The sequence below is a fragment of the Tsukamurella sp. USMM236 genome, from assembly GCF_037148755.1.
In the GTDB taxonomy this organism is placed as follows: domain Bacteria; phylum Actinomycetota; class Actinomycetes; order Mycobacteriales; family Mycobacteriaceae; genus Tsukamurella.
This window is the reverse complement of sequence record NZ_JBBCSS010000003.1, coordinates 112,089-224,890: the sequence shown is the minus strand read 5'-3', so window position 1 is coordinate 224,890 and position 112,802 is coordinate 112,089. Positions and strand designations below refer to the sequence as shown.

Annotated in this window: 108 protein-coding genes, 1 tRNA gene and 2 pseudogenes (2 of these 111 cut by a window edge); 51 read left to right on the top strand and 60 right to left on the bottom strand. The window is 70.9% G+C overall.

The genetic code is table 11. The features are described from left to right. Positions 1-1,497 carry the 3' portion of a serine/threonine-protein kinase gene (locus WFK95_RS12140; RefSeq protein ID WP_336670866.1) on the top strand. It extends 150 nt beyond the left edge of the window, so only the last 1,497 of its 1,647 coding nucleotides appear in the window; its start codon lies off the left edge, out of view; its stop codon occupies positions 1,495-1,497. On the opposite strand, the gene WFK95_RS12135 is transcribed toward WFK95_RS12140, so the two are convergent. Then, entirely contained in the window at positions 1,494-2,714 is a 1,221-nt protein-coding gene (locus WFK95_RS12135) for a DNA polymerase III subunit delta' (RefSeq protein WP_336670865.1), read from the bottom strand. The genes WFK95_RS12140 and WFK95_RS12135 overlap by 4 nt on opposite strands. A gap of 85 nt (positions 2,715-2,799) precedes the next feature. On the opposite strand from WFK95_RS12135, the gene WFK95_RS12130 reads away from it, so the two are divergent. Further along, entirely contained in the window at positions 2,800-4,296 is a 1,497-nt protein-coding gene (locus WFK95_RS12130; protein ID WP_336670864.1) for an adenylate/guanylate cyclase domain-containing protein, read from the top strand. On the opposite strand, the gene topA is transcribed toward WFK95_RS12130, so the two are convergent. The 3 genes from topA to WFK95_RS12115 all read right to left on the bottom strand — a co-directional run bounded on the left by topA (position 4,297) and on the right by WFK95_RS12115 (position 8,322). After that, positions 4,297-7,236: a type I DNA topoisomerase gene (topA, locus tag WFK95_RS12125; protein WP_336670863.1), complete on the bottom strand. Its 2,940-nt coding sequence runs from the start codon at positions 7,234-7,236 to the stop codon at positions 4,297-4,299. Between the two features lie 171 nt (positions 7,237-7,407). Continuing rightward, the gene (locus WFK95_RS12120; RefSeq protein ID WP_336670862.1) at positions 7,408-7,986 is read right to left on the bottom strand and encodes a hypothetical protein; all 579 of its coding nucleotides are present in this window, start codon (positions 7,984-7,986) and stop codon (positions 7,408-7,410) included. 132 nt (positions 7,987-8,118) lie between these two features. After that, the gene (locus WFK95_RS12115) at positions 8,119-8,322 is read right to left on the bottom strand and encodes a cold-shock protein (protein WP_068523077.1); all 204 of its coding nucleotides are present in this window, start codon (positions 8,320-8,322) and stop codon (positions 8,119-8,121) included. 409 nt (positions 8,323-8,731) lie between these two features. Between WFK95_RS12115 and WFK95_RS12110 the strand changes: the two genes are divergently transcribed. Next, positions 8,732-11,005: a DEAD/DEAH box helicase gene (locus tag WFK95_RS12110; RefSeq protein WP_336671056.1), complete on the top strand. Its 2,274-nt coding sequence runs from the start codon at positions 8,732-8,734 to the stop codon at positions 11,003-11,005. 1 nt (position 11,006) lies between these two features. Here the strand turns inward: WFK95_RS12110 and WFK95_RS12105 are convergent, their stop codons facing one another. Next, positions 11,007-11,336 (bottom strand): TfoX/Sxy family protein, encoded by a 330-nt coding sequence (locus tag WFK95_RS12105; RefSeq protein ID WP_336670861.1) that lies wholly within the window; start codon positions 11,334-11,336, stop codon positions 11,007-11,009. Between the two features lie 69 nt (positions 11,337-11,405). On the opposite strand from WFK95_RS12105, the gene WFK95_RS12100 reads away from it, so the two are divergent. Further along, complete coding sequence (locus WFK95_RS12100) at positions 11,406-11,900, top strand: tetratricopeptide repeat protein (protein ID WP_336670860.1); 495 nt, start codon at positions 11,406-11,408, stop codon at positions 11,898-11,900. Between the two features lie 114 nt (positions 11,901-12,014). Beyond that, complete coding sequence (locus WFK95_RS12095) at positions 12,015-15,551, top strand: ATP-binding cassette domain-containing protein (RefSeq protein WP_336670859.1); 3,537 nt, start codon at positions 12,015-12,017, stop codon at positions 15,549-15,551. Positions 15,552-15,557: 6 nt separating this feature from the next. On the opposite strand, the gene WFK95_RS12090 is transcribed toward WFK95_RS12095, so the two are convergent. The 6 genes and pseudogenes from WFK95_RS12090 to WFK95_RS12065 all read right to left on the bottom strand — a co-directional run bounded on the left by WFK95_RS12090 (position 15,558) and on the right by WFK95_RS12065 (position 18,054). Continuing rightward, on the bottom strand, positions 15,558-15,878 hold the full coding sequence (locus tag WFK95_RS12090; RefSeq protein ID WP_224648442.1) for an Rv3654c family TadE-like protein: 321 nt from the start codon (positions 15,876-15,878) through the stop codon (positions 15,558-15,560). Between the two features lie 56 nt (positions 15,879-15,934). Then, positions 15,935-16,231 (bottom strand): annotated as a pseudogene (locus WFK95_RS12085) (TadE family type IV pilus minor pilin); the annotation flags it as partial. Positions 16,232-16,266: 35 nt separating this feature from the next. Further along, complete coding sequence (locus tag WFK95_RS12080) at positions 16,267-16,461, bottom strand: DUF4244 domain-containing protein (protein ID WP_224648440.1); 195 nt, start codon at positions 16,459-16,461, stop codon at positions 16,267-16,269. A 23-nt stretch (positions 16,462-16,484) separates the two neighbouring features. Further along, on the bottom strand, positions 16,485-17,087 hold the full coding sequence (locus WFK95_RS12075) for a type II secretion system F family protein (RefSeq protein ID WP_336670858.1): 603 nt from the start codon (positions 17,085-17,087) through the stop codon (positions 16,485-16,487). Then, positions 17,084-17,884 carry a type II secretion system F family protein gene (locus WFK95_RS12070; RefSeq protein WP_336670857.1) on the bottom strand — a complete coding sequence of 267 codons (801 nt, stop codon included), beginning with the start codon at positions 17,882-17,884 and terminating at the stop codon, positions 17,084-17,086. Before WFK95_RS12070 ends, WFK95_RS12075 begins: the two co-directional genes overlap by 4 nt. Next, positions 17,881-18,054, bottom strand: coding sequence for a hypothetical protein (locus tag WFK95_RS12065; protein ID WP_336670856.1), 174 nt, complete (start codon positions 18,052-18,054; stop codon positions 17,881-17,883). Before WFK95_RS12065 ends, WFK95_RS12070 begins: the two co-directional genes overlap by 4 nt. Positions 18,055-18,232: 178 nt before the next feature. Here WFK95_RS12065 and WFK95_RS12060 point away from each other — a divergent pair, with 178 nt between their 5' ends. The 5 genes from WFK95_RS12060 (at position 18,233) to WFK95_RS12040 (ending at position 24,455) form a co-directional block, all read left to right on the top strand. After that, on the top strand, positions 18,233-18,997 hold the full coding sequence (locus tag WFK95_RS12060; RefSeq protein WP_068564984.1) for a hypothetical protein: 765 nt from the start codon (positions 18,233-18,235) through the stop codon (positions 18,995-18,997). Positions 18,998-19,118: 121 nt separating this feature from the next. Further along, positions 19,119-20,345, top strand: coding sequence for an ImmA/IrrE family metallo-endopeptidase (locus WFK95_RS12055; RefSeq protein WP_231857571.1), 1,227 nt, complete (start codon positions 19,119-19,121; stop codon positions 20,343-20,345). Positions 20,346-20,375: 30 nt separating this feature from the next. Next, on the top strand, positions 20,376-21,626 hold the full coding sequence (locus WFK95_RS12050) for a tyrosine-type recombinase/integrase (RefSeq protein ID WP_068564982.1): 1,251 nt from the start codon (positions 20,376-20,378) through the stop codon (positions 21,624-21,626). Then, the gene (locus WFK95_RS12045) at positions 21,613-24,048 is read left to right on the top strand and encodes a tyrosine-type recombinase/integrase (RefSeq protein WP_231857570.1); all 2,436 of its coding nucleotides are present in this window, start codon (positions 21,613-21,615) and stop codon (positions 24,046-24,048) included. The genes WFK95_RS12050 and WFK95_RS12045 overlap by 14 nt, the downstream gene beginning before the upstream one ends. After that, complete coding sequence (locus WFK95_RS12040; RefSeq protein WP_139184131.1) at positions 24,045-24,455, top strand: DUF6262 family protein; 411 nt, start codon at positions 24,045-24,047, stop codon at positions 24,453-24,455. The genes WFK95_RS12045 and WFK95_RS12040 overlap by 4 nt, the downstream gene beginning before the upstream one ends. A 133-nt stretch (positions 24,456-24,588) precedes the next feature. On the opposite strand, the gene WFK95_RS12035 is transcribed toward WFK95_RS12040, so the two are convergent. Continuing rightward, positions 24,589-24,849, bottom strand: a complete 261-nt coding sequence (locus WFK95_RS12035; RefSeq protein ID WP_068564978.1) for a metal-sensitive transcriptional regulator — start codon at positions 24,847-24,849, stop codon at positions 24,589-24,591. 218 nt (positions 24,850-25,067) lie between these two features. On the opposite strand from WFK95_RS12035, the gene WFK95_RS12030 reads away from it, so the two are divergent. The 4 genes from WFK95_RS12030 to WFK95_RS12015 all read left to right on the top strand — a co-directional run bounded on the left by WFK95_RS12030 (position 25,068) and on the right by WFK95_RS12015 (position 29,651). Beyond that, the gene (locus WFK95_RS12030) at positions 25,068-27,233 is read left to right on the top strand and encodes an MMPL family transporter (protein ID WP_082756334.1); all 2,166 of its coding nucleotides are present in this window, start codon (positions 25,068-25,070) and stop codon (positions 27,231-27,233) included. Positions 27,234-27,581: 348 nt separating this feature from the next. Next, the gene (locus WFK95_RS12025) at positions 27,582-27,791 is read left to right on the top strand and encodes a YgaP family membrane protein (protein ID WP_082756333.1); all 210 of its coding nucleotides are present in this window, start codon (positions 27,582-27,584) and stop codon (positions 27,789-27,791) included. Positions 27,792-27,864: 73 nt separating this feature from the next. Beyond that, the gene (locus tag WFK95_RS12020) at positions 27,865-28,470 is read left to right on the top strand and encodes a DsbA family protein (RefSeq protein WP_139184130.1); all 606 of its coding nucleotides are present in this window, start codon (positions 27,865-27,867) and stop codon (positions 28,468-28,470) included. Between the two features lie 20 nt (positions 28,471-28,490). After that, positions 28,491-29,651 carry an NAD(P)/FAD-dependent oxidoreductase gene (locus WFK95_RS12015; RefSeq protein WP_068564972.1) on the top strand — a complete coding sequence of 387 codons (1,161 nt, stop codon included), beginning with the start codon at positions 28,491-28,493 and terminating at the stop codon, positions 29,649-29,651. A gap of 70 nt (positions 29,652-29,721) precedes the next feature. On the opposite strand, the gene WFK95_RS12010 is transcribed toward WFK95_RS12015, so the two are convergent. The 3 genes from WFK95_RS12010 to WFK95_RS12000 all read right to left on the bottom strand — a co-directional run bounded on the left by WFK95_RS12010 (position 29,722) and on the right by WFK95_RS12000 (position 32,182). Then, positions 29,722-30,081, bottom strand: a complete 360-nt coding sequence (locus WFK95_RS12010; RefSeq protein WP_068564970.1) for a hypothetical protein — start codon at positions 30,079-30,081, stop codon at positions 29,722-29,724. A 63-nt stretch (positions 30,082-30,144) separates the two neighbouring features. Next, the gene (locus tag WFK95_RS12005; RefSeq protein WP_082756331.1) at positions 30,145-31,284 is read right to left on the bottom strand and encodes a helix-turn-helix domain-containing protein; all 1,140 of its coding nucleotides are present in this window, start codon (positions 31,282-31,284) and stop codon (positions 30,145-30,147) included. 136 nt (positions 31,285-31,420) lie between these two features. Beyond that, positions 31,421-32,182: a hypothetical protein gene (locus WFK95_RS12000; RefSeq protein WP_139184129.1), complete on the bottom strand. Its 762-nt coding sequence runs from the start codon at positions 32,180-32,182 to the stop codon at positions 31,421-31,423. 52 nt (positions 32,183-32,234) lie between these two features. On the opposite strand from WFK95_RS12000, the gene WFK95_RS11995 reads away from it, so the two are divergent. Beyond that, positions 32,235-32,627 (top strand): hypothetical protein, encoded by a 393-nt coding sequence (locus tag WFK95_RS11995; protein ID WP_139184128.1) that lies wholly within the window; start codon positions 32,235-32,237, stop codon positions 32,625-32,627. A gap of 23 nt (positions 32,628-32,650) precedes the next feature. Here WFK95_RS11995 and WFK95_RS11990 read toward each other — a convergent pair whose 3' ends face one another. Beyond that, the gene (locus tag WFK95_RS11990; protein ID WP_336670855.1) at positions 32,651-33,709 is read right to left on the bottom strand and encodes a TadA family conjugal transfer-associated ATPase; all 1,059 of its coding nucleotides are present in this window, start codon (positions 33,707-33,709) and stop codon (positions 32,651-32,653) included. After that, a complete protein-coding gene (gene ssd / locus WFK95_RS11985; RefSeq protein ID WP_336670854.1) occupies positions 33,706-34,809 on the bottom strand; it encodes a septum site-determining protein Ssd in 1,104 nt (367 codons plus the stop codon). Before ssd ends, WFK95_RS11990 begins: the two co-directional genes overlap by 4 nt. Positions 34,810-34,948: 139 nt before the next feature. Between ssd and WFK95_RS11980 the strand changes: the two genes are divergently transcribed. Continuing rightward, positions 34,949-35,779, top strand: a complete 831-nt coding sequence (locus WFK95_RS11980) for an HAD family hydrolase (protein WP_374201360.1) — start codon at positions 34,949-34,951, stop codon at positions 35,777-35,779. A gap of 459 nt (positions 35,780-36,238) precedes the next feature. Here the strand turns inward: WFK95_RS11980 and WFK95_RS11975 are convergent, their stop codons facing one another. From WFK95_RS11975 to WFK95_RS11955, 5 genes are read right to left on the bottom strand one after another with little or no spacing between them, the layout of a single operon-like run. After that, entirely contained in the window at positions 36,239-36,976 is a 738-nt protein-coding gene (locus tag WFK95_RS11975; RefSeq protein ID WP_224650681.1) for an oxidoreductase, read from the bottom strand. Positions 36,977-37,015: 39 nt separating this feature from the next. Further along, positions 37,016-38,794 (bottom strand): ABC transporter ATP-binding protein, encoded by a 1,779-nt coding sequence (locus WFK95_RS11970; RefSeq protein WP_336670853.1) that lies wholly within the window; start codon positions 38,792-38,794, stop codon positions 37,016-37,018. Beyond that, a complete protein-coding gene (locus WFK95_RS11965; protein WP_336670852.1) occupies positions 38,794-39,744 on the bottom strand; it encodes an ABC transporter permease in 951 nt (316 codons plus the stop codon). The genes WFK95_RS11970 and WFK95_RS11965 overlap by 1 nt, the downstream gene beginning before the upstream one ends. Beyond that, positions 39,737-40,663, bottom strand: coding sequence for an ABC transporter permease (locus tag WFK95_RS11960; protein WP_224650675.1), 927 nt, complete (start codon positions 40,661-40,663; stop codon positions 39,737-39,739). Before WFK95_RS11960 ends, WFK95_RS11965 begins: the two co-directional genes overlap by 8 nt. A 4-nt stretch (positions 40,664-40,667) precedes the next feature. Next, on the bottom strand, positions 40,668-42,293 hold the full coding sequence (locus WFK95_RS11955; RefSeq protein ID WP_374201359.1) for a peptide ABC transporter substrate-binding protein: 1,626 nt from the start codon (positions 42,291-42,293) through the stop codon (positions 40,668-40,670). A 230-nt stretch (positions 42,294-42,523) separates the two neighbouring features. On the opposite strand from WFK95_RS11955, the gene acs reads away from it, so the two are divergent. Genes acs through WFK95_RS11935 form a run of 4 tightly spaced genes read left to right on the top strand, consistent with a single transcriptional unit; the run spans position 42,524 to position 47,142 of the window. After that, positions 42,524-44,470 (top strand): acetate--CoA ligase, encoded by a 1,947-nt coding sequence (gene acs, locus WFK95_RS11950; RefSeq protein ID WP_336670851.1) that lies wholly within the window; start codon positions 42,524-42,526, stop codon positions 44,468-44,470. A 35-nt stretch (positions 44,471-44,505) separates the two neighbouring features. Continuing rightward, positions 44,506-45,366: an ABC transporter permease gene (locus WFK95_RS11945; protein ID WP_336670850.1), complete on the top strand. Its 861-nt coding sequence runs from the start codon at positions 44,506-44,508 to the stop codon at positions 45,364-45,366. Next, positions 45,359-46,186 (top strand): ABC transporter permease, encoded by an 828-nt coding sequence (locus WFK95_RS11940; RefSeq protein WP_224650668.1) that lies wholly within the window; start codon positions 45,359-45,361, stop codon positions 46,184-46,186. Before WFK95_RS11945 ends, WFK95_RS11940 begins: the two co-directional genes overlap by 8 nt. Beyond that, positions 46,183-47,142, top strand: coding sequence for an ABC transporter ATP-binding protein (locus WFK95_RS11935; protein WP_224650666.1), 960 nt, complete (start codon positions 46,183-46,185; stop codon positions 47,140-47,142). The genes WFK95_RS11940 and WFK95_RS11935 overlap by 4 nt, the downstream gene beginning before the upstream one ends. Here WFK95_RS11935 and WFK95_RS11930 read toward each other — a convergent pair. Next, a complete protein-coding gene (locus WFK95_RS11930) occupies positions 47,115-47,639 on the bottom strand; it encodes a nuclear transport factor 2 family protein (RefSeq protein ID WP_336670849.1) in 525 nt (174 codons plus the stop codon). The two genes, WFK95_RS11935 and WFK95_RS11930, sit on opposite strands and share 28 nt — an antisense overlap. A 57-nt stretch (positions 47,640-47,696) precedes the next feature. Between WFK95_RS11930 and mug the strand changes: the two genes are divergently transcribed. Continuing rightward, the gene (mug, locus tag WFK95_RS11925; RefSeq protein ID WP_336670848.1) at positions 47,697-48,296 is read left to right on the top strand and encodes a G/U mismatch-specific DNA glycosylase; all 600 of its coding nucleotides are present in this window, start codon (positions 47,697-47,699) and stop codon (positions 48,294-48,296) included. Here the strand turns inward: mug and WFK95_RS11920 are convergent. Continuing rightward, on the bottom strand, positions 48,253-49,149 hold the full coding sequence (locus WFK95_RS11920; RefSeq protein WP_336670847.1) for a 2-dehydropantoate 2-reductase: 897 nt from the start codon (positions 49,147-49,149) through the stop codon (positions 48,253-48,255). The genes mug and WFK95_RS11920 overlap by 44 nt on opposite strands. A 3-nt stretch (positions 49,150-49,152) precedes the next feature. Then, the gene (locus WFK95_RS11915; RefSeq protein WP_224650656.1) at positions 49,153-50,472 is read right to left on the bottom strand and encodes an MFS transporter; all 1,320 of its coding nucleotides are present in this window, start codon (positions 50,470-50,472) and stop codon (positions 49,153-49,155) included. A 79-nt stretch (positions 50,473-50,551) separates the two neighbouring features. Here WFK95_RS11915 and nhaA point away from each other — a divergent pair, with 79 nt between their 5' ends. The 3 genes from nhaA (at position 50,552) to WFK95_RS11900 (ending at position 53,348) form a co-directional block, all read left to right on the top strand. Next, positions 50,552-51,766, top strand: coding sequence for a Na+/H+ antiporter NhaA (nhaA, locus tag WFK95_RS11910; RefSeq protein ID WP_336670846.1), 1,215 nt, complete (start codon positions 50,552-50,554; stop codon positions 51,764-51,766). Between the two features lie 97 nt (positions 51,767-51,863). Beyond that, positions 51,864-52,358: a phage holin family protein gene (locus tag WFK95_RS11905; RefSeq protein WP_224650652.1), complete on the top strand. Its 495-nt coding sequence runs from the start codon at positions 51,864-51,866 to the stop codon at positions 52,356-52,358. A gap of 24 nt (positions 52,359-52,382) precedes the next feature. Further along, entirely contained in the window at positions 52,383-53,348 is a 966-nt protein-coding gene (locus WFK95_RS11900; protein WP_336670845.1) for an alpha/beta fold hydrolase, read from the top strand. 43 nt (positions 53,349-53,391) lie between these two features. Here WFK95_RS11900 and WFK95_RS11895 read toward each other — a convergent pair whose 3' ends face one another. The 4 genes from WFK95_RS11895 to nth are packed head-to-tail and all read right to left on the bottom strand — an operon-like array spanning position 53,392 to position 56,754. Continuing rightward, complete coding sequence (locus tag WFK95_RS11895; RefSeq protein ID WP_224650647.1) at positions 53,392-54,591, bottom strand: MarP family serine protease; 1,200 nt, start codon at positions 54,589-54,591, stop codon at positions 53,392-53,394. Then, positions 54,588-55,298, bottom strand: a complete 711-nt coding sequence (locus WFK95_RS11890) for an NUDIX hydrolase (RefSeq protein WP_336670844.1) — start codon at positions 55,296-55,298, stop codon at positions 54,588-54,590. The genes WFK95_RS11895 and WFK95_RS11890 overlap by 4 nt, the downstream gene beginning before the upstream one ends. After that, positions 55,295-55,987: a TlpA family protein disulfide reductase gene (locus WFK95_RS11885; protein ID WP_336670843.1), complete on the bottom strand. Its 693-nt coding sequence runs from the start codon at positions 55,985-55,987 to the stop codon at positions 55,295-55,297. Before WFK95_RS11885 ends, WFK95_RS11890 begins: the two co-directional genes overlap by 4 nt. Further along, on the bottom strand, positions 55,984-56,754 hold the full coding sequence (gene nth / locus WFK95_RS11880) for an endonuclease III (protein WP_336670842.1): 771 nt from the start codon (positions 56,752-56,754) through the stop codon (positions 55,984-55,986). Before nth ends, WFK95_RS11885 begins: the two co-directional genes overlap by 4 nt. Before the next feature lie 75 nt (positions 56,755-56,829). On the opposite strand from nth, the gene WFK95_RS11875 reads away from it, so the two are divergent. Together WFK95_RS11875 and WFK95_RS11870 are read left to right on the top strand one after the other, a co-directional pair. Continuing rightward, positions 56,830-57,045, top strand: coding sequence for a hypothetical protein (locus tag WFK95_RS11875; RefSeq protein WP_068626517.1), 216 nt, complete (start codon positions 56,830-56,832; stop codon positions 57,043-57,045). 195 nt (positions 57,046-57,240) lie between these two features. Beyond that, positions 57,241-57,915, top strand: coding sequence for a Crp/Fnr family transcriptional regulator (locus WFK95_RS11870; RefSeq protein WP_068523121.1), 675 nt, complete (start codon positions 57,241-57,243; stop codon positions 57,913-57,915). A gap of 101 nt (positions 57,916-58,016) precedes the next feature. Here WFK95_RS11870 and WFK95_RS11865 read toward each other — a convergent pair whose 3' ends face one another. The 4 genes from WFK95_RS11865 to WFK95_RS11850 are packed head-to-tail and all read right to left on the bottom strand — an operon-like array spanning position 58,017 to position 60,594. After that, a complete protein-coding gene (locus WFK95_RS11865) occupies positions 58,017-59,147 on the bottom strand; it encodes a PrpF domain-containing protein (protein ID WP_336670841.1) in 1,131 nt (376 codons plus the stop codon). 9 nt (positions 59,148-59,156) lie between these two features. Further along, entirely contained in the window at positions 59,157-59,972 is an 816-nt protein-coding gene (locus WFK95_RS11860) for an MBL fold metallo-hydrolase (RefSeq protein ID WP_336670840.1), read from the bottom strand. Then, positions 59,969-60,433 carry a RidA family protein gene (locus WFK95_RS11855; protein ID WP_224650635.1) on the bottom strand — a complete coding sequence of 155 codons (465 nt, stop codon included), beginning with the start codon at positions 60,431-60,433 and terminating at the stop codon, positions 59,969-59,971. Before WFK95_RS11855 ends, WFK95_RS11860 begins: the two co-directional genes overlap by 4 nt. Beyond that, complete coding sequence (locus WFK95_RS11850) at positions 60,430-60,594, bottom strand: DUF4177 domain-containing protein (RefSeq protein WP_019201840.1); 165 nt, start codon at positions 60,592-60,594, stop codon at positions 60,430-60,432. Before WFK95_RS11850 ends, WFK95_RS11855 begins: the two co-directional genes overlap by 4 nt. 139 nt (positions 60,595-60,733) lie before the next feature. On the opposite strand from WFK95_RS11850, the gene WFK95_RS11845 reads away from it, so the two are divergent. Continuing rightward, complete coding sequence (locus WFK95_RS11845) at positions 60,734-61,774, top strand: ArsA family ATPase (RefSeq protein WP_224650632.1); 1,041 nt, start codon at positions 60,734-60,736, stop codon at positions 61,772-61,774. Continuing rightward, positions 61,771-62,871: an ArsA family ATPase gene (locus WFK95_RS11840; RefSeq protein ID WP_224650630.1), complete on the top strand. Its 1,101-nt coding sequence runs from the start codon at positions 61,771-61,773 to the stop codon at positions 62,869-62,871. The genes WFK95_RS11845 and WFK95_RS11840 overlap by 4 nt, the downstream gene beginning before the upstream one ends. A gap of 105 nt (positions 62,872-62,976) precedes the next feature. Here the strand turns inward: WFK95_RS11840 and WFK95_RS11835 are convergent, their stop codons facing one another. Continuing rightward, a complete protein-coding gene (locus WFK95_RS11835) occupies positions 62,977-63,291 on the bottom strand; it encodes a WhiB family transcriptional regulator (protein WP_224650628.1) in 315 nt (104 codons plus the stop codon). Positions 63,292-63,536: 245 nt separating this feature from the next. On the opposite strand from WFK95_RS11835, the gene WFK95_RS11830 reads away from it, so the two are divergent. Together WFK95_RS11830 and WFK95_RS11825 are read left to right on the top strand one after the other, a co-directional pair. Then, positions 63,537-66,062 (top strand): penicillin-binding protein, encoded by a 2,526-nt coding sequence (locus tag WFK95_RS11830; RefSeq protein WP_336670839.1) that lies wholly within the window; start codon positions 63,537-63,539, stop codon positions 66,060-66,062. 2 nt (positions 66,063-66,064) lie between these two features. Further along, positions 66,065-66,853 (top strand): hypothetical protein, encoded by a 789-nt coding sequence (locus WFK95_RS11825; RefSeq protein ID WP_336670838.1) that lies wholly within the window; start codon positions 66,065-66,067, stop codon positions 66,851-66,853. 357 nt (positions 66,854-67,210) lie between these two features. On the opposite strand, the gene WFK95_RS11820 is transcribed toward WFK95_RS11825, so the two are convergent. Next, positions 67,211-68,860 (bottom strand): acyl-CoA dehydrogenase family protein, encoded by a 1,650-nt coding sequence (locus WFK95_RS11820; protein ID WP_336670836.1) that lies wholly within the window; start codon positions 68,858-68,860, stop codon positions 67,211-67,213. 827 nt (positions 68,861-69,687) lie between these two features. Here WFK95_RS11820 and WFK95_RS11815 point away from each other — a divergent pair. Further along, positions 69,688-70,407: a PaaX family transcriptional regulator gene (locus WFK95_RS11815; protein ID WP_336670834.1), complete on the top strand. Its 720-nt coding sequence runs from the start codon at positions 69,688-69,690 to the stop codon at positions 70,405-70,407. Here the strand turns inward: WFK95_RS11815 and WFK95_RS11810 are convergent, their stop codons facing one another. From WFK95_RS11810 to WFK95_RS11800, 3 genes are all read right to left on the bottom strand, one after another. After that, a complete protein-coding gene (locus WFK95_RS11810) occupies positions 70,408-70,638 on the bottom strand; it encodes a hypothetical protein (protein WP_224648277.1) in 231 nt (76 codons plus the stop codon). It abuts the gene before it with no gap. A 117-nt stretch (positions 70,639-70,755) separates the two neighbouring features. Continuing rightward, positions 70,756-71,535, bottom strand: a complete 780-nt coding sequence (locus WFK95_RS11805) for a crotonase/enoyl-CoA hydratase family protein (protein WP_336670832.1) — start codon at positions 71,533-71,535, stop codon at positions 70,756-70,758. Continuing rightward, positions 71,532-72,323, bottom strand: a complete 792-nt coding sequence (locus WFK95_RS11800; protein ID WP_224648272.1) for an acyl-CoA thioesterase domain-containing protein — start codon at positions 72,321-72,323, stop codon at positions 71,532-71,534. The genes WFK95_RS11805 and WFK95_RS11800 overlap by 4 nt, the downstream gene beginning before the upstream one ends. 90 nt (positions 72,324-72,413) lie before the next feature. On the opposite strand from WFK95_RS11800, the gene WFK95_RS11795 reads away from it, so the two are divergent. Both WFK95_RS11795 and WFK95_RS11790 read left to right on the top strand, forming a co-directional pair. Continuing rightward, on the top strand, positions 72,414-73,022 hold the full coding sequence (locus WFK95_RS11795) for a class I SAM-dependent methyltransferase (RefSeq protein WP_224648270.1): 609 nt from the start codon (positions 72,414-72,416) through the stop codon (positions 73,020-73,022). Beyond that, positions 73,019-73,453 (top strand): hypothetical protein, encoded by a 435-nt coding sequence (locus WFK95_RS11790; RefSeq protein ID WP_224648268.1) that lies wholly within the window; start codon positions 73,019-73,021, stop codon positions 73,451-73,453. Before WFK95_RS11795 ends, WFK95_RS11790 begins: the two co-directional genes overlap by 4 nt. 21 nt (positions 73,454-73,474) lie before the next feature. Here the strand turns inward: WFK95_RS11790 and WFK95_RS11785 are convergent, their stop codons facing one another. The 3 genes from WFK95_RS11785 to WFK95_RS11775 form a co-directional block, all read right to left on the bottom strand. Then, positions 73,475-74,848, bottom strand: a complete 1,374-nt coding sequence (locus tag WFK95_RS11785; RefSeq protein ID WP_336670830.1) for an MFS transporter — start codon at positions 74,846-74,848, stop codon at positions 73,475-73,477. Between the two features lie 41 nt (positions 74,849-74,889). After that, on the bottom strand, positions 74,890-75,726 hold the full coding sequence (locus WFK95_RS11780; protein ID WP_336670828.1) for a hypothetical protein: 837 nt from the start codon (positions 75,724-75,726) through the stop codon (positions 74,890-74,892). Between the two features lie 158 nt (positions 75,727-75,884). Further along, positions 75,885-76,115 (bottom strand): hypothetical protein, encoded by a 231-nt coding sequence (locus tag WFK95_RS11775; protein ID WP_224648262.1) that lies wholly within the window; start codon positions 76,113-76,115, stop codon positions 75,885-75,887. A 121-nt stretch (positions 76,116-76,236) separates the two neighbouring features. Between WFK95_RS11775 and WFK95_RS11770 the strand changes: the two genes are divergently transcribed. After that, entirely contained in the window at positions 76,237-76,773 is a 537-nt protein-coding gene (locus WFK95_RS11770; protein WP_336670826.1) for a hypothetical protein, read from the top strand. Between the two features lie 151 nt (positions 76,774-76,924). Here WFK95_RS11770 and WFK95_RS11765 read toward each other — a convergent pair whose 3' ends face one another. The 5 genes from WFK95_RS11765 to WFK95_RS11745 form a co-directional block, all read right to left on the bottom strand. Next, positions 76,925-77,662, bottom strand: a complete 738-nt coding sequence (locus tag WFK95_RS11765; RefSeq protein WP_336670824.1) for a class I SAM-dependent methyltransferase — start codon at positions 77,660-77,662, stop codon at positions 76,925-76,927. 32 nt (positions 77,663-77,694) lie between these two features. Beyond that, entirely contained in the window at positions 77,695-79,668 is a 1,974-nt protein-coding gene (locus WFK95_RS11760; RefSeq protein ID WP_336670822.1) for a TerD family protein, read from the bottom strand. Between the two features lie 169 nt (positions 79,669-79,837). After that, positions 79,838-80,089 carry a hypothetical protein gene (locus WFK95_RS11755; RefSeq protein WP_336670820.1) on the bottom strand — a complete coding sequence of 84 codons (252 nt, stop codon included), beginning with the start codon at positions 80,087-80,089 and terminating at the stop codon, positions 79,838-79,840. Positions 80,090-80,200: 111 nt separating this feature from the next. Then, positions 80,201-80,274, bottom strand: a tRNA-Pro gene (locus tag WFK95_RS11750). Positions 80,275-80,329: 55 nt separating this feature from the next. Beyond that, a complete protein-coding gene (locus tag WFK95_RS11745) occupies positions 80,330-81,280 on the bottom strand; it encodes a metallophosphoesterase (RefSeq protein ID WP_224648251.1) in 951 nt (316 codons plus the stop codon). Positions 81,281-81,333: 53 nt separating this feature from the next. On the opposite strand from WFK95_RS11745, the gene WFK95_RS11740 reads away from it, so the two are divergent. Together WFK95_RS11740 and WFK95_RS11735 are read left to right on the top strand one after the other, a co-directional pair. After that, on the top strand, positions 81,334-81,798 hold the full coding sequence (locus WFK95_RS11740) for a GatB/YqeY domain-containing protein (RefSeq protein WP_224648249.1): 465 nt from the start codon (positions 81,334-81,336) through the stop codon (positions 81,796-81,798). Between the two features lie 11 nt (positions 81,799-81,809). Further along, on the top strand, positions 81,810-82,301 hold the full coding sequence (locus WFK95_RS11735) for a hypothetical protein (RefSeq protein ID WP_224648247.1): 492 nt from the start codon (positions 81,810-81,812) through the stop codon (positions 82,299-82,301). A 61-nt stretch (positions 82,302-82,362) separates the two neighbouring features. On the opposite strand, the gene WFK95_RS11730 is transcribed toward WFK95_RS11735, so the two are convergent. From WFK95_RS11730 to WFK95_RS11685, 10 genes are all read right to left on the bottom strand, one after another. Continuing rightward, a complete protein-coding gene (locus tag WFK95_RS11730; protein ID WP_224648245.1) occupies positions 82,363-82,719 on the bottom strand; it encodes a fluoride efflux transporter FluC in 357 nt (118 codons plus the stop codon). Next, positions 82,716-83,048 carry a fluoride efflux transporter FluC gene (locus tag WFK95_RS11725; protein WP_336671055.1) on the bottom strand — a complete coding sequence of 111 codons (333 nt, stop codon included), beginning with the start codon at positions 83,046-83,048 and terminating at the stop codon, positions 82,716-82,718. Before WFK95_RS11725 ends, WFK95_RS11730 begins: the two co-directional genes overlap by 4 nt. A gap of 49 nt (positions 83,049-83,097) precedes the next feature. Then, complete coding sequence (locus tag WFK95_RS11720; protein ID WP_068525953.1) at positions 83,098-83,523, bottom strand: organic hydroperoxide resistance protein; 426 nt, start codon at positions 83,521-83,523, stop codon at positions 83,098-83,100. A gap of 114 nt (positions 83,524-83,637) precedes the next feature. After that, a complete protein-coding gene (locus WFK95_RS11715; RefSeq protein ID WP_336670818.1) occupies positions 83,638-84,057 on the bottom strand; it encodes a Fur family transcriptional regulator in 420 nt (139 codons plus the stop codon). A gap of 39 nt (positions 84,058-84,096) precedes the next feature. Continuing rightward, entirely contained in the window at positions 84,097-84,981 is an 885-nt protein-coding gene (phaZ, locus tag WFK95_RS11710) for a poly(3-hydroxyalkanoate) depolymerase (RefSeq protein WP_336670817.1), read from the bottom strand. After that, the gene (locus WFK95_RS11705) at positions 84,978-85,430 is read right to left on the bottom strand and encodes a MaoC family dehydratase (protein WP_068525956.1); all 453 of its coding nucleotides are present in this window, start codon (positions 85,428-85,430) and stop codon (positions 84,978-84,980) included. The genes phaZ and WFK95_RS11705 overlap by 4 nt, the downstream gene beginning before the upstream one ends. A gap of 8 nt (positions 85,431-85,438) precedes the next feature. After that, on the bottom strand, positions 85,439-87,142 hold the full coding sequence (locus WFK95_RS11700) for a PHA/PHB synthase family protein (protein ID WP_336670816.1): 1,704 nt from the start codon (positions 87,140-87,142) through the stop codon (positions 85,439-85,441). Between the two features lie 31 nt (positions 87,143-87,173). After that, positions 87,174-88,676: a long-chain-fatty-acid--CoA ligase gene (locus WFK95_RS11695; RefSeq protein WP_336670815.1), complete on the bottom strand. Its 1,503-nt coding sequence runs from the start codon at positions 88,674-88,676 to the stop codon at positions 87,174-87,176. 167 nt (positions 88,677-88,843) lie between these two features. Continuing rightward, positions 88,844-90,265 (bottom strand): amidase, encoded by a 1,422-nt coding sequence (locus WFK95_RS11690; RefSeq protein ID WP_336670814.1) that lies wholly within the window; start codon positions 90,263-90,265, stop codon positions 88,844-88,846. 45 nt (positions 90,266-90,310) lie between these two features. Further along, positions 90,311-91,516, bottom strand: a complete 1,206-nt coding sequence (locus tag WFK95_RS11685) for a PucR family transcriptional regulator (RefSeq protein ID WP_336670813.1) — start codon at positions 91,514-91,516, stop codon at positions 90,311-90,313. 64 nt (positions 91,517-91,580) lie between these two features. Here WFK95_RS11685 and WFK95_RS11680 point away from each other — a divergent pair, with 64 nt between their 5' ends. From WFK95_RS11680 to WFK95_RS11635, 10 genes are all read left to right on the top strand, one after another. Next, positions 91,581-92,426: a LysR family transcriptional regulator gene (locus WFK95_RS11680; RefSeq protein ID WP_336670812.1), complete on the top strand. Its 846-nt coding sequence runs from the start codon at positions 91,581-91,583 to the stop codon at positions 92,424-92,426. After that, positions 92,408-93,325, top strand: coding sequence for a serine hydrolase (locus tag WFK95_RS11675; RefSeq protein WP_336670811.1), 918 nt, complete (start codon positions 92,408-92,410; stop codon positions 93,323-93,325). Before WFK95_RS11680 ends, WFK95_RS11675 begins: the two co-directional genes overlap by 19 nt. 71 nt (positions 93,326-93,396) lie before the next feature. After that, positions 93,397-95,172: a penicillin-binding transpeptidase domain-containing protein gene (locus tag WFK95_RS11670; RefSeq protein ID WP_336670810.1), complete on the top strand. Its 1,776-nt coding sequence runs from the start codon at positions 93,397-93,399 to the stop codon at positions 95,170-95,172. 49 nt (positions 95,173-95,221) lie between these two features. Beyond that, positions 95,222-97,492 (top strand): M28 family peptidase, encoded by a 2,271-nt coding sequence (locus WFK95_RS11665; protein WP_336670809.1) that lies wholly within the window; start codon positions 95,222-95,224, stop codon positions 97,490-97,492. A 35-nt stretch (positions 97,493-97,527) separates the two neighbouring features. After that, entirely contained in the window at positions 97,528-98,118 is a 591-nt protein-coding gene (locus WFK95_RS11660) for a phosphoribosylanthranilate isomerase (protein WP_336670808.1), read from the top strand. 51 nt (positions 98,119-98,169) lie between these two features. Next, positions 98,170-98,814, top strand: a complete 645-nt coding sequence (locus WFK95_RS11655; RefSeq protein ID WP_336670807.1) for a hypothetical protein — start codon at positions 98,170-98,172, stop codon at positions 98,812-98,814. Between the two features lie 89 nt (positions 98,815-98,903). Further along, complete coding sequence (locus WFK95_RS11650; protein WP_224648203.1) at positions 98,904-100,373, top strand: PepSY-associated TM helix domain-containing protein; 1,470 nt, start codon at positions 98,904-98,906, stop codon at positions 100,371-100,373. Positions 100,374-100,436: 63 nt separating this feature from the next. Continuing rightward, positions 100,437-100,940, top strand: a complete 504-nt coding sequence (locus tag WFK95_RS11645; RefSeq protein WP_224648201.1) for a ferritin — start codon at positions 100,437-100,439, stop codon at positions 100,938-100,940. Between the two features lie 107 nt (positions 100,941-101,047). After that, a complete protein-coding gene (locus WFK95_RS11640) occupies positions 101,048-101,716 on the top strand; it encodes a TetR/AcrR family transcriptional regulator (RefSeq protein WP_336670806.1) in 669 nt (222 codons plus the stop codon). After that, a complete protein-coding gene (locus tag WFK95_RS11635; protein ID WP_336670805.1) occupies positions 101,709-103,217 on the top strand; it encodes an ArnT family glycosyltransferase in 1,509 nt (502 codons plus the stop codon). The genes WFK95_RS11640 and WFK95_RS11635 overlap by 8 nt, the downstream gene beginning before the upstream one ends. Positions 103,218-103,253: 36 nt before the next feature. Here the strand turns inward: WFK95_RS11635 and WFK95_RS11630 are convergent, their stop codons facing one another. Together WFK95_RS11630 and WFK95_RS11625 are read right to left on the bottom strand one after the other, a co-directional pair. Further along, on the bottom strand, positions 103,254-104,480 hold the full coding sequence (locus WFK95_RS11630; protein ID WP_336670803.1) for a Glu/Leu/Phe/Val dehydrogenase dimerization domain-containing protein: 1,227 nt from the start codon (positions 104,478-104,480) through the stop codon (positions 103,254-103,256). A gap of 142 nt (positions 104,481-104,622) precedes the next feature. After that, the gene (locus tag WFK95_RS11625) at positions 104,623-105,132 is read right to left on the bottom strand and encodes an Lrp/AsnC family transcriptional regulator (RefSeq protein ID WP_224648194.1); all 510 of its coding nucleotides are present in this window, start codon (positions 105,130-105,132) and stop codon (positions 104,623-104,625) included. A gap of 155 nt (positions 105,133-105,287) precedes the next feature. On the opposite strand from WFK95_RS11625, the gene hppD reads away from it, so the two are divergent. The 4 genes and pseudogenes from hppD to fahA all read left to right on the top strand — a co-directional run bounded on the left by hppD (position 105,288) and on the right by fahA (position 109,783). Continuing rightward, entirely contained in the window at positions 105,288-106,532 is a 1,245-nt protein-coding gene (gene hppD, locus WFK95_RS11620) for a 4-hydroxyphenylpyruvate dioxygenase (protein WP_336670802.1), read from the top strand. 25 nt (positions 106,533-106,557) lie between these two features. Next, positions 106,558-107,748: pseudogene (locus WFK95_RS11615) on the top strand (homogentisate 1,2-dioxygenase). Beyond that, entirely contained in the window at positions 107,745-108,590 is an 846-nt protein-coding gene (locus WFK95_RS11610) for a hypothetical protein (protein ID WP_336670801.1), read from the top strand. The pseudogene WFK95_RS11615 and the gene WFK95_RS11610 overlap by 4 nt, the downstream one beginning before the upstream one ends. Next, positions 108,587-109,783 (top strand): fumarylacetoacetase, encoded by a 1,197-nt coding sequence (gene fahA / locus WFK95_RS11605; RefSeq protein WP_336670800.1) that lies wholly within the window; start codon positions 108,587-108,589, stop codon positions 109,781-109,783. The genes WFK95_RS11610 and fahA overlap by 4 nt, the downstream gene beginning before the upstream one ends. A 71-nt stretch (positions 109,784-109,854) precedes the next feature. Here fahA and WFK95_RS11600 read toward each other — a convergent pair whose 3' ends face one another. Together WFK95_RS11600 and WFK95_RS11595 are read right to left on the bottom strand one after the other, a co-directional pair. After that, positions 109,855-110,880, bottom strand: a complete 1,026-nt coding sequence (locus WFK95_RS11600) for an aspartate-semialdehyde dehydrogenase (RefSeq protein WP_224648183.1) — start codon at positions 110,878-110,880, stop codon at positions 109,855-109,857. A gap of 2 nt (positions 110,881-110,882) precedes the next feature. Then, a complete protein-coding gene (locus tag WFK95_RS11595) occupies positions 110,883-112,148 on the bottom strand; it encodes an aspartate kinase (RefSeq protein WP_336670799.1) in 1,266 nt (421 codons plus the stop codon). A gap of 150 nt (positions 112,149-112,298) precedes the next feature. On the opposite strand from WFK95_RS11595, the gene WFK95_RS11590 reads away from it, so the two are divergent. Next, a protein-coding gene (locus WFK95_RS11590; RefSeq protein ID WP_336670798.1) for a hypothetical protein crosses the window boundary here: on the top strand, positions 112,299-112,802 show its 5' portion. The gene runs 315 nt beyond the window's last position; only the first 504 of its 819 coding nucleotides appear in the window; it begins with the start codon at positions 112,299-112,301; the stop codon falls past the right edge of the window.

The following is a 112,802-nucleotide window of genomic DNA, read 5'->3' as shown; positions in this document are numbered from 1 at the left end:
AAGGCGCGGTTCGACCGCGAGGCCTACGTGCTGGCGCAGCTCAACCACCGCAACATCATCCACCTCTACGACCGCGGCGAGGTCGACGGTCGGCTGTGGATCACGATGGAGTACGTCGCCGGGCCGGACACCGCGCGGATGGTCGCCGAGCGGGGCCCGATGCCGCTGTCGCTCGCGATCGACATCGCCGACGGTGCCGGCGCCGCGCTCGATTACGCCTACCGTCGCGCGAACATCACCCACCGCGACGTCAAGCCCGCCAACATCCTCGTCGCCTTCGACTCCGACGGTGCGCCGCAGGTCAAGCTCGCGGACTTCGGCATCGCCAAGGCCGCGGGCGACGCGGTGGGCGTCACGTCGACCGGGATCACCGTCGGGACCATGGCGTACATGTCGCCCGAGGCCTTCGACAACAAGATCCTCGACAACCGGGCCGACCTCTACTCGCTCGGCTGCACCGTCTTCGAACTTCTCACGGGCGAGCCGCCCTTCCCCGGCGATTCCCCCGCCGCCGTCATCGCGGCGCACCTGAACCAGCCCGCGCCGAAGATCACGGCACGCAAACCGTCGCTGCCGGGCCACCTGGACGCCGTCTTCCGCAAGGCCCTCGCCAAGCGCCCCGAGGACCGGTACGCCACGTGCGCCGAGTTCGTCGCCGGGCTGCGCGGGGAGGCACCGTCATCGATGCCGTCGGGCACCGCACCACAGTCGATCCCGGCCGGCACCGCCCAACAGCCCGCGTACACGGGCGAGCACACGGGCGCCCACGCCGGGCCCGGCACCGCGCCCTACCCGGGGCCGCCGACGGGGCAGTACGTCCCGACCGGCGAGTACCCCGGCCCGCACACCGCGGCCCAGCCGGCGCCCACCCGCGCCGAGCAGCTGCCCGCATCCGCCCGGCAGGAGGCGCCCGTCGCGCCCCCGCCCGCGCCGCCCCGCAGCTGGGGCCGCGCCGTCGCCGCGCTCGCCGCCGTCGTGATCATCGCCCTCGCCGCGGGCGTCTTCTACCTGGTCAAGCCGTCCATCGGCGACCTGGGCGGGTCCGGGGGAGGTTCGACGGTGACCGCCTCCTCGGTCAAGCAGGTGTACTTCCAGGCCGGCGCGGAGAAATCCTCCAGCGCCGCGAACGTGCTCACCGGCGACAAGCCCTCGTGGCGCACGGACTACTACTTCTCCGGCCCCGGCTTCGGCGGCCTCAAGAAGGGCACGGGCCTGCTGATCACCCTCGACAAGGCCACGCGGATCACCTCCGGCACCATCACGTCGCCGAGCTCCGGCTCGACGGTGGAGATCCGGATCGCGGATTCCGCGTCGCCGAGCTCGATCGACGACACGCAGCGGGTGTGGAGCGGGACCCTGTCGAACGGCGACACGGAGTTCACCGCGAGCGACGCACCGTCGTCGAGGTACGTGCTGGTGTGGATCACCGGGCTGGTCAAGGTCGACAACGGCCAGTGGTCGACGACCCTCGAGCAGGTGCAGCTCAAGGGCGACTAGCGGCGGTTCTCCCGGAGCGCCGACGAGACGCCCGCGGCCATCGCGTCCAGTGCGACGACGGGCTTGACGTTGAGGTCGATCGCCTCGCGGCACTGAAGCACCGACTCGACGCAGCGCAGCAGCCCCTCGGGCCGCGCGTAGCCGGCGAGCCGGCGGGTCTGCTCGGCCTCGTCGGGGTGCATGAGCGTGACCTGCGCGCCCGAGCCCTGCACCAGCGCGTCACGGAAGAGCGCGGCGAGGTCGATGAGCGCGCGGTCGAGCGCGTCGCGCACCGCGCGGGTGCCGCGGGCCTTCTGCCGCTTCTCGAGGTCCTTGAGCTGCCCGGCCGACCCGCGCATCACGCCCGCGGTGCCGCGGCCCACGCCGCCGGCGCCGAGCGCCGTCTTGAGGTCCTCGGTCTCCCGCTCGTTGAGGTCGGCGTTGAGCTCCTTGGCGGTGCTCTCCGCGTCGCGCAGCAGCTGTTCGACGACGCCGTAGACGCCCTCGGACGTGGCCGCCCGCGCCAGGCTCAGCGCCTGCTTGCGCTGCTTCTGCGCCTCCGGGTCCGTGGCGAGGCGCTTGGCCCGCCCGACGTGCCCGCCCGACACGCCCGCGGCCCAGGCCGCGCGCTCGCCGTCGATGCCGTCCCGCTCCAGCACGGCCGCGATCGCAGGCGCCGACGGTGTGACGAGCGGCACGTGCCGGCACCGGGACTTCAGCGTGACCGAGATGTCCTCGGGGTCGACGGTCGGCGCGCACAGCAGCACGATCGTCTGCGCGGGCGGCTCCTCGACCATCTTCAGCAGCGCATTGCCCGCCTGCTCGGTGAGCCGGTCGGCGTCCTCGATGAGCACGATCTGCCAGTGCCCGACGGACGGCCGCCGCGACGCGTCGGCCACCACCTCGCGCATCTGCTTGACGGCGATGGAGAGCCCGTCGGGGGCGATGCCGCGCACGTCGGCGTGGGTGCCGGCGAGCACCGTCGTACAGGCCCGGCAGCGCCCGCAGCCGGGCTCCTCGGGATCGTCGCACTGCAGGGCGGCGGCGAGCGCGCGGGCGGCGACGGACCGCCCCGAGCCGGGCGGGCCCGTGAACAGCCAGGCGTGCGTCATGGACGATCCCGCCAGATCGGCGACGGTGCCCCCGCTCGCGACGACCTCCCGTGCGGCCTCGGCGGCGGCCCGCAGGCCCACCACCACCGCTTCCTGCCCCACCAGGCGATCGAACACTGAGCTCACCCCCACACCCTAGCCCTCCCGTCCGACGCCGAGCGCACGCTAAGTTGGAGCGGTGGCAGCACCGAAGAGCAGACTCAGTCGCGCTATGCGACTGGCGCGGTGGCTCGCCAAGACCCCCTGGCCGATCTTCGCGCTGGACATCCTGCGGTCGAACATCCTGGGCGCGGTCTTCGTCTTCGGTTTCCTCCGGTTCGCGTTGCCCGTGCAGCAGTCCGTGCAGCTCCAGGAGATCAGCGGCGTCAACCTGCTGGTGTTCATCACCTACCTGGTGGTCGCGAGCGTGCTCGGCATGCTGATCGGGCTCAAGCTGGTGCTCCCGGTGCTGCGCTGGCACCGGCGCAGCGCCCCGTACGACCCCGAGATCTCCCGCCGGGCCCTCGCCATTCCGCTGCGCATGGCCCTCATGCAGGCGATCTTCTGGCTCATCGGCGGCGGCATCTTCGTGGTCATCAACTACAACTCGCCGGGCGGCATCCGGATCGTCGTGGCGCTGACGGTGCTGCTGGGTGCCACCACGACGTGCGCGCTCAGCTACATGCAGACCGAGCGGGTGCTGCGGCCCATCACGGTCGCGGCGCTGGCGCAGGAGCCGCAGGGCTCCGCGGGCCTCTCGGTGACCACCCGCATCCTGCTCAGCTGGGTGCTCGGCACGGCCACGCCGATCGTCGGCATCATCATGGTCGTCGTCTCGCAGGAGTCGGGCATCATCGATCCCGACGCCCCGACGCTGGTCAACCCGGTGCTGCTGCTGTCCGTGGTCGCACTCGGCGCGGGCCTGCTCGGCACGGTCCGGGCCGCGAAGTCCATCGGCGACCCGATCCGCGACCTCTTCCAGGCGCAGCGCAAGGTCCGCGACGGCGACTTCGCCGCCTCCGTGAAGATCTACGACTCCAGCGAACTGGGGCTGCTGCAGGCCGGCTTCAACGACATGGTGCACGACCTCGCCGAGCGGCAGCGGATGCGCGACATGTTCGGCCGGTACGTCGGTCAGGACGTCGCGCGGCAGGCCCTTGAGCACGGCACGCACCTGGGCGGCGAGATCAACGAGGTCAGCGTGCTGTTCGTCGACCTCGTGGGCTCGACGAAGATCGCGGTCACCGAGGAGCCCGCCGCCGTCGTGGACCTGCTCAACGACTTCTTCAAGGTGGTCGTCGACCTCGTCGACCTGCACGGCGGCTTCGTCAACAAGTTCCAGGGCGACGCGGCGCTGGCCATCTTCGGCGCCCCGCTGCCCCACCCGGACGCCGCGGGCGCCGCGCTGGCCGCGGCCCGCGAGATGCGGATCCAGCTCAGCGACGTGCTCGGCGGCACCGGCTTCGGCATCGGCGTCTCCGCCGGTCAGGTGGTCGCCGGGCACATCGGCGCGAAGGCGCGCTTCGAGTACACCGTGATCGGCGACCCGGTGAACGAGGCGGCGCGGATCACCGAGATCGCGAAGTCGGAGCCCTCGTCGCTACTCGCGGCCGGCCGCGCCGTCGAGGCGGCGACGCCCGCCGAGCAGGCCCTGTGGGTGCTCGGCGAGGCCATCGAGCTCCGCGGGCGCGGCCAGCTCACGCGGCTGGCGCGCCCCGTCGACGACTGATCAGACGGTCTCGTCCGCGGGCGCCGCGGCGGGCGCCTTCTTCGCGGGCGCGGTCTTCTTGGCGACCGTCTTCTTCGCGGTGGTCTTCTTGGCCGCCGTCTTCTTCGCCGCGGCCTTCTTGGCGGGCGCCTTCTTCGCGGGTGCCTTCTTGGCCGCCGCCTTCTTGGTGGCCTTCTTCTTCACCGGCCCCCGGGCGCGACGGTCCGCGAGCAGCTCGGAGGCGCGCTCGTCGGTGATGGTCGCGACCTCGTCGCCCTTGCGGAGCGAGGCGTTGGTCTCGCCGTCGGTGACGTACGGGCCGAACCGGCCGTCCTTGATCACCATCGCGGTGCCGGAGACGGGGTCGTTGCCCAGCTCGCGCAGCGGCGGCGCGGCGGCGGCGCCGCGGCCCCGTCGCTTGGGCTCCGCGTACAGCTTGAGCGCCTCCTCGAGGGTCACCGTGAACATCTGGTCCTCGGTGGCCAGCGAGCGGGAGTCGGTGCCCTTCTTCAGGTACGGCCCGTAGCGGCCGTTCTGGGCGGTGATCTCCTCCTTGGACTCGGGATCGACGCCCACGACGCGGGGCAGCGACAGCAGCCGCAGCGCGTCCTCGAGGGTCACGGTCTCGATGTCCATGGTCTTGAGCAGCGAGCCGGTGCGCGGCTTCGGCGCGTCGGCCTTCTTCTTGCGAGTCTTGGGCTTCGCGGCCTCGGCGTCCAGGTCCTCCGCCTCGGGGTCCTTCTCGGGCTCCGGCAGGATCTCGGTGACGTACGGGCCGAAGCGGCCCTCCTTGGCGACGATCTCGTGGCCCGTCGCCGGGTCGATGCCCAGCGGGCGGCCGTCCTGCGGGGTCGCGAACAGCTTCTCCGCGACCTCCTCGGTCAGCTCGTCGGGGGTCATCGACGCCAGGATGTTGGCGCGCTGGACCTCCGGCTCGCCCTTCTCGCCGGTGACGGTGCGCTCCAGGTACGGGCCGTAGCGGCCCACGCGCACGTAGACGACGTTGCCGTCCGTGTCGGTGTAGAGGGGGATCGAGTTGACCGCGCGGGCGTCGATCGCGTCGAGGTTCGCGGCGACGAGGTTCTTCAGGCCGGGGCTGTCCGGGCCGGGACCGTCGGCACCGGCGACCGCGGCACCGTCGCCCTCGGGCCCGCCGTCGCCGAAGTAGAACCGGGTGAGCCAGTCGACCCGGCCCTCGCGGCCGCCGGCGATCTCGTCGAGATCGTCCTCCATCGACGCGGTGAAGTTGTAGTCGACGAGGCCGCCGAAGTGACCCTCGAGCAGCCCGATCACGGCGAACGCCACCCACTGCGGGACGAGGGCGTTGCCCTTCTTCACGACGTAGCCGCGGTCCTGGATGGTCTTGATGATCGAGGCGTAGGTCGACGGTCGGCCGATGCCCAGCTCTTCGAGGGTCTTGACCAGCGAGGCCTCGGTGTAGCGCGCGGGCGGGCTGGTGACGTGGTCGGCGGCGGCCAGCTCGGCGGCCGTGATGGCCTGGCCCTTCACCAGCTGCGGGAGCCGCGACTCGGCGTCGTCGGCCTCGCCGCCGGCCTGGTCGTCGACGGTCTCGACGTACGCGGAGAGGAAGCCGGGGAAGGTGATGGTGCGGCCCGAGGCGGCGAACTCGACGCTCTCGCCCGTCGAGGCCGCGCCGCCGATGCGCAGGCTCAGGGTGGTGCCCTTGACGTCGGCCATCTGCGAGGCGACGGTCCGCTGCCAGATCAGCTCGTAGAGCCGGAACTCGTCCGAGTTCAGCACCGACGCCAGCACGCCCGGCGTCTGGAAGGTCTCGCCCGCGGGGCGGATCGCCTCGTGCGCCTCCTGCGCGTTCTTGACCTTGCGGGTGTACTGCCGCGGGGTCGGGTGCACGAACTCGGGGCCGTACAGCTGCCCGGCCTGCTCGCGGGCCGCGGCGATCGCGGTCTCCGACAGCGTGGTCGAGTCGGTACGCATGTAGGTGATGTAGCCGCCCTCATAAAGGCGCTGCGCGATCTGCATGGTGCGGTCGGTGTTGAACCGCAGCTTGCGGCTCGCCTCCTGCTGCAGCGTCGAGGTCATGAACGGCGCGTAGGGCTTGCGGGTGTAGGGCTTCTCCTCGACGGAGGTCACCGTCAGGTTCGCACCCTGCAGGCCGGCGACCAGGGCGTTCGCCCGGGCACCGTCGAGCACGGTGATCCCGGTGGGCTTCTTGAGCTGCCCCTGCGCGTCGAAGTCGCGGCCGGTGGCGACGCGGTCGCCGTCGACGGTCACGAGGCGCGCGCCGAAGGTGCGCGGGGTGGCCTCGGCGCCGGCGTCGAGCTGCGCGGCGATGTCCCAGTACCCGGCGGTGCGGAAGGCGATGCGCTCGCGCTCCCGGTCGACGATGATGCGGGTCGCGACGGACTGCACGCGGCCGGCGGACAGGCCCTGGTTGACCTTGCGCCACAGCACGGGGCTGACCTCGTAGCCGTAGAGGCGGTCGAGGATGCGGCGGGTCTCCTGCGCGTCGACGAGGTTCATGTCGAGCTCGCGCGGCTCCTCCGCGGCGGCCTGGATGGCCTGCTGGGTGATCTCGTGGAAGACCATCCGCTTGACCGGGACCTTGGGCTTGAGCACCTCCTGCAGGTGCCACGCGATGGCCTCGCCCTCGCGGTCACCATCCGTCGCGAGGTAGAGCTCGTCGGCCTGCTTGAGCAGGGACTTCAGCTCGGAGACGGTGGAGCGCTTGCTGGCGGAGGTGACGTAGTGGGCCTCGAAGTCGTGGTCCACGTCGACGCCGAGGCGGGCCCAGGGCTTGCCCTGGTCGGCCTCGGGCAGCGGGTTGTCGCGGCTGGGGAGGTCGCGGATGTGGCCCATCGACGCGCGGACCGTGTAATCCGGGCCGAGGAAGTCGCCGATCTTCTTGCCCTTGGCGGGGGACTCCACGATCACCAGACGATGCAGGCCGTCTCCAGCTGCTGCCTTCCCTCGTGCCGCCATGGACCCTCCTGATCTGTTCCGGTGGCACCTGCGTCACCACCTCGACCCCTCGCGTCACTTGCGACGTAGGCGGCCACTCCGGTGCCCATTCTGCCGCACCTCGGGCCCCACCTTATATACAGGGGCCGCTGCACGCCTCATGGATTCCGCTGGACGGGTCCGATCCGGGCGTCAGGGCTGCGGCCAGTGGGCGGCCGCGTCGGCGTGCGCGGGCGGGTCGCCGATGCTCTCCCGCAGTCGCAGCAGCCGACGGTGCCCGGACACCCGCAGCGCCGGTTTCGTCCCCCTCGTGCCCACCAGGGTGGGCGCGACGCCCGCCCGCATGAGGGCCGTCGCCAGCACGGGGGCACTCTCAGGCGCGTGCTGGTCGAGCGCGAGCAGGTAGTGCACGCCGTCCACGTCGCCGCCCGCGAGCGCCCAGGCCCGCAGCGCGCGCGGGCCGGGGACCCAGGTCGACGGTGCCGTCTTGGCCGCGCCGCGCGTCCAGGCGACGGCCATCGGCTGCAGTTCCGGCGCCGCGAGGGTCCGGACCAGCGGATTCCCCTCCTCGGAGGTGTCGAGCTGCGGCCGCAGGCCGGCCTCCTCGATCATCACGGCGATCGCCTCGGCGCGCCACGGATCGGCGACGACCACCGAGACCCGCGCACTCCCACCCACCTGCACGATCTGCCCCGTCGAGGCGAGCAGGCCGGCGAGGTCGCGGGGCGACGGCTCGGTCTGCTCGGCGGAGAAGAGTGACAGTTGGGACACGTGATGAGCCTAGAGGGCCGTGGTGCGGCGGCGCCGTCGACACGGCGAACGGGCCGGGAAATGCACAGCACCCCTCCGCCGAGAAGGCGGAGGGGTGCTGCGAGAAACTCTTATCGCGTGGTGCGAGGTTTCTTAGAGAGCGCGGACGCCGGTGGCCTGCGGGCCCTTGGTGCCCTGGCCGACCTCGAACTCCACGAGCTGGTTCTCCTCGAGGGTACGGAAGCCGTTGCCCTGGATCTCCGAGTAGTGGACGAACACGTCATCCGAGCCGTCGGCCGGTGCGATGAAGCCGAAGCCCTTCTCCGCGTTGAACCACTTCACAGTTCCCTGTGCCATTGAGATGTTTCCTAACTTGTCTACCTACCGGTGTAGGAACCGTTCCCCCTGTGGGGCGCGACTCCTGGCCGGTTCCGGCCGCCATACTTTCTGGAGCCGTTTGCGGAGACCGCACACAAAAACCTTCAGTACCACGCCCGCAACATCGATCCCCCGATGGTCCCTTCGGACCCCCGGCGGGAGCTGCGACCGCATACAGTCAATCACGATTTCCCATCGAGCAACAGCGGGCGGCGCGATTTCGCCTTCCGTTCACCCGCCGTCCCACCGGACGACGGTCCGTTCTCGGCGCGGTTAGACTGGACGATCGGCGCGTCCGCGGCCCGTGCGGCCCGACGGACGCCGGGTCGATGCGGGGGCTATCACGGTGGAGCACAACACCTTCGGCAGGGAGCTGCTGGACCGGGTCATGGCCGGTTCGGGGTCCGGCGCCGAGAGCCTGACCCACGTGGCGGACATCCCGTCACGCCGAGCGGAATTCGCCCCCTGGCCGACCTGGGTCCCGCCGCGGGTGCGGGAGGGGCTCGTCGACGAGGGCGTCCGGGAGCCGTGGCGCCACCAGGCGGCGGCCGCGGAGCACGCGCACGCGGGCCGGCACGTCGTGATCTCGACGGGGACCGCCTCGGGCAAGTCCCTCGCCTACCAGCTGCCGGTGCTCGCCGCCCTCGCGGAGGACCCCCGCGCGACGGTGCTGTACCTGTCGCCGACGAAGGCGCTCGGCACCGATCAGCACCGGGCCGCGGTGCGCCTGACCACCGACTACGGCCCGAACGACGCCTCGCCCGCCATGTACGACGGCGACACCTCGCAGGAGATGCGCCGCTGGGCGCGCTCCGACAGCCGGTGGGTGTTCACCAACCCGGACATGCTGCACGTGGGATTGCTTCCGCGGCACGCGAAGTGGGCCCGCTTCCTCCGCGGCCTGCGGTACGTGGTGGTCGACGAGTGCCATCACTACCGCGGCGTCTTCGGCTCGCACACCGCCCTGGTGCTGCGGCGCCTGCTACGGGTGGCGGCGAAGTACGGCAGCACCCCCACCGTCATCTGCGCGTCCGCGACCACCTCTGATCCCGCGGGCGCCGCGTCGCGGCTCATCGGCGCGGACTGCGTTGCCGTCACCGAGGATTCGTCCCCGCACGGGCCGCGGACCGTCGCCCTGTGGGAGCCGCCGCTGCTGCCCGACCTGGAGGGCGAGAACGGGGCGCCCGTGCGGCGCCCCGCCACCACGGAGGCGGCGAGGATGCTGTCCGACCTGGTGGTCGAGGGGGCGCGCACGCTCGCCTTCGTCCGGTCCCGACGGTCCGCGGAGACCGTCGCGCTCTCGGCCCGGCGGATGCTCGCCGAGGCGACGCCCGAGCTGGCGGAGCGGATCGCCGCCTACCGGGCGGGCTACCTCGCGGACGACCGTCGCCGGCTGGAGCAGGGCCTCAACGACGGGGCGCTGCTCGGCGTGGCCACGACGAACGCGTTGGAGCTGGGCGTGGACATCGCCGGCCTGGACGCGGTGCTCATGGCCGGGTTCCCCGGCACCGTCGCCTCGTTCTGGCAGCAGGCGGGGCGTAGCGGGCGGCGCGGGCAGGGCTCGCTGATCCTGCTGATCGCCCGCGACGATCCGCTGGACACCTACCTGGTCCACCATCCCGAGTCGCTGCTCGGGCGGCCGGTGGAGGCGACGATCACCGACCCGTGGAATCCGTACGTACTCGGCCCGCAGCTGCTGTGCGCGGCGAGCGAGATCCCGCTGAGCCGTGCGGAGGTCGGCACGCTCGGCGCCGTCGACGTGGTGGGCCGGTTGGTGGCCGACGGGCTGCTGCGCGAGCGGCCCGCGGGCTACTTCCTCGCGGCGGGGATCGATCCGCATGCGGGCGTGAACATCCGGGGCGGCGCGGGCAGCGAGATCCTCATCGTCGAGGAGGCGACCGGGCGGCTGCTCGGGACCGTCGACTTCACGCGCGCGCTCTCGACGGTGCACCAGGGAGCGGTGCACGTGCACCAGGGCGAGTCGTACGTGGTGGACGAGCTGGACCTCGACGACGGGCTGGCGCTCGTGCACGCGGAGGAGCCGGAGTGGACCACGTCGGCGCGCGAGGACCTCGACGTGCACGTCACCGCGGTGCACGAGACCGAGGTGCTGGGCGACGTCACCGCGCGGTTCGTCTCCGTCGAGGTGACCAGCCGCGTGGTCGGCTACCTGCGGACGCTGCGCAGCGGCGAGGTGATGGACGCCGTCGAGCTGGACCTGCCGGAGACCACGCTGGCCACCCGCGCCGCCCTGATCACGCTGACCCCGGAGGTGCTCGAATCGGCGGGCCTGGTCCCGGAACGCTGGCCGGGGGCGCTGCACGCCGCCGAGCACGCGGCGATCGGCCTGCTGCCGCTCGTCGCGTCGTGCGACCGCTGGGACATCGGCGGTCTCTCGACGGCCCTGCACGACGACACCGGCCTGCCGTCGATCTTCGTCTACGACGGTTACCCCGGTGGGGCCGGCTTCGCCGAGCGCGGCTACGAGTCCCTGGCGACCTGGCTCGTGGCGACGCGGGACGCGGTCGCGGCGTGCGAGTGCCCGTCGGGCTGCCCGTCGTGCGTGCAGTCCCCCAAGTGCGGCAACGGGAACGACCCGCTCGATAAGGAGGGCGCCGTCCACGTGCTCGACCTGGTGCTCGCCGCCGTGGCCGCGGGCTGAGTCACCTGGACGGCAGGGACCGCGCGTAGTCGACGGTGCGCCGCACCCACTCCGCGAGTTCGGTATCCGAGGCGGTCGCCTCCGCGTCGAGGTCGAGCCAGCCGCGCATCTCGCGCCCCCGCATGACGGTGCGCGTGACGTGCGGCCCGAGCAGTTCGTCCGCAACGTCCGGGTCCAGGTGCACCATGGCCTCGCCCTTGCTGTTCGCGGCGATCGCCATGTGCCCGTCGACGAGGAACGCCAGCCCGCCGAACATGCGCTTCTCCACCACACCGGGTTGCCCGGCGATCGCGTCCCGGATCCTGTCCGCCAGCCCCTCGTCGTACGCCATCGCCCCAGTGTGCGCCGGTCATCGGCGGCGCGCAGCACGTCGCCGGCGATCGGGAACTACGGTGGCGGGGTGACGACTGATCGGATGGCGTGGGAGGACGACATCGAGGCGATCTGGGGATACCTGGACACCGACGAGCCGGCCGCGTTCCTCGCCCGGATGGAGCGCGCCGTCGCCGCCCCCGAAGTTCCCGAAGGCGTCCGCCGGTTCGAGGTGGCGGGCGCGCACGACGCGCTCGATCGACCGGACCTCGCCGTGGCCGGCTACCGCGCGGCGCTGGAGGCGGGACTCGACGACCACCGCGCGCGTCAGGCCACGATCCAGCTCGCGAGCTCGCTCCGCAACCTCGGCGAACCGGACGACGGCCTGCGGCTGCTCGCCGCGCTCGACACCGATCGCGGGGACGGGCTCGACGACGCCGTCGTCGTCTTCCGCGCCCTGATGCTCGCGGACCTGGGACGCGACCGGGAAGCGCTCGCCGCCACGATCCACGCCCTCGCGAACCGTCTCTCCCGGTACCGCGTCTCGGCACGCCACTACGCCGACGCCCTGATCGAGGGCTGAGCGCACGGGATTCACGACTTTGCCGGCGCATTGCTTCGCAGCGCACGGCGCCGGTTCGGCGGGCCGGAAAAGGACGCGACAGCGGCGGACGGCGCGCTCTACCGTGGACCTACGATGTCCAGTTCGACCCTTTCCGCCGCGCCGACCGCGACGCCGCCGATCCCGCCGATCAGCCCCGAACGCCAGGTGACCTGGCGGCGGCTTCGCAGCCCCGTGGCGGTCGGCGCGATCGTCGCCGTCTGGGTGGCCGCGCTCGGCTCCGCCGCGGGCACGGTGTTCGCCGGGCGGCTGGCGGAGAACCCTGCGGGCCACCTGATCGTCGCGCTGGCGGTGTGCCTGCTGGGGGCGGCGGTGATCGAATCGGTCGGCAAGATCGCCTGGGTCGGAGTGGTCGACCGCGCCGAGGGCGCACTGCGCGACGACGTCCTGCAGTCGGCGATGCGTCAGCCCCTGTCGGTGCTCACCGAGCAGGCGGTGGGCGAGATCCTCGACCGGGTCGACGACGACACCCACGAGATCGGCAACCTGGCGCGCTGGCAGTTGTGGTCACTGTTCCGCACGGTCGCGTCGTGCCTGCCGATCTGGATCATCGCCGGCGTCTCGTGGTGGCCGGCGTTCCTCCTGTTCCCGATCCTCGCGGCCCTCACCTGGTTCGCCATCCGGCGACTGCTCGGCGAGATCGCGCGCCGCAAGGTGATCGAGGAGATCGCGTGGACGGACCAGGCGGCCGCCCTGGAGGAGGGCATCGCCGGCCGCGACGACCTGCGCACCAGCCTGGGCCAGTCGCATTCGATCGCCCGGCTGGCACGGCTCTCGGCCGTCATCCACGCCCGGTTCTACGACGTCGTCCGCGTCGAAACGCGGCTGGCGCGCCGCGCCGGACTGTTGCTGCATGGCCTGCTCGCCGGGATCGCGGTCGCCGGAATCGCGCTGGCGGTCGACGGCTCGATGTCGGTCGCCCGGCTGGTCACCCTGTTCCTGGTGACCTCGATGTTCGTCGGTCAGGTGGCCCAGCTGGCCGAGCAGCTGCCCGATCTGCAGGCAGGGATGGGTGCGGTCATCCGGATCCGGCAGATGCTCGCCTCCGCGCCGGAGCCCGAGGGCGGCGCGGACATCCCCACCCCCGACGGCGATCCGGGCGTGAGCATCGAGATCCGCGACCTCGACTTCAGTTACGCCGAAGGCACATTCGCGCTGAGCGGGATCGACCTCACGATCCCCGCGGGGCGGACCGTCGCCCTGGTCGGGCGGACCGGGTCCGGCAAGTCGACGCTGGCGGCGCTCCTGTCGCGCGCCGTCGATCCCCCGGCGGGAACCGTCTTCCTCAACGGGATGGACATCGATCGGATCGACCTGCACCGACTGCGGTCCCGGGTCGGCGTCGTCACCCAGCGGACCGAGATCCTGATCGGGTCGCTGGCCGACAACATCGCCCTGTTCGACCCGTCGATCACCCACGAGCAGATCGACGCCACCATCCGCCGGCTCGGCCTGCAGACCTGGGTCGACGGCCTGCCCGACGGGGTGGACAGTCCGCTCGGGCCGGGCGGAACGACGCTGTCGGCGGGTGAGGAGCAGTTGGTCGCGTTCTGTCGGCTCATGGTCCGCGACGTCGATGTGGTGATCCTGGACGAGGCCACCGCGCGGATGGACCCGCTCACCGAGCAGCTCGTGATCGCCGCATCGGACCGGTTGCTGGTGGGCCGCACCGGAATCCTGATCGCGCACCGGCTCACCACCATCGAGCGGGCGCCGCTCGTGGCCGTGCTCGACCGGGGTCGGATCGTGCAACAGGGATCTCGGGCGGCGCTCGCCGAGGTGCCCGGGCCGTTCGCCGCGCTGCTCGCCGCCAGCAGGACCGACGCGCCGGCCGAGGGAGCGTCCTCCGCGGCTCCGGCGGCGCCGCCGGAGGCCACCGTCGGGGGTCGCCGGCGGATGGGACCGCCGCCCCCGCTCCGGGAGGTCGGCAACGGCCCGTCGTTGACCCGGGGGATCGTCCACGTGCTGCTGGTCCGGCCGCTCTGGGGTGTCGTCGGCGCGGTCCTGTTCCTCGTGGCGGCGCTGACCGGCGCGCAGGGCGCGGTGACCGGACTTCTCTGGGGCCAGACCGTGGAGGCGATCAGCCGGGGCGAACGGCCGACGTGGCTGACGGTGGGGGTGGTGCTGTCGATGATCGTCGCACCGCTGGCGATCTCCGAAGCCTTCCGGCTCTACCCGCGGTGGTGGATCGAGGTCATGCTGCGGGTCCGGATGGCGGTCCTGCACGGCCAGACCCAACCGCATCGCCTCCCCCGCACCCCGCCGGGGGAAGTCGTCGCCCGAACCATGGACGCGGACCGCTACGCGCGGTACGCCGATCGCTGGGTGGACTTCGTCAACGGCATCCTGATCGCCGCGGCGACCTCGGTCCTCGGCGGGACCTGGGCGGCGGGCGGCATCCTGCTCGTCGTTCTGCTCGCCTCCGCCGTCGCCTCCAGCATCGGCCGCCCGATCGCCGGCCGGTCCGCGGCGGCGGCGTCCAGGGCCCGAGCGCGATTCGGCCGCGCCCTGGTGTCCGCACTGGAGTCGGCGCGCACCGTCAAGCTCTCCGCCACCACCCCCGCGGTCCTGGCCCACCTGCGCCGGGTCGACACCGGCCGCGTCCAGGCCGCCGTGACCGAGCATCGCGTGCAGGCCGCCCTGGAGGGCGTGCCGGTCGTGATGGTCAGCGCCGGGGTGGTGGCCGCGTGGGCGGCGTACGCGGGCGGGGCCTGGGAGCTGGCGACGACGCTGCTGGTCGCCAACGCGGTCAGCGGCTTCGGCTGGTTCGGCCGGGTCGCCGGCAGCGTCGTGACCGATGCCCCCGGCACCCGCGCCTGGCAGGCCGAGACGAGCCGCTTCGCCGGCGGCGTGGATCTGATGACCGTGCCGCCGGGCGTCGACCTGGTCGCCGGCGCCGCACCGGAGCCCCCTGAGGTGCCCCGGGTTCCGCTGGCCGAGCTGGAACTGCGCGACGTCGCCGCCGTCCACGACGACGGGACGATCGGCGTCGAGCACGTCGACCTGCGCGTCTCGGCCGGCGAGCTGGTGCTGCTCGTGGGCCAGGTCGGATCCGGCAAGTCGAGCCTGCTGGCGGCGCTGGCCGGCCTGGTCTCGCACCGCGGCGAGATCCTGTGGAACGGTCGGCCGGTGGCCGACGCCGAGGTGTTCCTGCGGCCGGGACAGGTGGCGCACATCGCCCAGGTGCCCCGGGTGCTGTCCGGGACCTTCGCCGACAACGTCCGGCTCGGCCACGAGCGCGCCTTCGACGGCCCCGTCGCCGACGCCCGACTCGGATCGGACGTCGCCGCGGCGGGCGGACGGGACGCGCTGGTCGGACACCGGGGCGTGCGACTCTCCGGCGGCCAGGTCCAGCGGCTCGCGCTCGCGCGGGCGCTGGCCACCGACGCCGAGCTGCTGCTCGCCGACGACGTGTCCAGCGCGCTGGACGCCACGACCGAGATCGAGCTGTGGCAGGCGCTGCGCGAGCGCCGCGCCACCGTGATCGGGGCGACGTCCAAGCGGGCCGCGTTGGCCCAGGCCGACCGGGTGGTGGTGTTGGTCGACGGGCGGATCGCCGCGATCGGGCCGTGGGCCGCGCTGGCGCCGGAGTGGGGCTACCTCGCCGGCTGAGAGCGCTCACGCCGGGCCCGCTCGGGCGACCGCGGTGGCCTCGTCGGATCCGAAGACCGACAGGGAGACCGGGACACTCACGCGCACCGTCACCTCGAATCCGTCCACGCCGCACGCCCGGAGCGATCCCGCGTTCGCCCGGGCCAGACGGTCCGCCGCCGCGCACGCCTCCTCCGCGTCGATCGCGCTCGCGGCGCCGGCGAGCGCCGCCAGGTCGGCCGCGGCCTGCGCGCGGTGGCGGGCGGATACGGCGGCGCCCACGTCGACCACCATGACCGCCACCACGACGATCGCGGCGACCATCACGGCGGCGAGCACCGTCGCCACGCCGTCCTCCCGCCCGCCACGCGGGGCCCTCGTCGGAGCGGCGCGCGGCCCCGCCGTCACGGTGCCGCCCCCGGTTCCACGGCGGCGACCGCCGTGGCGGAGACGGTCAGTCCCGGCAACAGCGCCACCGGGGCCCGGACCTGCACCGTCACCGTGTCGTCGCTCCGGCTCACCGTCGACGTCGCGCCCGGCGGGCCGACCGACTCGACCGCGCGGGAAGCGCGGGCGTCGTCGCCCCGGGCGCTGAGCCGGGCCGCTTCGCGCGCGGCGTCCACACACCGCACATGGGCGGTGACGCCCACGACCGCGCCCACGCTCAGCACCAACACGGTGATCAGGCTGGCGACGGCGAACGCCGCCTCGACGGTGACCGCGCCCGCCTCCCCGGCTAGCCGGTCGAGGTGCCCAGCGCCTTGCCGATGATGTCCGTCAGCCCGCTGACGATGTTGTCGCCGGTAACGACTCCGTAGAGCACCGCGCCGAAGGCCGCAGCCGCAATGGTGCCGATCGCGTACTCCACGGTCGACATGCCGTCGTCCTCCAGCATCAGCTCGGTCATCCTGCATCGCAATCGAATCCACATTCCATCCCCCTTCCGTCGGACCGCTACAGCAGCCCCTCCCCGAGCACCTTGCCCGCGAGTCCCATCACCACCGGCACGATGCCCAAGCACACGAACGCCGGCAGGAAGCACAGTCCGAGCGGCCCCGCGACCGCGACGCCGGCCCGCTCGCCCGCCGCGACCGCGCGGTCCTCGGCCTGCGCCCGTTCGGTGCGCGCGAGGTCCGCCAGCCCGGCGGCCGGCGAGGAACCCGCGCGGGCGGACCGTCGGAGCATGCGGGTGAGCCCGACGACCTGCGGGTCCGCCGACTCCGTCCGCCACGCGGTCTCGGCGTCCGAGCCCAGGGCCAGCAGTTCCGCCGCGCGCGTCAGCACCTCCGCGAGCGCGGGCGGCGCGCCCGCGACGACGGCGCGGGCCGCGTCGGCCGTCGGCATACCCGCGCGCAGACAGACGGCGAACAGGTCGTAGGCCGCGGCGGCCTCGAACGGGTCCGGCACCGCGGCCCGCCGCGGCAGTCGCATCCCGCGCGACCGCGCCGTCTCCCCGGAGACGGTGGCCGCCACCGCCGAGCGCGCCGCCACCGGCAGTACGAGCAGCGCCGCCGCCAGCAACGCCAGCGCGGCGGCGAGCGGTCCGTGCCCGCTCACGACCGCTCTCCCGATCCGGTGCCGGCGGCACCGTCGGCGATGGCGCGGGACCAGAGCAGCCCGGCGCACGTCAGGCACGTCCCGACCACCAGCAGGACGCCGCCCGCGCCGGTGCCGAGCAGCGTGCCGAGCGGGTCGGCGCCGATCAGCTGGCCCATCGCCACGCCGAGCACTGGAAGGGCGGCGAGCACCTGCGCGGTGGCGCGCGCCCCGGCCAGCGACGAGTGCGCCCGCCGCTCGTACCGCTCGCGCGCCCGCAGGTCCTCCCGGACGGAGGCGAGGAGCTCGCCCATGCCTATCCCGTGCCGCGTGCCCGTCTCCCAGGCCGCGGCGATCCGGGACCACGCCGCGCTCTCGCCGGCGTGCGCCCGGAGGCCCACGGCCACGTCGCCGCCGAGCTCCGCCCGCCCGGCCATCTCCGCGAAGACGGCCCGGACGTGCGGGTCGTCGGCGTCGCGGCCCGCGGTGGTGCAGGCGGCCGCGGGGTGGGCGCCGACGGACAGCTCGGCGACCATCGCCTCCACGCCGGCGAGGATCGCCGAGAGCCGGGACATCCGCTCCCGCGCGGCGCGGTTCCGCGCCCGGAGATCGCGGACGGTGCCCGCGGCGAGCACCGCCGCCAGCGCCTGACCGGGGCCGATGAGCAGCGCGCCGAGCGGCACCGCGACCGCCAGCCACCCCCAGCGCACCGCGACCGGCGACGACGCGGGCGCGTACTGCGCCCGGAGCCGCGCGGCGGCGGGACCGCCCGGCCAGGCCAGCGCCGCCGCGGCGAGCAGGACGATCACGGCGGTCACGGGACACCCCGCTCGGCGAGCAGAACCTGCACGCGCTCCGCCTCCGCCGTGAAACCGCGCTCGCGGTCCCACGCGGGCAGCACCCGGACGTAGCCGTCATCGCCCCGGTCGACGACGCCGATGCTGCGCAGCCCGCGCCGCCCCGAGGGCCAGCGGTGCACCGCGAACACCACCTGACCTCGTTATCAGTAATTACTCTGCCGGACACGGAGATTCATCCCAGTCAGCGCTAGTTTTTATCTTCCGCTACATGTAGGATTAGATACATGTCAGTGGTCGGATCTACCGTGAAACGCGATGGTGGGCGAGCCTCTTGCGAGTGGAGGGTTTCCGTGCAATTATTTCGCTATGGCACTCCATGGGGAGCTTCAGAAGACGCTCGAGGCGTTCGTCGAGCAGCATCGTCCCGCGTTGGCGACCGTGCGTCTCGATCTGCCGGTGGCGATCACCGAGGTCGGGGCGATGTGGTCGCCGCGGCATGCGGATCCGGCGGAGGTGTCCGGCGATGCGTTCTGCTCGGCGGTGCGGCACACGATGCGCGATATCTGGAAGAACGAACGAAACGACAGGCCCGGAGTCAATCTGCGGTGCATCCGGGGTCAGGGCGGTGGCGCCGTGTTTGTGAATCTGGGTACGGAGTTTCGGCTCCGGAAGTTCCTGTCCAGGCATCTGCAGGCGGCGGTCGACCGGGAGGTCGTGCTGCCGCCGGAGGTCGAGCAGAAGATCGCGAACGGCGGGCTGCGGCCGGAGCAGATGAATCTGTTCGCCGGACCTGGCCAGATCCCCAAGCCCGCGAAGCGCAGCGCCAGCGGGGACGACGAGGACCAACGCGAGCACGACGGCATCTTCGCGTTGTGGTCGACGACGGACAACACAACGTTGGAGGCGCTGCACCTGGCGGTGGTTCGTGGAGTGGACAACCCGAGCAGTGCGGAGATCTTGGCGTTGGTGCCGTTCCCTCCGGTGGAGGAGTCACCGTTCTACGGACTGCAGAAGCCGAAGCCGATCGGCGGCGCCCCGTCGGACGACTTCGGGACCTACGACAAGCGCGCTCAGGGCACCGGCGACGACCACGACGACGGTGGGCCGGATACCACGCCCACGCCTGCGTAGCCGTCATAGCAGGGGGAAACTGGTATGCAGCGGGGACCTGCAGCGTTGAATCGGATGTGCAATGAGGGCGACGGTGAACGTATACGGACGCCGGGTGCGTCAAGCCCGGATCATGCGGAAGATGACCGCGAAAGCGCTGGCAGCTGAGTTGAATTGGCCGTCAGCGGCGCGACTGACCCGCTTGGAGAAGTCGATCACGAGCGAGATCAGTACCGGTGAACTGGAGGCGTTGACGACGATTCTGCGATTCCCGCCACGGTTCTTCACCACGGAGCCGCCGATGCGGATCCACCCATCGGACTTGCTGTTTCGGGCGCCGCAGTCGACGACGAAGACTGAGCAGGAGTATCTGACGGATTTCGCTTCGATGGTCGGGGAGTTCCTCGACGAGCTGCATTCACGGTGGCAGCTGCCGGCGGTGAAGATCCCGATGGTCGATCCGTCGGTGCCGGTCGCGGAGGCTGCCGGGCGGGTACGTGATGCGCTCGGTGTGGGCCGGGACGAGCCTATCGACTACCTGACCCACAACATCGAGCACGCGGGTGTGCCGATCGTGATGCGACGGATGCTCGCTGCCGCGACCCTGCGCGACGGCGGCGCAGCCGCATCGGAGAAGCACCTCGGGTATTCGACACGGGTCGGTGAGTTCAAGGCGCGACCGCTGATCGTCGTGAGGCAGTCGACTTCCTGGGAGCGGACACGGTGGACTCTCGCCCATGAGCTGGGCCACCTGAGCTTGCACTGGAGCGGCGATGTCACTGAGGACAAGGAGGAGCAGGCTTCGCGGTTCGCCTCGGAGTTGCTCGCCCCGTTGGCGCAGGTACGCAAGGAGGTGTCCCGGACGCCGTCGCTGATGTCGTTGGTGCCGGTCAAGCAGAAGTGGGGCATTTCGATCGGCGCGTTGCTACGGCACCTGCACACCGGTGGCGTGCTCGACGACGACCGGTTCCGCAGCTTGCAGAAGCAGCTCTACCAACGGGTCAACCCGGATACCGGGCGGACCTGGGGCCGGACCGAGCCGGGCTGGGACGACCGAGCCGTGGAACGGCCGCGGTTGCTGAGCAAGTGGATCGAGCTGGGATTTTCCGTGCAGTCACCGCAGTTGTTGGCGACCTACGACCTGATCTTCCCCGGAGATATCCTCGCCGATTTCCTGGTCGGGCAGCGGCCCGCCCCCTCCACCACCTCGTCCCCCCCCTCCTCTTCCCCCACCTCTTCCGGCGCGGCTCCCTCTGCGCCGGCCGTCGACGCCGCCGCGGGTTCGCGGGGCGAGGACCGGGGTGCCGGTGACGGTTCGGCGGATGTGATCGACTTCCGGCGATTCCAGCAGCGGTCCCGGCGAGCCTGACCCGAGACGAACCAGGCAGGGACGCGAGCGGTGGCGAAGGTGCAGCGGGTGCGGTTCCCGGACCGGCCGGGCACGTACATCGTGGTCGACGAGCTGGACCGGCCGATCAAACCCGCCCGGGAGTACCTGCGGTTTCTCACCGCGAGCGCGGCGTCACCGAACACGGTCCGCGCCTACGCCGCGGGTTTGGCGCAGTGGTGGACGGTGCTCGATCACAGCGGGCACCGGTGGGATGAGTTCCCCACCACCTTGTTCGGGCAGTTCCTGACGTTCCTGCGGACGGGGGATCTGCCCGGGACCCGGCGGATCGGCCCCGAGATCGTCGGCGGATCGTCGACAGCGACGGTGCAGCTGCGGGCGACTGCGGTGCTCAGCTTCTACCGGTTCCAGGCCGATGCGCACCATCTGCTGGGCCCGTACGAGAAGCTGTTCACCTCGCACGGGCAGTGGCGCCGACGGTCCCGGTACGTCGGGTTCCTCGACGGTGTCGGCCCCAGCCACCCCACCGATCACCCGATCTACCGGGTACGGCAACCCAACCGGGCCGCCACCCCGGTGCTGCTGCCGCGGGAGGTCACCGCGATCCTCAACGCCTGCGCCACCCATGACGGCACCCGCTGGTCCGGCGCCGGCCCTGGGCTGCGGAACCGGCTGCTGTTCGCGATCCTCGCCGAGACCGGGATGCGGCTCGGTGAGGCGTTGTCGGTGCGGCATCACGATTTCCACATCGGTGGCGGTGGCACCCCGTACGTGGAGGTCGCCGGCCGCCAGGACCACCCGCACGAGGTGCGATGCAAGACCGGGCCGCGGCGGATCTACGTCGGCGACGACCTGGCGGCCCTGTACTCGGAGTACGTGTGGGCGTTGATCGACGACAGCGCTGATCTGGAAGTGCCCGGTTTCAGTACGCATTTCGTGTTCGTCAACCTCACCCACGGCACCCGGTTCGCGCCGATGCGGCCGGAAACGGTGTACGCGGCGGTCCGGTCCATCACCCGCCGCTGCAACCACCCCAACAACGGCGCCCACACCGATACAGAGCCCGGGCAGCGGGTGCTGCAGCCAGGGTGGACGCCGCACTGGCTCCGCCACACCCACGCGACGGCGTTGCTGCTCTCCGGTGTCGCTCCGCACGTGGTGATGCGCAGGCTCGGTCACGCGGATGTGCAGACCACCCTCTCGACCTACGGGTGGGTCACCGAAGACGCCGAGATGCGGTCGATCGCACAGTGGCGCAACTACGTCGCCGGATGGAAAGGCCTGCACGATGACCACCCCTGAGCCTGCGCCGCGGCTGTCCGCGGCTGCGGCGACCGCGTTCACCTGGCAGGCGCAAGCCGCCCTTGTGCCGACGGCGTGGCGGGAGCCGATCTACCAGATCGACTCGCCCGAGCACCGGCAGGTGTTCCGGCAGAACTCGCGCTATCTCGGCCGTCGTCTGGACTTCACTCCGCAGGGCTGCCCGCCGCGGTTCGCCCGGGAGGTGGCCTGGTTCGTGTGGCTGTGCGCCACCGACCAGATCGGCAAGATCGAACCGGCGTACCTGCGGTGGTGTTGCGAGGCGATCTCCCTCGCCACCCAGAGCTTCATTAAGGAGCATGGGCATCCGCCGGTGTCGATCACCGACCTGACGTCGGCGGCGTTGCTGCGGCACGCCCTGCTCGCGTATGAGGCCCGCAACAAGCGGCTCCCGCCGGTGAACACTCGTCGCAGCATCACGCATCTGATCGAGCAGCTGCACCTGTACCTGTCGGTGCGGTGCACCGACCGCTCCTGGTGGGAGCACGACATCTGGGACCTGCGGGTCGATCCGCGGATCCCGCAACGCGAACACGAACCCAGCCACGACATGGCCGCACGCCTGGGCGGCATCGAACCGGGGTGGCTGCGCGAAGGGGTGCGGTTCTGGCTGCGCGTGTCCATCACCGCGGAGTTGCTGCGCTGGTCCTCCGCGGTGGAACGCTCGAGGATGGCGACCCGGCACCTGGGACGATTCCTCACCGACACCGGGCACACCGACGACCCGGTCCTGGCCGACGACCCCGCGCAGCTGCGCATGATCTTCACCGAGTTCGCCGCGTGGCTGCGCAGCCCGGCCGCCTCCGCCCGCCCGAACCGACGACTGACCGGCTCGGCGATCGAAGCGACCGTGTCCCAGACGCAGGTGTTCTACACGTTCATGGTCGACCACGCCGGCGAGGCGGCCGCCGCGACCGGCATCGCCCGCTGGGGCGACGTCGGCCCCGCGCACACCCGCCTGTGGGGGCCGGCGTTCCGCCGCCGCGCCACACCGAGGAACCGGGAACTGACCTGGTACAGCACCGGCGATCTGCAGCGGATGCTGTGCTACCTCGACGTCCTCGCCACCGACCGCGGCCGCCACGTCACGCTCACCCACCCCGACGGCACCGTCTCCCTCGTCGCCGGCCTCGGGGACCCGCAGGCGGCACGGATCTGGCTCCTGCAGGCCCTCACCGGCCGGCGGGCCTCGGAGATCCTCATGCTCGACGTCGACCCGATCGAGCCGATCCCCGGGTTCGAACGCCCACCCGCCAACCCGGCAGAGCACCCCGCGAACAGGGTTACCAGCGGGGACGGGATGGGGAAGGAGACTGTGGCCAGCGACGACGACGGTGACAGCGGGGTGTTCGTGGCGAAGTTGCGGTACCAGCAGACCAAGGTCGACGGGGTGATCCCGACGATCCTCATCGAGCAGGCCGTGGTCAACGTCATCGCCGAGCAGCGGGCCTGGCTCGCCGCGCAGCACCCGGACTGGTCACCGCGGTATCTGTTCGTGCCGCTGCGCGATCACCACCAGGGCCGCCGGCACCGCCCCTACAACAGCTACCGGCAGGCACTGAGCAACCTCGATCGGATCCATGGACTCACCGACAGCACCGGGCGGGCCTTGCGGTTCACCCAAACTCACCGGCTGCGGCACACCCGCGCCACCGAGCTGCTCAACGACGGGGTGCCCTTGCACGTGGTGCAGCGCTACCTCGGGCACAAGAGCCCAGAGATGACGCTCCGGTACGCCGCCACGCTGGCGGCGACGTCGGAGGCGGAGTTCCTCAAGCACAAGAAGATCGGCGCCGGTGGCGTCGATATCGCGCTCAGTCCCAGCGACATCTACGACATGACCCAGCTGGCCAAGCGCACCGACCGGGTCCTGCCCAACGGGGTGTGCCTGCTGCCGCCGGTGAAGACCTGCGACAAGGGCAACGCCTGCCTGTCCTGTGGGCATTTCGCCACCGACGCAACCCACCTCGACGAACTGCGCTCGCAGCACGCGGCCACGACCGCGTTGCTGCAGGCCCGTCGTGAGCAGTTCCACGCCCGGACTGGACGGGCGTTGACCGACGACAACATCTGGGTGCACCAACGGCTGCGGGAGCTGCATTCGCTCGAGCAGATCATCACCCGGCTCACCGCCGAGGCCCAAGGCTGCGCAGGCCAGGGCCGCACGGGCCAGGACGAGCACAGCCACACTGCAGGGACGGTGACCGGTGCCGGCGCCGCCGATCGGCTGCCGATCCTGCAGATCCAGACCCGCGGGAGCCACGAATCAGCCCTGCGCACCGCTGCAGGCCGCGCTGCGGACACTGCCGCGGGCAGCACACCGGCTGACGGTAGAGCCGGTGAAGTCGATGGCAGCAATGTCGATCCCGGCGGCGATACCGCCGGTGAGGACGGCGGCGCGTGAGCGCCAACGAAGCCTCTCGTGCCGCGTTAGCCGCGAGCGCCGAGCTCCGGTCCGAGGCATCGCAGCGCAGTATCGAAAAGGCACTCAAGGCGATGCGCCGCAACGGGGAAACCATCAACGTCCAGGCCGTCGCGCGGCGGGCCGGGCTGGCTCGCTCGACCGTCTACCGGCACAAGGAGCTGCTGGCGAAGGTTCACCGCCAGCGACGCACCGCAGCGACCCCGCCGCCAGCTGCTGCCGGCCACGAAGCGGCCGCAGCGGATCCGGCGACCGGTGTCCTCGCGGCCATGCATCTTCGGATCCAACAGAAGGACGCCAAGATCGCAGAGCTGACCCGGCAGATCAAGCAGCACGAAGCGACGATCGCCCGACTGCACGGCGAGATCGACGACCTGTCCCCGGACTGAGCGAACCCTCCCCGGGGGTATTGCCGCCAGCGAGCGCACTCTACGGCGGCCAGCGTAAGCACCCTCGCGAGGCTGCGGGGCCGACGAATCGCCCACCGGATCATATCGCGGTCTGACGTCAGTGGCGGTCGACTTAGGCGAGCGCCAGGAAGAGCCTTTCGAGTTTCTGTTGGTCGACGTTCTCGGGGCCTTCGGTGCTCATGCAGTGTTGGAGGCCGGTGGCTACGAGGGCGTATCCGCTGCGTCCGAGGGCCTTGTTGACGGCGGCGAGTTGAGTGAGGACGTCTTCGCAGTCTTGGCCGTCTTCGAGCATCCGGATGACGGTGGCGAGGTGCCCGTGTGCGCGCTTGAGCCTGGTGAGGATGGGCTTGGCGGCTTGCTCTGGAACCTTCACCGAGCGCCGCCGTCGATGCGCGCCAAGCCTTCTCGCACATCTAACGCGGCCTGCGCATACGGCACACATAGCGCTCGTCGAGTGATCGTGAATTCGTTCATGGGCTCATCTTCCTTGAATACCTAAAGGCCACCGCATCCAGTATTGCATAACCCCCTAGGGGGATGTTAACTTCGGGACAACACATCCCCCTCGGGGGTTATTTGAGGAGTGATGGAATGCCCGAGACAGTCACAGATACGGCAGAATCGGCTCCTGGCACGCCCAGGTCATCGTTGACCGGCGCGTTGGGGCGTCTTGGCGTCTGGGTGACCGGGCACGGCCGGGTTGTCACAGCAGTGTGGGTGCTGCTGGTTGTGGGACTCGGGATCTTCGCGCCGTTCGTGGAGAAGAACCTCTCCGGTGCGGGCTGGCAGGCCGATGGTTCGCAGTCGGTGCAGGTGCGCGAGCTGGCGCAGAAACACTTCGGTGGCAACGCCAGCCACGCGATCCAGGTGGTCGTGCACAGCGACACCGCGGCGTTGACCGAAGGTCAAGGGCCTCAGATCCTGGAGCGGGTGACCTCCGAGCTGAGAGCGGATCCGCGGATCGCCCAGGTCGTCGCGCCACAGCCGGGCGCCACACTGAGCGGGGACGGCAAGACGGCGATCGTCCTCGCCGGCGCAGGGGCCGATACGAATGAAATGGTCCGGGCTGCGACCGATCTCAAAGGGCCGCTCAGTGCACTATCGACGGAGACGGTGTCGGTGAATCCGACCGGCTCGTCGGTGCTGTGGTCGGATTTCAACGCCGCGAACCTCGAGGCGATGCTCACCTCGGAGATGCTTTCCTGGCCCGTCACTTTGGCGATCCTGGTGATCGCGTTCGGTACGTTGGTCGCCGCCGGTCTGCCGTTGCTGTTGACGTTGGCCGGGTTGGTGGCCTCGGCCGGTGCGTTGGTGCTGATCAACGAGATCGTGCCGGTGTCGATCTGGGCGATGAACTTCGCGATGATGTTCTCCCTCGCGCTGGGCATCGACTATGCCCTGTTCCTGGTGGTGCGGTACCGGGCGGCCCGGTTCGGGCAGGGGGCTTCGCCGCGCGAGGCGATCACGCAGACGATGAATACCGCCGGCAAGGCGGTGCTGCTGTCCGGGGTCACCGTGCTGATCTCCCTGTCCGCGGTGATGCTGGTGCCTTCACCGTCGTTCCGGTCGATGGCTGGTGGGATCATGCTCTCGGTCGTGTTCGTCCTCGCTGCGACGCTGACCCTGCTGCCGCTGGTGTTGGTCAAGCTCGATGCGCGGATCAACGCGCTCGCGTTGCCGTGGGCCCGCGTCGGTGAGCACCACTCACCCGTGTTCGAGCGATGGGGACAGCGGCTGTGGAAGCGTCCGTTCGCCTGGGGCGCTGCCGCACTAGCAATCCTGATCGCATTGTCGATCCCGTTGGCGGGACTGAAGACCGCGATGCCATCGATCGCGGTGCTACCGTCCGATGCCAACGCGCGAGTCGGCTACGACCAGGTCAAGCAAGCCTTCGGCCCCGGCGCTCCTGGAACACTGCAAATCATCACCCCGTCCTCGACCGCAGCACAGGCGCACCAGGTGCTGGCCGGTGATGCGGGAATCGCCGGCGCGATGCCGCCCGTCGCCGCAACAGATGACAGCGGCCTGTCGCTGATCTCCGCGGTGCCGAAGGTCGATCCCTCCGACCCGAGCCTGACCGCGACAGTCGACCGGCTCCGCTCCGACCTTCCCGAGGGCACCTTGGTCGGTGGCGCGGCAGTGGAGAACCTCGACCTGAAGGCCCAACTCGACACCTCCACCCCGATAGTGATCGCGGTCATCCTCCTGCTGGGCTTCGCTCTGCTGCTGGTCGCGCTACGGGCGCCGCTGATCGCTCTGATCGGCACCGGGGTAAGCCTGCTGTCCACCGCAGCGGCATTCGGCGTGGCCCGCCTGGTGTTCCAGGACGGCATCGGCGCAAGCCTGCTCGGCTTCGAATCGCAGGGCTTCCTCGACGCCTGGGCACCGGTCTTCTTCTTCGCGATGATCTTCGCGATCGCCATGGACTACACAGTGTTCCTGCTTTCGTCCGCCAAGGAGCACTGGGAACGCTCCGGTGACCCGAAAGAGGCGATGATCGGAGCTGTCTCGCACTCCGGTCGCGTGATCTTCGCCGCTGGGGGCGTCATGGTCGCCGTGTTCTTCACCTTCGCCCTGTCCGGGCCGCTGCCCCCGAAGGAGATGGGCGTCATCCTCGGCGTCGCGGTTCTCCTCGACACCTTCCTCATCCGCCTCGTTTTGCTCCCCGTCGCACTGCGTCTGGCCGGCCGCGCCGCATGGGCCTGCCCGGCCTGGCTCGCCAAAGTCCTGCCGAACATCAGCTTCGCCCATGACTAGTACCCGACTGACCGACACCCGAGGGAACCCGCGTGAGCGATATCCCCAACACCCCCCTTGGCGACCTCGCGGTCGCATCCGGCGCGAACGCTTCCGCGAGGTCACCAACACCGCCCAACAGTCTGTCAAGGAGCGAAACCAGCAATGTGTCACGCCACTCGATGCCGCACCTGCGACAAGATCACCTGGGCCGGATGCGGAAGCCACATCGATGCAGTCCGCCGCACCGTTCCACCCGAAAGCTGGTGCCCAGGACACCCCGACGCCTCCGGTGCGCGTCCCAAACGGCGCTGGTTCTAACCACCTGAAATCTCTACCACTCCGACCGACAGGGAACGGCCACCCACCATGCGCAAGCTCGCCATCGACCGAGCAGTTCTGCTCCTCGCCGGAACACTGAACCTGACCGGCGTCGCCCTCAGCGTCACCGCGTCATCCTGGTGGATCCTCCTGGCGCTGTTTGTCTCGGTGAACCTCATTCAATCAAGTCTCACCGGGTTCTGCCCAGCAGCGAGGCTTCTCACGAAGACAGGGATGCGATCCGGAAAGGCGTTCTAGGTAGGCCGCCGCTCAGAGTGGACTTGCTACGACCAGCGATCAATCCAGTGGAGAACAACTGAAGGAGAGAACAGTGAACCGACCGCTTGCCCTCACAATCTGGCTGGACCCGGTGTGCCCGTACTCGTGGACCACCGCACAGTGGCTGCTGGCCGCTGTCGACAATCCCAACGAACTACAGTGGAAACAGATGAGTCTCGCCCTCCTCAACGAGGGACGCGAACTACCCGAACCTGCCCGCAAGCGGATGCAGGATTCCCGGGCGGCGGGCAGACTGTTCGCCTCGCTGGCGCGCGAACTAGACAGCGAGCGGATGTGGCAGGCCCTGCGAACGTTCAGCGACCAGTACCACCGAGACGGCGGCACGATCGACGATCAGTCAGTGCGAGAAATGCTACTGGAGCTCGACCTGCCCGCACACCACATCTCGAGCATCGACGACCCGACCTTCGACGCCGCGGTGCGCGATGCACATACGCTCAGTCAAGAAGCCGCGGGCGAAAGCGCAGGAAGCCCCCTGATCGGGATCGGCGAGACCGTCTTCCACGGTCCCGTGCTCACCGCGATACCGGCCCCCACCGCCGCACGCGACTTGCTCACCGCTCTCGAAACACTCGCCACCGTCGAGACCTTCGCATCCGTACAACGGTTTGCACACCCTAGTAACAGCCACCTCTGAGAACGGAGCAAATCGAGATCATGAATAGCAAACGAATCGTCATCGCCGGCGCCGGGATTGGCGGGCTCAGCGTGATCAAGGAGCTGCGCGAATCGGGCGCTCCCCTCGACAACACCGACATCACCTTGGTCGACGAGAACTTCGAGCACTACCTTGGCTTTACCCTGCCGTGGGTGATGCGAGGCTGGCGCACGCCAGCGAGCGTTCCCATCCGACCGTCCGAGAAGAACCTCACCGGAATTCGCACGGTGCGCAGCACTGTCTCCGGTGTCGACGTCGCCGACAGCACCGTCATCCTCGACGACGGTGAGCGCGTGGACTTCGATGCGCTCGTGCTCGCGCTGGGTGCCCGCAATGCGACGCATCGAGTGCCCGGTCTCCAGGAGGCGGCAGACGCAGGCGTCGCCGTGCACTATTACGCCACCGCCGACGCCGCACGTGCCCACCGCGCTCTGACCGCGTTCCCGGGCGGCCGACTGGTCTTCCTCGTCGCATCGATGCCCTTCCGCTGCCCCGTCGCACCTTACGAGGGCGCCTTTCTCGCGGCAGATCTCCTGGCCGAACGCGGCGTGCGGGACAATACAGATATCGCTGTGTACACCCCGGAACCGCAGCCAATGCCGTCCGCCGGACCCGATGTCGGCAGGGAACTGGCCAAGCGCGTCAGAGCCTCAGGAATCGACCTGCACCCACAACACCAGGTCGAACGAGTGGACCATCAAACCAAGACCGTGCACTTCACCAACGGCGAGCACGTCACCTTCGACCTGCTGGTTTTCGTCCCACCGCACGAACCCGCGTTAACACTGGACACACCGGGGTGGATTCCCGTCGACCGAGCTTCCATGCTCACCGACCACCGCGGCGTATGGGCGATCGGCGACCTCTCCGCAGTCACCTCCCCCACGAACAGGCCCCTCCCCAAGGCCGCCATCTTCGCCAAAAACGGCGCCGCCGCGGTGGCCCGAAACGTACTGCACTACCTCGGGCTCGCCGAATCCCCAGCGTCTCTATCAGGGCAGGGATATTGCTACATCGATACCGGCGCTCACCAATCAGCCCGGGGGCAGGGCGATTTCTTCGCCGAACCGCACCCCGACGTGGTGCTCACACCCGCATCTCCACAGCTGCACCAAGAGAAGATCCGCGAAGAACTCGACTGGCGCGCCTACTGGGAATGACCGCGAGATCACACGTGCCTGGCGCCGGCCGTGGACAACTGCGAAGGCGCGGCTCACGGCGCGGACGACTCTAGCGTTCACCGCCGGGGCAGTCGAGCGCTTCCGCGCGCAGCTGTTCACGGATCTGCGGCCAGGCCAGGCGCCCTTCGCGGGTGGTGAGTCTATGTACGTGCACCAGATCCCAGGCGTCACGCAAGTTGGCCGGGAAAGTGCGGGCGACCACCTCGCCGAGCATCAGCTCGCGGCGACGGCCACGCTCGCGCCAGATCAGGAAAGCATAGGTGCGGCGAGCTTTTCGACGCCTGGCGACCTTGATCCTGCCGAGTGCGATCACACCGTCATCGCAGATGATGCGCCGGCGCACCTCGCCGCCGGCGGCGGTGTCCTGCTCGGTTTGGTGCTCACGCAACGTCGCGGCGGCCGAGTGCACTGCATCAGGAGGTAACGGTGCCGGACGCCACTTCCGGCGGACGACCCGCACGAGCTGGATGGGTTAAACGCTGCTCAGCTGCGGTCGCAGCCGCGGGAACGGCCACGAGTCGCCGAACACGTCCTGCAGTTCCCGCGGTCGGGTCGCGGTGATCGCGGCGATGTCGGCGACGGCGTAGCGGCTGCTACGCAACGAGGTCAGGAACTCGGCGGCCGCCTGCGGCCGGACCGGGTACGTCGAGCGTCGCTTGTCCCGCAGCAGATTCCGGGCGTTGAGGGTACGGAACCAGTACCGATACTGCGATTCAGTGATGTCGGCATGCACGTGCGCGCGACGCACCAACGCCGACAAGCTCACACCCCACCGGCGCCGCAGATCATCGAGGGCATCGATCCGCGCCGGCGTGATCCCCCGCAGCTCATCGCGCAACGATCCGTACGGGGCGAGGAACTCCGCGGCGAACCGATCCGCACGGTTCTCGATCTCCTTGAGCCCCAACGACACACCAGACAGTTCATCCATCACCAGGTGCCCCAGCTCGTGCGCGAGGGTATGCCGCTGCCGATCCTCCGGAGTGTCGGGGTTGAGCAGAATCACCGCAGTCACCGGGCCGGTGGTGCGGACACTAATCGCGTCGACCTTGTCCACATCGGAGGGCATCGGCAAGATCATGATCCCGGCACTCTCGAGCAGACCAGCGACATCGGAGACCGGGCCATGCAGCCGCCACGCCTTGCGCACCAGCTGGGCGGCCTCCTCCGGGCCCTCGTCGAGCAGGTCCACATCCAACTGCGGCACCGACCGCGGATGCACCGCGGTCGCGAGCGTGTCCTCATGGAGCCGATTGAGCATCCAGCCCGCGAAGTTCGCGTGCTGAATCAGCCTGTCCTGCAACCGTTTGGTGACGGCTTGACTGCGGAAGTGCACCCCCTCAGGCGGTTCCTGCGGCAACACCGTGCACAGCAGTTCCTCGGTCACATCGAGCACCTGCGCCCACAACGTCAGGTCCGCTCCGCTGATTGATCCGTCGCCGCTCTCAGCGCGCGAGACGTAACTCGGCGATCGCCCCAGGGCGTCAGCGACCTGCTTGGCGGTCAGCCCGCGGCGCTCCCGAGTGGCGGTCAGCGTCGCGGCCACCGCGCCGCGGCCGGTCGACAGCGGCGAACGCGATGCCCGCGAATCAAGATCCGTCACCGTTCCCATGACCAGAATCGTAGACCTTCCCACCCACACCGATCACGCTGACGTGCCGAACACCACGCAATGATTCCCCGCACACCGGTAATCTCTGCCGTCACACCAGCCCCACCGGGAATCGGCCGGGAGGTACGCCCAGCTTCTAATCGTCTGCTGCGGTGCCCTCGGCGGCGTTCGGGTTGGTGGGGATCTCGAAACGGCTGCGCTCCGCGACCAGGCCGGCACGTCGAGTCAGGACGGCGATGTCAGCCTCGGCGCGGAAGAGCCGGTCCCGCAGATCCTCATTCTCGGCACGCAGCCGAGCCGCCTCCTCACGGGCTTCGTCCGTCGCAGCCAGCACCAACGCACGATCGGAGGTCATCAACCACGGCACCCGCCGCCGGCGCCAGGACACCAGCATGCGGCGCGCAGCGTCCATATCCACCTCATGCGGCGCCCACAGATACCGCTCACCGAGGCGGGTGCGGGCCTGAACCCCAGTGATCCGGTTCGCGTCGTTGAGCGTCCCCGATAGGTCGACGTTGGTCACCGCGAACTCGGCAGTACTGACCACGTCGAACGGCAGCGTGTAATCCTGGCACTGCTGCTTACGCAGGCGCTGGCGTTCGCTCTGCGATACCTGCCTCCAGGGGGTGTCCCGCTCCACCTTCACGTGCAGGTTGCCGTGCACGATCAGCTCGGTCCAATTGTGCGGCTCATGCAGCCGCACCTGCGGCGGGTTCACCTCGTTGGTCCACTCGCGCAGCCCCTCCGACCACACCATCGCGGTCAGCAGGCCCCGCGACTTCGAGTCGTACCGACGTCGCGACGCCGGATCCAAGTACAGCGCCTCGCACAGCTGCGTGCACGCCTCATCCGCAGCGAGCGCGATCGCGGCGATCGGCACCATGTGCGGCCGCAGCATCCGCAGCGCCTGCGTTCGCGGCGCCCTCGGACGCAGTCCCTCGATTCGCACCATGACGCCCCCAGAAGTCGTTACCAAACTTGCTGTCCATCTTGCAGAGGGGGTAACGATCCTGCCGTTCGGACACGCCGCAACGCGACCACTCGAAACTCGACGGCCCGACCGGGCCGAGGAGAAGGCAGGGGAACCGATCACCAAGCCGATGCGTCCAATAAGAGTGAGCACCAATCGCGACTTACCCAACGACACCGAGCACAACATCCGGGACGACTTCTACGACGGAGTCACAGTGCTGCCGCCCTGGGCCGAAGCCTGGTTCGCTCAGGAACGCGCACGCCACCGCACCGCCCTCGGCGAGACCCACCCCGACGGAGACGACTGGAACCACTGGGAAGAACAGCTCAGCAACGACAGCCCCCACCACCGTCCACTACAGCTCAGATAACACCGACGCAGACGTACACTGCTTCACCTCAGAACACCGTCCGCTACAGAGCGAGACGGCCAGCAAGTAGCTACAGATAAGAAGGCCGCGGCCAGCTGGGCGTGGAGCGCTGCCCGGCCGAGGCCGCCGAGCGCCGCCAGGGCCTCCAACCGTGCCGGGACCTCCCGCGGGGAGTTGGCGTGGACCGTGCCGGCACCACCGTCATGGCCGGTGTTCAGGGCGGTGAGCAGATCGACGACCTCGGCCCCGCGCACCTCGCCGACGACGATGCGGTCGGGCCGCATCCGCAGCGCCTGGCGCACCAGGTCCCGCACCGTCACCTCACCGACGCCCTCGACGTTCGCGCCCCGCGCTAGCAGCGAGACCACGTGCGGGTGAACGGGATCGAGCTCGTGCGCGTCCTCCACGCACAGCACCCGCTCCGCCGGATCCACCGCGCCGAGCAGGCCGTTGAGCAGCGTCGTCTTGCCGCTGCCCGTGCCGCCGACCACGAGGAAGGCGAGCCGGGCCGCCACCACCCGCCGCACGAGGCCGGCCACCTCGCCCGGTACCGCCCCGCCGCCGATGAGCGTGTCGAGCGTCTGGGTGGCCGGTCGTAGCACGCGCAGCGAGATGCAGGTGCCGCCGTGCGCGAGGGGCGGCAGCACGGCGTGCAGCCGAATCCCGCTGCCAGCGCGGCCGCCCGGCCCGGCGGGCAGATGCCCGTCCACCCAGGGCTTCGCGTCGTCCAGCCGCCGCCCCGCCGCCAGCGCGAGCCGCGCGGCGAGGCGCCGCACGGCGTCGTCGTCCTCGAAGACGACGCCCGCGGCCTCGAGCCCCCGGCCCCGGTCCACCCACACCTTTCGCGGGCCACAGACCAGCACGTCCGCGACGTCCGGATCGGCGAGGAGGGGCTCGAGTCGGCCGGCGCCGACGAGCTCCGTCTCGAGGTACGCGAGGCCGTCGAGCAGGTCCGTATCGCCCAACACGCCCCCGCATTCGGCGCGGAGCGCGGCCGCCATCACGTCGGGCGTGAGCACCGCTGCCGTGTGCGCGAGCCGCTCCCGCACCCGGGCCAGGAGGTCGCCGTCGGGGGACGTCACGCCGCACCCCGTCGCAGGCCGTCGAGCACGCGGCCCGCCGCCACGGCCAGCGGTGTACCCCGGCGCAGTCGCAGCCCGCCGTCGTCGAGCTGGGCGGCCAGGCCGGGCTGCGGGCGCATCGACGCCAGCAGCGGTACCCCGACGGCCCGCTCGACGTCGCGCGCCGAGAGCCCGCCCGGCGCGGGGCCGCGCACCACCAGCCCGACCTGCCGAGCCCGGCCCGCCACCCCGTCGGCCACCGTGCGCGCGGCGGCGCACCCCCGCACCGTGGCAGCGGAGACGACGACCACCACGTCCGCGACCTCGAGGCACGCGGAGGTCGCGGGGTCGTCCCGCCGGGGCAGGTCGACGACGGTGACGCCCACGCTGCGGCGGCCCGCGTCGATGACCGCGAGCAGGCCCTCGACCGGGATCGCGTTCGACGGTGACCCGCCACCGACGTCCCGTGTCCCCGCGGCGACCGACCCGCCCGCCGACAGCACCGCGACGGCACCGGCACGCCCCGGGAGCGCCGCGACCAGCGCCTCGGACGGCACGTGGCCGCCGCGCAGCGCCAGGTCGCCCCAGCGCAGGCCGGGCATGTCCGCACAGCCGAGCAGCAGGTCGAGGCCGCCGCCCCAGGGGTCGGCGTCGACGGCCAGGGCGGTGATCCCGCGGCCCGGGGCAGTCACCGCGACGGCGGCCGCCAGGACCGAGGCGCCGGCGCCGCCGTGCCCGCCGACGACGGCGACGACGCGGGAGCGCGCACCGTCGTCCTGCTCCCGGGCGGCGAGGAAGCGTGCCAGGTCACGCACCTGCCCGGGCAGCACGAAGACCTGCGCCGCCCCCACCTCGACGGCCGCCGCCAGTTCCGGCATCCCCGCCTCGACCGCGACCAGGGCGACGCCCTCCCGGCGCGGCAGACCGCCGGCGCGCGCGGCCTCCGCCATCGCCGTCGCGGCCGCGAGGTCCAGCACCAGCCCGGCGGCCGATGCCCAGCACGCGCGGGGCCTGCCCCGGTCGATGTCCGTGACCGACCGCGCAGCCGCCGCCGCGGCCCGCCGCACGTCGTCGGCCAGTGCCCCGTCCGCCACCGCCATCCCGATCTCTATCCCCCGCATGGGCACAGCGTCACCCCGGAGCCTGTCCTGTTCGCCCGATCCCGCCTCCTCCTGTGGATGAACCTGTCCGATTCGAGAAAGTTGTGGAGGAATCCGGTCTCCGCTCTTGCGGGGTGCGCAGCGCCACCGCACCGGTAGGCTGATTCCCGTGAGCCCTACCGCGCCCGACGAGGCCCCGGTGCGCCGGGTCGCCGCCTTCTTCGACCTGGACAAGACGATCATCGCGAAATCGTCCGCGCTGGCCTTCTCGCGTCCCTTCTTCGACGAGGGGCTGCTCAACCGTCGTGCCGTGCTCAAGTCGAGCTACGCGCAGTTCCTGATGATGCTGACAGCCGCCGATCACGACCAGATGGAGCGCATGCGCGACCACCTCACGCAGATGTGCGAGGGCTGGAACGTGGAGCAGGTCACGTCCATCGTGCGCGAGGCCCTGCACGACGTCGTGAACCCGCTCGTCTTCGCCGAGGCCTCCGAGCTGATCGCCGGCCACCACGCCCGCGGGCACGACGTGGTCATCGTCTCGGCCTCCGGCGAGGAGATGGTGAGCCCCATCGCCGAGATGCTGGGCGCCGACTACTCCGTCGCGTCGAAGATGAAGGTCGAGGACGGCAAGTACGCGGGCGAGGTCGAGTTCTACTGCTACGGCGAGAACAAGGTCGTCGCGATGGAGGCGCTCGCGGCCGAGCACGGCTACGACCTCGAGCAGTGCTTCGCCTACTCCGACTCGATCACCGACGTGCCGATGCTCGCCGCCGTCGGCCACCCCACCGCGGTCAACCCCGATCGCGGCCTGCGCAAGGAGGCGGCGGAGCGCGGCTGGCCCGTGGTCTCCTTCTCGAACCCCACACCGTTGCGCGACCGGATACCCACACCGTCGCGGAATTCGGTCCTCGCGAGCGCCGGCCTCGGCGTGGTGGCCGCGGGAGCCGGTGTCGCGACTTACCTTGTGCTGCACCGCAAGAAGCACTGATACCGATCAGTAGCAACTGATTCGAGATTTTTCCGCCCTACCCCTTGATGTGATGGCGCTCACAGGGTAGAAAGGAGTCACGGAGCGGCGCAAAGCCAAATCCTCACCGGAAGAGAAGGTCGGGGATTCCTGAGCGTCAAGGCTCCCAGCACGGACACCAGGCACCCACGCGGAGCTCGCCACCTATGGCGGAAAGCGCTGTGAGCCTGCGTCGCCGGGGAATCAGTGGTCAGCACAGGATCCGCGGATAGTGGATCTCTCCACCGGTAGACGCCGAGGCCGTAATACAGCCCACCCTCACGCACGCTTGGTAACCGGGATCCGTGCTAGCGAACGGCGATTCGGACCCGTTCTGAGGAAAGCACCTTGAGTGCCCCTTCCTCAGCTCAGGCCGGGTCGCCGTTGCGCATGTCCGGGTCCGTTCGACCGAATACCGGACCGCCGCAGCGGATTTCCCTGTCAGCGCTCCGCGAGCGCCAACGCCTCCCTACCGCCGGCCTCCAGTGCCTGACAGCACAGCACCACCCAGGCCACCACGCCGTCGGGGTCGCCCATCCCGAACGCGTCCGCGGCGTCGGCGTAGCTGGGCGCGAACTTCAACCACGTGGTCTCGGGAATGCCGAGCGCGTGCGGGTCGAGACCCGACGCCACCGTCACCAGCCGCGACGCGGCGCGGGCGACAGTCCCGTCGGCCACCTCGAAGGGCCGGAGCGAGAGCAGTTCCCCGTGCACGATCGCGGCCACCACCGGCGCGGGCGCCTCCGTGCCGCCGGTCACGAGCTGCGCCAGCAGTCCGAGTCGCTCCCCCGCGCCGGCGCGCGGCCGGCCGAGCCGGGAGTCGTCGCCGTCGACGAGGTCCGCCGCCGCGAGCGTGTGCAGCCTCGCGAGCACCTGCAGCGGCGCGCGCCGCCACACCCCGACCGAGGCGTCGAGCAGGTCGCCGTCGATCGCCTGATAGGCGCGCATCGCCCCGGCGAGCACCGGATCATTGATCAGCTCGTCTCGGCTCAGCGCGACGGCCGCACCGTCGAGGGCGGCCGAGGCGCGGGCGCCTCGGAGCGACGACTCCGTCGCGGTGGCCCGCCACTCCCGGCGGTTCGCGGGATGACGGTGCACCGTGGCGAGCGCCTCCCGGGCGGCGGCTGCCGCCTCCGCGACGGCGGGGACGGCGACGAGCGGGCTCAGCGGGTCGTTCACACGACCCACCCTAGCCCGCTCGTCGCCGGTCCCTGCGGGTCAGCCCGCCAGCTCGATCGAACCGCCGGGGATGGCGTCGATCAGCTTGCGGGTGTAGTCCGACGACGGGTTGTCGTAGACCTGATCGGTCGGCCCCGCCTCCATCACCTTGCCGCCCGCCATCACCAGCGTCTGGTGCGCGATCTGCTTGACCACAGCCAGGTCGTGCGTGATGAACAGGTAGGTCAGCCCCAGTTCCTGCTGCAGCCCCTCGAGCAGGGTCAGGATCTGCGCCTGCACCAGCACGTCGAGCGCGGAGACCGCCTCGTCGAGCACGATCACCTCGGGGTTCAGTGCCAGCGCCCGCGCGATGGCCACGCGCTGCCGCTGCCCGCCCGACAGCTCGTTCGGGTAGCGGTGCATGGTGTCCGCAGGCAGCGCCACCATCTCGAGCAGTTCCTTCGCCCGCTCCAGCCGGGACGCCTTGTCGCCGATGCCGTGCACCACCAGCGGCTCCGTGATCGCCCGGTAGATCGAGTACATCGGATCCAGGGAGCCGTAGGGATTCTGGAATACGGGCTGCACCCGCCGCCGGAACGCCTTCGCCTCCGCGCCGCGGAGGGTGGTGACGTCCTTGCCGTCGAATTCGACGGTGCCGCTGGTCGGTTCGAGGAGGCCGAGCACCATGCGGGCCACCGTCGACTTGCCCGATCCGGACTCGCCCACCACAGCGGTGGTCGTGCCCCGGAGCATAGTGAAGCTGACGTCGTCGACCGCGCGGAACTCGCTGCTCTGGAACGGCAGCGAGCCGCGGATCGGGAAGTCCTTCACCAGGTTCGCGGCGACCACGACCTCCGCCGGACCAGTCGCGGCCGAGTCCTTCAACTCGCCCTTGACCGTCTCCAGCTCGACGCCCGACCCGCCCGCACCCGACTCCATGACGTCCGTCACCGCGGCGGCGACGGGCGGGCTCTCGGCCCGGCGGGCCGAGAGCGACGGCGCCGCCGACACGAGCCGCTTGGTGTACTCGTGCTGCGGGTCCTGCAGGATCTCCAGCGCGGGACCGGATTCCACGACGCGCCCCTTGTACATCACGACGAGGTGGCTGGCGCGCTCGGCGGCCAGGCCCAGGTCGTGCGTGATCAGCAGCACCGCGGTGCCAAGATCGGAGGTGAGCGTGTCCAAGTGGTCCAGGATCTGGCGCTGCACCGTGACGTCGAGCGCGGACGTCGGCTCGTCGGCGATGAGCAGCTTCGGCCGGCAGGCCAGGCCGATCGCGATGAGCGCGCGCTGCTTCATGCCGCCCGAGAACTCGTGCGGGTACTGGTTCACCCGCTTGTCCGGATCCTTCATGCCGGCCTCGGCCAGCAGCGCGATCGCCCGCTTCTTGGCGTCGCCCTCCTCGGCGTTGTTGGCCTTGAGGGTCTCGCGGACCTGGAAGCCCACGCGCCACAGCGGATTCAGGTTCGTGTTCGGATCCTGCGGGACCAGGCCGATGCCGTTGCCGCGGATCTTCTGGAAGTCCTTCTCCGAGGCCTTGGACAGGTCCTGGCCGTCGAAGACGATCTGCCCGCTCGCCACCTTGCCGGTGCCCTGGAGCAGGCCCATCACGGCCGCGGCCGTGGTGGACTTGCCCGACCCGGACTCGCCGACGATCGCCACCGTCTGGCCCGGATAGACCGTGAGGTTGGCGCCCCGCACCGCGGGGACCGGCTTGCCCTGGACCTCGAATTCCACGACCAGGTCGCGGATCTCGAGCAGCGGCGACGGCGACTTGCCGAGCGCCGAGGCGACCTTGTCCTTGACCTTGCTCAGGCCGTGCTTGCGTTCGTCGGACATCAGCGCTTCCTCGCCTTCGGATCGAGTGCGTCGCTCAGGACGTCACCGAGCATCATGAACGTGAGCACGGTGATCGCCAGTGCGGTCGCGGGGAAGAACAGGATCGGGGTGCCCTCGCGGAGGAGGGTCTGTCCGTCCGAGATGTCCATGCCCCAGGAGACCTCACTGGCCGGAAGCCCGATCCCCAGGTATGACAGCGTGGCCTCAGTGACGATGTAGATGCCCAGCGCCACGGTGGCGACGACGATGACCGGCCCGAGGCAGTTCGGGATCACGTGGGTGAACAGAGTCCGGACCTTGGACGAGCCCAACGACTTCGAGGCGTCGATGAACTCCTCGTTGCGGATCGAGATCGCCGCCGACCGCGCGATGCGCGCGATCTGCGGCCAGCTGAAGATCGCGAGCACCAGCACCACCGAGTAGACGGTGCGCGAGCTGACCATCTGCATGACCACGACGGCCGCCAGCATGAGCGGGACGCCGAAGAAGATGTCCGAGAGGCGGGCGATCAAGGAGTCCAGCCAACCGCCGTAGAACCCCGCCGTGGCGCCCAGAATGCCGCCGACCACCACCACGGCGAGGGTGGTGAGTACGCCGACGAGCACCGACGCGCGAGCCCCGTAGATGGTCCGCGCGTAGATGTCATAGCCCTGCAGATCCGTCCCGAACCAGTGTTCACCGCTGGGCGGAAGGAGCGATCGGTCGAGCGATGCCTCGTGCGGATCCCTTCCGAAGGCGAACACCGACGGGAACAGCACTACGAGCAGGATCAACGCGAGGAGCGCGACGCAGACCCAGAACAACGGCTTGACCTTCAGCTGCAACCACGCCGTCTTCCAGAAGCCAGCGGGCTCCACATCCTTGGCGACGGCGTCGACCGCGCCGACCACGACGTCGTCGGCCGCGGCGACGAACCGTGCCTGTCCGGGGTAGGTGTGCTTGTCATGCATAGCGGATCCTCGGGTCGAGGGCGGCGTAGAGCAGGTCCACCACCACGTTGCAGATGAGGTAGATGACGATGAGCACCGTCACGAAGGAGACCACCGTGGTGGCCTCACCGCGGATGATCGCCTGATAGATGGTGCCGCCCACGCCGGGGATGTTGAAGATGCCCTCGGTGACGAGCGCACCGCCCATGAGCGCGCCGATGTCGGCGCCCAGGAAGGTGACCACCGGGATCAGCGAGTTCCGGAGCACGTGCACGAGGACGACGCGCGAGCGCGGCAGGCCCTTAGCCGTCGCGGTCCGCACGTAGTCCGCGGTGAGGTTCTGCGAGACCTGCGAGCGGGTGAGCCGCACGACGTACGCGAACGACACCAGACCGAGCACGATGCCCGGCAGCAGCAGATGGTAGAAGTCCAGGTTGCCGCCGACGGTGACCGGGAACCAGCCCAGCTTCACACCGAAGACGAACTGGGCGATGAAGCCCAGCACGAAGATCGGCACCGCAATGATGATCAGCGAGACGAACAGGATCGACGTGTCGAAGAGCTTGCCCTTCTTCAGGCCGGCGATCACACCGAAGAAGATGCCCAGGATCGTCTCGACCGCGAGCGCGATGAGCGCGAGGTTCACCGTGACCGGGAAGGCCCGCTTCATCACGTCCCACACCGGCTGTCCGGAGAAGGAGGTGCCGAAGTCGAGCGAGAAGACGCCCTTGATGTAGTACCAGTACTGCACGAGGAAGGGCTGGTCGAGGTGGTACTGCGCCCGAAGGCCCTCCACCACCTCGGGGGGCAGCGTGCGGTCACCGCCGAGGGCGGCGATCGGATCCGCGGGAACGAGGAAGACGAGCGCGTAGATGAGCAGCGTGGCGCCGAAGAAGACGATCACCAACTGCCCGAGCCTGCTCAGGAGATATCTGGTCATGCCATCACTCCTTCGTGATGTTCGTGAAGTCGAAGCGGCCGTTCCAGGTGAGCTGTCCCTGAACGCCGTCGCCGACGCCGGCCGCGGCGTTGTAGTCCCAGAGCGGGACGACCGGCAGATCTGCCAGAAGGATCGACTGCGCCTCATTGATCAGCCTGGTCGACTGCGCCGGATCCAGGGCCTGCTGGCCCTCTGCGATCTTCCGGTCGAACGCCGGATTGCTGTAGTCGCCGTCGTTCGAGCCACCACCGGTGACGTAGTTCGACTCGAGGAAGTTCAGCTGCGTCGGGTAGTCGCCCTGCCAGCCGTTGCGGCCGGCTGACTTCAGGGTGCGCTTCGTCAATTCGTCGCGGATCTGCTTGAAGGTGGCGTAGGGCTTGCCCTCGGCCTCGATCCCCAGCGTGTTCTTGATCTGGTTCGTCACCGCGTCGATCCACTGCTTGTGGTCACCGTCGGAGTTGTAAGCGATGGTGAACGCACCGGTCCACGGCTTGATCGCGTTCGCCTGCGCCCAACGCTGCTTCGCCAGTTCCGGGTTGTGCTTGACGGTCTCGTTGCCCGGGAGATCACCGCTCCACCCGGGGATCGAGCGAGCGGTGAACTCGAGCGCCGGGTTGCGGAACCCCTGGAAGACCACGTCGATGATCTGCTGGCGGTCGATCGACATCGAGATCGCCTGACGTCGCAAACGCCCCTCTTCGTCCGGACCGAAGTGCTCGAGGAACTCGGGAATCACGAACGACTGGGTCTGCGCGGTCGGCTTGGTGATCGCCTTCTTACCGAGCGTCTTCTTGAACGAGCGCAGCGCACTGTTCGGGATGGTGTCGAGCGCGTCGAGGTTGCCCGACGTCAGATCGGTGTACGCCGGATCGTACGACTCGTACATCACGAACGTGAGCCCGCCGTTCTTCGGCTTCGGCCCCTTGAAGCCCTCGTATCGGACCACGTCGAGCTGCACGTTGTGCCGCCACTGCTTGAGCTTGTACGGTCCGTTGCCCACCGGGTTCTGGCCGAACTTCTCCTTCCCCTCGGTGAAGAAGACGTCGGGCAGCGGCACGAACGGAGTGAAGCCGAGCGCCAGCTTGAAGTCGATGTTCGGAGCCGTGAGATCGATGGTGAAAGTGAAATCGTCGACCACCTTCAGCCCGCTCATCTCGGTCTTGGTGGACCCCTTCGAGGCCACTTCCTCGAAGCCGGCGATCGGGGCGTAGAAGCTCTGCTGCTTCTGCAGGTTGCCGATCGCCGCGCCGAAGTTCCACGCGCGCACATAGTTCTGCGCCTTCACGGGCGTACCGTCGGTGAACGTCCAGTCACGCTTCAGCTTGACCACGAAGTGTTTGTTATCCGTGGTCTCGACCGCTTCCGCGTTCGCCAGCTCGGGCGTCCCGTCCGCTTGGTAGCTGTACAGCCCGGTGAACAGGGAGTCGACGACGCGACCTCCCATGTTCTCGTTGGTGTCCGATGGAACCAGACCGCTCTGGGGCTCGCCGCCGTTCACGCGCACGATCGCATCGGGCCCGACGGTGTTCTGCGACCGCGCGCCGTCCATGCTGCACCCGGACACCGCCAGGCTCGCGGCGACGGCGACGGCGAGGATCGCCCGCGTCGTCGACCACCGCTTACTTCGTATTCTCACAACTACCTCCGCCGGAGTTGGTCAGTTCAGTGCTCAGCACTTTAAGCGCCCCTCACTACTCTGTCCCGGCAATGCACGCCGCCGGGCCCGCTCGCGGCGAGTCCGGCCCGAACATCCCCGTCTCGGGGTATAAGTGAAGGGCAACCCCGTGCAACCCCGCTTCGGCGTGCCCCAGATTCGGGAAAGCTCTGTTCGGGCCGCGGCGAGATCCCTACGATCAACCCATGACTGATTCCGCGACAGCCGCTTACCCGCCCTCCGCTGAATTCGCAGCTCAGGCCAACACGCAGGGCCGTGACCTGTACGACCGTGCCGAAGCGGACCGTCTGGGCTTCTGGGCGGAGCAGGCGAACCGGCTGCACTGGGACACCCCGTTCGGCGAGGTCCTGGACTGGAGCGGCGCCCCCTTCGCCAAGTGGTTCGTGGGCGGCAAGCTCAACGTCGCGTACAACTGCGTCGACCGCCACGTCGAGGCGGGCAACGGCGATCGCGTCGCGATCCACTGGATCGGCGAGCCCGGCGACAGCCGCGACCTCACCTACAACGATCTCAAGGACGAGGTCAGCCGCGCGGCCAACTACCTGAGCTCGATCGGCCTGCAGGCGGGCGACCGGGTCGCGATCTACATGCCGATGGTGCCCGAGGCCATCGTCGCCATGCTCGCGTGCGCGCGCCTGGGCCTGACGCACTCCGTGGTCTTCGGCGGCTTCTCCGCCGCGGCCCTGCGCTCGCGCGTCGACGACGCCGAGGCGAAGGTCGTCATCACCACCGACGGCCAGTTCCGCCGCGGCAAGCCCGCGCCGCTCAAGGCTAACGTCGACGAGGCGCTCGACATGGACATCGACGGCGCGACTGCCACGTCCGTCGAGAAGGTGATCGTCGTCCAGCGCTGCAAGAACGACATCGACTGGCACGACCGCGATGTGTGGTGGCACGAGTCGGTGGGCGCGGCATCGTCGGACCACACCCCCGAGGCCTTCGACGCCGAGCACCCCCTGTTCCTGCTGTACACGTCGGGCACCACGGGCAAGCCGAAGGGCATCGTGCACAGCTCGGGCGGCTACCTCACGCAGGCGGCGTACACGCACTTCTACCTCTTCGACCTCAAGCCGGAGAAGGACGTGTACTGGTGCACGGCCGACATCGGCTGGGTCACCGGGCACACCTACATCGTCTACGGGCCGCTGGCGAACGGCGCCACGCAGATCGTCTACGAGGGCACGCCGAACTCGCCGAACGAGCACCGCCACTTCGAGGTCATCGAGAAGTACGGCGTCTCGATCTACTACATCGCGCCCACGCTGGTGCGCACGTTCATGAAGTGGGGCCGCGAGATCCCCGACGCGCACGACCTGAGCTCGATCCGCGTGCTCGGCTCGGTGGGCGAGCCGATCAACCCCGAGGCGTGGCGCTGGTACCGCGACGTCATCGGCGCCGGCACGGCCCCGATCGTCGACACCTGGTGGCAGACGGAGACCGGCGCCGCGATGGTCGCGCCGCTCCCCGGCACCACCACGCTCAAGCCCGGCTCGGCGATGGAGCCCGTTCCCGGCATCAGCGCCAACATCGTCGACGACGACGGGAACACCCTGCCCCGCGGCGAATCCGGCCTGCTCGTGCTCGACGAGCCGTGGCCGGCCATGCTGCGCGGCATCTGGGGCGATCCGGAGCGCTTCGTGGACACCTACTGGTCGCGCTACGCCGATCAGGGCTGGTACTTCGCGGGCGACGGTGCGCGGTACGACGAGGACGGCGCCCTCTGGGTGCTGGGCCGCGTCGACGACGTCATGAACATCTCGGGCCACCGCATCTCGACCGCCGAGGTCGAGTCGGCGCTCGTCGGGCACCCCGCCGTGGCCGAGGCGGCCGTCGTGGGTGCCTCCGACGCGACGACGGGCCAGGCCATCGCCGCGTTCGTCATCCTGCGCCAGGGCGTCGACGACTCGGATCCCGACAAGCTGATCGCCGAGATGACGGCCCAGGTCTCCAAGGACATCTCGCCGATCGCCAAGCCGCGCGAGATCAACATCGTGCCCGAGCTGCCGAAGACCCGCTCCGGCAAGATCATGCGCCGCCTGCTCCGCGACGTGGCCGAGGGCCGCGAGCTGGGCGACACGTCGACGCTGGTCGATCCCAGCGTGTTCGAGAACATCCGCAAGCAAAAGGGCTAGCAGCCCACCGACGAGGGCGGTAACGTCCGGTAGCTGTGTCGTCGCCAACCGCGGCCGCAGTCCCCGGGCGTGCCGCCCTCCTCGCTGTCCGCACCGCCCTCCAGCCCTACGTCCGCCTGACGGTGGCCGGATTCCGCCAGCAGTCCACGTATCTGGGCGCGGCGGCCGCCGGCGTGTTCACCAACGCCGTCTTCGGCTTCGTCAAGATGGCGATCCTGCTCGCGACGCTCGCCGGCGCGGGCGGCGTCGCCGGCGGGTACACGCCGGAGCTGATGGTCAGCTACATCTTCCTGTCGCAGGGCATGCTCACGGCGATCGGCGCCTTCGGCGGCGACGGATCCCTCGCCGAGCGGATCCGCTCGGGCGACATCGCCGTCGACTTCCTCCGCCCGCTCGATGTGCAGTTCGCCACGCTGGCGACGGTGCTCGGCGGCGCGGTCTACTCCCTGATCCCGCGGGCCCTGCCCCTCGCGGCGATCGGCGCCGCGACCTCGATGATGGCGTGGGCGAGCGAGCCCGCCGCCTACCCGCTGGCCGCCGTCAGCGTCCTGCTGTCGATCGTCCTGGCGCAAGCGCTGCTCTACTGCGTGCAGATCCTCGGCTTCTGGGTCGTAGACACGCGCGGCATCCAGATGTTCTACGTCGTCGCGGGCACGTTCCTCATGGGCATGTTCGTGCCGGTGGGCCTGTTCCCCGGCTGGCTGGCCAAGATCGCGGAGTTCACGCCCTTCGGGTGGATCCTCATGCCGCCGTGCGACATCCTCTCCGGCCGCATCGACGCCGCGACGGGCCTGGCCGCCGTGGGGATCCAGGCGGGATGGACGGTGGCCGTGCTCGCGGTCGGCGCGCTGCTCACGGCGGCGGGCCGCCGCCGGTTGGAGGTGCAGGGTGGCTGACACCGCCGCCGAGGCCCGTCCCGGCCCGCTCGCGCCGTACCGCGCGGTGCTGACCTCGCGCGTGCAGGCGCAGGTGAGCTACCGCGCCTCGCTCGCGATGGACCTGTTCGCCGCGCTGCTGCTCGGCCTCGTCGAGCTCGCGGAGGTATGGCTGCTGTTCCACAACGCGAAGGTCATCGGCGGCCTCACCTTCTCCGCCGTGCTCCTGGTCTTCGCGCTCGCCGACCTCTCCTTCTGCGCCGCCGACATCCTCTTCGGGCACCTCGACAAGCTGCCCCGATACGTGCGGGCCGGGACCATCGACGTCTTCTACCTGCGCCCGCAACCGATCCTGCTGCAGCTGATGACCAGCGACATCCGCATCCACCGGCTCACCCGGCCGGCGGTCAGCCTGTTCGCGCTCGGCTACGCGCTCACGCACAACGCGATCGCCTGGGGCCCGGGCACCGTCGGCATGCTCATCATCGCGCTGGTCTGCGGCCCGATCATCTATTCGGCGGTCTTCGTGATCGCCGCCGGGCTCCAGTTCGTGCTCGTCAACGGCGCGGAGTTCACCAGCTCCTTCGTCTACGGCGGCCGCTACGCGGCCTCGCAGCCGGCGTCGGTGTGGCCGGGCGCGATCAAGGTGACCTTCGGCTTCGTCCTGCCGCTCGCCTTCACCGGCTACCTTCCGGCCCTGTACATCCTGGGCCTGCCCGGCGACGGGATCTTCCGGCCGGAACTCGCGTGGGCGCTACCGTTGGCCACCGCGTGGGTCGTGCTCCTGGCGGGCGCGACGTGGCGCTGGGGACTGCGGCACTACCGGGGAGCGGGCGGATGACCGAGCACATCATCGAGACGACCGGCCTGACGCGCACCTTCGTCAAGCGGGGCTGGAACGGCCGTACCAGGACGGTCACGACCGCCGTCGACCACCTCGACCTGCGGATCGCGCCGGGCGAATCCGTCGGCTACATCGGCGCGAACGGCGCCGGCAAGTCGACCACGATCAAGATGCTCATGGGCATCCTGGTGCCCACGTCGGGGACGGTGCGCACCGTCGGGCTCGATCCCCTGGCCCGGCGGCGCGACGTGGCCCGGCGGGTGGGCGTCGTCTTCGGGCAGCGCTCGCAGCTGTGGTGGGACCTGCCCACCGGCAGGTCGCTGGAGATCCTGGCCGCCGTGCACCGCCTCCCCGACACAGTGGCGAAGGAGCGTTCGGACCGGCTGATCGAGCAGCTGGAGCTGGGCGCCTACCTCGACCGGCCGGTGCGCCAGCTCAGCCTGGGCGAGCGGATGCGGGCGGAAGTCGCCGCGTCGCTGATGCATTCGCCGGAGCTGCTGATCCTCGACGAGCCCACCATCGGCCTCGACGTGCTCAGCAAGCAGCGGCTGCGCGAGTTCCTCATCGCCGAGCGCGCCGAGCGCGGCCTCACCCTGCTGCTCACCACGCACGACATGGGCGACGTGGAGCGGCTGTGCGAGCGGATCCTCGTCGTCGACCACGGGCGCACCGCGTTCGACGGCACGCTCGACGGCCTCGTCGGCACCGTCGGAGCGCCGCGCGTGCTGGTGCTCGACCTGGACCGGCCCACACCGGATCTCGAGGTCGACGGTGCGCGACACCTCGCCAGTGAGGGCGGGGGCCTGCGCCAGCGGCTTGAGCTGAGCGCGCCGCTGCCCCAGGTGCTCGCGGCCGTCGCCGAGCGGGCGACGGTGCGCGACCTCACCGTCGACGAGCCCGACATCGAGGACGTGGTGCGGCGGCTCTACGAGCGCTCGCGCCCGAACACCTGAGCCCGCAGCACGTCCAGCGGATCGCCGCCGCCGCGCGCGGGCGGCGGACCGGCCTCGGGGACCCCGAGCGGCCCCGTGAGGTCCTTCTCCCACCGCGTCCAGTCGGTGACCGCCCACCGCTCGGCGATCGCCCACCGCCCGTCCCGCCGCTCGAACCGGTCGACGTACCGCAGGCCCAGGGTCAGGTAGGCCTGCAGCTCGGCGTCCGGCGCGGACCAGTGCGTTGCGGTGCAGTAGGTCTCGACCACCGCGACCTCGCCCGCGATCTCGGACAGGTGGTTGCCGATCTGGTGGTGCGTGCCGCCGAGCGACTCCAGCTGCCCGCGCACCCAGGGCACGTACTCCTCGACGGGGCCGTCGAAGCCGGTGTGGTGATCGACGGCGCCCGGGTGGTAGCAGGCGCGCACCGCCTCCGGGTCGAGGCGATCGATGCCGCGGCAGTACCGCAGCACCACGTCCTCGATCTCGCGCCGGGCCAGGAGTTCGTCGACCGTCATAGCGCCAGTGGACCACGGGAGGTGGACCACGGGGGCGTGAACCGGTAGGCAGTATCCATGGGTTTCACCCGCGAGCAGCTGCTCGCCTACTCGGATACGACGGTGCCCGACCTCCTCGGTCCCGGCTGCCGGCTGCTGTTCTCCGGCATCAACCCCGGGCTGTGGACCGCAGCGACGGGCGCGCACTTCGCCCGGCCCGGCAATCGCTTCTATCCGGCGCTGTACGAGGCGGGCATCGTCGACCACGTCATCGACGCCGCCGACGGGATGAGCTTCGCCGACCGGAACGCGCTGGTGGACGCGGGGATCGGCATCACCAACGTCGCGCCGAGGGCGACGGCGAAGGCCAGCGAGCTCACCGCGGAGGAGCTCCGGGAAGGCGGTGAGGCGCTGGTCGAGCGGGTGCTGCAGGTGGCGCCACGCATCCTCGCGGTCCTCGGAATCACCGCCTACCGCACCGCTTTCCACGAACCGAAGGCCGTTCCCGGCCCGCAGGAGCGCACCATCGGCGAGACGCAGGTGTGGGTGCTGCCCAATCCGAGCGGGCTCAACGCCCACGAGACCGTGCCGACGCTCGCGGCGGCGTACCGTCGGGCCGCCGAGGCGGCGGGGATCAGCCTCGCTGCAGCGCGTCCGCCCGGACCTGCACCAGCGTGAGGTCGAGCAACGGCGTCGCGACGCCCAGCTCGCGGGCGCGCGCCGCGAGGTCGCCGAGGATGTGCTCGGCCTCGTTCGGCAGGCCCGCCACCAGGTCCCGGTAGAGCGACGAGGTCATCGCCGAATCCGGGTCCAGCAGGGTCCTGGCGGTCCGCTCGTGGGATTCCGCGGGCACCGGATGGCTGGCGGCGGCCGCGACCGCCTCGGTCTCCGCGATGATCGCCCGCACGTGCGGCTCCCCGCCCGCGGCGATGACCGGCCCGACGGGGCTGCGGAACAGGCAGCAGAGGATGCCGGTGGCCGCGATGAACGCCCACTTCGCCCACAGCGCCCCGGCGACGTCGTCGCTCACGGTGAGCCGGATGCCGGGCACGTCGAGCGCCCGCGCGACGTCGGGCGCACCGTCGCCGATGGTGAGGGCCGACCAGTCGGTCATCTGGACCACCGCCCCGTCGTCCAGCGTGGCGACGATCATCGCGAGCGCGCCCAGCACGCGCGGCCCGAACGCGGCCTCGAGCCGGTCCATATGCGCCATGCCGTTGAGGATCGGCAGGACGACGGTGCCCTCCCCCACGGCGGGGCGCAGATCGGCGATCGCGGCGTCGAGCGCCGGGGCCTTGACCGTGAGGATCACCAGGTCGAAGACCTGCGGCGCGGCCGCGAGCTCATCGGCCGTGAGCGCGGCGACCTGGTGCGTGCCGGTCCCGGCCGGATCGGTGAACCGGAGCCCGTCGCGGCGCAGGACCGCGGCCCGGGCCGGGCGGACCAGGAAGGTCACGTCCCGGCCCGCCTCGATCAGGCGGGAGCCGAAGGCCCCGCCCGTCGCGCCCGCACCCACGACGAGGATCCGCACGACCTACACCTTGTCGAGTTCCACGTCGCGCGTCTCGTGCATCACGAGGAGCGCGATGAGGGTGGCGCCGCCGGCGAGCGCGAGGTAAACGCCCACCCAGCCGACGCCGTACGAGCTGACCAGCCAGGTGGCGATGAACGGCGCGATGGCGGCGCCGAGGATCGACGCGAAGTTGTACGAGATGCCGCTGCCCGTGTAGCGGACGTTGGTGGCGAACAGCTCCGGCAGCACGGCGCTCATCGGGCCGAAGGTGAGACCCATGAGCGTGAGGCCCGCGATGAGGACGGCGAGCATCGTGCCCTGCGTGGTGGTGGCCGGGTCGAGGATCCACTTGAACGAGAGGCCGTAGACGATGATCGCGATCGTCACGCCGATGAGCAGCTTGCGGCGGCCGATCCGGTCGGCGAAGTGGCCGGACACGGCGACGAAGACCGCGAAGAAGAGCACCGCGATGAGCTGCATCTCGAGGAAGTCGATGTACGAGATGCCGAGCTTGATGCCCGACTTGTCGACCACCTTGCCCGTGCCGTACGAGACGATCCACGTGGTCACCAGGTAGAACAGCGTGTAGGTGGCGACCATGACGAAAGTGCCGATGATGAGCGGCCGCCACGCGGTGCGGAGCACCTCGCCCAGCGGCGCCTTGACCTTCTTTCCGTCCTTGACGGCCTTCGCGAAGACCGGCGTCTCGGTCAGCTTGAGACGGACGTACAGGCCCACGATCACCATGACGGCCGAGGCGAGGAACGGGATGCGCCAGCCCCAGGTCATGAACGCGTGGTTCGAGGTGGAGGTCTTCGAGTCGAAGTCCATCAGCTGCATGATCACGAGGAAGGTGCCGTTGGCCAGGAAGAAGCCGAAGGGGGCGCCCAGCTGCGGCCACATCGCCGCCCAGGCGCGCTTACCGGGAGCGGCCGTCTCCGTCGCCAGCAGCGCCGCGCCCGACCACTCGCCGCCCAGGCCCAGGCCCTGCGCGAACCGCATCAGCGCGAGCAGCGCCGGGGCCCAGTAGCCGACCTGGTCGAAGGTGGGGAGCACGCCGATGAGGAAGGTCGCGACGCCCATGGTGAGCAGCGAGCCCACCAGGGTCGCCTTGCGGCCCACCCGGTCGCCGAAGTGGCCGAACAGGATCGAGCCGAGGGGCCGGGCCGCGAAGGCGAGGCCGAAGGTCGCGAACGAGGCGAGCAGCGCCGCGGTGTCGTCCCCCTTGGGGAAGAACAGGGTGGGGAAGACCAGCACTGCTGCGGTCGCGTAGATGTAGAAGTCGAAGAACTCGATGGTGGTGCCCACCATGGAGGCGACGACGATTCGCCTGCGATTCATTGGCAGGAGATTACGCGGAGCGGCACCGGCAGGATGCGGTGACCCGGGTCACCGTGGACACCTGCGGTACGGTCGACAGATGAACGACGCACCGCCCCGGTTCCGGGCCTCACGGGCGTTGATCCGCTTCCTCCGCACCGAGACCGTCGGCGGCACAGCCCTTCTCGTCGCGGCGGCGATCGCGCTCCTGTGGGCCAACTCCTCCTGGTCGGAGAGCTACGCCCACCTCGCCGAGATCAAGATCGGCAGCGACGACTGGACGATCTTCGGGCAGACCCTCCACCTCCGGCTGACGCTCGCCGACTGGGCCAAGGACGGGCTCCTCGCGATCTTCTTCTTCGTCGCCGGCCTGGAGCTCAAACGCGAGCTCGTCGTCGGCGAACTGTCGACGGTGCGCGGCGCCGCGCTGCCCGTGTTGTGCGCGGTCGGCGGCGTGGTGGTGCCCGCGATCATCGCGTTCGGCATCGCCCGCGACAACCCGTACATCGGCAGCGCCTGGGCCGTCCCCATCGCCACCGACATCGCCTTCGCGCTCGGCATCCTCTCGCTCATCGGCTCCCGCCTGCCGTCGGGGGCGCGGGTCTTCCTGCTCGGGCTGGCGGTGGTCGACGACCTCATCGCCATCGCGGTGATCGCCGTGCTCTTCGCGGGCGACCTCAAGGTCGGGTGGCTGGCCGTCGCCGCCGTCGGCTGCGCGCTCTACTGGTTCGGGCAGCGCCGTCGGATCACCACGCCCCTCTATTACGTGCCCATCGCGATCGTCGTGTGGGTGGCGATGCTCCAGTCGGGCGTGCACGCCACGATCGCGGGCGTGGCGCTGGGCCTGCTGACCCGCGTGAAGCCGGACCGGGGCGAGCGCGAATCGCCCGCGGAACGACTCGAGCACCGGATCCAGCCGGTCTCGGCCCTGTTCTGCGTGCCGGTCTTCGCCTTCTTCGCCTCCGGCGTCGCCGTGAACGGCGAGGTCTTCCGCGAGCTGTTCACCGACGAGCTCGCCCTGGGCATCATGATCGGCCTGTTCTTCGGCAAGATCATCGGCATCTCGGGCGCCAGCGTGATCGCGGTGAAGCTGCGGCTGGCGGAACGACCCGAGGGCCTCGACAACCGGGACATCCTGGCGCTCAGCGTGCTCGGCGCGATCGGCTTCACGGTCAGCCTGCTCGTCGCGGAGCTCGCGCTGCCCGAGGGCGAGGCCGATCTCGCCAAGGCGGCGGTGCTGCTCACGTCGGTCGCGGCGTCGGTGATCGGGGCGCTGTTGCTCATGCGGCGCGGGAGGGTGCACGAGGCCCGGTGACGGGCCGGGCGCGCGGCGCGGAGGTCGACACGTCGTGGTCGCGCGGACACGCCGGGGTGACCTCTGGCACGATGACTGATAACTAGAGGAGGACCAAGTGAGCTTGGACAGCACACCCACCGGCGGGACCCCGCGGACGCTTTCGGCGATCCCGCTCACCGATCCCAACGTGACCGCCTCCGGCGATCCGACGATCGGCAGCCTCGTCCGGGACGCCTCGACGCAGGTCTCCTCGCTGGTTCGCGCCGAGGTCGAGCTCGCCAAGGCCGAGACCATGCGGGACGTCAAGAAGGCGGCCACCGGCTCGGCCTTCTTCGCCGTCGCGGGCGTCGTGGCCCTGTACTCGTCGTTCTTCTTCTTCTTCTTCCTCACCTGGCTGCTCAACGTGTGGCTGCCGATGTGGGCGGCCTCGCTCATCGTCTTCATCCTCATGCTGGTCGTGGCCGGTGTCGCGGCGTTCCTCGGCTACCTCAAGGTCAAGCGCATCAAGGGCCCGCAGAAGACGATCGCCTCCCTCAAGGAGTCGCAGTCGCTGCTCTCGGCCGGCGAGCGCGATGCGGCGGGCGCACCGTCGACCGTCGCGCGACGCTGACGGCACGACCCTGAGGCACCACCGGTGACCAGTCCCGATCCGTCGAGCGTCCGGTTCCCCGGCCCGTGGGAGCACCTCGACGTGCGCGCCAACGGCATCCGGCTGCACGCCGTCGAGTACCGGCCCGAGGGCGCCGATCCCGCCCCGGACCGGCCACTCGTGGTGCTGCTGCACGGTTTCGGCGGCTTCTGGTGGAGCTGGCGGCACGTGCTGCCGCAGCTGCACGAGGCCGGCTACCGGGCCGTCGCCTTCGACCTGCGCGGCTACGGCGACAGCGATAAGCCGCCGCGCGGCTACGACGGCTGGACCCTGTCCGGCGACGTCGCGGGGCTCGTCCGCGCGCTCGGCCACACGTCGGCGGCGCTCGTCGGGCACGGCGAGGGCGGCCTCGGCTGCTGGGCCACCGCCACCCTGCACCCGCGGGTGGTCTCCGCGATCGCGGTCATCTCGTCCCCGCATCCCATCGCGCTCAAGCGGTCCGCTCTCCGGAACAAGGAGCAGCGCTCGGCGATGCTCGGCCCCATCACCTTCGCGCAGCTCCCCCGCGTCGCAGAGGACCGCATGGTCCGCGACGACGGTGCCGAGATCGGCGCCGTGTACGCCGCCCGCAGCGGCGCGACGTGGCGGCGCAGCGCCGACTACGCCGAGGCCCTGCCCCGCTACCGCAGCGCCATCCAGATCCCCGGCACCGCGCACAGCGCCCTCGAGTACGCTCGCTGGGCCTGGCGCAGTCAGTTCCGGCCCGACGGGGCGCGGTTCCTCAGCAGCATGAACCAGCGGCTGCACATCCCGGTGCTCGCCTTCCGCGGCGAGGTCGACCCGTACGTGCTGCCGCAGCCCGTCTACTCCAGCCACGACTGGGCGACCGACTACCGCGTCCGCGCCGTCGAGAACGCCGGGCACTACGCGCACGAGGAGGCGCCCGGCACCGTCGGGCCGCAGCTCGTGGACTTCCTGGCGGGCCTGCCCGGGCCCCGGCTGCTCCCCTGACCTCCCGCGTCCGACGGTGCCGCCGGCCCGCGCCCGGCGCGGCCTAGCGGTTGACGCAGGCCCCCGTCGAGACGCCCGCGGTGGCGGTGGTCCCCGCCTGCAGCGCGGGCTCGACCTGCTTGGCGGTGAGCGCGAAGGCGGTGTCGGCGTCGTCGACGGCCACGCCGAAGATCACGCCGACCACGTTGCCCTCGCGGTCGAAGACGGGGCCGCCCGAGTTGCCGGGGCGGACCTGCCCGCGGAGCAGGTAGACGTCGCGGCGGACCTGCGCGTCGCGGTAGATGTTGCGTCCCTCGAGGGTCTGCTGGCTGCGCACCCGCGACGACGACAGCGTCAGCGGGCCGCCGCCGGGGTAGCCGAGCACGAAGCCGGGATCGCCGGGCTTGGCGCCGTTGAAGACGATCCGCAGCGGCTTGGCCTGCAGCCCCGGCACGTTCAGCACCGCGACGTCGGTCTGCGCGTCGAAGTAGACGACCTGCGCGCTGTACTTCTTCGTCCCGTCGACGGTGACCTGCACGCTGCGGGTGCCCGCGACGACGTGCGCGTTGGTGACCACCCGGCCCGGCGTCGCCACGAAGCCCGAGCCCTCGAGCGCGCGGCTGCACGACGGCGCCTGGCCGTCGATGCGGACCACGGACGAGCGGACGCGCTGCACAGCCGGGTCGGTGAAGTCGACCCGGTCGGGCGTCTCCACGCTGACCACCGGGGTGTTCACGAACGGGCCGAGCGCCTGCGGCAGCCCGGAGTCGTCGATGATCGCGGAGAACTTCTGCGGCAGGCCGTCGGCGCCGACGACCTTCGCGAAGTCGTTGACGGCGCCGAGCACAGCCGAGCCGTTGACCGACCGCGAGACCTGCGGCGCGGCGGCCGAGGTGAGCGGGATCGCGACCAGCCAGGCCGCCACCAGCAGCGCGCCGACCTGCACCACAGCGCCGACGCCCGAGTCGACGGTGCGCAGGCCCGTGCTGCGGATCGAGCTGCGCACCGCGCGCCCGAGCACCATGCCGGAGAGCTCGCCGATGATCACCAGGCCGGCCAACAGGCCGACGCCGAGGATGAGGCGGCCCTTGGCATCGTCGACCGAGCCGAGGACGTGCGGGGCGAGCAGGACGCCGGCGGCGGCGCCGAGCACCACGCCGATGAAGGCGAGCACGGACGCGGCGGCGCCCTGCCGGTAGCCGGAGATCGCGGCCAGGATCATGAGGACGACGACGATCACGTCGACCCAGGTCGAACCGGTCATCGAGCGCTCTCCTGCCAGGTCTGGGCGCGGGCGGCCGCGGCACGCACCTCGTCGGTGAGCGGCCGCACGTCGTCGGTGTCCCAGGGCTGCTCCCAGCCCGCCGCGCCGATCAGCGCGTTCACCAGGCCGCCGGTGAAGCCCCACACCAGCATCGGGCCGGCTGCGAAGGCCGGGCCGCGGTAGAAGGACTTGCGCACCATGAACCGGTGCGCGGGGTCGATGAGCTCGGCCAGCGGCACGCGCCGGACCAGCGCCGTCTCGGCGGGGTCGACGGCGCGGACCTCGGGCGGGCTCGCCGCGTAGCCGATGACCGGGACCACGCGGAAGCCCGAGACTGGCACCTCGATCGGGTCCAGCTCGGCGACGATCTCGACCGATTCGGGGTCGAGACCGGTCTCCTCCCACGCCTCGCGCAGCGCGACGGCCACGTCGTCGGCGTCCTCGGGATCGCGGGCGCCGCCGGGGAAGGCGACCTGCCCCGCGTGCTGCCGCATCGCGGAGGCGCGCTGGGTGAGCAGCACCGTCGCGTCCTCGGGCGGCGTCGCCCCGGACGCCGACGGGTCACCGTCGAACAGGATGAGCACGGACGCGCGGCGCGGGTTCCGCACGCGCTGCAGGGCTGCGACGGCGCCGCCGCGCTGCTCGATCTCGCTCGCCACGTCGCCCAGGTTGCCGAGCAGCGGGTCCAGCCACCGCGGCGCGCTCACAGGATGACTCCGAGCTCGGTCCGCAGCAGGGCGGCCACCTCGTCGACGGACGTGAAGGGTTGGGCGTGCACACCGGCCACAGTGCCATCGGAACGCAACAGAACGGTCACGGGGTAGGCCCGCGGCGCGCCGAGGGCCGTCGCGACGACGCCCTGCGGGTCCTGCACGGTGGGCAGCGCGACCTTGAGCTCGGCCAGCAGGTCCAGCCCCGCGACCGCGTTGGGGTCGGCGTGCACGCCGAGCACCGTCAGCCGGTCACCGGCGCGCGCCGCGACGTCCGCGAGCACGGGTAGCTCGACGCGGCACGGCCCGCACCACCAGGCCCAGATGTTGAGCAGGACGGGCTTGTTCCCCGGGACCGCCAGGTCGACGGGCGCGCCGTCGCCGAGGCAGGTGAGGTCCCTGCCGGCGAGGGCGGTCGCGCCGATGCCCGCCGGGCAGGGCGGCAGGGCGGCCCGGGTGCGCGCGGCCGCCAGCTGGCCGGGGCTCGTGCTGGTCGACGGTGACGACGCCGGCGTCGTCGGGGCCGCGGCGCCGTCGTTCCCGCGGGGCCAGATGGCCACGGCCAGGGCGACGGCGACGATCGCGCAGACGATGATCCACCGCACGCCGGCGGGGATGCGGCTCCGCTCGCCGGGCAGCAGGGGCGCGGGCTCACGCCCGGCGTCGGGCTTCTCGGGCTCGGTCACCGGGTGGCCCCCGGCTGGACGCGGCGCCGACGGGGCGGGGGCGGCGCGATCTCGAGCAGGTGGTCGCGTTCGGGGCCCTTGACGAGGTCCGCGGCCTCGGCGGGGTCGATCGGCCCGGTCCCGAACGAGGGGCAGTCCTTGGCGAGCACGCAGACGCCGCACGCGGGCTTGCGGGCGTGGCAGACGCGGCGGCCGTGGAAGATCACGCGGTGGCTCAGCAGGGTCCACTCCTTGCGCGGGATCAGCTCGCCGACGGCGTGCTCGATCTTCACCGGGTCGCTCTCCTCCGTCCACTCCCAGCGGTGCACGAGCCGCGAGAAGTGCGTGTCGACGGTGATGCCGGGGACGTCGAAGGCGTTGCCGAGGATCACGTTGGCGGTCTTGCGGCCGAAGCCGGGCAACGTCACCAGCTCCTTCATGGTGCGCGGCACCTCGCCGTCGAAGCGGTCCACGAGCGCCTGCCCGAGTCCCATGATCGACGTGGCCTTGTTGCGGTAGAAGCCGGTCGAGCGGATGTACTCCTCCAGCTCCGCCCGGTTCGCCCCGGCGTAGTCGGCGGCCGTCCGGTAGCGCGCGAACAACGCCGGTGTGACTTGATTCACGCGCACGTCGGTGCACTGCGCGGACAGGATCGTGGCCACCGAGAGCTCAAGCGGATCGGTGAAGTCGAGTTCGCAGTACACGTGGGGGAAAGCGGTGGCGAGTGTCCGATTCATCCGCCGGGCACGGCGCACCAGTCCGAGGTGGGTTTCCGGCTCCGGGGGCATGGGAACCGATTCTAACGACGGTGCCGTGGCTCGTTCGTTGCCGTATCGAGACCTTGGCTGTGTTTACTGTCCGGCATGCAAGGATTGCTCGGGTTGCTGTTCCCGGTGGTACTCATGCTCTTCGCTCTGGCCATGGAGCGGATCGAGACGCGGGTGACCGCCGAGCCCGTCGCGCCACCCGCGACCGGCGACGACGAGGCGCCCGACGTCGAGACGCTGGCGCGCATCGGCCTCCCCAAGGCCGTGGACAGCCTCGACCTCGACGGTGGAGCGGAGCGCCGCGCCAGCTGATCCGGAGGAGTACGGTCGGGGCCCGAGCGGCCCGAATGCGGAACGCCGTCGTGCCCTTCGACATGTGAACGGGTAACCTTTCCAGTAGTCGTCTGTGCGATTTCCCACATCTGCACGGAACGCTGCATAAACTCACACTTCAGGTCGCGGCGATGTCCGCCTGCGACGGTCGTCGATCAAGGAACGAGGTACCCCGTGGACGAGGTCCTGGCGCGGGCCGGCATTTTTCAGGGTGTCGAGCCGGGCGCGGTCGATGCGCTCACCAAGGATCTGCACGAGGTCGACTACCCCCGTGGCCACGTCATCTTCAACGAGGGCGAGCCCGGCGACCGGCTGTACATCATCCTGTCCGGCAAGGTGAAGCTCGGCCGTCGCTCCCCGGACGGCCGCGAGAACCTGCTGTCCGTGATGGGCCCGTCGGACATGTTCGGTGAGATGTCGATCTTCGACCCCGGCCCCCGCACGTCGAGCGCGACCTGCATCACCGAGGTCCGCGCGATGACGATGGACCGCGAGGCCCTGCGCGCGTGGATCCGGGACCGGCCCGAGATCGCCGAGCAGCTGCTGCGCGTGCTGGCCCGCCGCCTGCGCCGCACCAACAACAACCTGGCCGACCTCATCTTCACCGACGTCCCCGGCCGCGTCGCCAAGCAGCTGCTGCAGCTCGCGCAGCGCTTCGGCACGCACGAGAACGGCGCACTGCGGGTGACGCACGACCTCACGCAGGAGGAGATCGCGCAGCTCGTCGGCGCCTCCCGCGAGACCGTGAACAAGGCCCTGGCCGACTTCGCGCACCGCGGCTGGCTGCGCCTCGAGGGCAAGTCCGTGGTGATCACCGATTCGGAGCGTCTGGCGCGCCGCGCCCGCTAGAGCCGCGCGGCACTGGACCCGAGAGTGTCCGGTCATTTGTTCTCACGATCGCCCAGACGAATGCCCGGACTTTTTCGTCAGTGGGACCGGTAGTCGCGGGATCACACGGCGGGAACGGCGACCTGACCGCGCATGAGCGGCCGGGCCGTCCGCAGGAGCGAGGCGCTGACGGCGTGCGGCCCGCCGGGCCGCCGGGTCACGACGGCGCGGGCGGTGACGACGCCCGACGGGGTCGCGATGCGTACGCCGCCCTCGGTGTCCGGCGCCGCCTCCGCGACCACCGATCCCGTCAGCCGGGCCGCGACGGCGACGGCCAGTGCGGCGGCGCCGGGGATCGCCCGGTGCGTCTGCCCCATCGAGATCACCCGCATCACCACGTCCGCCGCGTCCGCCGGCAACTCCGCCCCGTCGATCGTGCGCGCCGTCCGCGGCCCGGCGACGACGGCGATCTTGGGCACCGCGAGCGGCGCCTCCTCGGGGCGGCCGGCCAGGCCTATCGCGACGGCCCCGGCACGACGCAGCCCGTCCAACAGCGCCTGAAGACCTGCGTCGGCGTCGAGCTCGTCCGGACTCTCCGTGCCGGTGACGCCCAGTTCGCGGGCCGCGACGAGGACCATCGGCGTCGCGGCGTCGACGAGCGAGGCCGCGTACTCGCGGCCCTCATGGCGCAGCGCGGTCCGCACGTCACCGGCGGGCAAGAGGGCTCCGGTCCGGGCGCCGCCCGGTTCGAGGTACTCGAGCTCGATGGGCGCGCCGGTCCCGGCGACGCCGGGGATCGCGAGCGGCCCCTCGGTCGCGGCGGCGCCGTCCTCGACGGCCAGCCGCACGCGGATCGGCTTGTCCGTGTTCGTGTTGTGCACGGCGACGGTGCGGTCACCGTCGTCGAGTGCGATCAGTCCCGCGCCCAAGGCGAACGGGACCACGGCGGCGGAGAGGTTCCCGCAGTTGCCGGAGTAGTCCATCACCGGCTCGCGGATGGCGGCCTGCCCGAACGTGTACTCCAGGTCGACGCCGGGCCGGTCCGATGCGCGCACGACGACGATCTTCGACAGCGACGACAGCCCGCCGCCCATGCCGTCGAGCTGGCGCCCGAACGGGTCGGGCGATCCGAGCGCACGCAGGAACAGCGCGTCCCGCTCGGGGCCGGCGGGCGGAACGTCGCCCTCGCGGAAGAACAGGCCCTTGCTGGTGCCGCCCCGGAGGAAGGCAGCGTCGATCCAGCGCTGCGCCATGAGCGTTCGTCAGCCGTGCTCGGCGAGGTACTGCAGCTGCACCTTCACGGACATCTTCGCCGCGGGCCACGCCCTCTTGTCGACGTCGCGGTAGACGTGCTTGACGACCTTCATGGGCTTGGCGTCGGCGGCGCTGACGCCGAGCTCGACGAGTGCGTCGCGGACCTGCTGCAGCCGGTCCTGACGGTGCGCGGCGTACGCCGCGACGACGGGCGCCGCGTCGGGCAGGTCGGGGCCGTGACCGGGCAGCAGGACGCGGCCGGCGGCCACCGTCGACAACGACTCCAGTGAGCCGAGGTAGTCGGCGAGGGTCCCGTCGCTCGCGTCGAGCACCGTGGTGCCGCGGCCGAGGAGGGTGTCGCCCGAGACCAGTGCGCCGGGCTCGCCCTCGGCACCGTCGACCAGGAAGCTCAGCGAGTCCGCGGTGTGCCCGGGCGTGTGCAGCACCGTGATCCGCAGACCCGCGACCTCGATCACCTCGCCGCCGGTGAGCGGCGTCGCGGTGTTGATGCAGTACGTCGGGGAGAAGGCGCGGATGGGGCTGCGGGTGAGCTCCTCCCAGCGCTTGAGGCCGCCGGTGTGGTCGGCGTGGCGGTGGGTCACCAGGGTGAGCGCGACCGTGCCCGCCGCCTTGGCGACCCGCTTGAGGTGCTTCTTGTCGCCCTTGGGCCCGGGGTCGACGACGACGGCCTCCTCGCGCCCCGGGGCGCGCAGGATCCAGGTGTTGGTGCCCTCGAGCGTCATCACCGACGGGTTGTCGCAGAGCAGCACCGCCGCGTAGGGCGTGACCTGCCGCAGCTTCCCCGGCGCCGGGTGCTCGGTCATACCTGGACCGTGAGCTCGACCTCGACGGGCGCACCCAGCGGCAGCTCCGCGACCCCGACGGCCGACCGGACGTGCACGCCCGCGTCACCGAAGATCTCGCCGAGCAGCAGCGACGCGCCGTTGAGCACCTGCGCCTGGTTGGAGAAGCCGGGCGCCGAGGCGACGTAGCCGGTGACCTTGACGATCCGCTTGACCGAGTCGATGCCGACGAGGGAGTGGATCGCCGCGAGCGCGTTCAGCGCGCACTGCCGGGCAGCGAACTGCGCGTCCTCGAGGTGGACGATGCCCTCGCGGTTCTCGCTGACCTTGCCCTGCGCCACGAGCTCGCCGTCGCGCATCGGCAGCTGTCCGGAGGTGTAGACGAAGTCGCCGACCTGCGTCGCGGGGACGTACGCGGCCAGCGGGGGCACCACGTCGGGCAGGACGATGCCCAGCTCGGCGAGGCGCGCGGAGGCGGTCACGACGTGGCCCGCTTCATGTACGCCACGTGCTGCTCACCGGTCGGGCCGGGGAGCACGGTGACGAGCTCCCAGCCGTCGGCACCCCAGGTGTCGAGGATCTGCTTGGTGGCGTGGGTCAGCAGCGGGATGGTGGAGTACTCCCAGGTGGTCTTCTCGCTCATGGCATCACCCTATCCACCGCGGGCGCGGCGCGACAGGCGCGATCCCTACGCCCGCGCAGAACGTGTTCTCGGTCGCATTGCCGGGGAAGGTTCACGTTAACGGCCCGGCCGTGTACGGAGGTATGGATATGCTCCGAACGTGGTGGTGAGTGAGGCGGACCCCGGCGGGGTCGCGCAGGACGCGGGGACGACCTGGCCGGAAGGGCTGCGGGAGTCCCGGCTGCACTTCGTGTCGGGCAAGGGCGGCACCGGCAAGTCGACGGTGGCCGCGGCACTCGCCCTGGCCCTCGCCTCCGGCGGCAAGAAGGTCCTCCTCATCGAGGTGGAGGGCCGCGGCGGCATCGCCCCGACCTTCGAGGTGGACGAGCTGCCCCCGACCGAGACGAAGATCGCGACGGCCGACGGCGGCGGGGAGATCCACGCGCTGGCGATGGACGTCGAGGCCACGTTCCTCGACTACCTCAAGACCAATTACGGCATGGGCCTGGCGGCGCGGGCGCTCAAGTCGATCGGCGCCATCGAGTTCGCGACGACGCTGGCGCCGGGCCTCAAGGACATCCTCATCACCGGCAAGATCATGGAGTGCACGCAGCGCCGCGCGCGCGACGGGCGCTACACCTACGACGCGATCGTGGTGGACGCCCCGCCCACGGGCCGGATCGGGAAGTTCCTCGACGTCACGCGGGCGATGAAGGAGATCGCGAAGGCCGGGCCGATCGCGGGCCAGGCCGACCGCGTGGTGCGCCTGCTGCACTCCCCCGACACCGTCGTGCACCTGGTGACGCTGCTCGAATCCCTTCCCCTCCAGGAGACCGCGGAGGCCGTGAAGGAGCTGCACGCGCTGGACCTCAAGGTCGGTGCCGTGATCGTGAACCGCTCGCTGCCGCAGCTGCTCTCCGACGCGGAGCTCGACGCCGCCGCCGACGGGACCGTGGACGGTCCGGCCGTGCGGGCCGCGCTCGACGGTGCCGGGCTGCCGCTCTCCGACGACGACCTGGCCGGGCTGCTCACCGAGACCATCCAGTTCGCGCGGACGGTGCGCGGGCAGGACGAGGCGCGCGAGGACCTGGACGCGATCGACGCTCCCGGCCGGCTGGAACTGCCGCTGCTCACCGGCGGCGTGGACCTGAACGGCGTCCGCGAGCTGTCGGGCGCGCTGGTCGAGGCGGGAGTCCGATGATCGACCTGAAACTCGGCCCGCAGCTCCTGGATCCGGGCACGCGCGTCGTCGTGTGCTGCGGCAGCGGCGGCGTGGGCAAGACGACGACGGCCGCGGCGATGGCGCTGTGGGCGGCGGAGCACGGCCGACGGGTCGTGGTGCTGACGATCGACCCCGCGCGCCGGCTGGCGCAGGCGCTGGGCGTCGCGGACCTGACGAACGAGCCGCAGGCCGTGACCGTCCCGGGCGACGGGACGCTGCACGCGATGATGCTCGACATGAAGCGGACCTTCGACGAGATGGTCACCTCCAACGCCGATCCCGTTCGGGCGCAGGAGATCCTGGCGAACCCGTTCTACCAGACGGTGGCCTCGTCGTTCTCCGGCACGCAGGAGTACATGGCGATGGAGAAGCTGGGCCAGCTCACCGCCGACGACCGCTGGGACCTCGTGGTGGTCGACACCCCGCCGTCGCGCAACGCCCTCGACTTCCTGGACGCCCCGAAGCGCTTCGGCTCGATGCTGGACTCGCGCCTGATGGGCCTGATCGCGGGGCCCACCCGCGGCATCGGCCGGCTCGTCTCCGGCGGCATGGGCATCGCACTGAAGCTCGTGTCCACCATCGTGGGCAGCCAGATGCTCTCGGACGCTTCGACGTTCGTCTCGCAGATGGATTCCCTGATCGGCGGCTTCCAGGAGCGGGCCGACCAGACCTACGCACTCCTCGCCCGCCCCAGCACCCGGTTCGTGGTGGTCGCCTCGCCCGAGGAGGACACGCTCCGCGAGGCCACCTACTTCGTGGAACGACTCGCCGGCGAGTCGATGCCGCTGGCCGGGCTCATCGTCAACCGCACCCATCCGGGGCTGGCGGCGATCGGCGCGGAGCAGGCCCGGGAGGCCGCGAGCCGCCTCGGGCCCGACGGTGCCGCCCGCACCGCGGAGGGTCTGCTGCGGGTGCACGCCTGGCGCGCGGAGATCGCGGCGCGGGAGGTGCAGATGCTCGGCGCCTTCGTCGGCCGCTGCCCGACGGTGCCGGTGGTCGGGGTGCCCTCGCTCCCGTTCGAGGTGGCGAACCTCGAGGCGCTGCAGGCCGTCGCCGAGCAGATCGTCGGGTCCTGAGCCCCGGTCGGCTCGCACGACGAAAAAGGTAGCTGGACAAACGAAAGGGCCCCGCACCGTCGAACGGTACGAGGCCCTGGTCACTCCCGGACGGGAGCCGGGGAATCAGCCCGCGGCGACGCGCTTGCGGTCGCGCTGGGCTTCGAAGAAGGAGCGCCAGCTGGTGACCTCGGGGTGCTGGCGGAGGAGGGCGCGGCGCTGACGCTCGGTCATGCCGCCCCAGACGCCGAACTCGACGCGGCTGTCGAGCGCATCGGCGCCGCACTCGAGCTGGACGGGGCAGTGACGACAAATGGTGGCGACCTTGCGCTGCGCGGCGCCGCGGACGAACAACTCGTCGGGATCGACCTCGCGACACTTGGCCTTGGAAACCCAAACCAGGCGGTCTTCGTCGTCGACCAGAACGCGTGCACTTGTCATGTGACTCCCCTTTCGCGTGGTGCGGCCCGGACCCGGTGACGGCCCATCCCGGAGGTGTGCGGGGGGCCGATCGAGGTGCTCGCCACATCGTCTGCAATAGTGTTACCTGAATCACACGACGGACACAAGTCGAGGGCCGAGGGAAATCGAACAGTGGTCCAAGAAATCCAGCACGCCCGTACCGATCGCCTGGTCGGCGCGTCGGGACCGGGGTTCACGGCGGGTCGGCACGTATCCTGGTGACCGTGTCGAAACCCGGAGTGATCGCGAAGCTGGCCGGCTGCGTCCTGCTGGCCGGACTGCTGGTCGCCGGCGTCCTGTTCCCCTACGTCGGCGGGCTCGGCCTGATCTCGAACCGCGCCGCGGATACCGTCGACAACATCAGTTCCGAGCTGCTGGAGGGCCAGGTCCCGGAGGTCACGACGGTCGCCGACTCGACCGGCGCGCCCATGGCCTACCTGTACGACCAGCGCCGCGTGCAGGTCCCGTTCGATCAGATCTCGCCCGACATGGTGCGCTCGATCATCTCGATCGAGGACAAGCGCTTCATGGAGCACGACGGCGTCGACTACCAGGGCACCGTGCGCGCCTTCCTCAAGAACCAGTCCGCGGGCGAGGTGCAGCAGGGCGCGTCCACGCTGGATCAGCAGTACATCAAGAACTACCAGCTGCTCGTCCTCGCGAAGTCGGACGCGGACCGACGCGCGGCGGTCGCCACCACCCCGGCCCGCAAGCTCCGCGAGGTGCGGATGGCGCTCACCCTCGAGCGCACGCTCACCGAGCGCGCCAAGCAGGAGCACGGGGTCGACGACGCCAAGGCCAAGGTGATCGCCAAGGAGCAGATCCTGGCGCGATACCTCAACCTGGTCCCCTTCGGCAACGGCGCCTACGGCATCGAGGTGGCCGCGCAGACCTACTTCGGCAAGCGCGCCTCGCAGCTGAACATCCAGGAGTCGGCGATGCTCGCCGGGATGGTGCAGTCGAGCTCGTCGCTCAACCCGTACGCCAACGCGCAGGGCGTGATCGAGCGGCGCAACACGGTGCTCGACACCCTCGTCGCGAACTTCCCGGACAAGGCGGCGGAGTACGAGGCCGCGAAGCGGACGCCGCTCGGCGTGCTGCCGCGCCCCAACACCCTCCCGGGCGGCTGCATCTCGGCGGTCGCGAACCGCGGCTACTTCTGCGACTACGTGCTGCAGTACCTCTCCGAGGCGGGCATCCCCAAGGAGACGGTGATGCGCGGCGGCTACACGATCCGCACCACGCTCGACCCGCGGGTGCAGGACTCGGTGCAGGCCGCGCTCAACGCCACCGCCAGCCCGACCCTGTCGAACGTCGCGCAGGTCATGAACGTGATCAAGCCGGGCGAGACCTCGCACGACATCGTCGCGATGAACTCCTCGCGGGTCTACGGCCTGGACGTGGGCAAGCGGCAGACCGTCCAGCCCGAGCCCTTCGCCCAGGTCGGCGACGGCGCGGGCTCGACCTTCAAGATCTTCACCGTCGCGGCGGCGATGGAGAAGGGCATGGGCCTGGACACCAACGTGACGGTCCCGTCCACGGTGCAGGTCAAGGGTATGGGGCACGGTGGTTACGCCGGTTGTCCGTCGGACTCCTACTGCGTGAAGAACGCCGGCCCCTACCCGTACTCGATGTCGCTGACGCAGGCCCTCGCCACGTCGCCGAACACCCCGTTCATCAAGCTGATCGAGCAGGTGGGCGTGACCCCGGTCGTCGACATGGCGGTCAAGCTCGGCCTGCGCTCGTACACCCAGCCCGGCAGCTCGGGCTTCGGCAACGACAGCCTCGCCGACATGTTCAAGAAGCAGAACCTCGCGTCGTTCACGCTCGGCCCGACCGCGGTGAGCGCGCTGGAGCTGACCAACGTCTCGGCCACGCTGGCCTCGGGCGGCGTCTGGTGCCCGGCGAACCCGATCCAGTCGATCACGCAGCCCAAGCGCAACAGTGACGGCATCCAGACCGTCGGGCCCGACGGGAAGCCGGAGACCACGCCGGTGCCCTACAAGTCGGAGAAGTGCGAGCAGGTCATCGAGAAGGGCCTCGCGAACACCCTCGCCAACGCGCTCAGCGCCGACGACCGCGGCGCGGGCACGTCGGCCGGTGCGGCCTCGCGCGCGGGCTGGACGCTGCCGCTGTCCGGCAAGACGGGCACCACCGAGACCTTCCGCTCCTCGGCCTTCCTCGCGTACACGAACCAGTACGCCGGTGCCAGCTACGTCTACAACGACGGCAACTCCCCCGGGCCCATCTGCACGAGCCCGCTGCGCCCGTGCGGCGACGGCAACGTCTACGGCGGCAACGAGCCGGCGACGGCCTGGTACACCGCGCTCAAGCCGATCTCGACGATCTACGGCCCGATCTCCCTGCCGCCCGTGGACCCGAAGTACAAGGACGGCTTCGGCCCCGGCAAGATCCCCAACGTCATCGGGCTCACGCAGGCGGCGGCGAAGTCCCGCGTCGAGGCGGCGGGCTTCAAGACCACGGTGGCGTGGGTCAACAACTCCGCGGCCAACGGCACCGTCGTCTCGACGTCGCCGTCGGGGTTCAGCCAGCCCGGCTCGACGATCACGCTGAACCTGTCGAACGGGATCGCGCCGGCACCGTCGAACCCGTCGGCGCCGGGCGTGCAGACGGGGCCGGGCGGCACCACCATCACCATCCCGGGCTTCGGCCAGTTCACCATCCCCGGCGCGGGCGGCCGCGGCGGCGGCCCGGTGGAGACCCCGGCGCCGGAGCCCCCGGGCAACTGACGATGCTCGCGCGCCGGTGGGTCGCGGGCCTGGTCGTCGTCGCGACGGTGACCGTGGTGACGGCGTGCGGGGACCGCCCGGCCGAGCCCGCCGGCACGACCGGTGCCTCCGCCGGTTCTGTGGTGGTCTCCGCCGGCCCGTCCACGACCTCGCCCGCGTCGGCGGCGACCGTGCCCGCCCGCGATGGGTACGCCGCGGGCACGGAGCGGCGCACCGGCACGGACGGCCCGGTGACCTTCGACGTCGGGATTCCGACGGTGAGCGGCGGGTCGCCCGCGGTCGCCGAACGGTTCAACTCGTCGATGCGAGCATCGCTCGAACCACAGCTGAAGCTCCCCGATCGGATCCAGGGGACGATGACTGTCCGGGACGGGAGCCTGGCGGACGGGCGTCGTTCCGGCGTCACCCGTCTCGGGCCGGGCGTGGTCGCGGGCGTACTCCTGACGAGCACCTACATCTCGCGTGGGGCCCACCCGACCACCCTGATCGGCACGGTCGTCATCGCGACGGAGACCGCGCGCCCCGTGCTGCTCACGGATCTGTTCGCCACCCCGGACGCCGGGCTGGCACGGCTCGCCGCGCTGGTGAAGCAACACGCGGCCGCGGTCGGGACCGTCCCCTTCCTCTCGGACCCGGCGCGCGACATGGCCGATTGGATCCCCGGCACGGACGGGCTCGTCGTGTTCGCCGGTGTATCGCACGCCGAAGGCGACTACCGAGGGATCACCGTCCCGTGGGCTGAGCTCAAGGACGTCATCGCTCCGGCGATGTGGCCGATATTGACCTCATGACTCGGGAGCGTCAGCGCGACGCTCGGAACGTCGAAACGGTCTCCCACAGACCGATGATCACGAGGAGAAGCCCCAGTGGTCGCCCCTGGAACCACAGAAATCTGAGATCGGGGAACGCCACCGCGAGCACGGCTCCGACGAGGATCAACGCGGGCCCCAGTGATCGGTGGAGTTGCGATGCAGGCGAACGACGGCCGTGCGTCGTATCCGGTTGCCGTGGTGCGGAATTCTCCATGCCTCGCATTGAAGCGGGTCTCGCCGGCGTTGTCGTCCCCCGTTCGACGGACCCGGGAGCCGTGCCCGGTCGCACGACCGTCGATCGGTCGGGGCGCGCGACGGTCGATCCCACCGGAGCCTTCAGCCGACCTTCGGCGTAGCGCGGTCGAGGATCGCGGCGGTGTCGACGCCCTGCGGGAGGGTGCCGAAGACGTCGCCGCGGTCGCCCGCGAGGCGGGTGCGGGTGTAGGCATCCGCGACGGCGGGGTGCCCGTAGCGCACCAGGAGCGAGCCCTGCAGCGCGGCGGCCATGTCGCCGACGAGGCGGCGCGCGCCGAACTGCATCGCGACCTGGTCGGTGAGGTCCAGTGCGCCGAAGGAGCCCTTGAGCTTCGCGACCGCCTCGTCGTACGCGGTGTCCGCGCCGGTGGCGGCGTCCAGCTCGGCGAAGAAGGCCGCGACGGCCTGCGGCTCGCGGGCCATCGCGCGCAGCACGTCGAGGGCGGCGACGTTGCCGGAGCCCTCCCAGACCGAGAGCAGCGGCGCCTCGCGGTACAGGCGCGGCATGCGCGAGTCCTCGATGTAGCCGTTGCCGCCCAGGCACTCCAGGGCCTCGGCGGCGTGGATCGGGCCGCGCTTGCAGACGTGGTACTTGGTGACGGCCAGGGCGATCCGGCGCAGCAGGGAGGCGTCCTCGTCGCCGGCGACGGACCGGTCGGTGAGGCCGGCGAGCCAGAGCCCGGCGGTGGTGGCGCCCTCGGCCTCGACGGCGAGGTCGGCGAGCACGTTGCGCATGAGCGGCTGGTCGATGAGGTCGGCGCCGAAGGCCTTCCGGTGCGCGGCGTGGTGCGCGGCCTGCGCGAGCCCGGCGCGCATGCCGGTGGCGGTACCGAGCACGCAGTCGAGGCGCGTCATGTTGACCATCTCCACGATGGTGCGGACGCCCCGCCCCTCCTCGCCCACGAGCCAGCCGACGGTGTCGTCGTACTCGACCTCGCTGCTGGCATTGGAGTGGTTGCCGAGCTTGTCCTTGAGCCGCTGCAGGGCGAAGACGTTGCGCGTCCCATCGGGAAGCACGCGCGGGATGAAGAAGCAGGAGACGCCGGATTCGGTCTGCGCGAGCGTGAGGAACAGGTCCGACATCGGCGCGGACGTGAACCACTTGTGGCCCGTGATCCGGTACGTCCCATCGGATTGCGGGATCGCGCGCGTGGTGTTCGCGCGCACGTCCGAGCCTCCTTGCTTCTCCGTCATCGACATGCCGGCGATGAGGCCGCGCTTGCCCAGCGGCGCCTGGAGGCCGAAGTCGTACTCCTTCGCGGTGAGCAGCGGCTCGTACTGCGCGGCGAGCTCGGCGTTGGCGCGCAGGGCCGGCACCACGGCGTAGGTCATGGAGATCGGGCAACCGTGCCCGGCATCGACGTGACCCCAGACGCTGAACTTGGCGGCGCGCACCAGGTGCGCGTTCGGGTCGGCCTCGGCCCACGGCGCGGCGTGCAGGCCGTGCTCGACGGAGACCTTCATGAGCTGGTGGTAGGCCGGGTCGTAGACCACCTCGTCGACGCGGTTGCCGTACCGGTCGTGCGTCTTCAGGACGGGCGGGTGCGCCTCGGCCAGGTCGCCCCATTCGAGGGCCTCGGCCGTGCCGCCGAGCGCGCCGAGCGCGTGGATCGCGTCCAGCTGCGCAGCGTCGACGTGGGCGCGCCGCAGCGCATCGTCGATCATCGGGGTCTCGGCGGTGTTGAAGCCGATCAGCGGCGGCGCCTGATTGGTCACGTCATGGGTCGGCACGCCTGCTCCTTCGTTCGACGGTGCGCGGCCCGTCCGGGCCGTCACCCCAGTGTTGCATATCAGCGACAGTCGCACCAGATATGCAATGAACTCGTGGTGGGCGGCCCAACCGAGCACCCGACCGCCCGCCGTGCCGCGGGGGACGGGGGCGTGGGGCGTGGGGCCGCGCCCTTGCCTTCGGCGCTCACGCCGCTCTCGGATTCTGTCCGATTCGGACACGGCCCAGGTCTCACGTCTGGAACATTCGGACGAGCAGCGCGGCACCGCGCGGGGGACGGCTGAGGGCGCGCGGCACGCCACGGGGAATCGGCGTTCAGCGTGGGAGAGCTGGCGCCAGGTGAGGGAATCGGCGCCGCGCGGGGGACGACTGAACCCCCACGGCCCGGCATGGGGGAATCGGCGTTAGGCGTGGGAGAGCTGGCTTCTCGTGCGGGAATCGGTGCCGCGCGGGGGACGACTGGTCCCCCACCTCACGCACGACGTTCCGTAGGGGAGCGAACGCCGGAGCCTCCTTTCGGCGCCGCGCGGGGGACGACGGAGCCTGCATCGACGGCACGGTGGCCGGTGCACTATGCGCCGCCGCGCGCCGGAGACCGCCGACGGATCGACCGCTCTGACCAGGGCGGGCGCCGCACATCGCCCGCCGAGCCGCACGCACCCGAGGCGCGGCCGCCCGTGCACCGCACTTGTCCGAACCGGACAGAATCCGAGAGTCACGACCACGCAGCACCGTCGCCCGCCCCTGCAGTTCCGCAGGGCCACCGACGGCGCCGGCTCGCACACCGCTGACCCGGCGACCACGCACTCGCGGTGTAGCGTCGACGCCGATGTCCACGCCCCTCACCACCACGGTCTCGGCGCGCTCGGCCGTGCTGAGCCTGCTGCTGGGCGCGCATCCGCCGGAGCTGGAGGGTCGCGAGATCGTGGCCGCGATGCGGCTGTTCGGAGTCTCCGAATCCACGACGCGAGCGGCGATGTCGCGCATGGTATCCGCCGGTGATCTGGTCCGCGACGGCGGGCGCTACGCGCTGTCGGACCGTCTCGCCCGGCGCCAGGCACGCACCGACTCCCCCGTGACACTGCCCTGGGACGGCACCTGGGAGACGGCGATCGTCACCACCAGCGGGCGCAGCGCCGGCGACCGCGCCGAGCTGCGCACCGAGATGACCCGACTGCGCCTCGCAGAGCTGCGCGAGGGCGTGTGGATGCGGCCCGCGAACCTCGACCGCATGCTCCCGACGACGGTGCGCCAGGTGACCGCGCGCTTCACCGCGCGGCCGGACGACGACCCCGTCGACCTGGCGCGCACGCTGTGGGACCTGCCGGAATGGTCCCGGCACGGGCACGCGCTGCTGGGCGCGATCGCCGACGCCGGCGACGACGGGCAGGCGCGCTTCCTGACGATGGTCTCGGTGGTGCGACACCTGTACCGGGATCCGCTGCTCCCGCCGGAGCTGCGGCCGGCGGGTTGGCCGGCGGACGAGCTCACCGCCGCCTACGCGGACTTCCGCGCGTGGCTGGCCGCGATGCGGATCGGCCGGGGCTGATCAGGCGAGCGAGTCGACCACCTTCGTGATCCGCGCCTGCAGGCGGCGCAGCTGCAGCCCCTGGTCGTCGAGGCGGCGGGCGATGGAGTTGACCGCGTCGCACGAGCCGGTCTCGTGCAGGCTGCGGGCGTCGATCTGGAGGTCGTCGCCGGTCCGGCCGATGGACGCGGCGATGGTCGTGAGCTGAGTGGTGAGATCGTCGAGTTCGCTGCGGACGCCGGCGAGCCCCATGATGTTCCCTTCTGCGCGGCCCCGAGCGGGCCGTTCACCTGCACAGTAGGTGGCTGCTGTGACCGGTGTGACGAATTACAGGTGACCGTTGCGTGTCCGTTACCCGACGAATCGTCGCTATCGCACAGGTCCTTCGTCGCGGAACGCGCCGTGCCGCCCCGCACCGTCGGAGAACCGGGTGGCGCCCGCGACGGCGCCGTCGGCGAGGGAGGCGAGTCCGTACCGGTACTCGATCGCGAGGGCCTCGGCCTCGGACTCCGCCTCCCCGTCGAGCATCGAGAGGCGATCGTTGCGCAGGCAGGTCTGCGGGAATCCGGCGAGCTGCCGTCCCAGCTCGACGGCGGCCTCCAGGGCCGTTCCGGGTTCGACGGTGCGGTTGACCAGGCCGATCGCCTCGGCCTCGGCCGCGTCGACGGGCCGCCCGGTGAGGATGAGGTCCATCGCGCGGCTCGCACCGATGAGCCGCGGCAGGCGGACGGTGCCGCCGTCGATGAGGGGCACGCCCCAGCGGCGGCAGAAGACGCCGAGGACCGCGTCGGTCGCGGCGACGCGGAGGTCCGCCCAGATGGCGAGTTCGAGGCCGCCGGCCACGGCGTGCCCCTCGATCGCCGCGATGACGGGCTTGCTCAGCCGCATCCGCGAGACGCCCATCGGCGCGTCGCCGTCGGGCTCTACGCGGTTCGGGGTGCCGGCGGCGACGGCCTTGAGATCGGCTCCCGCGCAGAAGGTCCCGCCGCGCCCGTGCAGCACGGCGACGGCGGCGTCCGGGTCGGCGTCGAAGGCGCGGAAGGCGTCGGCGAGGGCCTCGGCGGTGGCGCGGTCGACGGCGTTGCGCACATCGGGCCGGTCGATCTCGACGACGGTGACCGGTCCGCGCCGGCTGACGACGACGCTCATGACGACGTGGGCCCGTGGACGGCGGAGCCGGTGGCGATGCCGGTGACGGTGCAGACGCCGAACCGGCCGTCGCGGTCGAACATGCTGGCCGAGGAGATGCTGATGCCGTCGACGATGACGAACTGATCTGCCTCCAGCCCGATCTCGTCGCCGCGGGGCGCGCGGGCGATGGCCATGGAGACGTCGCCGTTGATGGTCTCGACGCCGCCGGTGCCCATGCCGGTCACCAGGTTGGTGCAGTCGGAGACCATCGCGGCGCGGGCGAAGGGCGTCGTCTCCTCGCCGTCCAGGACGCGCCATCCGCGGGTCCAGACGCGCTTGCGCTCGGCGGTGGCCCAATGCTCCGGGGTGTCCGACGAGACGTAGTCGCCGCTGCCGCCGGCCATCGCGAGGCGTGGGCCGCCGGGCGGCGGCGGGGCGGGGACGTGCGGATCGGACCAGACGGCACCGTCGGGCTGCGGGGCCCGGTGGTAGAAGGTGACGGCGGCGCGGACGACGGTCTTGTCGTTCTGGATGATCTCCGCCTCCGCGACGCGGATGCGGCGGCCCGAGCGGACCAGGCGGGTGCGCACGTCGAGGTGGCCGGAGCGGACCATGCGGAACATGTCGCAGTGCCAGCGGGTTCCGACGAGGCCCTCGCCGAACTCGGTATCGAGGACCTGCGCGAGCAGGCCGGCGATCGCCGGCCCCGACAGGGTGCCGGGCGCCCAGCGGCCCTCCGCGGCGGGCAGCGAATCGAAGCCGCCGCCGCTGCGGGCGAACTGCGCGGGTACCTCCGGGGTGGTCATTCCATTGGGTTTACCAGGCGACGCCGCGCGCCCTGTACTCGCATCCACCGGAACGCCGCCGCGGCGGCGGCCATGGGGTACTGATGGAGCATGGGCGATTCGTTCTTCGTGAAGATGTGGCCGCGGCTGGTGCGCAACGAGCCGCCGCTGCTGACCGAGCTGCGGCGACGCAACCTGGCCGGGCTGTCGGGCCGGGTCCTGGAGGTGGGCGCGGGCACCGGCACGAACTTCGCGCTGTACCCGCCGGAGGTCACGACGGTGGTCGCGCTGGAGCCCGAGGACGCCCTGCGCTCGGAGGCGTCTGCGGTGGCGGATGAGCGCGTCGAGGTGCGGCCCGAGCGGCTCGACGAGTACGTCGCCGCGGAGCCCTTCGACGCCGTGGTGTTCAGCCTGGTGCTGTGTTCGCTGCCCGACCCCGAGGGCGCGGTCCGGCAGGTCCGCGGATTCCTCCGGCCCGACGGCGAGCTCCGCTTCCTCGAGCACGTCGCCGCGCGGGGCGGGATGCTGGAGGGACTGCAGAAGGCGGCGGACGCCACCGTCTGGCCGCGGCTGTTCGGGAACTGCCATGCGCACCGCGACGCCGTCGGGCTGATCAGCGGGGCGGGTTTCGCGGTGACCACGGTGGAGGACCGGATGCTGGCGCCCGCGTGGGTGCCGATCCCGACGTCGCCCCTGGTCCTCGGCCGCGCGCACGCATGACGATCGACGCCACAGCGCTGGGCCTCGACACCCGGCTGACGCTGCTCGCCTCCGGCCTCGTCTTCCTGTGGGCGCTGGCCCTCGGGGTGTGGAAGTACCACGGGATCATGACCTCCCCGGAGCACCACGCACACGTCTACGTGGACATCGCCCACCGCGCCGCGCTGCTGTACTCCTTCGCCATCGCACTGGCGGCGGTCTTCGTGGAGCTCAGCGCGTGGCCGCAGTGGGTGGACCTGACCGCGGCCGCGATCCTGGTGTTCTTCTTCGTCGCGGCGATCGCCAGCTACTGCTGGCACGGCGCGCGTCGGGACACGGAGAACCAGCTCGCGCCGCCCGCGCCCGGGGTGCGGGGTTTCATGGTGGCGCTCATCGTCGCCGAGATCGGAGCCTTCGCCGTGCTTCTCGCGGGTTTCGTCGCGGCCTGGTGACCGCCGCCGGGTGAGCGGCGGTCAGGCGGCCTGCCCGCAGGTGCACTGGCATTCGGTGAGCGTGCCTCCCGCGGCGGCGGCGTGCCGCCAGGCGGGGCTGCCGGGCACCAGGTCGGGCTCGCGCTCCGGCGTCCGGTCCCCCGTGCCCGACGGTGCCGCGACGGTCGCGTCCCGGTCCGTGCCCACCGATACGGGGAGCGTCGCCGGCGCGCGGCGCCACAGAGCGGGCGCGAGGATCGCTCCGGCGGCGGCGATTCCGGCGAGGAGCGCCCAGGCCGGGACGAGCCCGAAACGGTTCGCGCCCCAGCCGGCGATCGGGTAGGCGATGAGCCAGGCGAGGTGCGAGAGGGAGAACTGGGCGGCGAAGACGGCGGCCACGTCGCTGGGCGCCGCCGCGGCGCGGAGCACCTTGCCGGTGGGGGTGATCGCCATGGCGGAGCCGGCGCCGCTGGCGAACCAGACCGCCGCGGTGAGCGCCCACGACGGGGTGTCGGCGGCGGCCATCGCGACGGCGCCGCCCGCCGCGGCGGTGAGTAGCACTGCGCCCGTGAGCATCACGGACCGCTCGGTGAACCGGTCCAGCAGGCGCGGGACGGCCAGCGCCACGAGCAGGGTGCCGCCGCCGGAAGCGGCGAGCATCCACGCGACCTGGGACTCGCTGCCGCCCAGTCGATCGCGGACGTAATTGACGGTGTTGACCACCACGATCGAGCCGGCGGCGGCCACCGCGAAGTTCACGGCGAAGACGCCCCGCAGGCTCGGGGTGCGCGCGAACAGCCTGACGCCGGAGAGGATCCGGTCGGCGGGACCGCCCGCGGGCGCGCGGCGCGCGTCGGGCACCGTCGCCCGGAGGACGAGGAATGCGGAGACGACGAATCCGACTGCGGTACCGATGAACAGGACGTCGAAGTCGATGAGTAGCAGCGCGAGCGCCGCGACGACGGGGCTGACCAGGCTCTCCATCGTGTAGGCGACCTGGGACGCGGACAGCGCCGTGGTGTAATCGCGCTCGTCGGTGATGATGTCGGGGATGACGGCCTGGAAGGTGGGCGTGAACGCCGCCGACGCCGCCTGCAGCGTGCCGATGAGCACGTAGATCTGCCAGACCTCGGTGACGAAGGGCAGGGCGAGGACGATGCCCGCGCGCACGACGTCGAGCGCCACCAGGAACGCCCGCCGCGGGAGCCGGTCGACGTACGCCGCGGCGAGCGGCGCGATGACCACGTACAGCACCATTTTGATCGTGAGCGCGGTGCCGAGCACGACTGCGGCCGAGGAGCCCGCGATCTCGTAGGCGAGCAGGCCCAGCGCAACGGTGGTCAGGCCAGTGCCGAGCAGGGCGACGATCTGCGCGCTGAACAGCAGCCGGAAGTCGCGGTTCGCGAAGGGACCCACGGTATCTCTCCTGAGTTCGGTGCCGACGTAGTGGATGCGGGTCAGTGGTGGTGCGCGGCGTGATGGCTGCTGTGCGGGCCGCCGTACGCGACGGGCTCCGCGCCGTCGACCGGCGCCTCCGACGCCGCGGACGGAGCGGGCTCGCCGGCGACGAGCGTGAAGTCCGCGGTCCGGACGGTGCCGGCGTGCTGGAAGTCGAGGAACAGCCGGTACGTGCCCGCCGACGGGGCCATCGCGTGGAACCGGATATCCGGGCCGGCAGGGGTGGCGGGGTCCGTCGGGTCGCCCTCGGGGTGGACGTGCAGGAAGGCGAGGTCGCCGGCGCGCAGCGCGACGAGGTGGCCGTAGGCGGCGAGGTACGGCTGCAGGTCCGTGACGGGGATCCCGCCGCGGGTGATGCGGGCGCGGAGCTCGGCCCCCTCGCCCGGCAGGAGCGCACCGTCGAGCGTGACGACGTAGTCGTCGACCGTCGAGACGGTGCGGCGCTCGAGCAGGTCGCGGGGCCGGTAGTCGCCGGGAACGGCGACGTCGGCGCCGAGGACGATGCCCGCGCCGAGCGCCGTCGGGGCGATGTCGGCGAAGAAGCGCCACACGCCCGGCGTCAGGTCCAGCTCGACCGACCAGGTGCCGGCCGCGTCCATGACGGGGTGCACGTGCTGGAATCCACTGGTATCGCGCTGGACGGCGATGAAGTGCAGCTTTCGATCGTGCTGCACGTCGAAGGCGGTGACCGGCGCGTCGTCGGGGCCGAGGATCGCGAACTCGACGCGGGTGCGGCCGGCGTCAATGATCGTCAGCGCCGGGGTGATGCGGTAGCCCTGCTCCGCGGTCTGCAGCCCTTGCGGGAACGGTGCGGCGGCGTGTGCGCTGTGGTCCATGACGTGCTCCTTCGGTGTGCGTGCGCGGCGGATCCACCGTCGTGCGGGTACCCCCTGAGGGTACTTGGATTTATACCCCCTGGGGGTATCCGCGTCAACCGTCTTCACGAAACAGACACACCGATGGATCCGTCCGCCGGCGGTGGATTCACGCGGCGTCAGTCGTTGGGTACCGCCGCGAGCCGCGGCTTCGAGTAGTAGAGCGTGAAGCTGAGCCAGCTCCCGTCCTCGGTGATCTCGTCGTGCATCACGAGGTCCTCCACCTCGACGGTGCCCAGCGCCTCGACGGTGTCGGCGAACCGACGCAGCAGCGCCGGCAGGTCCCCCTGGCCGGCGCCCCGCGGGTTCGCCTGCGAGATGGATCTCAGCAGCGTGTGGTCATCAGCCATACAGCGATGGTGTCACGGTCGTCGTGCCTGGTCGAGGAGGTTTCGCAGCAAGCCGACTCGGCGAACACTTCCAGGCGCCACGCGCCGAATGCACCTTTCACGAACTGGATAGACTCCCACCATGCGACGTCGATCGTCGGCCGCACTGATCGTGGCCACCATTGCACTGGGAGGTGCGAGTTGCAGCCTCATCACCGGAGATGACGAAGGGCTCCCCAGTTGCGCGTCACTCGGAGACGTGCAGAACCCTTCGTACGAGGAATTGAACGGCGCGTTCAGCCGACTGGTCGAGAAGGACTGGCAGCGGATGACCTCGCCCGCCTACGCGGGCGACGCCGACTGGAAGTCGCAAGAGGAGTTCACGACGTCGTGGCGGATGCAGTTCGACGAGACGAACTGGGACCAGCTCCTCCCGACGCTCCAACCGGGCGCCGTCGGTAAGCACCGCGTGCTGCTCTGTGAGCAGAACCGGGAAGTCCTGCACCGAACGAAGAGCGACACGACCAAGGAGCAGGTGCGAGTCACCAACCGGCTCATCGGCGACGAGCCCCTGTACGCGCTCTACGTCAATGGACGAGCGACCTGCCGGTTCACCGCGACATCGTCTCCCGCGACACAACGAGCACTGCACGAGACTCTCTGCCCCAACGCGCAGTAGCCCGACGACGGTCCCGCCGCCAGCTCAGTCGGAGGATCTCCGTGCCCTCGGCGGCGCGGGTGATCACCGCGCTCGGTGCGCTACCGAACTGCGCCACACCGTGATGACAGACTGCGCTCGCCGGTGGCGGCGAGCCTGCGCAACAGCGAGGTCACGCCTCCAGTACGACGAACAGGAACGCCAGGAACCGCGGATCGTCCTTGTCCGCGAAGAAGTCGGGGAACCGCTCCAGCGCCTCGGGCGCGGGGCCGGGTTCATCCATGTGGGTGACGCGGAATCCGCTCTCGACGAACGTCCGGAACATCGTGGCGAGCGATCGGTCCCAGAAGGTGAGCTCACCGGTGATCCCTGCCATCTCGGACTCCGTGCGCGGCCGAGTGTCGAAGTAGTTCGGCGTGTGACCGGCCTGGAGTTGGGTGAACAACATGACGAACGGGTGCTCCACGGAGAGGATGACTCGGCCACCGGGCTTGAGCACGCGGCGGAACTCGGCGAGCGGGGCGTTCCAGTCCTCGAGGTAGTGCAGAGCGAGCGAGCAGACCACGTCGTCGAAGACCGCGTCGCCGAAGGGCATAGGCTGGGCCAGGTCTGCGACGTGCAGCTCCACGTCGCCGCCGACGCGCTCGCGGGCGATGTCGATCAACGCCGCGCTCCCGTCGGTGCCGACCGCCGACGCGCCACCCTCGACGAGGTCGACGAGGGTCGGACCGGATCCACAGCCCGCATCGAGGACGTGCTTACCTGCGACGTCGCCGAGCAGTGCTCGGATCGCGGGCCGGTTGTAGTACTCGTTGAGGAGGCTCGTCGCGTTCTCCTGCGCATAAGCCTCAGCGATCGGGTCGTAAGCGGCGGCAGTACCGGATCTGGACGGTGGCGTCGAAGTCCCCATGCCTCGACGGTACCGACGACTTCAGGCACGGCTCATTGTCGAGGAGCCTTCACCACCTCGGTCACATCGCGATGGAAGGCGTTCACCAGGGCAACGAAGCTGCTCACAAAGCCGTTCTCGGAAGCAGCGCGCTTCGAACCCATGGACGCCTCTGCGGTGATCGTGAACTCGCGGATATCCTTCCCGCCAGGTGGAATCAAGACAGAAGGGTCGTCGCGGATGCTCTCGAGCATGGCAGAGGTGACGTCGGTGCGGCTCCCCAAATGGTGCGCCGTGATCCGCAACTTCGGCGGGGCTTCCTCGAGTTGGCGGAGGAGCCAGTTCACCTTCGTCGTCGTCCGGCCGGTACGGGGCGCCGGAATCACCTGCGCACATCCGATCCGCGTTCGAGCGAGGTTCGCATTCAGGACGACCGGCCCGGTCGCCCCGGGAATTCGCACAGAGCCGAACAACTCGCCTGAGTCGGCGAGCTGCTTGGCTCGGCTGACCGCATCAGCCGGACTACCCGGTATCTGGGAGGACACCGTCTGTCCGGTCAACGCCTTCAGCTGCAGCGCCACGTGACGACACAGCTGATCGAAGCGAGAGCACACGTCCACCGTCGCCGGGTCGTTGGCAGACAACGTACCGTCCGCAATTCCATTGCGGACCTTCACCCAGTGCCTCCCCATGTCGCCGAACTGCCACATGCCGGATTGAGGGTCAGCAGCGTAGACGAGGAACTGTTCCATGATTCGCGCTTGAGTCCGATCGGAATCCTGCTCGGCGAGATGGATGGAGGCTTCAGTGATGACTTCCTCCCACGAGAGATGAGACACCACAACGGACTTGGGAGGTCGCGCATCGAGCTGAACAGGGATCTCTCCGCGCGCGGCCGGAAGATCGCAGCTGATCGTGACGACCGCGTTGAACCCCTTCGATCGCGCCAGCTGGATGTATCCGCCGACCTGATCTGCGCTCAACGTTCCTTTTGCTGTCTTCACCTCTACAAGCGCAACCCACTCGTTCGCCCCGCGCGATATCCGGATGATGCCATCGGGCCGGAGATCCTGCCCTGCTAGGGAGAACGCCACTTCCGTGAACGTCTCGATCCGGCCTCGAGGAGCTCCGACGAGAGAGCCGATTCTTCGCCCGAAGTCGGGGACAGCCTCCATGACGGAAAGCAGCACCGACGTGGTGCGTCCTTCCTGCTCCGCCCCGCTCTTGATCCCCACCGTAGGAAACAGGCGCGCGGACCTCCACGGACCAGCGTGGCGATCGAGGGGAAGTCCCGGGCAGGTACGCTCGCGCCAATCATCAGGCAGCTTCGTCACCGGCCGGCGCTTGCGAGCCAGCGCGACGCGCGCGCCAGTCGAAGTCGCTGATTCCGCCACGATGTCCGAAACAGGAAGGGGCGCCGGAGCGGATTCGCCCTCATCGCCGGCCGCCGATTCGTCGGTCGGGTCGTCCACGTCGACTCCGAACTCGGTGACAAGGGCCCGCAGCCCCTGGTCGTAGCCCTGACCGACGGCTCGAATCTTCCAATCAGAATCACGCCGGTAGATCTCACCGAAAATGACAGCGGTTTCGGCGGTCAATCCGGTCAGTTCACTGACGACCTTCGCATCCGACGTCTCGCTCGCTGCCCCGACGGATAAGCGGAGAGCCTCGGCCTCGCCGAAGGAGCGAACGTCGTCCGTATCGACACTGGCTGCGACCAAGATCCGAGCGACTGATTCGGGTAGTGCGGCCAGGTCGACTTCAATGGTCGCCTCCCCTTCGGACGACGACGTCTTCAGCTCAACCGTCCCGTCACCACCGACGGGTTGGTTGTAGAAGATCATGTCGTCGTTCGTTCGGACCTTCCCATCGTCGCCCAGAATGAGGACACTCACGTCCGTTGTCAGCGGTTCCATTCCAGGAGGAACACACGTTTCAATGGTCAGCGCTATGCGCGCGTCCGCTTCGCTGAAAACGTCCGCGACCTTGACATTCGCCCCTTTGGCGAGGTTGTACGACTCCGACATTTCGTCAATCTACGTCTCGACCCCGGCCACAGTCCGTCAGTCCGCAGAGTTCGCTGGTGGACCTTCGACAAGGGGCACGCACCTCGTCCACAGCGCAATCACCCGCAGACGCTCTCGCGTGCCGCCGAAGACGGCTACCCGCCACCGTCCAAGAACGACGATCCCTCCGCTAATTGAGCCTGTGGAGTTCCGCGCCCTCGGCATCGCGAGTGATCACCGCGCCGGGTGCCCAGACGGAGACCCCGCCCTGCCAATGATCTATCTCGAGTTCATTGCCATAGGGATTCACGACGTCGGCCAGCATGAACTGCCCGCCGCCGAGGTCGTACGTCATCCCGCTCGGTTCGAACATGACAGTGAAGGGCGCGTCCCCGTCTGCGGTGAGCTTGATCCGCAGGAAGGGCTCGGGTTCAGCGTTCATGCTCTTCCCCTACATCGACACGACCCGACGCCCGGGCCATCGAGGAACAAGTAAGGCCCCTGGCCAGTGTTTCCACTGATCAGGGGCCCTGCTGTCGTCTCAACCAACGAGTCGGGGTGGCGGGATTCGAACCCACGACCTCTTCGTCCCGAACGAAGCGCGCTACCAAGCTGCGCCACACCCCGTGGTGACAACCTGCAATAGATTACTACAGCCACCGTCGGGCAGGAAATCCGCAGGTCAGGCCTGCACCGCCTCGGGGGCGATGACGGGGCCGAGCTCCACCTCCCGGTCGCGCACCGGCGCGCCGACGAGGGTGAGCAGCGAGGCCTCCGGGCGGCAGAAGGTGCGGAACGGCGCCCACGGCGACGTGCCGAGCCCGGCGCTCACGTGCAGCTTCATGTGCGCGCCCCACGCGGAGGCGCCCTTCACCCGCGACCGGTCGAGGCCGCAGTTGGTGATCAGGGCGCCGTACACCGGCAGGCACAGCTGCCCGCCGTGCGTGTGGCCGGCGAGCGCGAGGTCGTAGCCGTCGTCGGCGAACCGGTCGAGCACGCGCGGCTCCGGCGAGTGGGTGAGCGCGAGCCGCAGGTCGACGGACTCGTCGGCGCGTCCGGCGATGGTCTCGTACCGGTCCCGCTCGATGTGCGGATCGTCGACACCCGCCACCTGGATCGTGACCCCGCCGGCCTCGAGCCGCCGCCGCTGGTGCGTCGCGTCCAGCCAGCCGCGCTCGGCGAACGCGGCCCGCAGGTCCTGCCAGGGCAGGGGCTCGCCGTGCTTGCGCTCGTGATCCTTGTCGAAGTACTTCGCCGGGTTCTTCGGCGTGGGCCCGAAGTAGTCGTTGGAACCGAAGACGAACAGGCCCGGGCGGCCCAGCAGCGGGTTCAAGGTCTGCACGACCGACGGGACCGCCCGCGGGTGCGACAGGTTGTCGCCCGTGTTCACCACCAGGTCCGGCTCGAGTGCGGCGAGCTCGTGCACCCAGGCCTGCTTGAGCCGCTGACCGGGCGTCATGTGCAGGTCCGATATGTGCAGGATCCGCAGCGTGGGCGTGCCCGGCGGCAGGATCGGCAGCGTGTGCTCACGCAGCGTGAAGGCGTTGCGCTCGAAGACTCCCGCGTAGGCGAGGGACGCGACACCCGCGCCCGCCAGCCCGGCGCCGGCCTTGAGAAGAGGATGAACTGCCATTCCCCCAGGATACTCAGCTGCCGCACCCTCGCACACCGCGTAACTTGGACGTCATGTCAGAAGTGAAGGCCGCTATCCGCGACGATCTCAAGACCGCGATGAAGGCCAAGGACGTCCTGGTCACCGGCACGCTGCGCATGCTGCTGTCGGCGATCCAGAACGAGGAGACCTCCGGCACGGCGCACGCGCTGACCGACGAGGAGTTCCTCAAGGTGGTCGCGCGCGAGGTGAAGAAGCGCGGCGAGGCCGCCGAGATCTTCGACGCGAACGACCGCGCCGAGCTGGCCGCCAAGGAGCGCGCCGAGGCCGAGGTCATGTCCCGCTACCTGCCGAAGCAGCTCGGCGACGACGAGCTGAACGCCCTCGTCGACGCCGCGATCGCCGAGGTGACCGCGGAGCTCGGCGAGGCGCCGACGGTGCGCCAGATGGGCCAGGTCATGAAGGTCGCCAACGCGAAGGCCGCGGGCGCCGCCGACGGCAAGCGGCTCTCGTCCGCCGTCAAGGCCCGGCTGGCCTGACGGTGGCGAGCGTGCGCCGGCCCGGCGCGATGTGGCTGTGGGTCCTCGTCTCGCTCGCCGCGGGCGCGGGGGCCATCGCCCTGTACGTCACCGCGATCATCCAGTGCTCGGCGCTGCTCGGCACCACGGGCTACCCGGGGAACTTCCCCTCGTCGCCGCTGGGCGTGCGCACGATCACCATCCTGGTCATCGCGATCGCCGGGCTCGTGGTGGTCGCGGCCATGGCCTTCACCGGCCTCTTCGCGCTGTTCGGACAACGCTGGGCGACGGTGCTCTACGGCCTCGCAGTGTTCGTGGGCTTCCTCCTCGCCGCCGCGTCGGTGCTGCTCGGCAACGAACGCGACTACAGCGATCCGGTGAGCCGCTTCGGCGTCGACCACAACGGCGCACCCCTGGCGGGCCTGCCCATGTGGGGCGCCCTCATCGTGATGTTCCTGATGCTGATCTCGCTGGCGCTCACCCGGCCGGTGTACCGGTACGCGGTCGAGCGCAACGGCGCGTGACGATCCTCGGTGCGTGTCGGCGACGGAACGCCGGACACGCATCGCAGAGTCGCACCGAAGGTCACAGCGCGCCGAGGGCGTAGCCGCCCCACACCGCCACGACGCTCGCGCCGAGCGTCACCAGCCCGTACAACGCACCGTCGCGGTAGTGCTTGTCCCGCAGGAGCGTCAGGGTCTCGACGGTGGCGGTACTGAAGGTCGTGTAGCCGCCGCACACGCCCGTGCCCAGCACCGCCAGCGCCGTCCCGCCGAGCCCTCCCCCGGCGACGGCTCCGGCGAGCAGTCCGAGCACGAACGAGCCCGAGACGTTGATCGCCGCCGTGGCCCAGAAGGAGAGGCGGGCGCGGAGTGCACCGTCGACGAGGTAGCGCAGGACGGCCCCGAGGCCCCCGCCGACGGCGATCAGGAGGGTCGTCATCGTCGTGTCACCGCCGCCCCGGCGAGGGCCGCGACGAGGCCGAGGAGCACCGTCGCACCGGCGTACAGCGCGCCGACGGCCGGGGCCGCGTCGTGGATGTCCAGCGCGAACGCGCTGTAGGTGGTCAGGCCCCCGCAGAAGCCGGTGCCGAGCAGCAACCGGATGCGACGGTGCCGCTCGTCGTCGGGCCGCTGGGACAGAGCCTCGACGATGCCGCCGAGGAGGAACGCGCCGAGCATGTTCACCGTGAAGGTGGACCAGGCGAAGGGGCTGTGCGGCAGCCAGTGCCCCACCTCGGCGCGGACGAAGGTGCCGGCCGCGCCGCCCAGGAAGACGAGCCCCAGGGCGGCGGGCCGCAGTAGCGTGCTCAGGCGCCGATCAGACCGCGGTGGTCAGGTCGACGTCGATGTTGCCCCGCGTCGCGTTCGAGTACGGGCACAGCTGGTGCGCCTTGGCGACGAGGGCCTCGGCGTCCGCCTGGGCGAGGCCGGGCAGCGTGGCCTTGATGGCGGCGTTGATGCCGAAGCCGGACTCGGTCTTGCCGAAGCCGACCGTGACGTCGACGGTGGTGTCGTCCGGGACGGCGACCTTCTCGTTGCGGCCCACGGCGCGGATCGCACCCAGGAAGCACGCCGCGTAGCCGGCCGAGAACAGCTCCTCGGGGTTGGTGCCCTCGCCGTTGCCGCCCATCTCCTTCGGGGGCCGGGTGTCCAGGTCGATGCGGCCGGTGGCCGACTTCACGTGCCCGTCGCGACCGCCACCGGTGGCGGTCGAGGAGATGGTGTAGACGACGTCCAAGCTCATATCCGGCGCTCCTTCGCGTTGTGCCCGCCCGGTCCGGGCGGAGTTCCCTCCCGACAGTAGTCCGAATCACAACCGGCCTCCGGCCGATGGTTCGATCCGCCGCCGGGCGGTGGATCAGGGGGCGCAGTCGGGGCAGTAGCCCCAGAAGGTGACCTCGGCCTCGTCGATGACGAAGCCGTGGTCGTCGTCGGCGGTCAGGCAGGGCGCAGCACCGACGGCGCAGTCGATGTCGACGATCTTCGCGCACGACCGGCACACCAGGTGGTGGTGGTTGTCGGCGACGCGGGCCTCGTAGCGAACGGCGGAGCCCGCGGGCTCGATGCGGCGGAGCAGGCCCTTCTCGGCGCACACCCGCAGCACGTCGTAGACGGTCTGCGTGGCGACGGTGCCGAGCCTGCCGCGCAGGTACTCGGCCACGTCGTCGGCCGTGGCGTGCGGGTGCCCGTCGAGGTAGCCGAGCGCGGCGACGCGGGGCGCGGTGATCCGCAGCCCCACGCCCCGCAGCCGGTCCTCGGCGGTGTCCACCTCAGTCATGCGAACTAGACTACGCCCGATTTTGGAATGATTCCAGGGTCAGTCGCCGGGTGTGAGCAGTCCGGCCACGCGGCCGCGCCACTGCCGTTTCCCCAGATGGGGCGTCCCCAGGAAGTCCTCGATCACCGGGGCCAGCTGGTCCGCCCGCGCGACGAGGTCGACGTGGCCGCCGTCGTGCGCGTACAGCGTGGCCCGCGGCATCAGCGTCTTGAAGATCTTCCCGTTGATCATGGGGATGATCGGGTCGTCCTCGCCGAAGACGAGCAGGGTCTTCTGCCGGATCGCCGGCAGCGCGAAGATCGACGTCCACACCGCGCCCGCCAGCAGCTGGTGCAGGTACCCCATCTTCGAGCCCGCGTGCAGCTGCCGGATGAAGAGGTCCGCCACCTCCTGGCCGTCCTCGCGCACGCTGCCCCCGTACAGTTCGCCCGCGATCTGCGCCCCGTACTCCGGATCCTTGAAGCGGCGGGGAGTGACCATCTTGGCCAGGACCAGCGGATTGCCCGGCACCATGATCGCGCCGGTTCCCGTGGACACCAGGATCAGGCGGCGGCAGCGCATCGGGTTCTGGAAGGCGAACTGCTGTGCCAGCGCGCCGCCCCAGGACAGGCCCAGGACGTCGACGACGCCGATGTCCAGCTCGTCCAGCACCCGGCCCAGCACCCACGCGAGGTACGGAAAGCCGTACGGCAGGATCGATGTGGGCGATTCACCCGTGCCGGGCACGTCGAAGCGCAGCACCGGGCGCTGCGGATCGAGGGCGTCGACGAACGGGTCCAGCACCTCGAGGCTCGCGCCGATCCCGTTGCACAGCACCAGCGGAACGCCCACACCGGGCCGGTAGCGCACCCGGATCCGCTGGCCGCCGGTGGCGATCAGCTCGTCGGGCAGTTCGACCTCCGTGGTCGTCGTCTCGTCGCTCATCGGTACAACACCACCGTCTCGGCGATGCACGCCGGGCGGTCGGCACCGTCGACCTCGTAGGTCAGCCGGATGACGGCCTCGATCCCCGCCGGCTTCTCCTGCGCCCCTGCCAGTTCCACGGCGGCACGCACGCGCGCTCCGACGGGGACCGGCGCGGGGAAGCGCACCTTGTTGAGGCCGTAGTTGACGCCGGCCTGGACCTTCTCGATCACCAGCGCCTCGGCGATGAACAGCGGCGCCAGCGAGAGGGTGAGGTAACCGTGGGCGATGGTGCGTCCGTACGGCCCCGCGGCCGCCTTCTCCGGATCGACGTGGATCCACTGGTGATCACCGGTGGCGTCGGCGAAGAGGTTGACCCGCTCCTGATCGATCGTCATCCACTCGGTGGTGCCGAGCGGCTGCCCGACGAGGCCGAGCAGGTCCTGGGGGGTGGAGATCGTGGTGGTCATGGGTGTCCTCACTTCTCGTGCACGAAGGTGCCGGGTGCGGGCGCCAGCGGCTCGTAGCCGGGGGCGCCGAGCTGGGTGGGCGCGTCGATCTCAGCGCCGTTGCGCTCGTTCAGCCAGGCCAGGTGGTGCGGCCACCACGAGCCGGCCTGCTTCTCGGCCGCCTCGAACCACTCCTCGGGGGTCTGGTCCTGCAGCACCGGGCCGGTGCGGAACGACGACTTCGGGTTGCCGGGCGGGTTGACCAGCGCGGCGATGTGGCCGGCGGTCGACAGCACGTAGGTGTTGTTCTTGCTGCCCAGCAGGGCGGCGCTGCGCTCGGTGGCCTGCCACGGGCAGATGTGGTCCGAGATGCCGCCCAGCACATAGGCGTCGCACTCGACCTTCGACAGATCGACGGGGGTCCCCATCATCATCTGCTCGCCGGGCGTCACCAGGGTGTTGTGCAGGCCCATGGTGACCATGTCCTTGTGCAGGTTCGCCGACATCCGGGTGGTGTCGGCGTTCCAGAAGAGCACGTCGAAAGGCGAGGGCGACTTGCCCTGGATGTAGTTGTTCACCCAGTAGCGCCACACCAGGTCCGTGGGGCGGAGCCAGGCGAACATCTCGGCCATCGCGGCACCGTCGAGGTAGCCCTTGCTCGCGGAGGAGCGGATGGCCGCATCGGCGCCGCGTTCGCTGGCCAGGGCCGAGCCGAGGCCGGCGTGGCTCTGATCGAGGACGGTGACGCCGAGGGTGAGCCCGGCGATCCGATCGCCGTGGCCCGTCGCGAACAGGTGGGAGATCATCATCGACGTGAGGATGCCGCCGGAGCAGGTGGCGAAGATGTTCGCATTGTCGGCGCCGGTGATCACCTCGAGCGCGTCGAGCGCCTTGACGATGGATTCGCCGTACTCGTCGAATCCCCAATCACGGTGCCGCGCCGACGGATTGCGCCAGGAGATCGCGAAGACCTGCTGGCCGCCCTTGACGTAGTACTCGATCAGGCTGCGACCGGGCGCGATGTCCATGATGTAGAACTTGTTGATCACCGGCGGCACCAGCAGGATCGGCACCTCGCGCACCTGCTTGGTCTGCGGGGCGTAGTGGATCAGCTCGAACATCCGGGTGCGCAGGACGACGGTGCCCTTCGTCGTCGCCAGCGTCTCGCCCACCGTGTACGCGTCGGGGTCGATCATCGACGGGATGCGGGGCGTGCTCGCCATGTCGCGGGCGAAGTTCTTCGCGCCGCGCAGCGCCGAGAGTCCGCCGGTGTCGATGAGCGCCTTCCAGCCCAGGGGGTTGAGCAGCGGGCTGTTGGTCGGCGAGAGGCCCTCGATCGCGTTGTCGAGGACGAACCGCATCTTCTCGGCGTCCTTCCAGTCGAGCTCGGCGTCCTCGTAGAGCTGGTCGGCGGTGTCGGACGCCGCGAGGTAGGCCTGCTCGACGCGACGCAGCAGCGGGTTCTCCTTCCACGCCGGGTCCGAGAAGCGGAAGTCGCCCTTCTTCGGGGCGCGCTGGCTCTTGCCCGCGGCGATGAGCCCGAGCTCCTTGACCAGACCCGCGCCGCGCTCGGCGACGGTGACGGGCTTACCGGCCAGGGACTGCGCCATGCGCGCCCAGGCGGCGTTGGGCATCATGCGGGAGGCGAAGGACTTCGTCGAGTTGACGAGCAGCATGTCGAGCGGGGCGCCGAACTCGTCCTCAGGTGTGCGATCGGTGTCAGTGGTGGTCATGGCAGTGCCTCGACTCTCTGGAGGTTCGGATTCAGGCGGAGTACTCGGACGGGATGCTGATGTCGCGCTTCTGGACCTTGCCGGTGGCGCCCTTGGGCAGCTCCGTCAGCACCCAGACGTGGCGCGGGTACTTGTAGGAGGCGACGCGCTCCTTGACGAAGTCGCGGACGGCCTCGGCGGTGAGGGTGCTGCCGGCCTTGAGCGCGACGGCGGCGCCCACCTCCTCGCCGAGCGAGGAGTGGGGAATGCCGACGACCGCGGCCTCCGCGATCTCGGGGTGGCTGTAGAGCACCTCTTCGAGCTCGCGCGGGTAGACGTTGAGGCCGCCGCGGATGATCATCTCCTTCTTGCGGTCGACGATCGAGAAGTAGCCCTCCTCGTCGACGATGCCGATGTCGCCGGTGGAGAACCAGCCGTCGGCGTCGATCGAGGCGGCGGTGGCCTCGGGGAGGTTCCAGTAGCCCTTCATGATGTTGTGACCGCGCACCTGCACCTCGCCGCGCTCGCCCTGCGGGACCTCGTTGCCGGCGTCGTCGACGACGCGCATGAAGACGCCCTCGATCGGGGTGCCGATGGTGCCGGGCTTGCGGGGCTTGTCCGGGTGGTTGAAGCAGGCCACGGGCGAGGTCTCGGAGAGGCCGTAGCCCTCCATGATGATCGCGTTGAAGGCCTTCTCGAAGTCGGCGATCACCTGCAGCGGCAGCGCCGCGCCGCCGGAGCCGCAGGCCCGCAGCGAGGAGACGTCGTCGCCCGGCTGCAGCGCGGCGACCAGCGCGGCGTACATGGTGGGCACGCCCAGGAAGACGGTCACGCGATCGCGCCCGATGACCTCGATGGCCTTGCGCGGATCGAAGCGCGGGATCAGCGTGAGCGTCGAGGCGAAGCGCACCGCGGCGTTGAGGCCGCAGGTGAGGCCGAAGACGTGGAACAGGGGCAGGCAGCCCATCACCACATCGTCGGTGGTCAGGTGCAGCAGCGTGCGGCCCGAGATCTCGCAGTTCATGCCGAGCCCCTGATGGGTCAGCTCGGCGCCCTTGGGCTTACCGGTGGTGCCGGAGGTGTGCAGGATGACCGCCGTGTCCGACGGATCGCGGGGCTCGACCGCCGCGGTCGGCTCGTACTTCGCGAGGAGAGTGGCGAGGGCCGCGTCGTCGCCGAAGTGGCACGCCGCGCCGGCGGCCTTCGCGCCGGCCTCCGCGTCGTCCGCGAAGACCGGGGTGGCGAACAGCGCCTTCGCGGAGGTGTTCGCGAGGTAGTACTCGACCTCGGCGGCCTTGAGCAGAGGGTTCATCGGGACCGCGACGGCGCCGCGCCGCATGATGCCGTAGAAGACGATGGCGAACGCCGGGGTGTTCGGGAGCATGATCCCGACGCGGTCGCCGGGCTCGATCCCCTGATCGGCGAGGTAGGTGGCGAACCGGGCGGACGCGTCGTCGAACTGCGCGTAGGTGAACTGGAGATCGTCGCACTTCAGGGCGACGGTGTCGGCGTGCGAAGCAGCGGCGGCGGTGAGGTTCTCGGCGAGGTTCGTCATCGGAGGTCCTTCGTGGGCGGGTGTCGGATTCGTCCTTTACAGAGTGACCCGGAACACCCTGTCGCGTCGATGGTGACGCAAACACCGTTCCGCCCGCTGGGGTGTCACGAAACACAATCACCACAGCTTGGTATTGCAGTCTTGCGACTACGTGCCTTTGTCAGCCTTTATTCCTGAACGGGCCCGGAGGCGGTGAGCGACGGCCGGCGCCGGTGGAAGTCGGTGACGCCCTGGTAGGCGTGCCCCGCCTGCAGGACCAGCTGCTCGGCGAACTCCCCGCCGACGAACTGGAAGCCGAGCGGGGTGCCCCGATCGGTGAAGCCGCCGGGGAGGGTCAACGACGGCAGCCCGGCGATGTCCAGGGGCGCGGTGGGAACGAGGAGACCGGCGAGGAGGTCCTCGTCACTGCCCAGGTTCGCCATCTGCGCGAGGGTCGGCGAGGCGATGCCCGTGCCGGGGAGCAGCAGCAGATCGACGGTGGCGAACAGCCTGCGGCAGCGACCGATGAAGTCGCGCCGCCACTCCAGCATCCCCTGGTACTCGACGCCGCCGATGCCCTGCCCGAGGGTGATCAGGTCCCGGAGGTCGGGCCCGTACTCGGACTCCCGCCCGGGGAAGGTCGCGCGGTGCTCGTACGCGGTCTCCACGGCGCACAGCGGCGCCCAGTGCTGCGCCGCCGCGGGGAAGTCCGGGGTCTCGACCTCGACCACGAGGAAACCGAGGTCGCGCACCGTCTCGACGACCCCCTCGAGCATGGCGCGCGTGGGCGCGTCGAAGGTCTCGTTGAGCCGGGGGTCGATGCCGAATCGCGGGGCGCGGCGCAGGGTGATGTCGCGCAGGTAATCGGGGACGGGGAGCAGCGAGGTCGTGGGGTCGTTGACGTCCTGGCCGGCGATGACGCCGAGGATGGCGGCGCAGTCCCGCGCGCTGCGCGCCATCGGACCGACGTGATCCATGCTCGCGGCCAGCGCCGTGCTGCCGTAGCGGCTCACCCGCCCCCAGGTGGGCTTGAGGCCGGTCGTGCCGTTCGCGCTCGACGGCAGCCGGATCGATCCGCCGGTGTCGGTCCCCAGCGCGCCGAAGCACAGCCCGGCGACGGGCGCCACGCCCGAGCCGCTGGACGAGGCGCCGGACCAGGTGTCCGCGTCCCAGGGGTTCACCGGCGTCGGCAGGTCGGGGTGGTGACTCGTGTAGGCGCCCTCGGTCATCGTGAGCTTGCCCAGGATCACGGCGCCCGCCGCACGCAGCCGCGCGACGACGGTGGCGTCGTGGTCGGAGCGGTGTCCCGCGTTTACCGTGCTGCCCGACGCGGTCGGGGCGTCGGTGGTGTAGAACAGGTCCTTCACCGCGACGGGGACGCCGTGCAGCGGCCCGCGCCACCGGCCGCGCACGAGTTCGGCGTCCGCCCGCGCGGCGGTCTCGAGCGCCGCCTCCCGACCCACGTGCGCGTAGCTGTGCAGGGCCGGATCGAGGGCGTCGATCCGGGCCAGGAGCGCCTCGGTCACCGCGGTGGAGGTGGCGCGTCCCGAGCGGAGCAGCTCCGCCACGTCGGTCAGGTCGAGGTGGGCGAGATCGTCCGTGTCGGGCATGGAGGCTCCTCCGGTCGCTGTGGCGCACGTCACCGTGCCGCGACCTCAGGCTGTCACATCGCGCGAAGCGCCCGCCTGGAAACGGACACGGGCGTCGACCTCGAACGCGAGGCACAGCTCCGCGACCTCACGGGGCGAGCCCACCGAGCGGCCCGTCAGCTGTTCCACCCGCCGCAGGCGATGCCGGACGGTGTTGGGGTGCACGAACAGTGCAGCCGCGGCGTCCTTGACGTTGCCGTCGTGCGCGACCCACGCGCGGAACGTGGCGAACAGCGGCTCGCGGTCGTCGTCGGGCAGGTCGTAGAGGCCGCGGAGCACGCCCCGCGCCAGGTCGACGGTGGTCTCGGGCGCCGCGATCGCGGCCGTGCCGAGCACGGAACCGTCGAACACCGAGACGCCGATGCCCGGCCCGACCAGCTCGCGGCGTGCGAACGTCAGTCCCTGCGGGGTGTCGCGCAGGTCTCCGAAGGGCGCGCTCACGCCGACACGGGCGACGGCCACGCGGCGCAGCAGGTCGATCACCGCGGTGCGCACCGCGGGCGTCGGGGCGTGGATGATCCCGATCTGCTGGTCCGGCAACAGTCTCCACGCCGAGTAGGCGTCGATCGCGCGCAGCCGATCGGCGATGCCCGGCAGCGGCGCCCGCCCCACCTCGACGGTGGCCGCCGCCACCGCGAGATACGGGCCCGTCGTGGGGATGCGGAGGATCGTCGCGATCTCCCACAGACTCTGATCGCTCGGGATACGCCCCTGCAGAAGGTATTCCGCGAGGGCCGCGCGCTCGGCGGCGTCGTCCAGCGCCTGCTCGGTGGTCCGGTCCCGGTGCGCCCCGGCCATGGCGTCGACGAACTGGTCCTGCGCCTCCCACATGTGCTGCGTCGCGGAGAGCAGGGCCTGCCGGCTCAGCCCGGGCCGCGCCTCCGCGATCGCATGCACTTCCTGCCAGACGCGGTGCACCCCGATCCGGTAGGCGTGCATGACGGCTGCCAGCGGCACCCCGATCTCGGCGCGGGTCCGGCCGGTCGCCGCGGCCGGGGCGGTGTCGAAGGTGGTGTCGGTGAGCGCCCGGACCATGTAGGTCAGGTTGTCCCGCACCGCCTCGGTGACCATCTCCTCCGAGACGGCGCCCGCGTCGGCGTAGAAGGGGATCTGGCGCCGGATCGACGCGACGACGGAGACGGTGATCTCGCCCATCCGCGCGGTCAGGGCGTCCCGGATCTGCGCGATCTCGGCGTCGACGGCATCACTCACGCCTGTCGATTGTGCTGCTTCCCGTCGCGGCGCGGGCGCGATTGGGCTGGCTAGACTCCGGCGCATGGATCTCATCCGGCACCTGCGCTTCTTCGTAGCGGTCGCCGAGGAGCAGCACTTCGGCCGCGCCGCCGACCGGCTCGGGATCACGCAGCCCCCGGTCTCGGCGGGCCTGCGCCGGCTCGAGGAGGCGCTGGGCGTCACCCTCATCGACCGGAGCCGACGGGGCGCCGACCTCACCCCGGCCGGGCGCGAGCTGCTTCCGCGGGCCCGGGTCATGGTCCGCGACGCCGACCGGTTCGTGGCCGAGGCGGCGCGCCTCGGCGCCGGGGCCGGGGAACGCCGGGTCGCCCTCTGCGATGCGCTCGGCGGTGCGGTGGCCGCCGCCTGCGCCGCCGCGCTGGCCCCCGGGGTCGACGGTGCGCCGCTGACCCTCTCGGCCGGCGCGTCGCCCCAGCTCGCGCGGGCCGTCGCCGAGGACCTGCTGGACGTCGCGGTGGTCGAGCACCCCGTGCTGGGGGACGGCGCACCGTCGGGGCCCGTGATCGCTCTGCCGCGGGACTTCCTGGTGCCCGAGGGATTCCGGTCGCCGCGCCTGCGCGACCTGTCCGCCCTGGCGGTGGCGCTGCCGCCGCGCGCGGCGAATCCGCCCGCGGCGGACCTGCTGCTGGACCGGCTCACGGCGCGGGGCATCACGTCGACGGTGCTCATCACCGAGACCGAGGCCGCCGCGCACGCCGCCGTGGCCGCGGGGCTCGCGTTCACGCCCGTCGCCGCCGGGGACGACGTCCCGGCCGGTACCGCACGGCGCCCGGCGGTGGATTTCCCGTTGCGGGTCAAGGTCCTCGGCCGCCGCGACCACCCGGACGCGGTGCGGCTGGAGTCGGTGCTGTGGCGGCTCGCGCGGTGACCCCGGCCGAGCGGATCGACGCCGTCTTCGCCGACGCGGGATGCAACGGCTGGCTGCACGCGCGCGTCGTGGGGTCGCCGTTCGGCCCCGCGGCCGTGCTGTCGCTCGGCGGCGAGCAGCCGGTGGTCCCCGCGTCGGTCTACAAGGTGGTGCTCCTGGTCGCGGCGGCGCGCGCCGTCGACGCCGGGCGGCTCGATCCCCGCGGGCGGGTCGTCGTCGACCCCGCGGCCGCGACGCCCGGGCCGACGGGGATCGCGACGCTGTCGGATCCGGTCGAGCTGACCGTGCGCGACCTGCTGCGCTCGATGGTCGCGGTCTCCGACAACGCGGCGGCGGGCGTGCTGATGGAGCTGGTGGGGCTGGACGCGGTGCAGCGGACCGCCGACGACCTGGGACTGCACGGCACGCGGATCGTGGGCGGCGACGCCGAGATCCAGGCCGCGATGATGGCCGAGACCGACACGCACACCGTCGCCGAGGCCTTCGCGGCGCTCGCGGACGACGACCTCGCGCGCCCCGTGCGCGCCTACGACCCCACCTTCGGCAGCGCGACCACCGCCGCGGACATGACCGCGCTGCTCGCCGCGATCTGGTCGGACACCGCGGCGTCCGCGGAGCAGTGCGCCTTCGCCCGCTCGGCGCTCGCGGGGCAGGTCTTCCGGCACCGCGTCGCCTCGGGCTTCGGCTCGGCACCGTCGATCGCGGGCAAGACGGGGACCCTCGGCGCGCTCCGCAACGAGGTGGCGGTGGTCGCGTATCCCGGCGAGCACCCCGTCGCGGTGGCGGTGTTCACGCACGCGGCGCGCAACGATCCGAGCCTGCCGCGCGTGGACGCGGCCATCGGCACGGTTGCGGCGATCGCCGTCGACGCGCTTCGCATGCCGCTCGACCTGCACTGATAGCGAATGACTATCGTCGGCGCCGGTTTCGCTCTTTGGCGGGTATCGCCGCACGCGGGTTGACTGGGCGCATGCGCTCCACCCTGCACCGGCCCGCCCGCCCCGCCCGCGGCGGCGCGGCGATCCTCGCGATCGCCGCCCTCGCGGCCTCGCTCGTCGCCTGTTCCGAGGACGACGTGGTGACCAAGTTCGCGACCGCCCTGTCGGGTCGGGACGCCTCGCAGGCCGCGGGCCTCACCTCCGATCCCGAGTCCGCCACGACCGCGCTGCAGGCCACGTTCGACGGCATGGGTGATGCGAAGCCGACCGTCACCGCCGGCAAGGACGGGGAGGAGCGGACGCTCACCTGGTCGTGGGCGCTCCCCCGCAAGCACGGCGTGCGGTTCACCACCAAGGTCGCCGCCGGGGGCGGCAAGGTCACCTGGAAGCCGACGGTCGTGCATCCCGACGCGACGTCCGAGGGCGCGCGGCTGCTCTACGCCGACGAGAAGCCGTACAGCACACCGGTCGTGGACCGGAAGAACGCGCCGTTCCTGACCTGGCAGACGGTCACCGTCGTGAACCTGGACCCGGCGAAGGCGACCTCCGCGGCGGACGCCCTCGCCACGCGGCTCGCCGCCGCCGACCCGACGGTGACCGCCGCCGGCCTGCGGAAGACGGTGGAGGGCAAGGACTCCCCCACCGCCGTGATCTCGCTGCGCGCCGCCGACGCGAAGAAGGTCGGCAGGCTCACCGGGATCGACGGGGTGACGGTCCGCGAGGAGGGCCGCCTGCTGACCGCCGCGCCGGTGCTGCGGTCGCCCGTCGTCGCGGGCCTGGAGGAGAAGTGGCGCAGCGCCGTCGACGCCGCGGCGGGCTCCTCGGTCACCGTCGTCGACGGGGAGGGCAAGCCCCTGCGCCTCGTCGACTCCTTCCCCGCCGCGCCGGTGCAACCGGTACGCACCACGCTCGACGCCGGACTGCAGCGCGCCGCGAACGCCGCCGTCGCGGGCGAGAAGCGCGCGACGATGCTCGTCGCGATCCGTCCGTCCACGGGCGGCATCCTCGCGGTCGCGCAGAACGCGGCCGCCGACAAGCAGGGCCCCGTCGCCCTGACCGGCCTCTACGCGCCCGGCTCGACCTTCAAGACCATCACCACGGCCGCAGCGCTGGACGCGAAGATCACCACCCCCGACGCGCAGCTGGCCTGCCCGGGGCGCGCCACCTTCGGCGACCGCACGATCCCCAACGAGAACGAGTTCGCGCTCGGCACCGTGCCGTTGTACACCGCCTTCGCGAAGTCCTGCAACACCACGATGGCGGGCCTGGGCACGAAGCTCGGCGACACCGCCCTCACCGACACGGCGAAACGATTCGGGCTCGGCGTGGACTTCACGATCCCCGGGATCACGACGGTGACCGGCTCGGTCCCCGCCGCCCGCACCCCCGCCGAGCGCGTCGAGGAGTCGATCGGGCAGGGCCGGGTCACCGCGTCGCCCTTCGGCCTGGCCGTCGTCGAGGCCTCGCTCGCGGCCCGCACCATGGTCCGGCCCTCGCTGTTCGACGGTGAGCCCGCCCCCGCGAACACGCAGCCCCAGCCGATCGACCCGGGCGTCGCGGACGCGCTCCGCACCGCGATGCGCGAGACCGTGACCTCGGGCACCGCGACGGCGCTGCGCGACATCGAGGGGCTGGGCGGCAAGACCGGCACCGCCGAGTTCGGCGACAACACCCACGCGCACGGCTGGTTCGCCGGGATCGTCGGCGACCTCGCCTTCGCGACCCTCGTGGTCTCCGGCGAGAGCTCGGGCCCCGCCGTCGCCGTGAGCGGCGCCTTCCTCCGCGGCGCGGGCGGCGACCTTCCCTGACCCGGAACAGCGATTGCCTTTTGTCCGTTTCCTAGGGCAGCATCGCCGGGTGACGAATCGATTCAAAGGCCCGGCGAGCGCACTCGCACTCCTCGTGCTCGCCCTGCTCGCCTGGGGAGCGATCGCAGCGGTCGCCCCGCCGGCACCGGCGCCCGCCACCGCGCCGGCGGACACCTTCAGCGCCGAGCGCGCGCGGGTCCACCAGGAGCGGGTCAGCGAGAAGCCCCACCCCACGGGGTCGCCCGCCGCCGCTGACGTCCGTCGGTACATCGTCGATCAACTCGCGTCCGCGGGGATCGACACCCGGATCCAGGACGCGGTCGGCTCGACCACGGCGTTGGGCGGCGCGTCCTCCGCACGAGTGCAGAACGTGATCGCGACTCTCCCGGGCTCCGACTCGTCGGGAACGCTCTTCCTGGTCGCGCACTACGATTCGGCGACGATCTCGCACGGCGCGGGCGACGACGGAGCCGGCGTGGCCACCCTCCTCGAGACCGCGCGCGCCGTCCGCGCGGGGGCCGCGCTGCGCAACGACGTGGTGCTGCTGTTCACCGACGCCGAGGAGGCGTGCCTCTGCGGAGCAGAGGCGTTCGTCACCCAGGACGGCCTGGCCGCGAAGGGCGGCGTCGTGCTGAACTTCGAATCACGGGGATCGTCGGGGCCGTCGATCATGTTCGAGACCAACCGGGGCAACTCCGACCTCATGTCGCTGTACGGAGCAGCGGTCCCGAGTCCTGTGGCCACCAGTTTCGCGGTGGAGGTCTACCGCAAATTGCCGAACGACACGGACTTCTCGCCCTTCCGCGATGCGGGCGGGTTCACCGGGCTCAACTCGGCGTACATCGACGGCTCCGCCACCTACCACCAGCCGCAGGACGACGCCGCGCACCAGTCACCGGCGTCGCTCCAGCACATGGGCGCCAACGCGCTCGCCATGACGCGGGCCTTCGGCGCCGCGGACATCGCGACCCTCAAGGAACCGACGGGCGCGGACGCCACCTACTTCCCGGTTCTGGGCCGGTTGGTCCGGTACCCCGGTGGATTCGTCTGGCCGATCGCGCTGCTCGCCCTCCTCGCCGTCGGCGCCGCCGCCGTGGTCCTCCGCCGCGAGCGCACGACCACGCCGCGCCTGGTCGGCTGCATCGCGTGGGGCCTCGTGCCCTTCGTCGGAGCCGCCGCGGTCGCCCTGGCGATCTGGAAGGGGCTGGTCCTCGTGCAGCCGGAGTACGGACGGTTCGCCGACCCGTGGGCGCCGGGATGGTTCCGGGTCGCGGTCGTCGCGCTCGTGCTCACCGTGGTTCTGGCATGGATCACCCTGCTCCGCGGGCGATTCGGTGTCGAGGAACTGACCGTGGGAGCACTCTTCTGGCTCGCCGCCCTCGGTGCGGTCCTGGCCGCACTCGCGCCCGGCGGTTCCTATCTCGCCGCTCTGCCCGCCCTGGCGGGAGCGCTGGCGGTGATCGTCGACGTCCGCACGCGGTGGGGTCTCCCGGCTCATCTGGCCGCGGGCGCCGCGACCGTGGCGGTCCTGGCGCCGACGGTCGCGCTGTTCTTCCCCGCGATGGGCCTGCGCATGGCGGCTCCGTCGGCACTGCTCACCGCCGTCATCGCCGTGGTGCTGCTGCCGCTGGTGGACGGCCTGTTCCCGGCGGCGACGGACGGGCCGCGCGCGACGGTTCGCGCGATCCCGGCGCTGTCCGCCGCGCTGGTGGCGGTGGTCGCCGTGTGCGCGGGCGTCGCAGCGAACCACCCGACCGCGGCGCATCCGACACCGGTGAACATGCAGTACGCGCTCGACGCCGACGCGGGGAGGGCGTACTGGGTGCGATCGGGCGACGATCCGACGGGGTGGAGCGACGCTCTCGTCCGCACCCGCGCGGACCTGTCGGCGGAGTTCCCGATGCTCGACGAGGAGACGGTCGGTGACGCTCCCGTCCCCGCACTCACCCCCGCGGACGTCCAGGTGGTGTCCGAGCGGGTGGAGAACGGCGACCGGGTGCTGCAGGTGCGCATCCACTCCACCCGTGGAGCGCGGGTACTCCAGCTGACGCAGCAGGAAGGGGTCGTGCGGGCGGCTTCCGTTCGGGGGCGCGACGTCCCGGTCGGCGACCGCTTCTCGCTGCTGTTCCACGGCCTCCCCGAGGAAGGACTGGATCTGTCGCTCACCGTCAGGGGAACGACGAAGCTCCGCCTGCGCGTGGAGGACGCGAGCGACGGGATCGACGCAGTGCCGGGCTTCCTCCGCCGCCCGGACGGTGTCGATGCGCAGGGGGACCACACCGCGGAGATGGCGATCGTCTCGCGCACGGTGACGCTCTGAGCTCCGGGCGCGCCGCCCTCGCCTAGGATCGACGGGTGTTCGTCAAGGTGTGTGGACTACGGACGCCCGAGACCGTGGACGCCGCGGTCGAGGCGGGCGCCGACGCGGTCGGCTTCGTCTTCGCCCCCGGCAGCGTCCGGCTGATCGAGCCCGCGGACGCCGCGGCGCTCGTCGCACGGGTTCCGGACGGAGTCGAGACGGTCGGCGTGTTCCGCGGCCAGCCGATCGAGGAGGTGCTGCGCCTCGCCCGCGAGGCCGGCGTCGAGACGATCCAGCTGCACGGCGACGAACCCGGCGATCACTTCGCGCGCGCCGCCGGCGCCGGCTTCCGCACGATCCGCGCGATCTCCGCCTCCCGGTTCACCGAGTCCGGCCACGCGGGCGACGAGCGCCTGCTCATCGATGCGACGGTGCCCGGGTCCGGCGCGACCTTCGCCCCCGCGGACCTGCCGGTACCGCCCGCCGTCGACTGGCTGCTCGCCGGCGGCCTGCGCCCGGACAACGTCGCCGAGCTGATCGCCGCCTTCGGGCCGTCGGGCGTGGACGTCTCCAGCGGTGTCGAGTCGGCACCCGGGGTGAAGGATCCCGCGCTGATCCGCGCGTTCGTCGCCGCCGCCCGGTCCTGACCTGCGGTTCCCGCTCCGGCACCGTCCCCTACGGGGAGTAGTATTCCGCCTGTGTTCCGCCCCGCCCACCCCGAAGCCGCGCTCCGTGGCGCCGCGGTGGGCGCGGTCTCCTTCGCGGCGAGCCTGACGGCGCACGCGTTCGCCATGCGCGGTGCCGGTTCCGCGATGTCGGGCCATTCGATGCCCGGCCACGACATGAGCGCCATGCCGGGACACGACATGGCGACGATGACCGGGCACGCCATGGCCGGGCACGCGATGCACACGATGCCGGCGATGGACGCCCCCTCCGTTGCTACGGCACCGGCGATCCCGGCGACCTCGGTGCTGCTCCTCGCCGCCGTGTGCGCGCTCCTCGGCGTGCTCGCCGCACGGCCGCGCACCGCCGGGCCGCGGGCCGCCACCGCACTGCTGCTGCTCGGCCAGGGCGCCGGCCACCTCGCGCTCGGCCTGACGATGGGCCACCTCGCGCTGAGCCCGATCATGGCCGCGGCGCACCTCGTGGCGGCGGTCGTGGCCGGCGCCGTGATCGCCGGAGCCGAGCACGCGCTGCGCGTCGCACTGGCGACGCTCACCCCGCTGACCCCGACCTGGCGGGCACGGTCGCGCACCGTCGTCACCCCGGTCTGGACCTTCCGCGCCGTCCCGCTCCCCGTGCTCGCGCGGCACGGGGCGCTACGCGCGCCGCCCGCCTGACACCCCACGCCCCCTTCATCACCCGCCCGGATCGGCCTTCGCCGCCCGGGCTCCCCGCGCGTACGCGCACTACCTCGTGAGGTGTCCCCATGTCAGTGACCGATTCGGCGGCCGAGAACGCGCCGCCGACCGAACCCACTCCACCCGCCGCCCCGCCCGCCAGGGCACGGCCCGGGTGGCGCGCCGCGATTCTGCGGCTGCACTTCTACGCGGGCCTGCTCGTCGGCCCGTTCCTGCTCATCGCGGCGATCAGCGGCGGCCTGTACGCCGCCGCGCCCACCGTCGAGAAGTTCGTCTACGCCGACCAGCTCGAGGCGCGGACGGACGGCCCCGCCCGGCCGCTGGCCGAGCAGGTCGCCGCGGCGCAGGCCTCCCGTCCCGGCCTGCCGGTCGCGGCGGTGCGGACCGGCGACGGCCCCGGGCTCACCACCCGCGTGCTGTTCGACGATCCGGCGCTCACGGCCGACGGCCGCCAGCTCGCCGTCTACGTCGACCCCGCGTCGGCGCAGGTCCAGGGCGCGCTGCCCGTCTACGGCTCCGTCGAGGCGCTGCCGATCCGGTTCTGGATCGACCGGCTGCACGTCGACCTGCACCTCGGCGACGTGGGCCGCTTCTACAGCGAGCTCGCGGCGTCGTGGCTGTGGGTCGTCGCGCTCGGCGGCTTCTACCTGTGGTGGCGGCACCGTCGGGGGAACCCGCGGCGGATGCTGGCCTACGACCGAAAGGCCAAGGGCCGGGGCGGCCGGATGAGCCGGCACGCCTCCATCGGCACCTGGCTGCTCCTCGGGCTGCTGTTCTTCTCCGCGACGGGCTTGACCTGGTCGAAGTACGCGGGCGAGAACATCGGCCAGTTGCGGACGGAGCTGGGCTGGACCAAGCCCGCCCTGTCCACGTCGCTGACGCCGGGCGGAGCGGGGGGCGGGGGCGGCGCGCACGCCGATCACGAGATGCCCGCCGCCACCGCTCCGGTCGCGCCGGAGGTCGCGGAACAGACCAGGGCCCGCAACATCGCGGTCCTGGACCGGGCCGTCACGGAGGCCGCCGCCCGCGGGGTCGACGGTGCCGTCCAGGTCTCCATCCCGACCGATCCGACCGTCGCGATCACGGTGGCCCAGACCCGGCAGCCGTGGCGGATGGGGATCGACTCCGCCACCGTCGATCCGAACACGGGGCAGGTGATCACCGTGCTCGCCTTCGCGTCGTGGCCGCTGCTGGCGAAGGCGACGGAGCTGCTCATCAACACCCACATGGGCTGGCAGTTCGGTCTGCTCAACCAGATCGCATTGGTTGCGTTCGCAGCGCTTCTCGTCACCGTGATCGTGCGCGGCTACCTCATGTGGTGGCAGCGACGGCCGAAACGCGGCGGGCTCCCGAAGCCGCCGGCGCGGGGCGCGATCCGGAAGGTCGAACCGTCGCACGCGATTCCGGCGATTCTGGGCATCGCGTTTCTCGGGTGGTTCCTGCCGGTGTTCGGCGTTTCGCTGCTGGCGTTCGTGGTCCTCGATCTTGCGATAGGCGTGGCTAAGAGGGGTAGGGCTAACCTAAGAAACAGCCCCTGACCTGCAGAAAGGGTCGCCTTGCCTGCGTTGCGCGGTGGCTGGAACGGTTCTAGAGTTGCTCTCATGAAGCTCACGGATGCACTCGAAGAGAAGTTCAACGACCAGATCACCCTGGAGTTCGAGGCCTCGCTGGTGTACCGCCAGCTGGCCATCGAGATGGAGATCCGGGACCTCCCGGGCATCGCGGCATGGCTGCGCCACCAGGCCGACGAGGAGATCGTCCACGCCAACAAGTGGATCGATCACCTCTCGGACCGCGACAACCACCCGAAGATCGGCGCCTCGGCGGCCCCGAAGGTGGACGTGCAGACCGTCCTCGACGTCTTCAACGTCGCGCTCGAGCACGAGCGTCGCGTGTCGGACTCGATCCGCGACCTGTACCGGGCCGCGAACGAGGACATCGATTCCAAGAGCCTCATCCAGTGGTTCGTCAACGAGCAGGTCGAGGAGGAGGCCACGGTCAGCGAGATCGTCGGTCGCCTCAAGCTGATCGACGGTGACGGCCCCGGCCTCCTGCGCCTCGACGAGGAGCTGGGTTCGCGCCCGACGCGCACCACCGAGGCCTGATCAAGCCACCTATTGCAGCCCGGGAAACGGGGTCCTCCATCACGGAGGGCCCCGTTTTTCGTTCGCAACCCTTCCCTTCCTGTGGCCGGTCGTGCTAATTTCTGACCATGCGGCCAGAAAATGAATCGAGCGGCCAGAGGTCGTTCATCGAGGAGGCCCGCCGCCGGCAGATCATCGCGGCGGCGGTCGAGGTCCTCGCCGACGAGGGGTACGGCCGCGCCACCCTGGCCCGCATCGCACACCGGGCCGGCATCTCGAAGGGGGTGATCTCCTACCACTTCGACGGCAAGGACGACCTCATGCGGCAGGTGGTCATCCACCTGTTCGTGGCCGGCGCGGAGTTCATGGGCCCCAGACTCGCCGAACAGCACACGGCGACCGACATCCTGCGCACCTACATCGCGACCAACCTCGAATACATCGAGTCGGAGCGCCGGTTCCTCGGGGCCATGGTCGAGGTGGTCCTGAACCTGCGCAACCCGGACGGCACGCCCGTGTTCGGCCCGAGCGACGGCGAGAAGGAGATGCTCGCGCCGCTCGCCGAGATCCTGCTGGGCGGCCAGGATTCCGGCGAGTTCTCCTCCGACTTCGATCCGATGATCATGGCCCGCCTCATCCGCGACGCGATCGACGGTGCCGCGGGCCGCGCCGCCCGTGATCCGGACCTCGACCTCGACACCCACGCGGAGCAGATGGTCCGCGTCTTCCTCGCCGCGGTGCAGCCCTCGCCGCACGAGCCCTCTCCCCTCGCACCGTCGGAGGACACCGATGACTGAGACCACGTCCGCCCCCGCCGACCGCCTCGACACCGCGCCCGCACCCGTCGCGTGGGTCGCCCTCGTGCCTATCCTGCTGCTGAGCGGGATCGCCGCCGCGTTCGGAGCGAGCAAGTACCACCTGTTCGGCGACGAGCTGTACTTCATCGCCGCCGGCCACCACCTGTCGGTGAGCTACGCCGACCAGGGGCCGATCCTGCCCCTGCTGGCACTCCTCGGCGACGCGATGCCCGGCGACTCCCTGGTGCTGTTCCGGCTGCCGTCGGTCCTCATCACGCTCGCGGGGATCCTGGTGTCGGCGTTGATCGCCCGCGAGCTCGGCGGCGGGCGATTCGCGCAGGCACTGACGGCCGGCGCGTACGCCACGTCGACCTTCCTGCTGCTGCAGTCCTCGCTGCTGGCCACCAACGCGATCGACACCCCGCTGTGGGTGGCGATCACCTGGCTGCTGGTGCGCTGGGTGCGCACCCGGCAGGACTGGCTGCTGTTCGCGGCGGGCGTGGTGACCGCGATCGACATGCAGGTCAAGTGGCTGATCCCCGTGTTCTGGGTCTGCGCCATCGTGGCCGCCTCGATCTGGGGCCCACGGGATCTCGTGCGTCGGCCGGCGCTGTGGCTGGGCGGGGCCTTCACCGTGGTCACGATGATCCCCGCGCTGCTGTGGCAGGCAGACCGGGGCTGGCCGTACCTCCAGCTCACCGACCAGGTCGCCGAGGAGAGCCAGTACGCGGGCGGCCGCATCGGCTTCGTCCCGATCATGCTGCTCACCGCGGGCGTGCTCGGAGCGCTCCTCCTGCTCTACGGCCTGTACGCCCTGATGCGGTCGGAAGGCCTGCGGCCCTACCGCTTCCTGGCGCCCGCGTTCGTCCTGCTGGTGATCGTCTTCATCATCACCGCGGGCCGCCCGTACTACCCGGGCGGGATGCTGCCGGTGATCATCGCCGCCGGCGCCGTCGCGTTCGAGGCGCTGCCGAAGCCGAAACTGAAGGTGGCACTGACGGCGCCGCTGTCGCTCCTCGCGGTCGCGTCCATCGTCGTGAGCCTGCCCTTCACCCCCGAAACCGAGATCGCGGAACCGAAGTCGCTGATGGAGGCGGGCATGCAGATCTCCGTCTACGGTCAGTTCGGCTGGCCCGAGCTGACGCGGGCGGTCGAGGAGTCGATCGCGGGGCTCCCGGAAGACGAACGGCCGCAGGCGATCGTCGCCAGTTCCTACTGGCAGGCGTCGGCTCTGCAGTACTACGGGAACGGCCTGCCTCCCGTCTACAGCCCGAACCGCGGCTTCGGATACTTCGGTGCGCCCGCGGATTCGACGACGACGGTGCTCCGCGTCATCAGCTCCGAGGCCGAGCTGCAGGACGACATGTGCGACCGGGCGCGCACCCTCCGTCGGTTCGATCACCGGATCGGCATGCCGACCGCCTCGACCGGCGTGGACATCCGGCTCTGCCACCCGCGGGCGCCGTGGTCCACGCTGTGGCCGGAGCTGCGCCGCATGTGAGACGCCGGACCGGGCCCTGGGCCCGGTCCGGTCTCGTCAGACGAGCTGGTCCAGCGCGATCTCGAATGCTGTGGCCGCCACCAGCGTCGAGCCCGCGGAGCGCGCGCGGCAGCGCTCGATGGCGGTTCCGATCGTGCGCGAGACGTCGCCGAAGATCGCCTCGTCGGACACCTCGACCTCGCCCTCCATGAGCATCGCGAACGCGCGCGCCATGCCGCAGTTGGCGATGAAGTCGGGAATCACGGCGACCTGCCGGTCCGCGTGCTCGTACACCGGGCCGTAGAAGATCTCGGGGTCGGCGAAGGGGACATTGGCCCCCGAGGCGACCACCTCGAGACCGGCACCGATCATCGCGTCGACCTGGTCGCGCGTGACGAGGCGCGAGGCGGCGCAGGGCAGGAACACCTCGGCGCCGATGGACCAGATCCGTTCCGCGGCCTCGTCGAACGAGAGCAGTTCGTCCGCGACCAGCTGATTGCCCCGCTTCGCCAGGAACAGGTCGGTCACCTCGTCGGCGCTGATCCCCTCGCGCCGGACGAGGCCGCCGTCGCGGTCCAGGATCCCGACGACGAGCGCCCCTGCCTGCGCGGCGTAGAAGGCCGCGGCCGCGCCGACGTTGCCCCAGCCCTGCACGATCACCCGCTTGCCCGCGAGCGAGCCGCCGTACACCCGGTAGAAGTGCCGCACCGATTCCGCGACGCCCCAGCCCGTGATGAGGTCGGAGACGCTGTACCGGCGCCCGTGGTCCGGCGCGAACCGCGGGTCCTCGACGATCTTCGCGACGCCCAGCCGGAGCTGGCCGACCCGCTGCACGCGTTCGCGGCCGTCCGCGGCGAAGTGGCCGTTCACCACGCCCTCCTGCGGGTGCCACAGGCCGTGGCTCTCCGTGATCGGGACGACCTCGGACTTCTCGTCGACGTTGAGGTCACAGCCGGTGCCGTAGTAGGCCTTGAGCAGCGGCGAGACCGCCTTGAACCAGCGCCGCAGCACCTCGTTCTTCCGCGGGTCCGTGGGGTCGAAGTCGATGCCCGACTTGGCGCCGCCGATCGCCGGCCCGGCGACGGTGAACTTGACCTCCATCGTCTTGGCGAGCGATTCGACCTCGCGGCGGTCGAGGCCCCGGCGCATGCGGGTACCGCCGCCGGCCGCGCCGCCGCGCAAGGAGTTGATCACGGCCCAGCCGCGGGCGGAGGTCTCGGAATCGTGCCATTCGAAGACCACCTCGGGCGCCTTCGCTTCGAACCGGGTGAGCAGCTGCTTCATGTCGCTCCTGTGGACTGCGGGATGCCGATGTGAACGGCATCACTGTGGAACCCACAGCGCCCCGCGGGCAACGATCCGCCGGGCGATCACACAGAGTGCGCACCGAATGCGAAGCTCCGCGATGTGGAGCTGTGCAATCTGCTCAGCCGCGGTACCGCGGCGAGCGGGACACCGGCCGTGCGTCCAGCGTCCGCAGCAGCGGCATCGCCCGGAAGGGGACGATCTCGGACAGCACGACGATGCTGATCGACCGTGCGACCAGCGGGGAACGCCCGATCCGGAGCAGGGTCTCCTGCAGGCCCGCATGCGATTCGGCCGCCACCCGGCACAGCACGTCGCTCCCGCCGGTGGTCGCGAAGGCCTCGAGGACGTTCGGGATGGCGGCGAGCGCCTCGGCGACGGCGCTGAGCTCGCCCTGCGCCGTCTCGAGCTGGACGAAGCACTGCACGCCGAAGCCGGCGGCCGCGACGTCGAGGTGCGGCTGATAGCCCGCGATGACGCCCGCGCCCTCCAGCTTCTTCAGCCGCGCCTGGACCGTCGCGCGGGCGACCCCGACGCGGCGCGAGGTCTCGAGCACCCCGATCTGCGGGTCGCGGTGCAGCGAGTCGAGGAGCGCGAAGTCGACGTCGTCCAGTTTCACGGGTTCCAGCATGGCACGGTCTTCCTAGTCGATCTGCCTACCTCCTCCGCCGCGGAGGCGGCAATTCGGGGCAGTTTGGGCAGCCGGAGCTGTCGCTGTTGTCACCGGCTCCGCGCGGGCCGATGGTAGTGATGCACGTTACATCCGGCCCGGAAGGTGAGACGACCATGACGACGAAGACCGCGCCCGAGCAGACCTCCCTCGAGCAGACCCTGACCGACGAGGAGAAGCTCGCCGGCCTCGGCGCCGAGCAGTTGCACCAGCTCGTCGGGCTCGTCTCCTACGACGCCACGCGGGACGCCTTCCCGGTCAACGGCTGGGACGCGATCGTCTTCGTCGTGGGCAACGCGACCCAGACCGCGCACTACTACCAGTCCGTCTGGGGCATGGAGCTGGTCGCGTACCGCGGCCCGGAGCAGGGCGCCCGCGACCACAAGTCGTTCGTGCTTCGGTCGGGGTCGATCCGGTTCGTCGTCCAGGGCGCCGTCAGCCCGGACAGCCCCCTCGTCGGGCATCACGCCCGGCACGGCGACGGCGTCGTCGACATCGCGCTCGAGGTGCCCGATGTGGACCGGTGCATCGCGCACGCCCGGGCCTCCGGCGCGACCGTGCTCGCGGAGCCCCACGACGTGACCGACGAGCACGGCACCGTGCGTATCGGCGCCATCGCGACGTACGGCGAGACCCGGCACACCCTGGTGCAACGCGTCGTCGACGGTGCCCGGTACGACGGGCCCTACCTCCCGGGCTACGTCCCCGCCACCAGCACCTTCCGAAAGCGCGACGGTGCGCCCAAGCGCATCTTCCAGGCCCTCGACCACATCGTCGGCAACGTCGAGCTCGGCCGGATGGACGAGTGGGTCGGCTTCTACAACCGCGTCATGGGCTTCACCAACATGGCGGAGTTCATCGGCGACGACATCGCCACCGACTACTCCGCCCTCATGTCCAAGGTCGTCGCGAACGGCAACCACCGCGTGAAGTTCCCGCTCAACGAGCCGGCGATCGCCGCGAAGCGCTCGCAGATCGACGAGTACCTCGAGTACTACGGCGGCCCCGGCGCGCAGCACCTCGCCGTCGCGACGAACGACATCCTCGCCGCCGTGGACGCGCTGCGCGCCGAGGGCGTGGAGTTCCTGAACACCCCCGACGCCTACTACGACGATCCGGAGCTGCGGGCGCGGATCGGTCAGGTCCGCGTCCCCGTCGAGGAGCTGCGCTCGCGGGGCATCCTGGTCGACCGCGACGAGGACGGCTACCTGCTGCAGATCTTCACCAAGCCGCTGGGCGACCGGCCCACCGTGTTCTTCGAGATCATCGAGCGCCACGGCTCGCTCGGCTTCGGCAAGGGGAACTTCAAGGCCCTGTTCGAGGCCATCGAGCGCGAGCAGGACCGGCGCGGCAACCTCTGACGAGACCGGATCCAGGAGGACTCCCATGGCCTACTACCGCAGCGTCGGGACGATCCCGCCCAAGCGCCACACCCAGTTCCGGCGCGACAGTGGGGAGCTCCACTACGAGGAGCTGGTCGGCGAGGAGGGCTTCTCGTCCGACTCGTCCCTGCTCTACCACCGCGGAATCCCGTCGGCGATCACCTCTGCCGAGCCGTGGGAGCCCGGCGACCTGAGCCTGACGCCCAACGCGCCGCTGCTGCCGCGGCACCTGCGCCTGCACGACCTGTTCGACGGCGCAGCCTCAGCGGACCCGGTCACCGGGCGGCGCCTGGTGCTGGGCAACGCGGACGTGCGGATCTCCTACGTGGTCGCCTCGAATCCGTCGCCGCTGTACCGCAACGCGATCGGCGACGAGTGCGTATACGTCGAGGAGGGTTCCGGCGTCGTCGAGACCGTGTTCGGCGCCCTCGAATTCCGCACCGGCGACTACGTACTGATGCCCCGCGCGACCACCCACTGCTGGGTTCCCGCCGCGGGGACGACGGTGCGCGCCTAGGTGATCGAGGCGTGCGGCGGGGGCGGCGGGCACATCGCCCCGCCGAAGCGGTACCTCTCGCGGTACGGCCAACTGCTGGAGCACGCGCCGTACTGCGAGCGGGACCTGCACGGCCCGTCGGAGCCCCTGCTGCGCGAGGGTGTCGACGTGGAGCTTCTGGTCAAGCACCGCGGCGCCGCCGGCGCGACGGGAACGCGCTACGTGCTGCCGACGCACCCCTTCGACGTCGTCGGGTGGGACGGCTGCCTGTACCCCTACACCTTCAACGTCGCGGACTTCGAGCCGATCACGGGCAGGGTGCACCAGCCGCCGCCCGTGCACCAGGTGTTCGAGGGGCCGGGCTTCGTTGTCTGCAACTTCGTGCCGCGCAAGGTCGACTACCACCCGCTGTCCATCCCGGTGCCGTACTACCACTCGAACGTGGACTCCGACGAGGTGATGTTCTACGTCGCGGGCGACTACGAGGCGCGCAAGGGCACCGGCATCGGCCCGGGCTCGATCTCGCTGCATCCCGGCGGCCACGCGCACGGCCCGCAGCCGGGCGCGATGGAGGGCAGCATCGGCATGGAGCGGTTCGACGAGCTCGCTGTCATGGTCGACACCTTCGCCCCGCTGCAGCTGGGCGAGGGCGCGCGGGCCGTGGACGACGGTGTGTACTACCGCAGTTGGTCACGATGAGCCCGCTCCTGGCGGCGCTCGTGGACGACGCGGGCCTGTTCCCGCCGACGGCGCTGCCGATGCGCGAGGCGCTCGTCCGACACCGACACGACCTCGCCGGCGGCGACCCGATGCTCACCCACCGGTTCCTCTGCCCCGTCGATCTGATCGACGAGCTCCGCGCCGGGCTCGCCGACGACGATCGGATCGCGCTGGGCCTCATCGCCTCCGCAGGCACGTCCGATACAGCACTCGCGGCCGCTGCGGCGACGGTTGACGCCGACCCGCGCCTGCGGCTCGCCCTCGTGGAGATCGCGTGCGAACCCTCTGATCTGGACGCGGCGCTCCCGGCCGCGATGGCCCTGGGCACCGCGGTCTTCGTCGAGTCGCCCGACCGCACGGACACCCCGCGCCTCGCCACAGCCCTCGCGGGACGCGGGGCGGGGCTGAAGATCCGGTGCGGCGGAGTCCGCGCCGACCTGTTCCCCCACCCCGACGAGGTCGCGGCCGCGCTCGTCACGGCGGCCGCAGGCGACGTCCCGGTCAAGGCGACGGCCGGCCTGCATCACGCTGTCCGGCACCGGGATCCAGCGACCGGTTTCACCCACCACGGATTCCTCAACCTGGTGCTGGCCGCCGCGCGCACCGCGGCCGCCGGCGAGCCCGAAGCCGTGATCGCCGCTCTCGTGAGCACGGACGGCCCGGCGCTCGCGGCCGAGGCCCTGCGCCTCCCGCCCGACGGGGCCGCGCGGACCCGTCGGCTCCTGCGCGCCTACGGCTCGTGCAGCACCGCGACCCCGCCCGCCGAGGCCGCCGCGTTCGGCCTCGCCCCCGCATACCTGACCGAAGGACAGAGATCGTGACCACCACCTGGGCGCCCGTGCCCGCCGGCTCCGGCTTCGGCGTCGAGAACCTGCCCTACGGCGTCTTCCGTCCCGTCGGCGGCGCACCCCGCGTGGGCGTGCGCATCGGCGACCACGTTCTCGATCTCGCCGCGGCGCTCGCCGATCCCGTCTTCGCGGCGCCGTCGTTGAACGGCTTCCTGGCCCGTGGCCGCGCCGACTGGCGCCGGGTGCGCGCCGAGATCGTCGCGCTGCTCACCGATCCCGCACGGGCGGCCGAGGGCACCGTCGCCCTGCACCCGCTCACGGAGGTGACGCTGCAGCTGCCCTTCGAGGTCGCCGACTACGTGGACTTCTACGCCAGCGAGCACCACGCCACCAACCTGGGCCGCCTCTTCCGCCCGGACTCCGCTGCGCTGCTGCCGAACTGGAAGCACCTCCCGGTCGGCTACCACGGGCGCGCGGGCACCGTCGTCGCCTCGGGAACGCCGATCGTGCGGCCCGCCGGACAGCGGAAGGCACCGTCGGACGAGGCCCCCGCGTTCGGCCCGTCCGTGCGCCTGGACATCGAGGCGGAGCTCGGCTTCGTCGTCGGCGCGGGCAGCGACGCCGGGAAGCCCGTCGGCACTGGGGGTTTCGCCGAGCACGTCTTCGGCGTCTGCATCGTCAACGACTGGTCGGCCCGCGACATCCAGGCCTGGGAGTACGTGCCCCTCGGCCCCTTCCTCGGGAAGAGCTTCGCGACCTCGATCTCGCCGTGGATCGTGCCGCTGGAGGCCTTGGCGGCCGCGCGCATCGCGACGCCGCCGCAGTCGCCCGAGCCGCTCCCCCACCTGCGCGACGTCGAGGACTGGGGCCTGGACGTCGATCTCGTGGTCGAGCTCAACGGCGAGATCGTCTCGCGCCCGCCCTACGGGCCGATGTACTGGTCGCCCGCGCAGATGCTGGCGCACATGACGTCGAACGGCGCGCGGCTGCGCACCGGCGACCTGTTCGCCTCCGGCACGATCTCCGGCCCGGAGCGCGACCAGCGCGGCTCGCTCATCGAGCTCACGTGGAACGGCGCCGAGCCGCTGCGCCTGGCCGACGGCTCCGAGCGCACCTTCCTGGCGGACGGCGACGTCGTCACCCTCCGCGCCACCGCGCCGGCACCGGGCGGCGGCCGCATCGACCTCGGCGCGGTGACGGGGCGGATCGCCCCGACGCCCGCCTGACCCCGGGGGAACGACGAACGGCCCACGGATTCCTCCGTGGGCCGTTCGATCCGTTCCGTCGAGAAGGGCTGCTAGACCAGCAGCTCCGCGATCTGCACCGTGTTCAGCGCGGCGCCCTTCCGCAGGTTGTCGCCGCTGATGAACAGCGCCAGGCCGCGGCCCTCGGGCACGCCCGGATCCTGGCGGATGCGACCGACGAGCGAGTCGTCGGCGCCCGCGGCGGCGAGCGGCGTCGGCACGTCGACCAGCCGGACCCCAGCAGCAGAGCCGAGCAGCTCCTGCGCCCGCGCCACCGACAGCGGCTTCGCGAACTCGGCGTTGATCGACAGCGAGTGGCCGGTGAGCACCGGCACGCGCACGCACGTGCCGCTCACCAGCAGCTCGGGCAGGCCGAGGATCTTGCGCGACTCGTTGCGCAGCTTCTGATCCTCGTCCGTCTCACCCGAGCCGTCGTCCACGAGCGCGCCGGCGAGCGGCAGCACGTTGAAGGCGATCGGCGCGACGTACTTGTTCGGCGCGGGGAACTCCACGGCCGAGCCGTCGTGCACCAGCTTCTCGGCCTCGGGCTCCACGGCGCGGACCTGGGAGACGAGCTCCTCCACGCCGGCCAGGCCGGAGCCGGAGACGGCCTGGTACGACGAGACGATGAGCCGCTGCAGGCCCGCCTCGTCGTGCAGCACCTTGAGCACCGGCATCGCGGCCATCGTGGTGCAGTTGGGGTTGGCGATGATGCCCTTCTTCAGGTCGCGGACCTGCTCCGGGTTCACCTCCGAGACCACCAGCGGCACGTCCGGGTCCTTGCGGAAGGCGCTCGAGTTGTCGATCACCGTGACGCCGGCGGCGGCGAATCGCGGCGCCTGCACGCGCGACATCGTCGCGCCCGCGCTGAACAGCGCGATGTCGAGCCCCGTCGGATCGGCGGTCTCGGCGTCCTCGACGACGATCTCGCGGTCCCCGAAGGGCAGCTTCTTGCCCGCGGACCGCGAGGACGCGAAGAAGCGCACCTCGTCGGCCGGGAAGTTCCGGTCCAGCAGCAGCTGCCGCATGACGGCGCCCACCTGGCCGGTGGCGCCGACGACTCCTACGCGTACGCCCATGACTATCGCCCCGTCCCGCCGTAGACGACGGCGTCCTCGTCGGCACCCAGGCCGAAGGCCTCGTGCAGGGCCTTGACGGCCTCGTCGAGCTCGGTGTCGCGGATGAGCACCGAGATGCGGATCTCCGAGGTGGAGATCAGCTCGATGTTGATCCCGGCCGTGGACAGCGCCTCGCAGAAGGTGGCGGTGACGCCGGGGTGGCTCTTCATGCCGGCGCCGACGAGCGAGACCTTGCCGACGTGGTCGTCGTAGACCACCGAGTCGAAGCCGATCTCCTTGCGCAGGATCTCGAGCTTCTCGACGCCCAGCGGGCCGAGCTCGCGCGGCAGCGTGAAGGTGATGTCGGTGCGGCCCGTGTCCACCTTGGACACGTTCTGCAGCACCATGTCGATGTTGATCTCGGCATCGGCGATCGCGCGGAAGACGCGGGCGGCGTAGCCCGGCTTGTCCTCAAGGCCGACGACGGTGATCTTCGCCTCGCTGCGGTCGTGGGCGACGCCGGTGAGAATTGCCTCTTCCACGGGGATGTCCTCCATAGATCCGTTGACGATGGTGCCGGGCTTGGTCGAGTACGACGAGCGCACGTGGACCGGGACGTTGTAGCGGCGCGCGTACTCCACGCACCGGAGCATGAGCACCTTCGCGCCGCACGCCGCCATCTCGAGCATCTCCTCGAAGGAGACGGTCTTGAGGTGCTTGGCGTTGGGCACGATGCGCGGGTCGGCGGTGTAGATGCCGTCGACGTCGGTGTAGATCTCGCAGACGTCGGCGTTGAGCGCGGCGGCGAGGGCGACGGCGGTCGTGTCGGAGCCGCCGCGGCCGAGCGTGGTGACGTCCTTGGTGTCCTGCGAGACGCCCTGGAAGCCGGCGACGAGGACGATCTTGCCGTCGTCGATGGCGGCCTGGACGCGCCCGGGCGTGACGTCGATGATCTTCGCCGCGCCGTGCTTGCTGGTGGTGATCACGCCGGCCTGCGAGCCCGTGAAGGACTGCGCCTCGGCACCGAGCGAGTGGATGGCCATCGCGACGAGCGCGTTGGAGATGCGCTCGCCCGAGGTGAGCAGCATGTCCATCTCGCGGGCGGGCGGCGCGGGGCACACCTGGTTGGCGAGATCGAGCAGCTCATCGGTGGTGTCACCCATCGCGGAGACGACGACGACGACGTCGTTGCCCGCGCGCTTGGTCTCCACGATCCGTTCGGCCACGCGCCGGATGCGCTCGGCGGAGGAGACGGAGCTGCCTCCGTACTTCTGGACGACGAGTGCCACGTGGAACCTCTCCGTTGCGGGCTTCGATGTGCGCCTCGATCCTACCGACCTGGGTTCTTGGGCCCGGAGGGCACCGCTCCAAGCGGTGCGCAACCCACCGTTCAGCCGGATCGCGGATAATCGGTGGGAACGCGAACACAGGAGATCCCCATGAATCCCTACGGCGGCCAGAACCCCGGCCAGAACGCCGGCGGCGCCCCCGCCGGGCAGCCGGGCGGTCAGCCCGGCGCCCAGCCCGGACAGTGGCAGGGCGGCTACCCGCAGCCGGGCCGTCCGCAGGCCCCCCAGCAGGGCGGCTACTCCGTCCCCCAGGGCGGTCCCGCGGGCCCGCAGGGCACGCAGCGCTTCGGCCAGCCGGGGCAGCCCGGCCAGCCGCAGGGCGGTTTCCCCGCCGGCCCCCCGCCGTACGGGGGCGGCCCCGTCGGCGGCAACGGCGGGAACAACGGCGGCGGGGGCAACAAGGGTCTGATCATCGCGCTGGTCTCGATCGTCGCCGTGGTCCTCGTCGCCGGCGCGGTGGCCCTGGGGGTGAGCCTGCGCAGTGACGACACCTCGACCGCGTCGCCCGTCACCTTCTCGGCGGGCGCCACCACGACGACGGCGGGCGCCCCGACGTCGGGCGCGGTCGTCCCGCCGAGCGAACCCGCCACCCAG

Bases quoted from the DNA above. Each gene is read 5' to 3' on its own strand.
- WFK95_RS12115 (WP_068523077.1), bottom strand. From the start codon at position 8,322: ATGGCACAGGGAACTGTGAAGTGGTTCAACGCGGAGAAGGGCTTCGGC.
- WFK95_RS11790 (WP_224648268.1), top strand. From the start codon at position 73,019: ATGACGATCGACGCCACAGCGCTGGGCCTCGACACCCGGCTGACGCTG.
- WFK95_RS12095 (WP_336670859.1), top strand. From the start codon at position 12,015: ATGTCCAGTTCGACCCTTTCCGCCGCGCCGACCGCGACGCCGCCGATC.
- WFK95_RS11610 (WP_336670801.1), top strand. From the start codon at position 107,745: ATGAGCCCGCTCCTGGCGGCGCTCGTGGACGACGCGGGCCTGTTCCCG.
- WFK95_RS12025 (WP_082756333.1), top strand. From the start codon at position 27,582: ATGCGCAAGCTCGCCATCGACCGAGCAGTTCTGCTCCTCGCCGGAACA.
- WFK95_RS11935 (WP_224650666.1), top strand. From the start codon at position 46,183: ATGACCGAGCACATCATCGAGACGACCGGCCTGACGCGCACCTTCGTC.
- WFK95_RS11805 (WP_336670832.1), bottom strand. From the start codon at position 71,535: ATGAGCGTCGTCGTCAGCCGGCGCGGACCGGTCACCGTCGTCGAGATC.
- WFK95_RS12015 (WP_068564972.1), top strand. From the start codon at position 28,491: ATGAATAGCAAACGAATCGTCATCGCCGGCGCCGGGATTGGCGGGCTC.
- WFK95_RS11650 (WP_224648203.1), top strand. From the start codon at position 98,904: ATGTCAGTGACCGATTCGGCGGCCGAGAACGCGCCGCCGACCGAACCC.
- WFK95_RS12130 (WP_336670864.1), top strand. From the start codon at position 2,800: ATGCGACTGGCGCGGTGGCTCGCCAAGACCCCCTGGCCGATCTTCGCG.
- WFK95_RS11835 (WP_224650628.1), bottom strand. From the start codon at position 63,291: ATGACAAGTGCACGCGTTCTGGTCGACGACGAAGACCGCCTGGTTTGG.
- WFK95_RS11875 (WP_068626517.1), top strand. From the start codon at position 56,830: ATGCAAGGATTGCTCGGGTTGCTGTTCCCGGTGGTACTCATGCTCTTC.
- mug (WP_336670848.1), top strand. From the start codon at position 47,697: ATGGGTTTCACCCGCGAGCAGCTGCTCGCCTACTCGGATACGACGGTG.
- WFK95_RS11800 (WP_224648272.1), bottom strand. From the start codon at position 72,323: ATGACCACCCCGGAGGTACCCGCGCAGTTCGCCCGCAGCGGCGGCGGC.
- WFK95_RS11860 (WP_336670840.1), bottom strand. From the start codon at position 59,972: ATGACCGAGCACCCGGCGCCGGGGAAGCTGCGGCAGGTCACGCCCTAC.
- WFK95_RS12060 (WP_068564984.1), top strand. From the start codon at position 18,233: ATGGCACTCCATGGGGAGCTTCAGAAGACGCTCGAGGCGTTCGTCGAG.
- WFK95_RS11915 (WP_224650656.1), bottom strand. From the start codon at position 50,472: ATGAATCGCAGGCGAATCGTCGTCGCCTCCATGGTGGGCACCACCATC.
- nth (WP_336670842.1), bottom strand. From the start codon at position 56,754: ATGCCCCCGGAGCCGGAAACCCACCTCGGACTGGTGCGCCGTGCCCGG.
- WFK95_RS12080 (WP_224648440.1), bottom strand. From the start codon at position 16,461: ATGTGGATTCGATTGCGATGCAGGATGACCGAGCTGATGCTGGAGGAC.
- nhaA (WP_336670846.1), top strand. From the start codon at position 50,552: ATGAACGACGCACCGCCCCGGTTCCGGGCCTCACGGGCGTTGATCCGC.
- topA (WP_336670863.1), bottom strand. From the start codon at position 7,236: ATGGCGGCACGAGGGAAGGCAGCAGCTGGAGACGGCCTGCATCGTCTG.
- WFK95_RS11740 (WP_224648249.1), top strand. From the start codon at position 81,334: ATGTCAGAAGTGAAGGCCGCTATCCGCGACGATCTCAAGACCGCGATG.
- WFK95_RS11730 (WP_224648245.1), bottom strand. From the start codon at position 82,719: ATGACGACCCTCCTGATCGCCGTCGGCGGGGGCCTCGGGGCCGTCCTG.
- WFK95_RS11840 (WP_224650630.1), top strand. From the start codon at position 61,771: ATGATCGACCTGAAACTCGGCCCGCAGCTCCTGGATCCGGGCACGCGC.
- WFK95_RS11600 (WP_224648183.1), bottom strand. From the start codon at position 110,880: ATGGGCGTACGCGTAGGAGTCGTCGGCGCCACCGGCCAGGTGGGCGCC.
- WFK95_RS11705 (WP_068525956.1), bottom strand. From the start codon at position 85,430: ATGACCACCACGATCTCCACCCCCCAGGACCTGCTCGGCCTCGTCGGG.
- WFK95_RS12000 (WP_139184129.1), bottom strand. From the start codon at position 32,182: ATGCTGCGGCCGCACATGGTGCCGATCGCCGCGATCGCGCTCGCTGCG.
- WFK95_RS11780 (WP_336670828.1), bottom strand. From the start codon at position 75,726: ATGGACCACAGCGCACACGCCGCCGCACCGTTCCCGCAAGGGCTGCAG.
- WFK95_RS11625 (WP_224648194.1), bottom strand. From the start codon at position 105,132: ATGCTGGAACCCGTGAAACTGGACGACGTCGACTTCGCGCTCCTCGAC.
- WFK95_RS11765 (WP_336670824.1), bottom strand. From the start codon at position 77,662: ATGGGGACTTCGACGCCACCGTCCAGATCCGGTACTGCCGCCGCTTAC.
- WFK95_RS11970 (WP_336670853.1), bottom strand. From the start codon at position 38,794: ATGTCCGACGAACGCAAGCACGGCCTGAGCAAGGTCAAGGACAAGGTC.
- WFK95_RS11630 (WP_336670803.1), bottom strand. From the start codon at position 104,480: ATGAAGCAGCTGCTCACCCGGTTCGAAGCGAAGGCGCCCGAGGTGGTC.
- WFK95_RS11865 (WP_336670841.1), bottom strand. From the start codon at position 59,147: ATGGCGCAGCGCTGGATCGACGCTGCCTTCCTCCGGGGCGGCACCAGC.
- WFK95_RS11745 (WP_224648251.1), bottom strand. From the start codon at position 81,280: ATGGCAGTTCATCCTCTTCTCAAGGCCGGCGCCGGGCTGGCGGGCGCG.
- WFK95_RS12105 (WP_336670861.1), bottom strand. From the start codon at position 11,336: ATGGCGTACGACGAGGGGCTGGCGGACAGGATCCGGGACGCGATCGCC.
- ssd (WP_336670854.1), bottom strand. From the start codon at position 34,809: ATGCGGGGGATAGAGATCGGGATGGCGGTGGCGGACGGGGCACTGGCC.
- WFK95_RS11635 (WP_336670805.1), top strand. From the start codon at position 101,709: ATGACTGAGACCACGTCCGCCCCCGCCGACCGCCTCGACACCGCGCCC.
- WFK95_RS11965 (WP_336670852.1), bottom strand. From the start codon at position 39,744: ATGCATGACAAGCACACCTACCCCGGACAGGCACGGTTCGTCGCCGCG.
- WFK95_RS11770 (WP_336670826.1), top strand. From the start codon at position 76,237: ATGCGACGTCGATCGTCGGCCGCACTGATCGTGGCCACCATTGCACTG.
- WFK95_RS11715 (WP_336670818.1), bottom strand. From the start codon at position 84,057: ATGACTGAGGTGGACACCGCCGAGGACCGGCTGCGGGGCGTGGGGCTG.
- WFK95_RS11795 (WP_224648270.1), top strand. From the start codon at position 72,414: ATGGGCGATTCGTTCTTCGTGAAGATGTGGCCGCGGCTGGTGCGCAAC.
- WFK95_RS11960 (WP_224650675.1), bottom strand. From the start codon at position 40,663: ATGACCAGATATCTCCTGAGCAGGCTCGGGCAGTTGGTGATCGTCTTC.
- WFK95_RS11695 (WP_336670815.1), bottom strand. From the start codon at position 88,676: ATGACGAACCTCGCCGAGAACCTCACCGCCGCCGCTGCTTCGCACGCC.
- phaZ (WP_336670817.1), bottom strand. From the start codon at position 84,981: ATGAGCGACGAGACGACGACCACGGAGGTCGAACTGCCCGACGAGCTG.
- WFK95_RS11645 (WP_224648201.1), top strand. From the start codon at position 100,437: ATGAAGCTCACGGATGCACTCGAAGAGAAGTTCAACGACCAGATCACC.
- WFK95_RS11995 (WP_139184128.1), top strand. From the start codon at position 32,235: ATGACGCCCCCAGAAGTCGTTACCAAACTTGCTGTCCATCTTGCAGAG.
- WFK95_RS11680 (WP_336670812.1), top strand. From the start codon at position 91,581: ATGGATCTCATCCGGCACCTGCGCTTCTTCGTAGCGGTCGCCGAGGAG.
- WFK95_RS12030 (WP_082756334.1), top strand. From the start codon at position 25,068: ATGCCCGAGACAGTCACAGATACGGCAGAATCGGCTCCTGGCACGCCC.
- acs (WP_336670851.1), top strand. From the start codon at position 42,524: ATGACTGATTCCGCGACAGCCGCTTACCCGCCCTCCGCTGAATTCGCA.
- WFK95_RS11815 (WP_336670834.1), top strand. From the start codon at position 69,688: ATGTCCACGCCCCTCACCACCACGGTCTCGGCGCGCTCGGCCGTGCTG.
- WFK95_RS11930 (WP_336670849.1), bottom strand. From the start codon at position 47,639: ATGACGGTCGACGAACTCCTGGCCCGGCGCGAGATCGAGGACGTGGTG.
- WFK95_RS11850 (WP_019201840.1), bottom strand. From the start codon at position 60,594: ATGAGCGAGAAGACCACCTGGGAGTACTCCACCATCCCGCTGCTGACC.
- WFK95_RS12055 (WP_231857571.1), top strand. From the start codon at position 19,119: ATGACCGCGAAAGCGCTGGCAGCTGAGTTGAATTGGCCGTCAGCGGCG.
- WFK95_RS11755 (WP_336670820.1), bottom strand. From the start codon at position 80,089: ATGAACGCTGAACCCGAGCCCTTCCTGCGGATCAAGCTCACCGCAGAC.
- WFK95_RS11775 (WP_224648262.1), bottom strand. From the start codon at position 76,115: ATGGCTGATGACCACACGCTGCTGAGATCCATCTCGCAGGCGAACCCG.
- WFK95_RS11720 (WP_068525953.1), bottom strand. From the start codon at position 83,523: ATGAGCTTGGACGTCGTCTACACCATCTCCTCGACCGCCACCGGTGGC.
- WFK95_RS11640 (WP_336670806.1), top strand. From the start codon at position 101,048: ATGCGGCCAGAAAATGAATCGAGCGGCCAGAGGTCGTTCATCGAGGAG.
- WFK95_RS12005 (WP_082756331.1), bottom strand. From the start codon at position 31,284: ATGGGAACGGTGACGGATCTTGATTCGCGGGCATCGCGTTCGCCGCTG.
- WFK95_RS11825 (WP_336670838.1), top strand. From the start codon at position 66,065: ATGCTCGCGCGCCGGTGGGTCGCGGGCCTGGTCGTCGTCGCGACGGTG.
- WFK95_RS11760 (WP_336670822.1), bottom strand. From the start codon at position 79,668: ATGTCGGAGTCGTACAACCTCGCCAAAGGGGCGAATGTCAAGGTCGCG.
- WFK95_RS11670 (WP_336670810.1), top strand. From the start codon at position 93,397: ATGCGCTCCACCCTGCACCGGCCCGCCCGCCCCGCCCGCGGCGGCGCG.
- WFK95_RS12110 (WP_336671056.1), top strand. From the start codon at position 8,732: ATGGCCGGTTCGGGGTCCGGCGCCGAGAGCCTGACCCACGTGGCGGAC.
- WFK95_RS11810 (WP_224648277.1), bottom strand. From the start codon at position 70,638: ATGGGGCTCGCCGGCGTCCGCAGCGAACTCGACGATCTCACCACTCAG.
- WFK95_RS11690 (WP_336670814.1), bottom strand. From the start codon at position 90,265: ATGCCCGACACGGACGATCTCGCCCACCTCGACCTGACCGACGTGGCG.
- hppD (WP_336670802.1), top strand. From the start codon at position 105,288: ATGACGACGAAGACCGCGCCCGAGCAGACCTCCCTCGAGCAGACCCTG.
- WFK95_RS12045 (WP_231857570.1), top strand. From the start codon at position 21,613: ATGACCACCCCTGAGCCTGCGCCGCGGCTGTCCGCGGCTGCGGCGACC.
- WFK95_RS11895 (WP_224650647.1), bottom strand. From the start codon at position 54,591: ATGACCGGTTCGACCTGGGTCGACGTGATCGTCGTCGTCCTCATGATC.
- WFK95_RS11700 (WP_336670816.1), bottom strand. From the start codon at position 87,142: ATGACCACCACTGACACCGATCGCACACCTGAGGACGAGTTCGGCGCC.